This is a genomic window from Kolteria novifilia (genome assembly GCA_007748055.1).
Classification (GTDB): Bacteria; Planctomycetota; Planctomycetia; order Kolteriales; family Kolteriaceae; genus Kolteria; species Kolteria novifilia.
In genome coordinates this window covers 5,824,824-5,940,166 of record CP036279.1, presented here as the reverse complement: position 1 = coordinate 5,940,166, position 115,343 = coordinate 5,824,824, and the positions used below count along the sequence as shown (strand labels likewise).

The window sequence follows — 115,343 nt, the reverse complement described above, 5'->3', positions numbered from 1 at the left end:
CGGAAGCGTGGTGTCGACCCACAAGGTCGAGAGCATGGTCGGGCAGAAGCTGCTGACCGTCGATCCGCTCCGCATCGACGCCACTTTGCAAGCGACGCTCAAGCCGCTGGGGCGGACCTTTATCGCGGTCGACTTGGTGGGCGCCGGCGAAGGACAGATCGTCATGATCGTCCAAGGATCGAGTGCTCGCATGACCGACGAGACGGCCAAATTGCCGATCGACGCCGCGATCATTGGGCTGGTCAACGAGGTCTCCGCGCACGGCAAGGAGATCTACAGTTCCTCGACGTCCGCTTGACCATCGGGTGCCACCGGCTGCTCGTCAGCGGGTGAGGAGCTGAAAGACAACATCACGAGTCGTCGTGCCGCCAACGGCGGCGCGGCATTCTCCGGGGCGAACCGAGAAACACGAAAGAGAACGAGGGTCATGGTCACGGTCAACGAAGAACTGATTCGCGGCGTGGTCGAGCAGGTGGTCGCCCAACTCGCGGTCGGCAACGCCAACGGCGCGGCGCCGAACGCTCCGGCGAGCTTTCGTCGCTCCGGGGCCGGCATCTTCCCGACGGTCGACGACGCGGTGGGAGCCGCTCGCGAAGCGTTCGAGGTCTTCTCGCACGCCACGATCGACGAACGCCGCCGGGCGATCAAGCACATCCGCGAGATCTGCATCAGCGGGTGCGAACGGCTCGGCCGGATGGAGATGGAGGAGACGCGGATCGGGCGACTCGATCACAAGATCGAGAAGCTGGTCATCGCCGGCGAACGAACGCCGGGCGTCGAGTACCTCCAGACGCACGCCCTCACTGGTGACAGTGGGCTGACGCTCAACGAGCACGCTCCCTTCGGCGTCATCGGAGCGATCACTCCCGCGACCCACTCGCTGCCGACGCTGGCCAGCAACGCGATCAGCATGCTCGCCGCCGGCAACACCGTCGTCTTCAACGCCCATCCCCGCGGAGCCAACATCGCCAAGGAGGGAGTGAAGGTCTTCAACGAGGCGATCCGGGCGGAGATCGGCATCGACAACTTGGTGACGATCGTCGACCCGCCCACCATTGAGTCGGCCCAGCAGATCTTCGATCACCGCGATGTCCGCTTGCTCGTCGTGACCGGCGGACCGGCGGTGGCGCGAGCCGCCCTTCGCAGTCCCAAGCGGGCGATCGTCGCGGGGCCCGGCAATCCGCCCGTCGTGGTCGATCAGACGGCCGACATCGAACAAGCCGCCCAGTCGATCGTCGCCGGCGCCTCCTACGACAACAACCTGCTCTGTATCGGCGAAAAGGAGGTTTTCGCGGTTCACGAGATCTTCGAGACCCTGCTCGCCGCGATGACCGGTGCGGGCGGCTACCGGCTCTCCGACGCCCAGATCCACCAGCTCGAAGCGGCCGCCTTCAAGACCAACGACGACGGCAAGGTGGTCGTTCATCCCGACTTCGTGGGCAAGGACGCGGCGGTCCTCGCTCAAGCGATCGGCGTGAACGTCCCCGCCGGGACACAGCTTCTCTTCGGCGAGACCGGCGAGCACAGCCCCTTTGTCGATCACGAACAAATGATGCCCTTTGTTCCCTTCGTCCGCGTGCCGTGCGTCGATACCGCGATGGCCCTGGCGAAGAAGTACGAACACGGCTACCGCCACACCGCGATCATCCACTCGCGCGACTTGGCGACGATTACCAAGATGTCGCGGATGATGGAGGCGACGGTCTTCGTCGCCAACGGTCCCAGCCCGGCGGGCATCGGGGTCGGTGGCGAGGGGGTGGTCTCGTTTAGTATCGCGACGCCGACCGGCGAAGGAGTCACGACACCGCTGACGTTCACTCGGCGTCGCCGAGCGGCGATCGTCAACAGTCTTCGGTTGATTTGACCAGGTAGCGTGGGTCTCGATCCACCACTTGGGGAAGGCCCGGAGGACGATTCGACCGTAGGTCAGGCCATTGCCTGACGCGGAAAGCTGAGGGTCTCTTGCATGCCCAGCTTGACGAGCAATCTGGGCCACCCAGGCGGGTCAACCCGCGGTTGATTTGAGGAAACGATGTTTCGAGCCCGCGTGATTGGAAAAGCGATTGCCCCGAGCAAGCACCCCTCGATGGAAGGGGCACGGCTCTTGGTGATGCAGATCCTCAACCAACGCGGCGGTCCTGACGGCGATCCGGTCGTCGTGGTCGATCGGCTCGGGGCCAGCGCGGGGGGCGTCGCGATCATCACCAACGATGGCCGCGCGGCCCGCGACATGATGGGGACCAAACAGACGCCGGTCCGTTACACCACGATCGGTCTGGAAGACGACCGCGAGGAGGCCCGCTCGTGAGGCTGATGGAAGTCGTTGGCAAGGTCTCGTTCTCGAAGACCCATCCGTCGCTCAAGGGGAAGCGATGGGTGTTGGCCACGCCGCTGAATCTGGCCGCCCTCGCCGAGAAGGAAGAACCCAAGGCCGACCAGCTCGTCGTGATCGACGAACTTGGCAGTCAGCGCGGCGACGTGATCGCCGTCTCCGAGGGGGGCGAGGCCGCCTTCCCGTACTACCCGAACTACAAACCGGTCGATGCCTACGCGGCGTGCTTGATCGAGCGAATCGATCTCGACGACGACGAAGTCGACCGGCTGTTGGCACAACAATAAGTCGAAGGAGAACGAGTAACATCATGATCAATGAATGGCAGGCGAGACAGCAGATCATCGAGGTTGGTCGGCGGCTCTACCAGAAGGGCTTCGCGGCGGCCAACGATGGCAACATCAGCGTTCGCATCGACGAGGATCGCTTCCTCTGCACCCCGACGGGCGTCTCCAAGGGCTTCATGAAGCCGGAGGATCTCTGCATCGTCGACGGCCAGGGCAATCAAGTCGCCGGGGAGAAGAAGCGGACCAGCGAGATCAAACTCCACTTGTCGATCTACCGCACTAGCGACGAGGTCAACGGCGTGGTCCACTGCCACCCGCCGCACGCGACCGCGTTCGCGATCGTGCATGAACCGGTGCCGAAGTGCATCCTGCCGGAGGTCGAGGTCTTCCTCGGCGAGGTGCCCTTGGTCAAATACGAAACGCCCGGCACCCAGGACTTCGCCGAGACGGTCGTCCCCTACGTCCACGACTCCAACACGGCGATCCTCGCCAACCACGGCACGGTCGCGTGGCACAAGGACTTGATGACCGCCTACTTCAACACCGAGATCATCGACGCCTACTGCCGGATGCTGATCCTGGCCCGGCAGCTCGGCACGATCAACTACCTCGGCGAGCGGCAAGTTGGCGAGTTGCTCGCCTTGAAGAAGCGGCTCGGCATCCACGATCCTCGGCTCGAGATGGACGACTGCGACCTTTGCGGCAACAGCATCTTCCGCGAGGGGTACACCGAGTTCGCTCCGGACAACAAGGCCTTCCCGCCCCCCGAGGCGTGTAGCTGCTCGGGGACCTCTCCGCGGGCCGAACGGAAACTGCCGGAGGTCGATCTCGGCTCGCCCGCGACGACCGCCCCGAGTGTCCCATCCGATCCCGAGGCCCTGGTGAAACTGATCACCGAGCAGGTGATGAAGGTTCTCGGCAACCTCCCCGCCGGAGCGGTCGGAGCCAACGGGAGCTACTAGTGGAGCAAGTGGCGCTGGCTTGAGGGCGTGGTGTCCGGGTGGCCCCGATTGCTTGCCAATCGGGGTGGCGTAGCCACAAGAGCCCTTTGGAGGCGTGGTCGAGCTTGGGCTGATCGGAAGTTTCCTCAGAGGCCTCTTGTGTGCTTCGCACGCCCAGGTTGACGAGCAACCTGGGCCACCCAAAGATTCACTCTGATCTGGGAGAAGAGACCCCCCTTAATCCCCCCTTGGACAAGGGGGGACAGAAAGCGCCCCTTCGGACAACGGGACGCATCGACACAACAGCGACGTTTGACGGAAGACGGGAACTATGAAAGCAAGCATCATTGGCGGCGGCGGACTGGTCGGGAGCTGCACCGCATTCGCCCTGCAGGCGACGGGAATCATCCGTGACGTGGCGCTTCTGGACGCGAACGCCGACGGCGCCCGCGGCCAAGCCCTCGATTTGCAGCATGGAGCCTCGCTCGCGTACGACCAGCACTTCTACGCCGGGACGTATGCCGACGTCGCCGACAGCGACTTCATCATCATCACCGCGGGCTCGCGCCGAAAGCCCGATGAGAGCCGTCTCGACTTGATCAACCGCAACGTCGCGCTCTTTAAGACGATCATCGGCGACGTGAAGAAGGCGGGGCACAAACCGGATGCCACCGTCGTCGTGGTAAGCAACCCGGTCGACGTCCTGACCTACCTGGCGACCAAGGAGCTGTCCCTTCCCTGGCAGCGGGTCATCGGGCTCGGCACGGTGCTCGACACCACCCGCTTCCGCAGCCTGCTCGCGGCTCGGCTGAACGTCGCCCCGACGCAGGTCTCGGCGCTCATCCTCGGAGAGCATGGCGACAGCATGGTGCCGATCTGGTCGAGCGCGACGATCGCGTCGCTGCCGATGGATCGTTGGCCCGGCGTCAACGCGAGCTTTCAGAACGAGATGTTCACCAAGACGAAAGGCTCCGGGGCGGAGGTCATCAAGCTCAAGGGCGGGGCGGGATTCGCGGTCGGCGTCAGCATTCGCGATGTCGTCGAGTCGATCGCTCTTGATCGGCGGGCGGTCCTGCCGGTCTCGACGCTACAACACGGCAAGTATGGCATCCGCGACGTCTGTCTCTCGGTGCCGACGGTGGTTGGCCGAGCCGGAGCGATCGACCAGATCCAGCTCGATCTGTGGCCCAAGGAGATGATGGCGATCCAAAAGTCGGCCCAAGTCCTCCGTGGGACGATCAACGACGTTTTGCGAGCGGGATAGTCCCGCGGTGAAGCGGTTCGTCTGGCTCTAAGTGTCAGGGGGTCCTGACCTCTCCTTGGGGAGAAGTCGGCGAACGCAGTGAGCCGGGTGAGGGGATTTCGGTTCGGAATGTCGAGGGTGATTCGCGAAGAAAAGCCCCCTCACCCCTAACCCCTCTCCCACGGGGAGAGGGGAACAAGAGGCTCGCTCTCCCACGGGGAGAGGGGAACAAGAGGCTCGCTCTCCCACGGGGAGAGGGGAACAAGAGGCTCGCTCTCCCACGGGGAGAGGGGAACAAGAGGCTCGCTCTCCCACGGGGAGAGGGGAACAAGAGGCTCGCTCTCCCACGGGGAGAGGGGAACAAGAGGCTCGCTCACACGGGGAGAGGGGAACAAGAGGCTCGCTCCCACGGGGAGAGGGGAACAAGAGGCTCGCTCTCCCACGGGGAGAGGGGAACAAGAGGCTCACTCTCCCACGGGGAGAGGGGACACTAGAGCCAGACATCTAGGCCTAGACGGACCCGTAGGTCAGGCCATTGCCTGATAAGACACTGCTCCCCCTTGTGGACAAGGGGGAGTCAGCGTGGGGGCTTCCTCCTCCGCAGGGGCGAGACTCTCGCTGCCACGGAAGAAGAGACCCCCTGTCGTCCCCCCCCTTGGACAAGGGGGACGTAAGAAGCCACCACACGCGTTCTTAGATGGGAATCATGCAAAAGTCACTCGATCGCAAGTTGGCGGCCATCGCGGCGAATCCGCAGTGTGGCGAGTTCATCCTCGCCGATGCGAAGGACGCCGACATGGCGTTCGGCATCTCCTCCCCGGGGAAGAACGTCGGCGCGACCCGGCCGCGGAACATCGTCGAGTATCGCGACATCATCCGTCAGGTCATCCGCCAGGGTCTCGTCGACATCGTCCTGATGTCGGCGAGCAACAACGAGATCTTGACGATCGAGGAACGCCTCTTCGACCATAGCCCGGTGACCCCGGCCGCACGCGGCAACGACGCGTCCGATGTCTTCGCCGTGCGCGGTGGACGCTACGTCACCGAGCCCGCGGCCCCCTTCCGGTCCGCGTCCCTCGATCACATCATGGCCGGGCGTATCGACTGTCCCGACTCGGAACGCTCGCGCGGGTCGGATCTCGGGCTCTACAGCGTCACCTTCACCAACCACCTCGAGCGCGACCTCAAGACCCTCGAGACCTATCGCGAGTTTCGTCATGAAGCCGAGCGCAAGGGATTTCGACATTTCCTTGAGGTCTTCGATCCCAACGTCGATTGCGGGCTCTCGCCCGAGGAGATTCCCCCCTTCATCAATGATATGATCGTCCGGACGTTGGCGGGCGTGACGAAGAAGGGACGCCCGGTCTTCCTAAAGATCGTCTACCACGGTCCCGAGTCGATGGAGGAACTCGTCGCGTACGACCCGAGCCTTGTCGTCGGAATTCTCGGCGGTTCGGCGGGGACGACCTACGACGCGTTCAAGATGCTCGCCGAGGCGAAGAAGTACGGGGCCAAGGCCGCCCTCTATGGCCGGAAGATCAATGCTTCCGAACAGCCCCTCGCGTTCATTCACTTTCTCCGTCTCATCGCCGATGGGCAGATCAGCGCCGAGGAAGCGGTGCGTGGCTATCACGGCGTCCTGCAGCAACTCGGCATTCCGCCTCATCGCTCGCTTGAGGAAGACATGATGCTGCGGACCGGCGTCATGTCCTACGCGGGCAATGGAACCACCACGAGCATCCCCGGCCTCACGCCCGGCGGTCGTCCCGCCTCTCCTTCCTCTCCGTCTTCATCCCCTCGGGTCACGACGTCATCGTCCTCCACGGCGCCGAATGGAGCCTCCAACGGAGTGTCGGCCAATGGGGACTCGCCCAACTTCGGGAGCATGAACTCCGAGGAACGGCTCGCTTATCACCGTCAGCGCATCGCCCGACTGATGGGCGAGGGGAGTTCGGTCACGGTCAACGCCTTCGCTCGCACGGGCGACTGACTTCTCTCGCGCATTTCCCCATCGGGTCGACCATCGCGTTCCTCTCGTCGGCCGATCTTCGCGTCGCTGATTCGTCGAGCCCAATCCTGGCGGTTCGCCAACTCCGATCTGGACATTGGCTGCGCCTTCGTGGATCATCAGTTGGTCCGGGTGGGCGGGGCACTTCCACCCAATCATTTCGCTGAGTCTACCGACACTTCGCGTCAAGGTCGCTGTTGGGGCCCTTGTGTCGTGAGGTGAATCAACGAAGGGGAGTCCTATGCCGACGAGCCGGGGGAAGGTACGTCGTCAGGCGAGCGGATTCACGCTAGTGGAGCTTCTCGTGGTGATCGCCATCATCGGGATCCTCGTGGCGCTTTTGCTGCCGGCCGTGCAGCAGGCGCGCGAAGCGGCCCGGCGGGCTCAATGCCAGAGCAACCTCAAGCAGATGGGGACGGCTCTACACAACTACCACGATGCCCACGATGCGTTCCCGCCGGGAACGATCTATACCAGTCCGAGTTCCACGTCGAGTTATGGGGGATGGGGGATCGCGTTGCTTCCCTACCTCGATCAAGAGGCTCTCTTCAATCAGTACAACCACGACTTGAGCAACGACGACAACCAGAACGAACCGGTATTACAGCGTTCTCTATCGGTGATGCGCTGTCCCAGCGACGCGACGACGACTGGTCTCGTCGATCCTGGGGCGGACTACAACGAGGTCGCACCGAGTTCCTACAAGGGCGTCGCCGGCATCAGCAGCGGTGGGTGCGGTCCCTTTTGGGACAACCCGGTGACGGTGGACAATGGGAATTCAAGACCGGAGCTTCGCGGTCTTCTGCACGTCGTCGGGGTGGGCAACTCGACCACCGAGAGCATCCGTAGCGTCAGTGACGGGACGAGCAAGTCGTTCGCGATCGCGGAGTATCACACGACGACCAATCCCAACGTGAAGGCCTTCTGGGGAGTCAGCAAGAGGTTCTACGCTCTCGGGACGGCGATGCCACAGACCCATCTGCGTGCCCTGGCGGACAATGCCGAGTGTCGGGTCATTGACGGGAGCCATTGCCGCTGTAATCGTGCCCTGGGAAGTCTTCACCTCGGGGGCATGCACGTGCTTCTCTGTGATGGGCGAGTCGAGTTCATTAGTTCGAACATCGATTCGGCTCTCTATCTGGCGTTGGCGACGATTGCCGGAAGCGAGGGCCCGGGAATGGCGTTGCCGTAGGTCGAAAGCGACCTCGACATCCGCCGCAACGAGGGGAACGATCGCCGAGTCGCGCGAATGGAGCGAGTCGGCGCAGCCGAAAGGAATCCTAGCATGACAACGTACGTCTCGACTCGGAGTCGACGCCCGCGGGGCTTCACGCTGGTGGAACTTCTGGTCGTCATCGCGATCATCGGCATTTTGGTGGCTCTCTTGCTCCCGGCCGTGCAACAGGCCCGTGAGGCGGCCCGACGAGCACAGTGTCAGAGCAACCTCAAGCAGATGGGAGTCGCTCTGCACAACTATCACGACGCCCACAACTGCTTTCCGCCCGGCAACATCTACACGTCAACGACCTCCGCGAACAGCTACGCCGGTTGGGGAGTCGCGATGCTTCCCTACTTGGATCAAGAGGCGCTCTACAACGAGTACAACCACGACCTACTCAACTCCCACAACAGAAACGAACTCGTCTTGGCGCGATCGCTCTCGGTGATGCGCTGTCCTACTGACGCCTCCACGATCGGGCACATCGATCCCGCCCAGGGCGCGTATGACCCGATCGCTCCTGGTTCTTACAAGGGGGTCGCCGGAAGGAGCACCGGGGGATGCGGTCCGTTCTGGGACTATCCGCTTCATGTCGACAACGGATCGGCCGCCCCGAACGTTCGTGGTCTTCTTCATGTCGTAGGTGTTGGCAACTCGACGACGGAAAGTCTTCGCAGCGTCACCGACGGGACGAGTAAGACCTTCGCCGTGGCGGAGTATCACACGACGACCAACGAGCGGTCGAAGGCCTTCTGGGGGGCGAGTGTTTCTTTCCTCGGTTTGGGAACCGCGATGCCGCAGTCGCATCTGCGGGGCTATCCCGATCATGCCGAGTGCGTGGTGATCGACGGAACGCACTGCCGCTGCAACCGCGCCTTGGGAAGTTTGCACAACGGCGGCATGCACGTACTCCTTTGCGATGGTCGGGCAAGTTTCATCGGCACGAACATCGATTCGGATCTCTACATGGCGCTCGCGACCGTTGCCGGCGCGGAAGGGCCCGGGGTGGCCGTTCCGTGATCGCGGTGCCGAAGAATCTTGCACGTGGTGAACGGCTTGGAAACGTGATGGTGGTATCTGGGGTGGATCGAATGCGTGGGATGGTGACGACGGGCCTTCGCGTAACGTTGGTCCTGGGAATGATGGTGGCCACCGGCTGCGGTGGTGGCGAGGACAACACGGCGCGCGTTGCGGGAATCGTCACGCTCGACGGCCAACCCCTTCCTGACGCTCGCTTGAGTTTCGAGCCGATCGCGACGGGAAGCAACCCCCATCCAGGGCGTGGCTCCTACGGCCGGACCGACATGGAGGGCCGCTTCACGCTGAAGGTCGTCGGGGGCTCAAATGGCGCCGTGATCGGCAAGCATCGCGTGCGCATCAGCACCTACCGCTCGGAGGAGACGGAAATGGGGATGAACGTCTTGGCCGAGGAGAAGGTTCCCCCTCGCTACAACGCCGAGACTCAACTCGTCTTCGAGGTCCCCGCCGACGGCACGAGTGATGCGAACTTTGAACTCGTTTCCAAGTAGTCCCATCGCATCGCTGGCAAGTGGCGACTGGTGTGCCTACGTCAAGTTGTCAGGCATCATTTCCTACCTCTCCTTGGGGAGAGGTCGGCGAGCGAAGCGAGACGGGTGAGGGAGATACCGACTCGGAAAATCAAGAGGGGCTTGTTGAGACTAAGACGAACCCCCTCACCCTCGAAGACGAACCCCCTCACCCCTAACCCCTCTCCCACAGGGAGAGGGGAACAAGAGGCTCGCTCTCCCACGGGAAGAGGGGAACAAGAGGCTCACTCTCCCACAGGGAGAGGGGAACAAGAGGCTCGCTCTCCCACGGGGAGAGGGGAACAAGAGGCTCGCTCTCCCACGGGAAGAGGGGAACAAGAGGCTCGCTCTCCCACGGGAAGAGGGGAACAAGAGGCTCACTCTCCCACAGGGAGAGGGGAACAAGAGGCTCGCTCTCCCACGGGGAGAGGGGGATAAGAGCCTGACCTACAGAGGTAGACGGAACACTACTCAAACGCCGCGGCGATCATGTTGGAGATCGCGGTGAGCCGGCGCGGTGCGGCTTGCCGGTAGCAGCTCGTGAGCACGACCAGATAGAGTTCCGTCTCCGGATCGACCCACATCACCGTTCCCGAAGCCCCTATGTGCCCAAAGAGACTCTCTCCCAAGAGATCGCACAGTGGCCCGAAGGTCGCATTGGGCGCGTTGAGTTGCCAGCCGAGTCCCCAACGCTCCTTGCGAACGACGTCGAGCGGAAGCGTCGCCATCGGTTCGATCTGGTTAGTGGTCATCATCGCTCGGGTGCGAGGCGCGAGGATGTCGACCGACGACCGCGGTAGCATCGACCACGCCAGCCGCGCGAGGTCCGGCGGGGTCGAGTAGAGCCCTCCCCAGGGGGCGCCGAGTCGCCGCCAGAAGGCGGAGTTCATGTCCCAACTCTTGTCCTCGGGGCCCCTTCCCGTGATCAACCCCACGACGCGCTCGTCGAGCGCCGCCCCGATGCCGAGATGGGAGTCGGTCATGCCGAGGGGGGCGAAGATCCTCTCACGGAGCACCTCGGGAAGTGGTCTTCCCGCAACACGTTCGACGATTCGCCCGAGCAAGAGCGTTCCGAGGCTCTGGTAGCTGAAGCCCTTGCCTGGCTCGAACAGGAGTTCGACATCGCGGGCGCCCCGCGAGAACTGGTCGAGCGTCGCGTGGGCCTTGCGGAGTTCGATATTGTCGGGCAGATGATCGGGCAGGCCGGAGGTGTGTGTCATCAGGTGAACCAGCTCGATGCGCTCTTTGTCCACCGCCAGCTCGGGGAGAACGTCGACGATCCGGTGTCGCAGGGTGAAGAGGCCTTCCTCGAGAAGCTGGAGCGCCGCGAGAACGACGATCGGCTTGGTGATCGACGCGACCGCGAAGAGGGCGTCGGTCTTGAGCGGCTCGGCGTCGGGGGCGGGTGTTTGCCGGCCGAGGTACCAGGGCTCGAGCACGCGATCGCCACGACCGACCATCAGCGCGACGGCGGGCAGGGGAGGATCGTCCCCGGCCATCCAAGCGGCCAATCGGATCCGACAGCGATCGAGACGGCCAGCGTCGAGCCCGAGATCCTGGGGATCGTCCACACGTTCGGGAAACACCGTCGCCATCCCATCCTCCAGACGAATCGCTTGAAGTCACCGACCCAGACGCGATAGGCTACAACCTCGCCCGGCGGAATGCACGACGGCAATCGGCGATTCTTCCGCGGGGTGTCACGGCCCAGGTCCCGACGATGGGCGAGCGGTCCACTTGGACCGTTCCCGGACGGGGTCGTTTCGATCCAATCAGCAAGGTAGAGAGACGATCATCGCTAGTACAACCACCACCTCGACTCCTCAGCACGTGACCGATGCGATTGCTCGTCTGCGCGGCAACATCGAAAGCGTCTTTCTGGGCAAGCCCGACGTCGTCGATGGCGTCCTCGTGGCGCTTCTGGCTCGAGGGCATGTTCTGATCGAGGACGTTCCCGGCGTCGGCAAGACGCTGGTGACCCGCGCGCTTGCGAAGAGTCTCGACTGCGCGTTCCGCCGCGTGCAGTTCACGCCCGACTTGTTGCCGAGCGACATCATCGGGTCGACCGTGTTCGATTCGAAGTCGTCGCAGTTCGTCTTCAACGAAGGACCACTCTTCGCGCACATCGTCTTGGCCGACGAGATCAATCGCACCTCGCCGCGAACCCAGTCGGCGCTACTGGAAGCGATGAACGAGGGGCACGTGTCGATCGACGGCAAGACGCACCGCTTGCCACAACCCTTTCTCGTGCTCGCGACCCAGAACCCCTTCGAGTTCGAGGGAACCTATCCTCTTCCCGAGAGTCAGCTCGACCGTTTCCTCGTGCGGCTTTCGATCGGGTATCCCTCCCGCGAGGAAGAGGAGAAGCTTCTTCTCAGTCATCGACGCGGGGAACCGGTCGACGAACTCTCGCCGGTCATGGGCATGGACGAGCTGCGCGACGTGCAAGCCGCGGTGTCGGAAGTCACGGTCGACGAGTCGGTCACGCACTATCTTCTGGACATTGTGCACGCGACCCGCGAGCATTCCTCGCTCCGCATCGGCGTCAGTACCCGCGGGGCGCTCGCGCTGTATCGCTCTTGCCAAGCGGCCGCTCTTCTTCGTGGTCGGGCCTACGCGGTGCCCGATGATGTCAAGGAGTTGGCGGTCCGGGTCCTCGCTCATCGGGTGATGACTCGTTCCCCGATGTCGCTTCACGATGCCGAGGCGTCCTCGGAAGTGATCCAGTCGATCGTCGACCACGCGCGCCCGCCCGAGTAACGACATGTCAACGCGTCGATTCTTCCGCTGGACCACCAGACCGACCAAACAGGGGATGGTCTTTCTCTTCATCCTCGCGTGCGTCTTCGGGGCATCCTTCATCCAACGCGTCAATCTCTTGGTCCTCATCTTCAGCCTGAGCTCGGCCCTGCTGGGTGTCGGCTTGTGGGTCCAGGACCGGATGTTGCGTGGCGTGAAGTTGAGGCGAACCGCACCACGCCAGGTCGAGGCGGGCGACGGCTTCAACGTGACACTCGAAGCTTCCAAGGAGTTTGGGCCGGCAATCTGGGCCACGTGCGTAGTGGAGTCGCTTGAGCCACGAGTTCCCACCTTCGCTCCCGAGGCGCCATTGCCCGTGGTTCGGGAAGGTGACTCGGGCAAGGGGAACTACCGAGCTCGATTGCCGAAACGAGGCCGCTACCGCTTCGCGAGTCCGTGGCTGGTCACCCAGTTCCCCTTCGGTTTCTTCGAACGGCGTCGCGCTCCCGTGGCGGTCGAGGGTGATCTCGAGATCACCGTGACCCCTCGCATGGGGACGATTCTGCGACCGTTTTGGCCGATGGCGACGTCGGGAGCCGAGTCTCCGCGACTTTCGGCGGCGGTGCAGTCGCGGCAATTCGAGGAACTGGCGGGACTGCGGCCTTACCGGACCGGCGACAATCCGCGCCACATTCATTGGAGGACGACCGCTCGCCGGGGCGAGACCATCATCAAGGAGTTTCACCGCGCCGGCGGCGTCGAGGGACTCCTCGTTGTCGAAGCTTGGCGACCAGCCCGGACGAGGGACGTCGCGGATCAGACCGTCGAGAGGCTCTTGAGCTTCGCGGCGACCTTCCTGCGCGATCGTTGCCGGCAAACGTCGGCCCAGATGACGGTCCTCCTCGTTGGCGAAACGACGCGGCTTCACACGGGAATCGCTTCGCAAGGCCTGCTCGCGGTTTGCCTCGAGGATCTCGCGGTGATGCAAGCGAGTCCCGATGCCGACTGGTCCCGCTCCGCCAGGGAGACGCTCGGGCAGGCGATGTTTCAGGGCGGGACGTTGCTCGCCAGCACGCGGCCGCAACCGGAGGCGACCGCCGCACTCTCGGCGTACGTCACGCGCGGCATGGCGGGTTCCCCTCTCGTCGTCGACGTTTCCGAGGAGTCGTTTGGAGAGACGTTCACCATGGAGGCCCCGTAGGGGAGAAGGTGCGAACGACCTTCGCGTCGTCATCCCGGGCGCGCCTTCGTAGGTGTCGACGTTGATCTTGTAGCTAGAGAGATGGACTCGAGGAGGTGACATGTCATTGGGATTGCTCTTGGTCGGTCTGATCGTTGGCGCGGATCGTCCCAACGACGGGAAGGCGGAATGGACCGAGACGAAACGGGCCGCCGCCGAGTCGATCGAGGCCCGGAAGGAGGAGATCGCTTCGCAAGCGCGACGGATCTGGGAGCTTGCCGAGTTGGCGTTCCAGGAGCGCAAGTCGTCCACGCTTCTGGCCGACGCTCTGGAGTCTTCCGGGTTTGAGGTCGAGCGAGGGGTCGCCGGGATGGAGACCGCCTTCGTCGCGACGTTTGGGAAGGGGAAACCGGTCATCGCTCTGTTGGCGGAGTTCGACGCGTTGCCGGGACTCTCTCAACGAGCCGAACCCTATCGCAAGGAAGATCCCCGTCGAGATGCCGGTCATGGTTGTGGACACAATCTCTTCGGGGTCGCCAGCGTCGGTGCGGCGATCGCCGTCAAGGAAGTGATGGTGGAGAAGGGGCTTGAGGGGACCCTTCGCGTCTATGGGTGTCCGGCCGAAGAAGGAGGAGGGGGCAAGAGCTACCTCGTTCGCGAAGGGCTCTTCGACGATGTCGACGCGGCGCTGCATTGGCATCCCTCCTCGTCGAACGACGCAGGCCCGCGCACGACGCTGGCCGTCATTCGCTTTCGGGTTCGCTTCAAGGGAAAGTCGGCGCACGCCTCGGCGGCGCCCGAGCAGGGACGCAGCGCTCTCGATGCGATTGAACTGATGAGCGTCGGCGTCAATTTCCTCCGCGAGCACATCCCGTCGGATGTCCGCATCCATCACGTCATCACCGAGGGGGGCAAGCGTCCGAACGTCGTTCCCGAGAACGCCGAGGCTTGGTACTACATTCGGGCTCCGCGAATGGCGACGGCCAAGGAAGTCTTCGCGAGGGTTCGCCGGATCGCCGACGGGGCGGCACTGATGACCGACACCAAGTCGACCATCCTCAAGGTGACCGGCGCGCACGAGATCCTTCCCAACGAACCGCTGGCGCGGCTTGTCGACGGAAACTTTCGCCTGATCGGCCCGCCGCAGTTCAGCGAGGAAGAGCGATCATTTGCCCAATCGCTGCGTGAGAGCCTGGGCCTCGCCGACGATGTCGATCTTCGCGAGGGGGCTCGAGGACCCGTCAGTGACGCGATCTCCGGCTTTCGCGAGCACGGGACCAAGGGATCGACTGATGTTGGCGACGTCTCCTGGAGTGTGCCCACCGCCGGCGCCTTGGTCGCGACCGCGCCACGAGGGGTGCCGCTGCACAGTTGGGGATTCGTCGCGAGTGCGGGATCGTCGATCGGGGTCCGAGGGGCGGTGACGGCGGCAAAAGTGCTCGCCCTCTCCGCGATCGACCTTTTTGAGCAGCCAAAACTCCTGGATGCGGGGAAGGAGGACTTTCGCAGGCGGAAGGGAACCGCTCCATTCGAGCCCCTACTGGAGTCGGGACCCCCGCCGAAGAGCGTCGATCCCTGAGCGGCCGAGGGTGAGGAATCGAGGTCGATTCCTTCCCGCTCGATTGCTCGTTATTCCTTTGTTGCCAAAGAGTTGCGAGTGATCGCTCGTATATTAGGGCTTCCTGCTAAGGAGTTCGGCGGCGTCACGACGTTCGGGTTGCAATTTGCTAAAGCCTTTGTGGGATTGGGGTTATGTTGAAGGTCGCCGCTCGGAGGCTCCGGTGGCCAAGTCGAGATGGGAGAATTGCTCGGAGATGTCCTTTCGCAAGGCGTTGGTTGCGCTTGGTTTGTGAATTCCCTGGAGGACTCCGCTTGCCAGGCATCCGATCTGACCGTACCTTCACACGATCTTGATCACTAGGTTCCTCAACGAGGACAGGATGTCACCGGTTTTGGTACTGTTGTTTCTCTTCGGCAATTTGGCGTTGGCCTGCCTGGCGGGTCTCGCGGGCCGAACGAAGAATCGCCCCCCCGCGTGGCGGCGCCGTCCGCCCCTGCCGTAACCACAGCCTCGTCTCACCCGAGACGGCTGCCAACCTGATAGACGACCAGCGCGGCCACGTAGGCCAGGCCTGTCATGTACACGAACGAGAAGATCGCCCAACCCCAAGAGTTGGTTTCCCGTTTGATGACCGCCAGTGTCGCGAGACATTGAGCGCACAGCGCCCAAAAGACCATGAGACCCACGGCGACCGCGGTCGTGAAGACCGGGCGCCCATCGGGCCACGTCGCTCGCTGGAGTTCCTCGCGTAGCGTCGCACTCTCCTCGTCGACGTCGCCGCCGACGCTGTAGATCGTTCCGAGAGCCGAGATCACGACTTCCCGCGCGGGGAACGACGCGATCGCCGCCATCCCAATGCGCCAGTCCCAACCGAGTGGACGAACGGCTGGTTCGATCCAATGGCCCATGATGCCGAGAAAGCTGTGGGCTTGGAGGGTCGACGCCTCCTCGTTGTCGAGATCGGTGAGTTGCTCGTCGATCCGTTCGGCGTTGGCTTGCGGAAGCTCGCGCTGAGTCTCCAGGACCGAACGCCGTTGAGCGTACTCGTTGATCGTCTCCGAGGAGCGGGGATAGTACTGCAGCGCCCAGATGACGATCGTCGAGGCGAAGATGATCGTTCCCGCCCGCTTCATGAACGCCCAGCCACGATCGACGACGCGATCGACGACGATCCAGAGCGAGGGGACCTTGTAGCTGGGCAACTCCATGATAAAGACGGGCGTTTCGCCGCCGATGATCGTCTTCTTGAGCACCCACGCCACCAGCGGCGCGACGACCAAGCCGATCATGTACATGCAGAAGAGGACAAAGCCCTGGAGGGAGAAGAAGCCCAATAGGTCGGCTCCGGGAAAAGCGGGAACGTAGTCCTGGAGCGTGACGGCGGGAATGAACGTTCCGATCATGATGAGATAGACCGGGAGTCGGGCGCTACAACTCATCAGCGGGGCGACGAGGATCGTCGTCAAGCGGTCCCGGCGATCCTCGATGGTTCGTGCCGCCATCACGCCGGGGATCGCACACGCGAAGGAGGAGAGCATCGGAACGAACGACTTGCCGCTCAAGCCGCACTTGGCCATGAGCTTGTCCATCAGGAAGGCGGCGCGGGCCATGTAGCCGCAGTCCTCGAGGAGCGCGATGAAGGCGAATAGCAGCATGATCTGCGGCAGGAAGATGACGACACTGCCCACGCCCGCGATGATGCCGTCGATGATCAGCGACTTCAGTGGGCCCTCCGAGAGGAAGGAGCCGATGCCGTCGCTCAGGAAGACAAAGAACTCGTCGATCGGACCCATGAAGTACGCGTCGGCGATGCTGTAGATCGTGACGAAGATGATGAACATGAGGGCCAAGAAGGCGACCAGGCCCCAGACGCGGTGCATCAACACCCGGTCGATGCGATCGCTCATCGTCGTCTTGCGTTCGGTCGATCGGCGCAGCGGGCCCGCCAATCGCTCGACGATCCATTGATAGCGACTGCGAATCTCGACGGCGGGGACGGGGCAACCCGCGGCTTTGAGTCGTTCGCGCGCTTCGGTGAGAACCTTGGTCACGTCGCCCCCGGCAAGCCGGACGAGACGCTTCTCGGTCGACCCACCCGCGTCGAGGATCGCCCGCTCAAGCAGGTAGCGAGGCGTCTTCTCCCCACCACGCTGCGACAGCCATTCCTCGAGGCGATCGACTTCCTGCTGAAAGGCGTCGGCGAAGACCGGACGCTTCGTGGGGGCCGCTTGGCCGGCGGTCTCGATGATGCGCCGGCGCAGGTCGTCGAGGCCACGGCGGGCGTTGGCCTGAATCGGGACGACGGGGATGCCGAGTTCTTCGGCGAGTTGGTCGACGTCGATGTGATCGCCGTTGTGTTCGGCGACGTCGATCATGTTGAGCGCCAGGATGACGGGCGTGTCGAGTTCCAGCACCTGAGTCGTCAGGTAGAGGTTTCGCTCGAGATTCGAAGCGTCGACGATACAGACGATGACGTCGGGGGCGGCGGTATCGGGGAGGAGTCCCAGCAGGAGGTCGACCGCGAGCATCTCGTCGGGCGAGCGGGGAGAGAGGCTATAGGTCCCCGGCACATCGGTGATCATGAGCGGGTGGCCGTCGTGGTCGGCTTTTCCCGATTTGATCTCGACGGTGACGCCGGGGAAGTTGCCAACGCGGTGCCTCAAGCCGGTGAGGGCGTTGAAGAGGGTCGTTTTCCCGGTGTTGGGGTTGCCGACGAGAGTAACGGCCACGGCGGAGGTCGCCGACGGAGCAGTGGTGGAACTCATGCTCATGACTTTGTGACTGGTAGGTGGTTGTCCAAGTGCCGAGGGAGCAACAGTTTGCTCGTGAGTCTCTTGCCATGAGCGACGGTTCCAGAACGCGGTCCCGACTTCGTCGGCGCGGCGTGGGAAAGGCTGCTGGCGCAGAGGCTTGCGTGCCCCCTAGGACCACGGTCGCGATAGGAAAACTCGGTGAACGAGCAGCGGTCGCCCAAAATCTTCAACATACGTAATTGAGATTCAATGTCGAAATGCTCTCGGCGCGGAACGGCCCGGATCGGGGGAATTCGGAGCGTCTCGGGAAGGTTTTGGATGGATTCGGCCGCGTTTCGGGTCTAAATACTCGGTGCCGGCGACCCGCGAGCCACCGATTCTGAGGACGTCGACCTCGGGGAAGTCGGGGCTCTGGGGATGCCATCTCTTGCAACTGATCGCTTGGTATTCGAGAATCAGACAGGGAACCGCATGTCCAAACCCGATGAGGCGAGGCTGCGGATGGCTTCCCCCTCGCGAAAGGATCTGGTCATCGCGGATTGTTTTGGGCTCGCCTAGCACGCGCCCCATGCCAACTCGATCGCGATGATCCCATCCATGGGGTGAGTCCATAGACAGAACAACTTGACACGATGTGCAAGGGGAGAACCAAGACATGTTTTTACCCCCTCGTTCCAGCGGTTCGTTCGGACCGTTGTCGCCGATGAGGAAGTTTCTTCGTCGAGCCCACGATCGGCTCGACGCTCGTCCGCTCGCCAAGTCGCGCGAGGATGGTCCGTTCATCTTGGAGCATTCCTTCGCCTTCGAAGCTCTGAGCGATCGGATCACGCCGGCAACGTTCAACCTGGTCGGTCCGACCCTGCAATTGTCGCTCGACGTCAATGAGATTGTCACGATCTCGACCGAGGGGGTCGCCGAGCCCGACAACGGCATGGTCTTCACCCTGACCGGGACGACGTGGTCGGGAACCAACAAGACCAACGCGACCGGCGACGGCACCGACACGCTCAACGCGACCAACAACGGGGCCGCGATTCTCTCCGTCGTGATCACCGGAGCCGGCAACAACACCGTCGACTTCGGAGCCACGGCGGAGGACTCTCCGCTCAACTCCGACCTTGACATCAATCTGACGTCGGCCGCGGGACTGACGAACACGGAAGTCTTTGAGTTCGGTGTCAGCTCGACACTCGACGTCAACGCGCCGGGCGCCAACTTCACGCAATCGGGCAACGGCGCGTTCGCGTTCAGTCAGAGTCCGATTTTCGCGCTGGGTTCGGGCGGCGATCTGCTCCTGGACGCCGCGGGCAACGACTTCAACGGGCAAGTCATCGGCATCACCAGCGCCGGGGACGTGACTCTCGTCGATGCTGACGCGAACAACCTCGGCACCATGCTGGGAACGTCGGTCATCAGTGGCGATCTGTCGGTGACCAACACGGGGGCGGCGGCGGCCGCGATCACCGACGCGGGCATTGTCGCGGTTGGCGGAACGTCCGACTTCGTGGTCAGCAACACCACCGGCGGCGCGATTGCCCTCGACAACTTCTCGAACCAATTCGGCGGCGCCGTCAGCGCCACCAATAGTGGGACCGCCTCGACCGCTGGCGTGAGCATCAAGCATGCCACGTCGATGATCCTCGGGGATATCTCGGTCACGGGAACCGGGACCCAGATCGTGATCGAGGCGGAGGATAGCATCTCCCAGTTCGGCGCGATCACGGCCGCGAACAGCGCCAACGTCATCTTTGCAACCAACTCCGGATCGGACGTGCTGCTGAACAACGCCGCCAACGACATCGGGGTGGGAGACTTCGTGCTCAATTCCGACGCCGCCAACGTCACGGTGTCCGCGTCGCACGATCTCACCTTCGACGCCGGTGGCAACAGCATTACCGAGAACCTGACGCTGATCAGCGTCGGGGCCATTGACCAGGCAAGCGCCATCAGCGTCGCGGGCGAGACATTTCTCGACGCCGGAACCTCGATTGATCTCTCCGAGGCGACGAACGATTTCAACGGCGTGCAGATCACTCAGTCCTCGGTCGACGACACGGTCGAGATCGAGGATGGCAATGACCTGGTCATCTATGGGGGAACGTCGGGTGACACGACGATCTCCGCTGGCGGCGCGCTGACGCTCGGTCTCAACGGCGGTTTCACCATGACTGCGGACGGGGTGGGCGACTTCCAGGGATCGACGATCGACATTCGCGGCGCCAACGTCGACTTGGGCGACGGTAACTCGAACTTCGACGCGACCTCGAACAATCCCATCACCATCAGCTCGGTGATGGTGAACGAAACGGTCACGCCCGGACGACTCTTCTTCGGAGACACCTCCACCATCGACGCTCCCGATGGCTTCGTGGTCGACGCCGACTCGGTCCTGGGCGGCACCGGAACGCTCGATGTCGGGTTCGCCGGTCTCATCATCACCGAGGATGGCGTGCTCACCGGTGGGACCAGTCCTGGCCGTCTCGACGTGACGGGGCTGATCGACTTCGAACCGGGAGCGGTCCTGCTCCAAGAGATCGAAGGGACCGACGCCGGCGAGTTCGACCAAGTCGTCGCCACGGGGACGATCGACATTGAGGACGCGATCCTAAATATTCTTCTCGGCTCGACCTTCGACCCGGTCGGTTCGGTCGGTCAGACGATCACGATCCTCTCCTCCGGAGCGCTCATCACCGGCGAGTTCGCCAACGTCATCGGCGGCCAAGTCATCATCCAGGGCGTCGCCTTCGGGGTCACCTACAACGATCTGTCGGTCCAGTTGACGGTGCTGGCCGGAAACATCAACAACGTCGACGGGATTGGCGTCTATCGTCCCTCCTCGGCGGAGTTCGTCTTCAACACCAGTGACCCGCTCGACGCCTTCAGCTCCGGCAATTTCTTCGGGATCACCTTCGGCGACCCGGACGAGAGCGGCTTTGTCGGCGAGTTCATCGCCCCGACGGTGACCAATGTGGGGGTCCGCCGCGGCAACCAGTTCATCATCAACACCAGTCCGATCACCAACTTCAACGCCAACACCTACGTCACCGCGACGATCGGCGTCGACTCCGACCAGGTGTTGATCGGGGACTGGGACGGCGATGGTCGCGATGACATCGGCCTCTTCCGCGGGGAGACGGCAACTTACGTCACGATCAACTTGCCGACCCTGACCGCGGGACAAACGGGCGATATCACCACCCAGCTTGGCATCGTCCGAAACATCACCTTCGGCAATCCCGTCTCCGACGTGCCGAACCAGGATGTCAGTCCGACCGCCGCGCACTTCATCTCCAACGTCTCCTCCGATCAGATCGGGTTTCAGTCGAACTCGACGCTTCAGATCGCGAACGTCGACATCAGCACGCTTCCGGCGGGCAACTCGTCGATCACCGCGTTCTTCCAGCCCAGTCCGCTCTTCTTCGGAACGATCGGCGATCAGACGCTCAATGGGCAGTGGGAGGATGGAGACATCAACCAGCGCGGGATCCACCGTTCGTCGTCGGCGACCTTCTCGCTGGCGGCCGGGAGCAATCCCAATCTCGTCTTCGGCGTCGAGGGAGACGTCGGCATTCGTGGCAACTGGATCGGCGCCTCCTCGCCGCCCCCGCCCCCCGCGGCGAACCTGATCTCCGACGAGGGGCTCATCGACGCGCTCTTCGACGAGGACGACGAGAAGCTGTAGCGTTTTCGAGGTCGAGGGCGCAAGACCTCGAACCCATGCAAAAACGACAAAGGGCCGTCCCATTCGGGCGGCCCTTCTTCATTGACGGTGGTCGTGTTGACCTCGACGGACACTTCAGTCGAGGAACATGTGCTCGTAGTCGTGGTAGAGGAAGTCGACGAACTCCGAACCCTCTGCGGTCGTCTCGTAGATCTCCTGGAAGTCGTCGGTCTCGGATTTGACCAAGATCGCGAAGGGCTCGTCCTCCTCGCGGAGGCTCCAGGTCGGCTTGAGAAACGGTGCGTAGTTCTCCTCGAGGACCGACTCGGGCCGAATGTGAACCCGCCGGTTGAGGTAGAGCTGATAGCCCAGTTCCTCGAGCTTGTGCAGATCGAGTTCCTCGCCCTCACCCTTGCTCTCGCCGACGTAGTACGGCGCCAGGAGCGACTCGCGATCGCTCTTGAAGTTCGGGTTGTAGATCAGATCGATCGCGTTCCAGGGACAAATTTCCATCGTCCAGGGACCGGTACTTTCGCTCGGCACGCGGTAGCACATCTGGCAGCCGATGCAGCGGGCGGTGTCGATCTGGTGGTACGACTCGGACGGGAATCCGGGTACCTCGTAGATGCAGTCGACCGGACACATGCTCGCGCAGGAGTTGCAGGACGTGCAGGAGTTCTTGTTGATGAATGCGACGTATTGCGGTTCCTTCTTCCGAACCGGCGTCTTCTTCGTGAAGTACTCCTGAACACTGATCGTCATTGCCCCACCTTTGTTCGCTGGATCGTGACAGACCTGGAGACGAACGACCGCCGGCCCGTGGCCGCGACGATCGGACGCTCGCGATAGACCCCTCCCGCATCCCCATGATATGCGAAAGGTCGAGGGCTGCCAATCGGTCCCTCGGGATGTCGGGCGACCGCCGCGAGGACCTCAATCATTTTATCGTCAACCCGCGTTCCGGTGTTCGGGAATAGTCCATCTCATTTCAATGGGGCCCGCCTCAGTTGCCACTGGGGGGGACGATCGTCCGTTGGCGGCCGATAGAGGTAGATCGCCCGCTCGGGAAAACGCTCGCGGGTGACCCTGTCGACCTGGGCCTCGTCGGTCATCCACATCCGAACGATCGGCCCGTCGAGACGGGGGAGATTGTGGACATAGGTTGTATGGAGAGAATCTTCGGGGCGAGCCTGGACCACGACGACGATCGGCCCACGAGTCGCGAGTTGCCGTTCCGTCTCCGCTTGTTGTTGGGCCTGGTAGCGCGGATAGAGAAGTTCCGACGACGGCGAAAAGGCCTGCGGGAGCAGACTCGTAAGGTTCCCCGTGAGCGCGATCGCCCACAGACCCAGCCACCAGAGACCGATCAGCGGTCGGCCCCGCTCGAACGAGCCGGCCACGATCGGAATGGTCGCGACCGCGAGGGCCACGAGGAGAAACGGGAGCGCCTCGGCGAAGTAGCTCCATCCCAGAATGCCGGCGAACGCGAAGGGGGTGTAGGCCGCCGTGAGCCCAACAAGTGCCAGCAGCACGAGCAGCAAGCGATCATCGAAACGCCGAAGCCCCAGCAAGGCAACGAGCCCGAACGTGACGAAGGGCATCCAACCGCCGCTCCAAACCACGAGCCCTGCCCAACGTTCGAGATCGAGCTCCACCGCTCGCGCCGGCGTCAAGTTCTCTGCCCACGCGTCATACGAGGTGATCGTCTCCTCGCCCCGATGGGCTTGCCCGCGTTCGCGATTGTAGAAGCCGTAGACGTGACTGGGAGAATGACGCGCGGTGTAGAGGCCGTACGGAGTTGTCGAAAGTTCTCCCGTGGTCGCGACGTTGAACGAAAGCATCAGCAGGACGCTCACCGCGAAGGTTCCCACGAGCAGGCCGAAACGGACGCCCTCTCGCTGGCGATCGCGAACGACGCGCACGATCGCGTAGAGGGCGAAGGGGAAGCCAAGACCGACCGCGGTCATCGGGCGTGTGAGAAAAGCGAGGCCGATGAAGAGACTCGCCAACACCGGCCATCGCCACATCCTCGTTTCATAGGTTCGCAGGAACGCCCACAGGAACGCCGTCATCCACATCGTCGTCGGCCCCGTCGAGAGCAGCGAGTTGCCGAAGACGACGGTGCCCGGCGCCAACGCGACCAGGAGTCCCGCGAGGTAACCCGTTCCCGTTGTCCAGCATCGACCGGCGAGGGCGGCGAACCCGGCCGTCAGCCCCGCGACGCACCATGCGGCGAGATAGGGGAGTCCGATCGCGACAAACGGGGCCAGCCAAAGTCCGGTTCCCGGAAAGTAGCGGCTCGCTCGCACCGGAGACTCGAGCACGTGCATTTGCCGAAAGAGCTCTCCGTCCTCGAGCGGCGGCCACGCGATGCGGCCTGTGAGGAACGTCTCGGCTTGGAAGAGATAGCTGTACTCGTCGTGATAGAGCGGGGGAAGATCGACGTCGCTCGCGCCGAACCAAGCCGACACGCCGAAACCGACGGCCGCGCAGAGGAAAAAGCAGCCGACCGCACCTAGGGTACTGTTGGCTCCGGAGCCGAACGTCCTTGGTTTGCTTCTCACCAGGAGGGCGATGGGTAGAAGCAGGAGCCAAGCGAGATACTGGGGGCCGCGAAAGTGTGTCAGGGCGAGAACGGGATGCTCTCCAAGTACCTCGCCAAGTCCGCGCGTCCCGTCGATGCCGAGTGTGACCAGAAGTCCGACCGAGAGGCAGAGCCAGGGGAGCCAGCCTAGCGGGCAACTTGTCCTATTGTCCATTCGCGGTCCATTTTTCATCGGCCCTCGCATTCGCGGTCCAATTCCCCATTGCCCATCACGTCGTCTGTCGCTCAGTATACACGGCGGGCCGCCGTCGAGGCCCTTCGTCGAGGAGAGAACCGTTGACCGAATCGCTGCGCGACTTGATCGAGGCCTTCGAGCCAGACCGTCCGCTCGAGCAAGCCGAAACGATCCCCGATTGCTGGTACCGCGATCCGGCGCTCGCGTCGTTCGAGTCCGAGAAGCTCCTTCGCAACTCGTGGCAGCTCGTGGCCGCCGCCGATCAAGTCGCCCGCGCGGGCCAGTTCGTGACGGCCGACATCGACGGGGAGCCGATTCTCGTCGTTCGCGACGAGCGGGATTCGCTGCGGGCGCTCGCCAACGTCTGTCGCCATCGCGCCTCCCCGGTCGCGATCGGCGCGGGGACGACCGACCGGCTTCGCTGTCCCTACCACGGATGGACCTACGATCTTTCGGGACGTCTTCGCGGAACGCCCGAGTTCGACGGCGTCGAGGACTTCGACCGTTCGTGCCAAGGGCTCGCCCCGTGGTCGCTCGACGTCTGGCAATCGTTCGTGTTCACCCATCTCGGCTCGCCGGGAAAGCCGTTCGCGGAGCAGTTCGACCCGATCGGAACGATGACCAAACGGTTCGGGCTGGAGAAGATGCGTTGGGCGGGACGGCGAGAATACCGCCTCGAATGTAACTGGAAGGTCTTCGTCGACAACTATCTCGACGGCGGCTACCACGTCAACGCGGTGCATCCTTCGCTTGCCGGCGTGTTGGACTACTCGGGCTACCGGACGGAGATGTTCGAGTGGTGCAACGTCCAGATCAGTCCGATGCGGGCCCCCGATCCGAAGCGCGACGATGCTTCGGCCGCGGAGGTTCGTTCGGGGGACGAAGCGCAGTACTGGTGGCTTTTTCCGAACTTGATGATCAACTGTTACGACGGAGTGATGGACAGCAATCTTGTATTGCCGACCGGGCCGGAGCGTTGTGTTGTTCTCTTTGATTTCTTCTTCGCGGAAGGGACGCCGAACGATCTGATCGCCGAGAGCATCGCGGTCTCGGATCGAATTCAACATGAGGATGTCGACATCTGCGAACGGGTCCAGCGGGGTCTTTGTAGTACCGCCTTCACGACCGGACGTTACAGCGTGCGGCGCGAGTCGGGAACGTGGCATTTTCACCAGCTTCTCGCCCGAGCACTCCGCCGAGCGCTCGCCGCCGCCGATTCCTAGCAGCCCGTTGATCTATTCGCTACCGGCTCCGAACGGTCCTTTAGAGCAATCTCCGCGTCGGCGAAACGCGGCGAATCTACGGATTCGCCGGGTGTCATGCTCCACGCTTGCGTGGGGATGTTGGGAGTTGGTCGATCTCTGTTTGGAAGGAGTTCCTCCCCTCTCCCACGGGGAGAGGGGGATGCTCGCGCACTGGTCCATCGACATTCTGGAGTGCCACTGGCTGTTGGTCAGCCAGTGCGAACAGATGGCGTGATAAGGATTCGCGTCAGCGGACGCGGCGAAGAGCGTTGCCGTGATCGTCGACGTAGTGTTCCGGATCGAGGAGGAACTTGCGTTGGCTCTCCTCATCGGCGAAGAAGAAGACATCCTCCCCGAAGATGGCCGGGAAGAGGAGGTTGCCGGCGATCCAGCGACCTTGCTCCCGCCACGTGACGACGCAGTTGCCGTTTTCGCCGGGAAGGTACTGGTGCGGTTCCTGCTCAAAGAGCTGCTTCTCGCGTTCCGAGAGGAAGTAGTAGCGGTTTCCTTGATGAACGTGGCTGATACTAGGCGAACCCGGCACCATCTCGGCCCGTTCGATCATGCTGACCGGACAGTGTCCATCGAGCGCCAGTGTCGCTTGGCTGGGCGCCCGACTGGGAATCTGACTCGGGGCCGGGGTCTCGGCCGGCATCCGCGCTGCGACTTGACGAACGCTCGTCGGAGCGGCCGGATCGTTGGTCGCGTAGACCGCGGGACGAGCCGTCCGCGGCGTCATCGCGGGACGCGTCTGGGGCGCCGGCGGAGCGGGACGCGACGCGGCATAGGTGGTCGCGGCCTGTTGGAACGAGGCGGCGTACTTCAGCACGTCGACATAGCCCTCGATCTTGCCGATGACTTGTCCGGTCGGAGCGATGAACAACTGCGTGGGGAAGGCTTGCACGCCCCATTGCCGCAGCAGTCGAAAGCTCTGGTCACCGTCGAGGCTGACGGGGATCGCATGCTGATTGATCATCTGAGCGAGCTTCGGGTCTTGAAGCGTCGTCGCCTGCAGTTGCTTGCAGGGCATGCACCAAGTCGCATGGATGTTGACGAGGAGGAACTTACCGCTCGATTGAGCTTCCTGGCGGGCGGACTCGAAATCGGTTCGCCACGGGATTGGGCCGTTGGCGGCACCAGCAAGAACGTCGAAGGGTAGAAGGGCGACAAAAAGGCACGGCGCAGCCAGGCGGACAACCACCTTCTTCATGTGAGTTCCCTCTCGCCAATCCTGTCAAGGCGCCATCCTAGCGCCAAGGCTCGCGGGTTCGTGGTGCTGCGTCTGGGTGTCGTTGGAGCGGGTCAGGATCAAGGTTACGTGCGCGGACAATCTCTGTTCGCGCAGCGCGTGGTTCCCCCTTCCTCGCGGTCGCGCGAGCGATCGCAAGCGGAAGGCACGATGGTGACCGAACGTCCTCCATGGCCGACGACCACGGGCTTCAAAAGCCTCATAAGTCGTGGACCACGAGCAACGTGGCTCTCGGTCGAAGTAGCATCTCGAATGTGAATCTCTCAGGTAGTAGCTGGCGTATAAGTGCCCCCGCCGAAGGACGCAAGGTCAATTGTCGAGCAATCGAGCGAGGCGGGGACGAACGTTTCGTTCGCTTTCCTGGAATGCCTCATCGTCCGAGCGCAAGCCTCTCGTGCTCCCGCTTGTCCAAGGGTTAATTCTCTTTTGCTCCCCCTTGTCCAAGGGGTGATTCTCTTATGCTCCCCCTTGTCCAAGGGGGAGTTAGTGGGGGGCTCCTCGCGATCGCGTTCCTCGAAAGCGCAAGGAGAACCTCTCCTCCATCTCGTTGCCATCGACGAGCGGCCGGTGGCATCAAAACGAATGGAGTTCGCGTTCAAGATGACATGGGTATGTCACATGGGTGCTGTCATCAGTCCGAGTTCGGGTTGGCGGCTACACAACGCATTCGCACTGGCTGGGAAGCAGCCAGTGGTTCCCGAAAATCAGACCGTGATGGAGAACTAAGCGGCGTTGAGGCTCTCATCGGTGAGAATCTCTTGGGCGTTGATCGAGTCGAAGAACTTCTCGATCCGTTGGATCGCCTTGGCCCGCGTGCGCGGCATGTGGCGATCGCCCTCGCCGAACATCTTGTTGAGGGCCATCGTGGCGTGATTGAGGTGTAGGACGTAGCGGCAGAGCAGTTCCGGCGCTAGGAAACGGCAACTGAAGCCGAGACCCTCGATCGCTTCGTGTAGTTCCTCCCCCGCCGAGGCATGTTCGCTGGGGGCGAACATCTGGGCGCGGCAGGTGAGCGCGTGTCGTCGGTAGAGGGCGCAGTGCGACCGGATGTAGCGGCCGCGGCGCACCTTCTTGCCGCAGAGCTGTCGCCAGGACTCCTCAAGCCACTTGCCGGCGCGAAGCAGTGGTCCGGGGGATTCCATCTTCCACGATCCAAGCATCGCGCAGTTCGATCCTCCCTTGGCGATCTGCATCAGCAGAAAGTCGAGCCAGTCCTCGCGGAGGATCATCGTGTCGGTGTGGATCGTGAGGATGAGAGAGGACTCGGCGGCCCGAACGCCCATGTTGAGCGCCAAACCGTGCGAGAGTGCCGGTCGTTCGTCGGGGTCGACCTCGCGGCGCAGGAGCCGGACCCACTCGATCTTCTTGAGTTCTTCCCCGCTCCCATCCTGCGAGCCATTGTCGATGACGATCACTTCGTAGTCGTTGCGACGGGTCTTGCGACGCAAGAGCCGCAGACAAAGGAGGGTCAGTTCCAGGGTTTGAAAGTGCGGCACGAGGATCGAGACGGTCGGTCTCATGAGAAACGTCCCTTTTGCGAGACCTCCGGGCACCGTCGGGCGTCGGTCCAAGCGGACGGCGACGACGGTTCCCACCAAGGTCGGCAAACGTTTGAGTCACGGTCACGCTCCGTACGGGAGCGAGTCTTCGGTCGATCCTTGATGCTCGTGCGAATGGTGAATGCTTTGTCTGGTCGCTCGCGTCGCTCAGCGGCTCGAGCGACGATCTCTCGCTGTCGTCTATTTGACGTTGCGGCGCATTTGGGAGGCCTGACGCGAAACCTTCTCCAAGTCGTAGACCGATTCGACGTGGTGAGCCTTCATCAACTCCTCCAACTTCTTCTCACGCAGTCCCTTGAGCGAATCGCGACGAAGTCGGTTGCGGATGTCGTCCTGCACCTCACTGAAGGGCTTGGGGCTGCCGTCGCTTCGTGAGTCGACCAGGACGAGGTGAAAGCTTTGGCTCCCCTCGATCACGTCGGAGACCTCGCCGACCGGAATGGTGAAGAGGGCGTCGTCGACCTTCTTCTCGACGTAGCTGCCGCGGCTGGTGAGACTCCACTTGCCGCCGAGCGGCGCGGTGGGGCCCTTGCTGTGGTTGCGGGCGACACCGGCGAAGCTGGCACCGTCGAGGAGATCCTTTCTCAAGGACTCGGTCTGTTGCTTGGCGGCGGCGGGATCGCTTCCCTTGGGGATCTCGATGTGGCTCCAAACGACCCCTGGTTTGGTCCGGAAACTGTCGATGTGTTCCTCGTAGTAGCGAGAGAGATCCTCACGCGTCGCCTCGGGAACTTTCTGTTGGACGAGTTGGGTAAGGAAGTGCTGGGCGATGAGGTTCTCGATGAACTCCTGCCGCAGCCGACGAATGTCGTTGCCTTCCTCCTTCAGGCGTTCGATGACCGCGTCGCGTCCGGGAAGCTTGAATTCGCGGGCGAGCTGCAGGAGGTACTTTTCGAACTGTTCGCCGTAGCCGGCGTAGAGATGCGCCTTGGCTTGTTCGCTGGGCAGTCGCTGGGTGAGTTCCGTCAAGACGACGAGCCGTTCCACCGCCGCTCGGGTCGAGTCGGCGAGGAGCTTGTGCTTGATCTCAAGGTAGTGTTCGCGGGGCAACTGCTTGCGGGCGCGTTCGAGCTTGGCACGGATCGGCCGGTAGACGTCCTCGTAGAGGATCACTTCATCATCAACGTGCGCGACGATCTCGGCGGCCCGTTTCGAGCCGGGGAGCGGCCCGGTCGTTCCGTTCTCGGGAGCCTCTTGGGCCACGACTGGCACGCCGAGGCATACGAGGCTGCCCGCGATCATGGTCAGCACTCGGAATCGCCCGACGTTTCCCATCTCGACATCCTTTCTTTGCGGACCGGTGGCGCCGTCAACCACGGCGACGCTGCGCGCCGCGCGACAAGAATCGAGACGATCCGTCGGGCGCGTGGCGCAGGCGATAGCCGATCTTCAGTTTGGCTGCAAGAGGCGTTTGAGGCGTTGGGCGTGGCCGGCCGCGTTTCGCTCGGCGTGGGGAACCCGGGCATAGGCGGTCTTGCGATCGACGACCTTGAGCTCGTCACCGCGCAGTCCGGCGAGGGTGCGGATTCGGCGTTCGTCGCGAAATTGCACAAGCAGGGAACCGGCGTCGTCGGGACGAACCGATTCGATCTGCCATATCTTCGCCAGAAGCCGCATCTCCGCCAGTTGCAGCAGATGCTCCACCGTCTCGGGAACGGGGCCGAAGCGATCCTCGAGTTCGCGGCGGAACTCGTCGATCTCGTCGGGGCTCTCGAGCCGGGCCAAGCGTCGGTAGGTGTCGATCCGGGTTCGCTCGCCCGGCAGGTACTCGTGCGGTAGGTACGCCTTCCACTCGAGCTCGATCGTGACGTCGAGGTAGGTGTTAAGTGGCAGCCGCTGCTCGGCACGAACCGCGTTTTCGAGAAGCTGGCAATAGAGCTCATACCCGACCGCGGCGATGTGCCCGCTCTGCTCGGGGCCGAGGATGTTGCCCGCTCCGCGAATCTCCAAGTCTCTCAAGGCGATCTGGAATCCCGAGCCGAGCGAACTGTATTCCTCAATCGCCTTGAGGCGTCGCAACGCGTCGGGATTGATCGGACGGTCGTCGAGCATGACGTAGCAGTAAGCGTGCTTGTCGGAGCGACCGACCCGGCCACGAAGCTGGTGAAGCTCGGCCAAGCCGTAGCGGTCCCCTTCGTTGATGAAGATGGTGTTGGCGTTGGGGATATCCAGGCCGCTCTCGATGATCGTCGTGGCGAGCAGGATGTCGGCCTGCCCGGAGATGAACGCGACCATCGCCTTTTCGATGTCGTCTTCGTGCATTTGGCCGTGGCACATCGTGATCCGGGCCTCGGGGACGATTTCGAGGATCCGGTCGGCGACGCGTTTCATGTCGTGGACGCGGTTGTGGACGAAGTAGAGTTGCCCGTTGCGGTTGAGTTCGCGAAGCACCGCGTGTCTGACGATCGAGGCTTCGAAGCGGCAGATGCGGGTCTCGATCGCGAGCCGGTCCCGCGGGGGCGTTTCCAAATTCGAGATGTCGCGAATCCCGAGCAGCGCCGAGTGCAGTGTTCTCGGGATGGGGGTCGCGCTCATCGTCAAGAGGTCGACTTGCTGCCGAAGCTGCTTGAGTCGCTCCTTGTGCTCGACGCCAAACCGCTGTTCCTCGTCGACGATGACGAGGCCGAGATCCTGAAAGGCGACATCGCGCGAGAGGAGCCGATGGGTCCCGATCAGGATGTCGACCTTGCCCTCGGCGGCGTCGGCGACCACCTTGCGCTGTTGGCCCTTGGTCTGGAAGCGGCTGAGGACCTTGATGACGAAGGGGAACTCCGCCATGCGTTCTTGGAAGGTGCGATGGTGCTGCTCGGCGAGCACGGTGGTCGGGACGAGGACGGCGACTTGCTTGCCGAACTCAACCGCTTTGAAGGCGGCCCGCATCGCCAGCTCGGTCTTGCCGAAGCCGACATCGCCGCAGAGGAGCCGGTCCATGGGCCGCGCTCGTTCCATGTCGCCCCGAATCTCCTCGATCGCGACAAGCTGGTCTTGAGTCTCGGTGAACTCGAAGGCGTCCTCGAACTCGCGTTGCCAGACCGAGTCGGGAGGGAATGCGATCCCCGCCCGCGCCGCGCGCGCCGCTTGGACTTCGAGCAAGTCGCCGGCGAGATCGCGCACCGCGCGCTCGACCGCCTTCTTGCGGCGTTCCCACGAGACGCCTCCGATCTTGGAGAGCCTCGGGGCGGTCTTTGAGCCGCCGACGTACTTCTGGACTAGGCCGATCTTGCTCGCGGGAACGTAGACCATCACCTGGTCGGCGAACTCGAGCTGCAAGTGCTCCTCGAGCTGCCCGTTCTTCTCGAGCATCTTCATGCCACGGTAGATGGAGAGTCCGTGGCCGAGGTGGACGACGACGTCCCCTTCGCGCAAGTCGAGGAAGCTGTCGATCGCCTTGCTCTGATGGCGCCGTCGCGGCGTGACGCGGCGGGCCTCGCGGCGATGGAAGAGTTCGTGGTCGGAGATGGTCACGACGCCGGCGCTGATCCAGCGGAAGCCTTCGGCGAGCCGGCCGGTCGTGAACGCGATGCGGCCCTCGCGTAGGAGTCGGCACTCCGCGAGAATCTCGGCCAGCCGCGTGCTCTCGGCCTCGTTGTGGCAAACGAGCAGGACGCGGCCGTCGTTGATCGACTTGTCGAATTCCTCTCCGAGGCGTCGAACGTCGCCGCTGAAGCGTTCGACTGTTTCGACATCGAGGGTACAGGTCTCTTCGACGGTGGCGTGGGGCAGGCTCGAGAGCGTGATGGTCGGATGATGCAGCACGTTGCCCCAAACCTGCTCGACGGTGAAGAGCTCTTTCGGGGTTTCGAGCCGGTTGAGGTACTGGTTGCCCTCGGCCTTCATGTCGGTCGGCTCGGCGAGAGCGAACCAGGAGCCGGCCGGGCAGATCTCCGAGAAGCAACTACCCGACGGTTGTTGCTTCGCCTCGACGGAATCGAAACCGGTCAGCGCGGTCAGTTCCGCCCGATCACGTTCGCCCAGGCTGCGTTGGCTCTCGACGGAGAACTCGCGGAGCGAGTCGATCTCGTCGCCGAAGAATTCGATCCGCAAGGGATCCTCAGCATCGATGGAGTAGAGATCAAGGATACCGCCGCGACGGCTAAACTCGCCCGGCAGTTCGACCGCGTCTCGACGTTGCCAGCCGTGATCGAGGAGCCATTGCGACAGTTCCTCAAGGTCGACCGTCTCCCCTTTGGCTAGGACGCGACTATGACGGCGGACGTGGTCGAGCGTCGGGATCGGTTGCAGCAACGCGTGAATCGTGGTGACGACGACGCGGGGCGGATCGGCGCCGGCGACCGCTTTGGTCACGGCGAGGCGACGACCGAAGGCCTCGTCGCGGAGTCGTTTGGCTCGATCCTGTTGGCCGGGTTCTTCCAAGGAGGGAAAGACGCAGGGCGCGGGTACGCCGAACGAACGAAGATCGTCGACGGCGGGTTCGATCTCGTTGGCTCGCGGGAGGATGAGGACCGTGGTCGCGGGCGCGACCTTCGCGAGCGCGGCGACCGCCATGAAGCGAGACGATCCCCACGCTCCATCGATGGTTCCGCTGGAGCCCGCGCGCAGCGCTTTCGTCAGGCGCTGGAATGAATCATCCTTGACCAAACGCGCCGCCAAGTCGGCGAGCGACGCGGTCCTCTCGGCGTCGACAGTGCTCATCACAGGAGAATTGTAGCGAGACGCCGCCTCGGCGATAGATCAGCTTGGTCCAGACGGGCTTCTTCCGTCTCCCGTAGACCAAGGTCGACACTCTTCCGTCCGCGGTTGAGCAAGGTTGGCACTCTTCCGTCCCCCCTTGACCAAGGGGGGAAAGAGGGGAGTCGTTTTGTTGTGGGTTTGAGGAGACCCCCACTAACTCCCCCTTGGACAAGGGGGAGCACCAGAAGGGGAAGCACCAGCAGGGGAAGCAGCGGAAGGCCCCTGCGAACTAGGGGAGTTCCTTGATGCGGATGTTGCGGAACTCGACCATGGTGGCGTGGCCGAGGAAGCCGATATGGCCACTCTTGCGGCGCAGACCGGGATGCTTCTTCAGCACGGCGGGATCGGTGACGTCGTCAACATTGGCGTCGACGATCACCTCGTCGTTGAGCGTGACGGTAATGTGCGGGCCGTCGGCGCGAATCTGCATCGTGTTCCACTCGCCGGCCTTCTTGAGGGCGCCCTGCTTGGCGGGGACGACGTCGTAGATCGAGCCGCAGAACTGCGCGGGGCGAATGTTGGCGTATCGCTTCGCGTAGTTGTCCAAGACTTGGATCTCGATCGCGTCGAAGGCGGGGTGCCCGTCAAGGGTCGAACGGATACCGACGCCGTTGTTGCCGCCGTCGGAGAGACGCACGTCGAAGCGGAAGTCGAAGTTCGCGTAGGTCTTCTCGGTGAAGAGGTTCCCGCCTCCGTCCGCGGGACAGACGAGCATGTCGTCCTTGACGATGTAGCCCGGGCCCTTCTTCTTCACGAGTGTCCAACCATCGAGGTTCTTGCCGTTGAAGATGGTCGTGAAGCCATCCTCCGCGCACGCGGGGCTGGTGGCGAAAAGGGCGAACGCCGCGACCAAGGTCACGAGGCGCGCAGGGGAGCCATGGCCGATGAATGAGAGTGAACGCATGGTGTGCTACTCCAAAGGTGGGAAAACGATTGTGGAAGCGGTCCCATCGTAAGTCGCGGAGGGTCTTCCCGCAACCGCATGGTCCCAATCCGGCTGGTTTGACACGTTCTATTGTTTTCCGTGCCCCAGGTAGCGGTAGAGCACCAAGTTCCAGTCGGGTTGATGGATCGTGTTAACCAAAGCCCGGTTGATCTTTTCCCGCTGGTGGCTTCCCATCGGCAACGCCAGGGCGAAGAACTCTCGCTCGAAGGGATGCTGGAGCACCCAGAGTCGCGACGTGTGCTCGTGCGCCACGCGGTACTTCAGCAGCGGGGCGTCGCCGACAAAGGCGTCGATCGACTCCTTCTCCAAGGCGGCGAGCCCATCGGAAACGGTGGCATACGAGAGGTGGTGAATCTGTCGATCGACGAGGTACTGCGACGCGTCGGAGTCGCTGATCGCCCCAACGCGCACGCGCGGCAAGTCCTCCGGGCCGCGGACACTCGGCTGAAGTCGATTGACGGTGATCGCGGAGGCCATGGATCCGGTGAAGATCGAAATCAGCACGATCCCCGAGAGAATCCACAACATGCCGAGCATTCGTCCCAGGAAGGTGATGGGGGCCTTGTCGCCGTAACCTACCGTCGTCATCGAGACAAACGACCACCACAAGCCATGCCAAATGCCGAGGTAGGGTGAGCCGTGAAACTGCGGATTGTGATTCCGTTCGCAACACCAGATAAGTAGCCCGATCACGATGTTCATCACGGCCAGGGTGGCGATGACGTAGAGGTGGATCGGGTCGGAGAGGTGAACGAAGATCGTCTCGGCGAGACCTTCCACGCCGCGTCTGGTGGCGATGCTCAGCCCCGACGCGAAGTAGGCATGAGTGAAATCGAAGTGACGCTCCTGGTCGGGCGTGATGGTGAAGTCCGCGACGCCGACGTCGACGGTCCGCGCCTCGAGAGCGGCGATGAGGTTCTCGCGCGCGAACGCTTTGAAGGAGTATTTAGTGCCGAGGTCGTTGGCGATGGTCCGCCAAAGTTCGACGCTCAAGCCGGTCCAGTCACCGTGGGAGTCGCGAAAGGCGAAGGGAGGAGACTCGAAGACGCCCACGACGAGAGTGGAGGAGCCTTCGGGGGCTGGCGTGTCGGCTTCCGCGAGTGGGAGTGCCAGGAGCAGTAGCAGGAACATGCCGTTTCCACCGGTGTCACGTGCATCCGCCTCAGTCGTCGAGGCGATTCATCTTGCCCGATCCCGACTCGACCCAACCCGACCCGACTCCGTCAAGATCGGTGAGCCCCGACGACCGCGATGTCCTCCCGCGTCACGCGTAGAGCCGGTAGTCAATTGTCGGGAAACAGTTGTGGCGCGACTCGATCTCGCGAAGCCAACTCTCATCGACGCGGGCGGCCTCGATCTGCTGGGCGAGGTAGTCGAAGCTGACGACATGCGTCTGGGTCCGCTGTGTCGCGTATTCGGTGGCGGTGCCGTTGGACATGATAAAGGCCCAATCGCTTGACTGGGCCAGCATCAACTCGCGTGCCGCTTGATTGAGGGCTCGGCGCATCGGGCCGGTCGCGTCGGCGTGGGTGCGCGCTAGATCGATCATCTTCGCCTCCATGGCATGGAGGTGGGGGTAAATCCAGTCGTTGGAATGATCGAGCCAGACTTGGTTGTAGCCGTTGGCCCCCCAACTGGAGACACCCGGTTCGCTGATCTGGAGTTCACGCGAGCGTTCGAGGTATTCGGGGATCGTGATCGTTTCGAGGGAGTCCCGGTCTTCCGCGATGTCGCGCAGGACCGAGTTGAGCCATTCGGGACCCTCGTACCACCAATGCCCGAAGAGCTCGGCGTCGTAGGGAGCGACAATGATCGGAAGTTGGCCCGCGAGTTGTTCTTCGAGCCACTGGACTTGCTGACGGCGGTGCCGGACGAAGTCGGCGGCATGTTCCCTGGCCTTGGCCATCGCCAGTTCGGGATCGTAGAGGTCCTTGTCGTCGGTGCGGCCGGTGATGCGGTGGTACTTGACGCCGGTCTGGCTTCGAAGGCCTGGGCGGTGCAAGTGGGGCCGGAGGTAGCCGTACTCGAGGTCGTAACCGACGTCGCGGTAGAAGTCGCGATAGGCCGGATCGCCTGGATAGCCCTCGACGGAGCTCCAGACCTGCCGGGTCGATTCGAAGTCGCGAGCGGCCGCCACCAGGCCGCTGTCGGGGCAACGGATGGGAGCGTAGACGCCGTGAAGCGAGCGCGGCTTGGAGAAGAGCAGGGCGTGGGTTTCGGTGAAGAAGTAGTCGATGCCGGCATCGCGGAGTTGTTGGTCGAGTCCGTGGACATAGCCGCATTCGGGGATCCAGATCCCCCGCGGACGGTGGCCGAGATGGCGATCGAACTCGCGGCACCCCATCTCGATCTGCGCCCAGGTCGAACGCGGACTGGTCATCAGCGGCAAATAGCCGTGGGTGGCCGGGCAAGTGATCAACTCGACGCATCCGGTGGAACCGGCGTGGGCGAAGGCTCGCAGCAGATCGCCACCATGGCGATCACTGAAGAAGTCCCGCGATTGCTCGAAGCGCTCGGCGTACATCTTCGCCAAACGGTTGAGTTGCTTGATCCAGCGAGTTCGTTCGATTTCGCGGTGGGCCAGGTCGACGAGGTTGTCGAGATGACGTAGGTAGCGCTCCTGCAGCAATGCGTCCGAGAGCATCGCGGCGAGGGTCGGCGAGATGGAAATGGTCAGCCGGTAGTCGATGCCGTCCTGTTCGAGTCCTTCGAGGACCTGAAGCAACGGAATGTACGTTTCGGTGATCGCCTCGAACAACCAGTCCTCTTCGAGGAACTCGTCAAACTCGGGATGCCGAACGAACGGGAGATGAGCGTGCAATACAAGGCAGAGACAGCCACGGGCCATGAGCACGTTCCAGGCGGTTGATCTTTCGGGCCGCGACTCTGCTCTCTGGCTCCGACGTTGCTGGAGCCCTGAAGGGGAGAGTGGAGATGTCGACCCCGTCCTTCGGCCATTGGACGACCATGACCTTGATGCCGCCCATCATAAGACAGCACTCGTCCGCTGGCCAAGTTTCATAACGTCTTTTGGGCAAGTCACGTCGCAAGCGTGACACTGATCGAGGTCGTGAAAAAAGGAATGCTCGGCAGGGAATGGTCCATGCCGAGCACTCGTGTTTCACTTGGATCGCGAACGGCGTTAAACGCTCAGCGATTCGAGCTCGCGCTCATCCTCTTCCGATTCGCCGGCGTCGAAGATGTCGAACTCCTTCGGCGCCGATTCAAGCTCGGTGAGTCGATCCTTCGGCTTGCTGGTGTCTTTGGCGGCCCCGGCGGGACGTTTCGAGATGCGACGCGAACCGCTCGGGATCCGGTCGTTGACGTTTTGGACCAAGCCGAGGACCCGGCAGAGGGAAATCACCATCCAGGTGGTGTCGACCTCCCACCAGCGGTGGCCGTAGCGAGCGACGCGCGGATGGGCGTGGTGGTTGTTGTGCCAACCTTCGCCCCAAGTCACGAGCGCGACCCACCAATTGTTGCGCGAATCGTCGGTCGTCTCGTAGTTGCGATAGCCCCACAAGTGAGTCGCGGAGTTGACGAACCAGGTCGAGTGGTAACCGATCGTCATGCGGACACCCATTCCCCACAGGAGCCACGGCAAACCGCCGAGCAGGTACATGATCCCGCTGAGGGCGACCGGAATGACCGGAAACCAGCGTTCGAAGAATCGCGCGAGCGGATCGCGGAGCATGTCCGGGGCGTACTTGCGGTGAAGCATCTCGATCACTTCGGGATCCTGCTTGGCGAAGAGCCACGTCAGGTGGGACCACCAAACGCCTTCCTTCGGCGAATGCGGATCGCCCGGCTTGTCGCTGCGAGCGTGATGCAGACGGTGCGTCGCGACCCACTGGGTCGGCGAGCCCTGGGCGGAGATGCAGCCGCAGATGTAGAGCACGAACCGCAACGGCGCCGATACCTTCATGCCCTGATGGGCGAGGTAGCGGTGGTAGCCAAAACAGACCCCCAAGCAGCAAGAGGCAAACCACAAGCCGAACGCGACCGCCAACGCCGACCACGTGAAATAGAACGGAGCCGCCAAGCACATCAAGTGCATCGCCGCCATCCAGGCGATCACTGGCCAGGAGAGGTTGTCCCAACGCAAGGAGGAGGGGCTGACCGCCTCGTAGAGACGATTGTCGTCGATCAGTGGCTTGGGCTTCTTCGAGGAGGGCGTCGTAGGCGCGGCTTTGATCATCGGGGGTCCTACTTTCTTTGTTGGCTGGATCTTCGTCCTGGTTGAGTCGCGCCAGATCTTCCTTGCTGACGCCGCGTGATGAACCGAGTGAAGGAGGAAGTCCGCTCTCCGTCCCATGGTCTCGCTCGAGGAGGTCGAGGCTCGACGCATGACTTACGTTCATCACATCGGCAGTATTCTAACGAGGACGTGAAAACGTCGTGTCACGTCTTTGTCCGCGTTGTGTCAAACTTTTGTAAAGGCGGTTTAGGGGGGCTTGGCGGGAGAGGTCGGGATGGCGCGACCGCTTGAGCGAAATGCGGGGCGGTCGTCGCAATGGCTTGTGTGTAAAGGGGTTACTTCTCGGGGCTGTCCTCATGGCGGCTCATGAAGCGGTAGCCGGCGCCTCGGACCGAGAGAATGTGTTTGGGGTTGGCCGGGTCTTCCTCAAAGTGTTTTCGCAGTCTCATGACAAAGTTGTCGACGGTGCGGGTCGCCGGCGGCGGGTCAATGTTCCAGACCTCCTTGAGGATGTCGCCGCGAGTCAGGACCACGCCCTCGTTGTTGATGAACAGACGCAGAAGCTGAAGTTCCAAGGGGGTGAGCGTTCGCGGCTCGCCGGCGACCTTGACCTCGTGGGTTCGGAAGTCGACCTCGGCGGTCCCGAAGCTGACTGTCTCCTGTTGCTCGGGAGAAACCGGGTGGCCTCCGTGGCGGCGTTCGAGGAGGTTGCGGACTCGGCTGATCAGTTCGACCAGCTCAAACGGCTTGGTCAAATACTGGTCTGAACCGAAGTCGAACGCCTTGGCTTTGTCCTCGCCCAGGGTCCGGGCGCTGAGGACGAGAATTGGCACCGAGGGGTCGATCGTCCTGATCTGGCGGCAGATCTCGTAACCGCTCATCCCCGGAAGCATCAGGTCCAGGATGATCAGGTCGATGGGGGGCTCGGCGTCGCGAAAGATCCGTAATCCGCTGGGGCCGTCGCCAGCGACCGCCACGCGATAGCCTTCCGCTTCGAAGTTGAAGCGCAGCCCAATCGAGAGGTGCTCCTCGTCCTCGACGATCAGGATGTGATGACCCTTTTTCATCCGGGCAGTTCCACGATGAAGACTGATCCTTCGTCCCGGCCGCGGTTATAGACGTTGACGCGACCCTTCATTCGCCTCACGAGGGTTTGGACGATGTAAAGTCCCAGTCCGGTTCCCTGCTTCTTTCGTTCCAGCTCATTGCCGCCCCGATAGAAGAGACCGAATACCTTCTTGCGAAGTTCGGCCGGGATTCCCGGGCCGTTGTCGGCGACGCGCACCATGACGCGATCGTCGGCGATTCGTTTGGCGGTGACCATCACGTCGAGATCGTCGGCGCCGTACTTGACGGCGTTGTCGAGCAGGTTGCGAAAGATCATCTCCAAGGCCAGTCGCCCCGCTCTCATTTGCACCGGTTCGATGTCAAAGTCGACATTTTCGATCGGTTTCTTGTACCGAGAGCACGCCGATTCGGCGCATTGGTGCAAAAGTGGCTCGAGTTCGATCTGTTCCGGGACGGTTTCGTCGACAATCGCGTCGAGCCGGCCGATCTCGAGCAGATGGTTAATCAAGTGATCGAGTCGGGCGACATCTTCCATCATGAAGTGGTAGAAGCGTCGGCGTTCCTCCTCGCCGACCGAACGGAGCTGGAGTGTTTCGAGGTAGAGCTTCAGCGAGGCGATGGGGGACTTGAGCTCATGGGTGACGCTGTCGACAAAATTCGACTGTCGCTGATTTAGCCTGATCTCTTTGATCGTCAGAATGAGGTAGACCACCAGCCCAACAAGAATGAGCACGAAGAGAATCGTGCCGATCGTCAAGGCGCTCCAGAACGAGGAGTTCGCCAGCAGGACGATCCAGCAAACCATCAGCGCAACATTGAGCACCATCAGCACGACGCTGAGGGTGACCGGGAAACGAATGGTCCGTTTTCGGAATGTTGGGCTCACGCGGCCCCCCGTCTCGGTGGACTTGGTGGACTCGGTGGAGCAGCGGTCTGAACCACGTCGGCGTTGGTCGACCTAGCCGCTCGGGCTCGTCCGCTGCTCCATTGGGGTGTCGGCCGCTTCCGGTTGCTGCCGAGCTTGCCCCACTCCGATGGCTCCTGCTGAGGATATCTGTTTGGGATTGTCGTGGACAGTTCAAGGATGACCTCGTGCGGTGGAAGGGGGCGATTGGCAGCAACGAGGAACGGCGTCATGCTCCCACAAGTCGCCGGTCGGTCGAATGGTGTGTTGTAACATGTTGTTGCTTTAGTTGTTGCGCTGATTGACGCTGGGTGCTCAGCGTAGGGGGCGGGGCGTGGAAGGGGGCGAGGCCGCCTTGGGGAAGGGACGATGATCGTGCGGATTCTCCAATCGCCGAATCTCTCCGGTTGCCGGGGAAGGTGGCAGCGGCCAGTTGAAGGTACTGTTGGGAATTGCTAAAATCCCTCGTTTCACGGTTTTGCGTCTTGGGCGTCCCACGAAGACCAATGCGTTGGAAGCTGTCGGCCCCTTTCGGTAGAATCGAAAGGAGAGCCGAGCGTCCCGCAATCGTGGGCGTCACGCCAGCCCGGAAGACCTCACCGGGGCGACGAGGAGAGACTGAGTGGAAACGACGATTTCGGCACGGCATGGCAGCATTGCACCTGAAGACCACGAATACATTGACAAGAAAATTCCAAAACTTGTCCATCTCTTCGATCGTCTGACCTCTGTGCAGGTGACCGTGGATTTTCAGAAAAGCGAGCCTCAGCTCGAGCTTCTTGTCTCCGCGGAACATAAACACGACTTTGTCGCTCGTGAACACCATGCCCACGTCACGGCGGCGTTCGACAGCGCGATGTCGAAGATGGAAAGCCAACTGCGCCGCTACAAAGAGAAGATCCAAGACCATCACCGCGGGCGACCTGACCAGTCGGGAGAAGTGGCTGGTTTCGCTGGCGGCGAAGAAGTCTGAACACCAGGGAAACAGGGTGAGGCTGCGCCGAGGCGTCCGTGAGCAAGGACAGCATTGACTCGGTCCACCAGAGGAGAATCAACGGATGAAGCTGGCCGATTTCGTTGTCCGCGAGGCAGTCATCCACGACTTGCAAGCCGTCACCAAGGAAGATGCGGTTCGTGAGATCGTCAAAGGCCTCGCCGATGCCGGCGAACTCAAGAGCGATGAGTTCGAGAGCATCGTGGCGGCCATCATGAAACGCGAAGAGTTGGGGTCGACTGGAATCGGCAACGGTGTCGCCGTCCCCCACACCAAGCACCCGAGCGTCGACAAGATGGTCGGGACGGTCGCCGTGAGCAAGAAGGGGCTCGACTTCGCGAGCATCGATCGCGAACCGGTCGACATCATCTTCCTGCTCGTCTCTCCCCCCGATCGGCCGGGAGATCACTTGCGGGCGCTCGAGAATATTTCGCGTCATCTGCGCGTCGAGATGTTTTGCCGTTTTCTACGGCAGGCCAAGAAGGACGAGGATATCATTGAGGTCCTCGACGAGGCGGACGCCAATAAGTTCGAATCCTAGACCCGCGGTCGACGTCCAACGATGGTCACGTTTCGGCTAGGCATCCCAAGGGGCCAGCGAGGCGTGACGGTCTTCTCCGGGCGGGACTGGCCGAGCAATCTTACAACCGAGCGAGCGATCTAGCGATGGATTTGACGGGGGACACGACAGGTGGAGGAGCCGGGATGGCGGCAAATGTGAACGGCGATGCGCAAGGTCCGACTCCCGTTCGCGTCGATGCCAACCACTATCGTTCCCAAGTCGTGATCGTCAATTCCATGGGATTGCACGCCCGACCCGCGTCGCTGTTCGTTGAGCGAGCGAACTGCTTTGAAAGCAACGTAACAATTCAAAAGGGAAGCGACGAGGTCGACGGCAAGAGCATTCTTCAGCTGTTATCTCTCTCTGCGGAGGAGGGGACAGCCCTGGTGCTGGAAACACGCGGTCCGGATGCGGAAGCGGCCAGTATCAGCCTCTCGCAGCTCGTTGCCTCGGGATTTGACGAGATGGATGGCGACTCGGTCGCCCCGTCGAGTCCCTGATACGCGTCGCCACGCCGCCGCTTCCCTTTCGATCACAACACGAAGTCCATGGATACACTGCGCGGCATTGCGGTTTCTTCAGGCGTGGCCATTGGTCCCGCCCTGACGCTTGACCGTCAAGGCATGCAGATCCGGTCCCTCTACGTCCCCAGCCAACGCATTCCCGAAGAGATCGAACGCCTCGATCGCTGTCTCTCCGAACTCTCCAACGAGATCGCCAGCAACGCTCAAGTCGTCAGCGAGAAGGTCGGCCCCGAGGTCGCCACCATCTTCGAGGCCCACCGTCGCATGATCTGCGACCCGCATCTGCGCTCGATGGTCGTCGAACGGATCGAGAAGCGGGGTTGCAGCGTCGAGTTCGCCGTCCGAAGCGTCCTGCAGAAGTATGCCAGCTTCTTTCGCGGCATGGAGAACTCCCACTTCCGCGATCGTGCCGAGGACATGCTCGACATCGAGCGGCAGATCCTCGCGCGTCTGGCCGGCGATCGGGCCCCGATCGAGGAGATTGACCGAGAAGTCATCGTCCTGGCCCACGACCTCACGCCGACGCAAACCGTCTCGTTCGATCCCAAATTCGTCAAGGGCATCGTCACCGAGGCGGGTGGACAGACCAGCCACACCGCGATCATCGCCGGAGCCCTTGAGATTCCCGCGATCGTCGGCATCGGCCGCTTCCCCGAAAGCCTCGAGCACGACCAAACCGTCATTGTCGACGGCAACCACGGCGTGATGATCATCGCTCCCGACGAGCCGATGCTTCATCGCTACCGGACCAGCGTTCGCGATTTCCAGCGCTTCAAGGAGAGCTTGGGGAAGCTGCGGGATCTGCCGGCGGAAACGACTGATGGCTGCCGCGTCACCCTCTCGGCCAATATCGAGTTCCCCGAGGAAGCCAAGCACGCGCTCGAGCGTGGCGCCGAGGGAATCGGGCTCTACCGCACCGAGTTCCTCTACCTCAACAGCAAGAGCGCCGCTCCCTCCGAGGAAGAACAGTACGAGGCTTACGCGGCGGTGCTCAAGACGGTCGGTCCCGATCGGCCGGTCATCTTCAGGACTCTCGACCTAGGGGCGGACAAGCCCCATCAGGACGGCGCCTCGGCGGAGAACAACCCGGTGCTCGGCCTGCGCAGCATTCGGTTGGCGCTGAAGAACTTGCCGATGTTCAAGACGCAGCTTCGGGCGCTCCTGCGCGCGAGCGTTCTGGGCGATGCGCGGATCATGTTCCCGCTGATCAGCACCTTGATGGAATTCAAGCGGGCGCGAATGGTCTTGGCCGACGTGATGGAGGATCTCCAGGAACTCGGCATCCCCTTCCGCAAGGATCTTCCCGTCGGCATGATGATGGAAGTTCCCTCGGCCGCGGTGATGGCCGATCGCTTCGCGCGTCACGTCGACTTCTTTTCGATCGGCACCAACGATCTGATTCAGTACACCTTGGCGGTCGATCGCACCAACGAGACGGTGGCGTCGCTCTTCAACGCCTCGGACCCGGCGGTGATCCGTCTGTTGCGCGAGATCATCAAGGCGGCGAATCGGCACGGCGTCGATTGCAGCCTTTGTGGAGAGATGAGTGGCGACCCGATTTACACGCCGCTGCTGCTTGGGCTGGGACTGAGGCAGTTCAGCGTCGCGCCGCACAACATCCCGGAAATCAAGAAAATCATTCGCTCCGTGAGCCTTGAGGATGCTAAAAGGGTTGCGGGACGAGTGTTGCGTTTGGACTCCGCGAGCGAAATCACGAGTTTCCTACGGGATCGAACGCGCCGAGTTGTCCCCGAGTTTGTCGATGAAATGGACTGAGCCATTGGCGCAAGCGCCACTTCCCCATGCGAACGCGATTCGCGAGAAGGTTCGCATCCGCTTTCGGAAAGTCGGACCACTTCGTTTCATCGGTCATCAAGACCTTTTGCAGTGTTGGGAACGACTCCTACGGCGGACACAGCTTCCGCTGCGTTATTCTGAGGGGTTTCACCCTAAGCCGCGCGTCTCGAGCCCGCTCTCGCTTGGGTTGGGCATCGAGGGACGCGATGAGATCATTGAAGTCGAGTTGGCACCGATGCCACCGTTGGAATCAGTCGATGAGGCCTTGAGACGGCAGGCCGTGCCGGGCCTCGAGATTGTGAGCGTCACGCGTCATCCCTCGAAGGAGCGGGCGCGCGTGACGGCGGTTGAGTACTCTTTGCAGCTACCTCCCGGGACGCCGTCCGCGCCACTGCGCGAACTCGCGACCGAGGCGTTGGCCGCATCGACGCTGGAGACACATCGGCGGCGTCCGGGCAAACCGGATCGCACGATCGATCTTCGTCCCTGGCTGTTGGACCTTGCCGTCGACGATCACCAGGTCCGCTTCCGGACCGCGGTGACCGAGAAGGGGACGGCGCGTCCTGAAGAGATTCTCTCCTTGCTTGGGCTCGATCATGCGACCGAGCAAGGAGCCGTCCTGGTCCGTTCTCGCGTGGAATTGGCCGAGGCGCCGCGTCACGGCGCAGCGCCGGGACATGGTTGAAACAAGTACCTCCGCGCCTCCGGCGACCCATCATCGGTCACGGACTCGCGGCGCTGCCGACATGACGACGCGCCTCCGGCGCCGTCGACGTGTTGGCGACGGCACAAGCCAAAGGGTTTCCGCGAATGAAGAAGGAAATGCTCATCAACGTCCTCCAACCGGAGGAGACCAGGATCGCGATCCTCGAAGACGGGATCCTGGAAGAGCTTTATTTGGAACGTGAATCGAACGAAGGGTTCGTCGGCAACATCTACAAGGGAAAGATCGTCAACATCGAGCCGAGCATTCAAGCGGCTTTTGTTGACTTCGGTGTCGGCCGCAACGGGTTTCTGCACATCTCCGATGTCGATCCCTTCTACTTCGAAGGCGGCAGCGGCATCGACGCCTTGCTCAAGAGCTGCGAACCGGGCACGAAGCCGAGCGGCGGCCGATCCTCGCGCGACCTCGATCCCGAAGACGTCGTGATCGACGTCGAGTCGACCAGCGACGACGATGACTCCGCGGACGATGACTCCGTGGACGATGCGGGACCCCCGGACGCCGAGTCCTCGTCCTCCACCGACGAGCAGTCACGCCCCAAACGCCGTCGTCGTCGACGCCGTCGCGGTGGCCGCGGCCCGAACAAGGACGCCGACGCCAGCGAGCAACAGGATTCGTCCGAGAAGAGTGAGGCCCAGGAAGAGTCGCCACTGCCCGATCTCGAGGACTTCGAAATTGACGTCGAGGAGGTCGTCGACGAATCGCCTCAAGACGAGGAAGAGACCTCGCGGGACGAGTCGAGCGAAGAGGAAGTGGTCGTCACCGCTCGTGTCGAGCCCGAAGAGGTCCCGGCACCCCATGACGAGGAAGAAGGGGAGGATGAAGACGACGAAGACGACGATTCGTTCGGGCTCGGCATCTTCGAGGAGGGAGCGGCCGCCAATCGGGATGTCGACGACGACTCGGATGACGATTCCGACGAGGACGACGACGAGAACCTGAGCTTCGGCGGCGAAGCGTCCGCGAGTGGCGAGGATGACCCCGAGGACGGGGATCCGCCCATCGAGACCCAGCCGGGCGTGCCCCGCCGGACCGAGGACGATGATGACGACGACGGTGGGTTCGGCGAAGGCCTCTTCGACGATCTCGACCTGAGCGAACCGGAGCGAGGTGAGAAAGAGGAAGCTTCCGACGTCGTGATCGAGACTTCCGACGACGACGTCGATGCCGACGAGGACGAGGACGGGGACTCCTCGGAGGACGACGACTCGGACGCTGGGACCAAGCCCGAATCGGTTGCGGATTCGTCGGACGACGACTCCGAGTCGGTTGCGGATTCGTCGGACGACGACTCCGAGTCGGATGACGACTCCGGGTCGGATGAGGAGGGCGAACAAGAGGAATCCGGCGTCGCCGCCGAAGCGTCGAGCGAGGATGGTGCCCCCAAGCGTCGTCGGCGCCGACGACGCGGGGGACGGCGCAGAAAGCCGAAGTCGGACGAGAACAGCGACGAGCAGGCCGCTTCGGCGGAGCAGTCCAATGGGACGTCCGATGCCGCCGATTCCAATCCCGCCGACGACGAAGACGATTCCCAGGACTTCCAGATCGAGGAGGATTCGGTCGACGACGATGACGACGACGACTTCGTTCCTTCCGGGCCGCGGTCGCGTTCGGGGAATCGTCGTGGCCGGTCCAATGGTCGTTCGAACGGCCGTCCGCGCGGCAATCCACGCCGTCCCCGGGAACGTCCGCCCATCCAAGACATCTTCCGTCGCGGCCAAGAGGTCCTGGTTCAAGTCATCAAGGAAGGGCTTGGCAACAAGGGACCGACGCTCAGCACGTACGTCAGCATCCCCGGTCGCTACCTGGTCCTGATGCCGGGCCTCAATCGCGTCGGCGTCTCGCGAAAGATCGCCGACGACGAACAGCGTCGGCAGTTGCGGGACATGGTGCAGGGGATCGAACGCCCGGAGAATGTCGGCTTCATCGTTCGCACCGCCGGCGTCGAGCGGACCAAACGCGAGCTCGAACGCGACATGTCCTACCTCGTGCGGCTCTGGGAAGTCGTCGTCAAACGGATCAAGTCGCAGCGCTCTCCCGCGGTGATCTACCAAGAGAGCGACATGATCATTCGGACGATTCGGGATATCTTCTCGTCCGACATCAACACGATCTGGATCGACGAGCCGAGCGCCTACGAGCGAGCTCGTGAGTTCCTCCAGCAGGTGATGCCGCGCTACGTGAATCGGCTGAAGCTCTACGAGAAGCCCGAGCCGCTCTTTCACCACTTTAAGATCGAGGAGGAGATCTCCCGCATTCAGGAACGGACCGTTCCCCTCCCGCAGGGTGGATCGATCGTGATCGACCAGTCGGAGGCCCTGGTGGCGATCGACGTCAACAGCGGCAACTTCCGCGCCGACGACAATGCGGAGGAGACCGCCTACCAGATGAATCTCGCCGCCGCGAAGGAGATCGCCAGGCAGTTGCGCCTTCGCGACCTCGGTGGGGTGATCGTCAACGACTTCATCGACATGCGAGAGGACCGTCATCGCCGTTCGGTCGAGCAGGCCCTTCGCGACGCGGTCAAACGGGACCGGGCCCGCACCAAGATCTTGCGGATGTCGGCGTTCGGCCTGGTGGAGATGACCCGGCAACGGATCCGGCCGTCGCTGAAGCGCAGCCTCTACCGCGAATGTCCGATGTGTCGCGGTTCAGGACAGATCAAGACCGTCGAAAGCATGGCGATCGACTGCATCCGCATGTTGACGTTCGTCGGCCAGCGGGGGCGGGTCCATCGCATGGAGTTGGTCGTCGATCCCGACATCGCGACCTACTTGCAGAACAACAAGCGTCATGAACTGGTCGAGATCGAGCAAAACTGGAAGGTCGCCCTCACCATCGTCGGGCGCGAGATGAAGTCGCCAGAGGAGGTTGAGTTGAGTTGCTTCGACGGCAATGACAACCCGACCGATACCAATGGCCGGCCGTTGCGCCGTGACCGTCGCTAGCGGTCGTGACCGTCGCTAGCAACGGTTGTCTCGGCTTGAGTGCGAACAGGGGTCATACGATGCCATCGGCGCTACCTAGCGCCGGTGGCATCGTTGCGTTAACGGGGTGGTTGGTACTCGGGAAAGAGGTAGTCGATCTCGCCTGTGATCGGTTTTCCCTTGGTGTCGAGAGCCCGAAACCGCCCGCCGCCGAACGTCCGCACGACTTGGAATCGCCGTGAGGGCTCGAGTTCGCCGAGTGGCTCGCGATCGAGTTCCGTCAGGACCATGCCGGGGCGCAACCCAGCCTGATAGAAGGGACTCTCTTTCGCCAACGCGTGGATACGAACACCATCCGGGACGGCTTCCAACTCCACGCCCAGGGCGTCGTGTTGTCGGACGATCCGACTCTCCGGGGCGATCCGATGGGCTTGGTCACCGAGCTTGGTCGCTTGTTCTCGATTCCCTTGCGACTCGTGGATGTTCTGAAGAGCGACCAGCGCGGGGACATAGTTCGGTCTCAGCTCGAGCGCCCTGTTCCATGCCGACGTCGCCTCGTCGACCTGGCCAAGCCGCTCGTGCGAGCGGGCGAGAAGATGTTGGCGAACGAGCTTCTCGGCGGGCGTGGACGGTTCGAATGCCTTGAGCCCGGCGATCGCCTGACCGGCGGTTTCCGGTGCCGACGCAAGCCAAACGAGGTAGGGCCAACTGTGGTCGTTCTCGGAGACGTTCGCTCCATTGACCAGTTTGCCGACGATGTCGTAGGAACGTTGGACGAAGGGAAGTTGAGCGGGGCCCATCTCCGAGGCGAGAAAGTGGAGTGCGAACGCCTCCTGGGGACGACCTCGCATCTCCGCGAGCGAAGCGCGCAGGTGGAGGGCGATCGGCTCGCGTTCCGCGACCCGCTCTTGCTCGTCGAGCCACCGGGAAACGTCGTCCCAACGGCCAAGCCGAACGAGCAACTCGCCGTACATTGCCGGGATCGCCAGTTCATCGGGCTTGCTCCCCCTGGCCGACGCGGCGATCGTCGTCGCCATCTCCTCGAGACCGCCGAGTCGTAGGGATGCGTCGAGCAGCGTTTGTAACGCTTCAACGTTGTGGGGATTCCAGGCGACCGCCTTGCGGGCCCAATCGACCGCCCCCGCGGCATCTCCCTCGGCGAGTTCGAGACTGGCCAAGCGAGCTGCGGCTCGCGACGCGAAGGTCGAGTTGGCCCTGGTGGGGTCATCGACCATCGAATGCCAGATCCGGGTCGCCTCGTCGATCTGTTCGTGGCGATCATGCCAATCGGCTTGCCAGTAGAGGGCTCTCGGATCTCGCGGATCACGTTGAACCATGCGCGTGACGAGTCGCTTCCACTCCGCTTCCTGTCCCCCTTCGAGGTAGCGTTTCCCCGATAGGGACTCAATTCGCTGAAAGGCCTCCTCCCGAGCATCGGTTTCCGACGATTCGTCCAGCCGAGCGACGCTGGGCAGGCCAGCAACCGACAGGAGCACGAGCGATGTTCGCAAGCAGTTCGTCATGGGATTCGCTTCCACACGGACATTGAGTGACGACTATCGCATCGTAGCAACAATGCCTCCCGGGTTCTGGGTCGATCAACCGAATGGAGTCCAAGCAGTTCCAAGTGTGTCCTGGCTCACCGAGTGTTTTGGCTCGATCGCCGATAGCTCCCCACGTCAGCGGAACGGAATCCGAGTTCGAGGAATCCTCGGGGAATGGGGGGGGGATGGCGATGATGCGCATGATCGTGAGTTGGGTGGCGATGGGAGTCTTGGGGATGGTCCTCGTCGGCTGCGGACACCATCGCGGTTGCCATCGCTGTGGAAGCGGAAGTTGCTCCATTGAAGGATCACCCGTCTCCGCCACGACGTCGTCAGGGATGGATGAACAGTCCGAACGTGGGCTACTCTCCCTTCGGCCGACGAAATGATCTCAGCCGGCCGCGACGGCCTCATTGGCTCAAGAGCCGTGGCGTCGGCGTCTCGACTTGGCCAAGTGGTCGTTGTTGCTGACCTGGACGGCCTTGGTCACCTAGTTCCTTCCGGGCTCGCTCGGCCAGTTCTGTCAGTCGGGCGACGACCTCGGGATGACTCGTCGCGACGTTCTTGGTCGAGCCGATATCCTCGACGACGTTGAAGAGGAGTGGTTCGGACGACTCGCCCTTCTTGAAATGCGGATGGCTCCGGAAGGAATCGAGTGGGAGAAAGAGCTTCCAGGGGCCGCTTCGGACCGCTTGGAGCTGATCGGCGTTGTAGTAGTAGAAGGCCTCGTAGGGGGACTTGGCCCCCGGCTTGCCTTCGATTAACGCGGTAATGTCGTGGCCGTCGATGACCCGATCCTGAGGTTCCTTGCCGCCGGCGAGATGGGCGAAGGTCGGCAAGAGATCCATGGTCGAGCAAAGCTCCGTGCAGACGGTACCGGCCGGGACGGTTCCAGGCCACCACATGACGGTGGGGACACGAAAGGCTCCCTCGGAAGTCGTGTAACCGCGACCATGCAGCGGGAGGTTGCTGCCGCGCGAGTGATCGCCCACCACCCGCGAGATGGGAGCGCCGTTGTCGGACGTCCAGACGACGAGCGTCTTCTTGTCGATCCCTTCCTCGACCAGCGTGTCGAGCACCTCCCCGATCGACCAATCGAGTTCTTCGATCGAATCTCCCCAAGGACCGTTACGACTCTTCCCGCGAAAGGCCTCGCTCGCGAAGGGTTTCTTCGTGCTTCCGGGCATCGCTTGCGGGAGGTAGATGAAGAAGGGCTCGTCGCGATGCTCCTTGATGAACTCCACGGCATGTTCGGTGTAGCGTTTGGTCAGCCCGTTGCGATCGACGGGGGCCTCGATGACGCGGTCGTTCTCCATCAGTGGTAGCGGGGGCCACTTCGTACCATCGAGCCGATTTCCGATCCGCTGGCCCACCTCCTGGGTCATGTCGTCGCTGTAGGGGATGCCGTAGAAGTGATCGAAGCCCTGAGCGGTCGGCAGAAACGGCGGCTGGTCCCCGAGATGCCACTTCCCGATGCAGGCGGTCGTGTATCCGAGCCCCTTGAGCACCTCGGCGATCGTGACTTCCTCGGGGTGTAGGCCGTACCGTGAGATCGGTCGCAAGACGATCCCGTCACGCTCGTTGGTATGCAGGTTGACCCGTTGGGAGTAGCAACCGGTGATCAGGCTCGCTCGCGAGGGGGTGCAGACGCCGGCGCTGACGCAGAAGTGGGTGAAGAGTCGTCCCGCGCGCGCCATGCGGTTCAAGTTCGGCGTTCGATGGAGCTTCGAGCCGAAGGGCTCGATATCGCCGTAGCCGAGGTTGTCGCAGAAAACGACGATGAAGTTCGGCTTTTCGGTCCCACTCTTGTTGGCGTGGGCGAAGCTGGGAAGCAGCAGCAGCGTGGTCAGAAACGCTCCGCGAGCGACGTTCGAAAGAGTCACGGCGTTACCTCGACGTCAGGGGAAAGCGTGAGTCGGCCCAAGTCAGGGAAGCAATACGTTGGGAGGAACAAAACTAGTGCATGGTCAAACGTCTAGCTTCGGGTTGTCAGTGGCGCGACTCGTTCTCACTGGGTGACAAGCAGCCAGTGGTACCCGAACAGCGGGTCTTGGCGGGGCACTCGGATGTCACGAGGCATCTTAGGCGAAGCGTGGAGGTCACGCAAAGTCCAAACGGAGAAGTTCCTCTGGCGGGATGGTGGTCGCGGTGCCGTTGGTGCGAAGAAGACGACAGCCGCGATCGGGGCGCAAGTCGGTCAATTCGCCCTCGAGCGTCAGTTGCCGGGTGACGGCGATCACGCGATCACCGGGCTGATGCAGGGCGTGCGATGTCCAGGCTTGGAGGATCGACTCGGCGCCGTGGTCGATCGCTTCGGCAAAGCGTTGCTCCAGCCGCTTTAGGATCGCGATCGCCAATTCGGTCCGGTCGACCGGACGCTGGGCCTCCGCGACCACCGAGGTGGGCGGCAGGCGGAGTTCACTCGGTAGGTCCTCTTTCTCGACGGTGACGTTCAGTCCGATGCCGACGACGGCGCCGCGTCGGCGTTCGGTGAGGATGCCGGCGAGCTTCTTCTGGTCGATCAGAAGATCGTTCGGCCACTTGATGCGCGCATCGAGGCCGAGTCCGCCGAGGACTTCCGCCAGACTGAGCGCCGACCAAGCGGTCAGAAAGACCGGCCCCGCGAGCGCTTCGGGAGGTTCGAGAAGGATCGAGAAGAGCAGGGCGGTGCCGGGGGGCGCCACCCAACGGCTGCCGTGTTGGCCTCGGCCTCGGGATTGGTGATCGGCGAAGATGACGAGTCCGGCCGGACGTCCCTGAAGGGCGTACTCGTGACAGCGGTCGTTGGTGCTGTCGGTCTCGGAGAGGACTTCGATCTCCGTCCCGACGTGGCGATGCGTTTGGGTGGCACTCTTGAGCAGCGTCGCGTCGAGATGGTTCATGGGTGCTTTCCTCGAGGGCTACGTTACCTCGAACGCGAAGGTGTTGCCAACGCGTCGTTCACCTTGGACGCCGCCGGTTCGAGAGTCGTCGCCGGAGACGCTCGAAGTCCTCCGGCGCCGGCATGTCGAACTGAAGCGTCTCGCCCGATCGGGGGTGAACGAAGCCGAGCTCCCCCGCGTGCAGAGCCAGTCGTTGGGCGCCACTCCGGTCGACGAACGCCTCGCCCTGGAGCGGGCGGTGATAGACGCGTTCGCCGCAGACGGGATGACCGTGCTCGGCCAGATGAATGCGGATTTGGTGCGTTCGCCCCGTTTCGAGCCGGCAGGAGACGAGTTGGTAGTCCCCTAGCGTCTCCACGGGCTCCACGTGCGTCACGGCCAACTTGCCACTGGCCGGATCGTCGTTTCCCCCGCGAATGCCATCACCCCGATCGCGCATTAGGTAGTTTCGAAATGTCATCGCCTCGAGGTTTCCCGGGATGATGGCGACGTAGCGTCGCAGGACGGTGTGCTCGGCGAACTGGCGATGCAGGCCCACTTGGGCCTCGGCGTTGAGGGCCATTACGAGCAAGCCGCTCGTCTCGCGGTCGAGGCGATGAAGGATTCGCAGTCGCTCGGTGGTGTCCATAAGTTCAGGGACGACCTCGTCGAGGGTCGGTAGAAGTTCCTTGCGCCGGCGCTTCCACTGACGCTCCTCCCGTCGGCGAATGCTGGGCATGCCGCTCGGTTTCTCGACCACGACGATGTCCTGATCGACGTAGCGGAGGACGACGTCGTCGGAGACGGGAGCCGAGGGGGCTGAATGAGTCATGATCTCCACCTCTTCGCCCACTTGGAGCCGGCGGGAGGGATCGAGGCAGAGGCTCCCCGAAACGCGGACCTTGCTCGATCCGACCAGACGTTTGGCTTGCGACCACGTCAATGGTGCTTGATGGGAGCGGAGAAAGGCGGCGATGGTTTGCCCCGCTTCCTCCTCGGTGGCTCGAAAGAAATGAGAAGGCGTCCGCGACACGGGCGATAGAGTCCTTTTCCGCAGGAACCGGCGAATTCTCGGTCGACTTGAGTGGAATTCAGTGACGTCGAAACGTTCTCCTCTGTAGAGACGTGGCGCGTTGTCGCCGCCGGAACACGAGAATCTCCGTTTCAATGCCAGCTCAGGCTTCAGTTGGCTGCGTCGGCACGGGATTCCGCGAGGAGGCATCGAGTGATCGAGCCGATTCGCTTGTTCCGCCGCTCTTCGTGGAAACCACTTGGTGGAGGGTCCACGGGCGACAACGAGTTCGGGGCCACGCTCCAAAGGCCGACGACCAATTCTTCGTACGAAGCCAGGTATCTTTGGGAATTCCTACATGTCGTATACCCTCTCGGAATTCGGGAAAGCTGCCGTGGACGCCGACGCGGAGACGCGATCGGATCCCCAGTCAATCATCACCCACGTCCCCAACGCGAACGACACGGCCTCCATCAGCACGTCGCTTTCGAGCGACGATGACCTCCGGCTCTATCTCGCGGCCCTTCTGCCAGCGGATCTGGTCGATCGGCCGAGCATCGACGACTACATTCTCTTGGATCACATGGGCGAGGGCGGAATGGGGGTCGTCTTTCGGGCCTATCATCGCCACATGGAGCGCGAGGTCGCCCTGAAGCTCTTGCCGGCGTGGGCGCTCGCCTCGCCCGAGAACGTCCGTCGATTCCGCCGTGAGGTGAAGGCGGCCGCCCGTCTCTTCCACCCGAACATCGTCACCGCGCTCGATGCACGCGAGTACCGGGGCCATCACTACCTGGTGACGGAACTGGTCGATGGGCCGAACTTGTGCGACTACGTGGCCAGTCTCGGTCCGATGAGCGTCGAGCAAGCCGTGAAGGCGACGATCGATGCCGCCCGCGGGTTGGCTCACGCTCACGAGCGTGGGGTCGTTCACCGCGACGTTAAGCCGGGCAACATGCTGCTCGCTCCCGACGGCACGGTCAAGGTGCTCGACTTGGGGTTGGCCCGACTGGATTCGGAGTCGATGCCGGGAGCCAATCCCGAACTGACCGCGACCGGCATCGTGATGGGGACGTCGGACTACATCGCCCCCGAGCAAGCCGCGAACATGAAGGACGCGGACGCCCGCGCGGACATCTACAGTCTCGGATGTACGCTCTGCTACTTGCTTACCGGCAAGCCGATCTATGGGCACTCGTCATCGTTCGAAAAGATTCACGCCCACATCTACGATCCGATCCCGAGCCTTGCGGAGCGCCGGTCGGATGTCCCCAAGAGGCTCCAGGCGATCTTCGAACGGATGGTCGCGAAGAACCGGGAGGACCGCTACCAGACGATGAGTGATCTCTTGGCCGACCTCGAGTGCGTTCTTACCGGTGGTGCGGCGTTGAAGATGTCGGTCGCCGCGTCGCCGTCGAAGACCGCGAAACTCGCGGGCAAGAGCCAGACGACTTGGTATCGCGGACTGGCGGAGTGTCTCCTGCCGTGGAGCACGCTGGGGGAGGAACGTCGGCATCGGGCGACTCCGGGGTTGGTCGCTGGTCTCGGCGCACTTCTGGCGATTACTTTCGCCGGAGCGAACTCCATCCCCGTCGTCGGCAATCACCAGTCCGCCCGTCGGCCACTCTCAAACGAGACGCGGGTCGAACCGAGCCTCCCTCAACCCTCGGCGGGGGCGTGGGCGATGCCGACGCAGTCATCCGCTCGCGTTTGGTCGCAAGTCGCGGGAGAGGAGGATCGCGACGGTCATCCGTCGCCCGGCCGATTGGTCATGGTTCCCACGGGAGGCGAGCACGGCGCTCGCCACGCGAACCTCGCTCGCGGGTTGCGGCCCTTTCGCGGTGGACGGGAGGGGACCTAGTCGGCATCGCCACCCCAAACGCCAGTGAGCTTGCCCCAACAATGAGCATGAACGGGGTCGATCAGTTTCTCCATTGGTGGAATGTCGTGAGTCGATTAGTCTACAATGCTGCTGTCGATCGGATTCTGTTCCGACGGGAATGAAGGCGACGACGCCTCTTGCTTGTGACGTGTTCATGCCGCCGACGCTGGTCAAATTCGCCGAGGATATTCTCGCCACCGGTTTGGTGGACGAAGGAGCGATGCGCGATCTGCGGGCGGAACTCCCCGAAGACGCGGACGCCGAAGCGCTCGGCAAGCGGCTTGTCCTCGATCGCAAACTGACCACCTACCAGGCCTCGATGATCTACCAGGGACGGGGCAAGAACCTCTCGATTGGCGACTACGTCCTGGTCGACAAACTCGGTGCCGGGGGGATGGGCGTCGTCTTCCGGGCTCGGCACCGAACCATGGATCGCGAGGTCGCGCTGAAGATCCTCCCGACCGCGGCGATGAAGACCCAGGCCAAGGTGCAGCGGTTCCGTCGCGAAGTCAGGGCGGCCGCGAAGCTCATCCATCAAAACATCGTCACCGCGTTCGACGCCGGCGAGTCGGGCGGCTTGCACTACCTCGTGACCGAACTGGTCGAAGGGCCCAATCTGACCGACTTGGTCCGAAAGAAGGGACCGATGCCGGTGGCCAAGGCGATTCGGGCCGTTATCGACGCCGGGCGCGGTCTCGGCTACGCCCACAGCAAGGGCATTGTTCACCGCGACGTCAAGCCGGGAAACATGCTGCTCGATCCCGAGGGGACGGTCAAGGTCCTCGACATGGGGCTCGCCCGATTCGAGGCCGAGGTCGCCGAGGAGGCCAACGACCAACTCACCGTCAGCGGGATGGTGATGGGGACGATCGACTATATCGCTCCCGAACAAGCCACGAGCACCAAAGGGGCCGACGCCCGCGCGGACATCTACAGCCTCGGCTGCACGCTCTACTTCCTGCTCGTCGGCAAGCCGATCTACAAGGGCGAGACCCCCTACGAGAAGATCCACGCCCACGTCAACTCGCCGATCCCCAAGCTCAAGCGGAAACGACCCGACATTCCCGAGGGCCTCGAGAAGGTCTTTGAACGGATGGTCGCGAAAGACGCCGCCCAGCGCTATCAAACGATGAAAGAAGTCATTGCCGACTTGGAGGCTTGCATGGCGTCCGAGGCGACCGCGACGATGACCCAAACCGAAAGCGCCACCGCCGCGAGCGATGCCGCCGACTGGCTGGAAGCGGCCTCGGCGACCGCGACGATTCCGGCCGAGGAGTTGCCGCGACGTCGCGGCGACGACACGATCGAGTCCGCGCATTCCGCGGATTCCGAAGCGACCCACGTGGGAGCGACTCCCACCGAGTCGAGTCAGCTCGAACGCCGCCGTCCCGGCTGGGTGCTGCCGACGGCGATCGCTAGTCTCGTCCTCTTCGCGGGCGTCGTCGTCGCGGGTATCGTCGTCACGGTTCGCGATCGCGAAGGCAACGAAGTCGCGCGCGTCACCGTTCCCGACGGGGGCTCGATCGAGGTCGACGGCAAGACGGTGAAGGTGAAAAGCCCCGGTGCCATGGCTCCCGCTGGCGATCCCGCCGCGACCAAGCGAGCGTCGCCTCCCGCCGCGCTGCCCGATCGGTCACCGAAATCCGATCCGGCTCCGACGTCTGACCAGGAGATGGTCGTCGATCCTCCCGTCGGGGAGAACGTGCCGCTCGAGGGAGTCTACGGCGGTCCGCCGATGCCGTTCTGGAAACGGGTCAACGATCTCGCGATCAGCCCCGATGGGACGAAGCTCCTCGCGGGGAGTTCCGATGGTCGCTTGAAGCTTTGGAATGTCCTGACCGGAGAAGAGCTTCAGGTTCACTCCCTCGACTCACCGGGAGTGATGCATGTCGCGTACACCGCCGACGGCAGCGCCTATGGGGGAAGCTCCGAAGGAATGATCAAGGTGTTCGACACCGCCAGCGGAGCGAAGCTCAACACCTGCTACCTGTCGAGGAAGGACGGTGGGATCCATGCGTTCGCGTTCGCTCCCAAGGGAAACTCGATCGCGTATTCGGGTGAGAAGGCTCGCGGACGGATCGAACTGTTCGACTGGAAACACCACAAGCCGATCGCGACGCTGGAGGGCCATCGCGACACCATTTTGGACTTGGTCTATTCTCGGGATGGGAAGAGACTTCTCTCCGCGTCGCGCGATGGGACCGTCCGTGTTTGGGACGTCGCGACCAGGAAGCAGATCCTCGAGATCTCTCCGGGGGAGCACTACTACGTCAGCGCTTGCTGGACACCCGATGAGAAGGCAATCGTCACGAGCGGCAACAGATTGCAACTTTGGGATGCGACCACGGGAGAACGCCTTCGTACCTACCACCAGTCAGCCCGGGTCCAGGATTTCGTGGTGACGCCCGATGGACGGAGTATCTACGCGGCCGCCGGAGAGGAGGGTTCGCTCGCGCGGTGGAATGTCGACGAGGAGAACCGCGTCGCCACCTGGGACGTGACCGCCCCCGGACGTTCACTCGGCTCGCTCGCCATCGCTCCCGACGGCCAAACGCTCATCTGGGCCGATTGGACCTACTGGTGGGTCGGCAGCCGGATCGGATCGTGGGACATCGCGTCGCACACCGAACGCCGGCGATTTGGTGGCGCCGGGACCGACTACTCCGGTGTCGTCTTCGCCCCTGATGGCGCCCTGCTCAGTGCGGTTCTTTCCGCTCCGGACGAGGTCGCCGTTGGTGAGGTGCGATCGGGTAAGGAGCTGAAGCGGTTCTCGTTTCCCAACGTCGCCGCGGCCTCCTTCGACCACGCCACCGACCGGCTCGTCGCGACGAGCGATGATGGCGCGGTGGCGGTCTGGAACGTGCGTTTGGGTGATCAGCTCTTCCAAACCAAGCGGTACGACGAACGCCCGCGAGCCAGCCTCAGTCGGGATGGCCGCTGGTGCATTTCGTGCTCCAAGGGAGAGGCGTGGCTCGACGACCTCGAGGGAAAGCTGCCGCCACGCGAGCTGAGCTCTCCCGAGTTCCGCGTCATGCGGGGCATCCTTTCGAACGATTCCCGAGTAGTCGCTCTCGGTTCCCGCGATGGTCGAATCCGGCTCCTCGACGTCGACAGCGCAAAGACGCTGCTCGAATGGAAGGCGCAAACGTCGAGGGTCGACTACCTCGCGTTTTCTCCCGATGGAGAACGCATCGCTTCGATCGGGGTCATTGGTCAGGACGATCGGGGGATCCATGTTTGGGAGACCGCGAACGGGCGCGAGGTCGCGACCATCGGCGAGGACTGGTTTCCCACCGGCGAGTTCCATCCCTCCGGCAAGCTCTTCGTCGAGAGTGCCTACCAGTTCATCAGGATCTGGGATACGCGCTCGTGGAAGGAAGTCGCGAAGTACGCGGTGGCGCCTGTCGGTGGCCGCCTCGGATTGTCGTCCTTTTCCGCGGATGGTCGTGAGTTGGCGGCGAAATCGACCAACGGGACCGTCTACGTTTTCGATCTAGCGAAAGACCCGAAGCTGGCGCCCCATCTGAATGACTGACCCGTCCGGCAAACGACTTTCCAGCCCGTCAACAGACCGCCTTTCAGCCCGATCTTCCCTCTGGTGAAAAGGGGAGTGGTCGATTAGACTAATAACTCGGGCCGCCCAGAAATCAGATTCACGATCCGTACGAGGAACGGTCGCCAACAGTCCCTCCGCGCAGTGGTGCCATGCCGCCGACGCTCGACGACTTCGCGCAGCAGATTCTCTCCACCGGTCTGGTGGAGCTGGAGGAACTTCGCGCCTTGCGAGCCGGGCTCCCCGAGAACGCCACCGCCGAAGCGCTCGGCAAACGACTCGTCACCGACGGCAAGCTCACCTCCTACCAGGCCTCGATGATCTATCAGGGGCGGGGCAAGAACCTTTCCATCGGCGACTACGTCCTCGTCGACAAGCTCGGCAAGGGCGGGATGGGAGTCGTCTTTCGCGCCTACCACCGGCACATGGATCGCGAGGTCGCCCTGAAGGTCCTCCCTTCGTCCGCCGTCGGGACGAAGGAGAAGGTCCAACGCTTCCGCCGTGAGGTCAAGGCGGCGGCCAAGCTCTTTCATCAGAACGTCGTGACGGCGCTCGATGCCAGCGAATCGCGCGGCATCCACTACCTCGTGACCGAACTGGTCGAAGGCCCCAACTTGACCGACTTGGTCGACAAGCGCGGGCCGCTGACGGTCCCCGACGCCATCAAGGCCATCATCGACGCCGGTCGAGGATTGGCGTACGCCCACGACAAGGGGATCGTTCATCGCGACGTCAAGCCGGGCAACATGCTCATCGATCCCGACGGGGTCGTCAAGGTGCTCGATATGGGACTGGCGCGCTTTGAATCCGAGGTGGCCGAGGAAGCCGATGAGAAGTTGACGGTCAGTGGGATGGTGCTCGGGACGATCGACTACATCGCCCCCGAGCAAGCCACGAGCACCAAGGCGGCCGACGCCCGCGCGGACATCTACAGCCTCGGCTGTACGCTCCACTACCTGCTCATCGGTAGGGCGATCTACAAAGGGGTGACCCCTTACCAGAAGATCCGCGCGCACGTCTACGAGCCGACTCCCAAGCTATCCGAGCTTCGCGCGGATGTCCCCAAGTCTCTCGATGCGATTTTCGAGCGGATGGTCGCGAAGGATCCGTCGGACCGCTACCAGTCGATGAACGAAGTCGTCGCCGAACTGGAGTCCTGCTTGAACGCCACGGCGACAATCTCGCTCGCGAAGGATTCCGCGGCTACGTCGACAATCGATGCCGTCAAGTGGCTCCAAGTCGTGTCGGCGACCGCGGGAGCTCCAACCGAGGAGATCGACTCGCGGACCGACGAAAGGACGCAAGAGTCCCTTCGCTCATCGGACTACGATTCTTCTGTCGATGTTGCGACGTCGTCGGATTCGAGTCCGCTTCACCGCCGTCGGGCCGGTTGGGTGTTGCCGACGGTGATCGGAAGTCTGGTCATCGTCATCGGGATGTTGGCGACGCGTTTGATCGCGAACTCTCGCCAGCGCGACCGGGGGGAGACTGGTCGCGTCACCGCTGCCCCGGAGCGTTCTTCCAGTGTTCTGAACGAATCGGGCCTAGCCGGTGACCCCGACACCGTCGCCCCAGTCGAAATATCGCTTCCGATGGCCGATCCGCCAATCGGAGCGGATATTCCGTTCGAGGGGGCGCTGGGGGGGGCACCGACGGCGTTTTGGGGGCGGGTCACGACCTTGGCTTACAATCGGCGGGGAACGATCTTCGTCGCCAGCGGCATGGATGGACAAGTCCGGTTGGGAGACGCCTCCAAGGGCCGTTGGCTTCGCAGTTTGCCCGTCCGGTTTAGTGGCTGGCATCAGTCCGCGGCGTTCAGCCCGAGCGAGGAAGTCGTCGCTGTCGCCGATTCGATGTCGATCCATCTCTTCGATTCCCATTCGGGGGAACTGATTCGGACGTTCAACCATGAGGGAGGCAAGGCTGCCTCGCTCGCCTACAGTCCCGACGGGCGGAAACTCGCGGTGGGGCAGTTTGATGGTTCGGTCACGCTAGTGAGCGCCGAGACGGGGCAGCAACTCGTCGAGCCTGGCGGGGGAGGAACGGCGCGCAACTGGCAGATCGTCTTCTCTCCCGATGGAGAGACCTTGGCGACGATCAACTCGAAGGGGGTGCGCTTGAGGGGCGTGAATCACTGGAAGGCACCGGTGACGTCCTTCGCGACCGACTCTTTGATCGGTGGCATCGCCTTTTCCCCCACCGACTCCCGACGTCTCCTCGTGGGAGTCGGTCCCGTCGCTCGTTGGTGGGACGTGAAGACTCGAAGGCGCCTCTTTGAATGGACGTCGGATTCCTCGTTCTACTGCGTGGCACTTTGGCCTGACGGACAAACCGTGGTCTCGGGAGATTCCCTAGGCAACATCCGACGCTGGGAGGCGACGAGCGGCGAACTCCTCTGGGAGCAGAACATCAGCACGGCCCCCTGCGTCTCGGTCGCGGTCCGTCCCGACGGTAGGGAGATTATTGCCGGGACCGGGAGTGGTTCCCTCGCGATACTCGACGGCGACTCGGGGCGAATTCGAGTTCGCTCGGGCGCCAGCAAGCGAGAGGGACCCGAGGCGATTCACTTCTCCCCCGACGGCCGACTGCTCGGAATCGAGAACATGGGAGAGGACAGTCTCTTGCGGGATCTATCCACGAAGGAGGCCTTGCATCGCTTTAAGAAGACGGGGCCATTACAGTCCGTGGCGTTTGATCCCGACGGCCGGCTGATCGCGATTTCCGGTCGCGACCAGTCGGTGTCGTTGTGGGAGACTGACTCGGGAACGAGACTCCAGCAACTCCGTTCGCCCTTCGGGATGGAGGATCTTTGTTTCAGCCCCGACGGGCGCTGGTTGGCGGGACGCACGAGTCGCTTGGTGTTGCTCTGGGACGTTGGCAACTCCATGGCTCGTCGCCAGTTCGACCGTCACCGCGCAAGTTCCCTGACGTTCACCGCCGATTCAACCTATCTGCTCGTCGGAAGTGGCTCGGGAAACATCCACGCGATGGACGTTGCTACAAGCAAGGAAGAGCACTTGCTCGAAGGGCACGGACGGCCGGTCGATCGGCTTGCCGTGACGGGTAGCCCTCCGATGCTGGTCTCGGCGACCGATGGGATGGGGAGCGACTTGATTCGGACTTGGGATTTGTCGACGTGGAAAAGCACCGGTCCGTTGGGCGACGTTCACTACAAACCACAGATCGCCTACAGTCCCGACGGTCGACTCCTCGCGGTCACGGTGGCCGGGCGGATCGAACTTTGGAAGCCCACGAGCCGCGTTCGGATTCTTTCCTACCGCGTCGGTCCTTCGAAGGGAGACTTTCGGTCAGTCCACTTTTCACCGGATGGCAAGAGACTCGCGACGCTCAATCCAAACGGCACCGTTTACCTCTTCGATCTCGCCAAGGATCCAAAACTCGATGGGTACATCGGACGCGAACGCGACTGACCCCGCCGGTGGGGAGGTTTTCCGCGGAAGCCCCCTTGTACCTGGAGGGAATGCGCCGCGTCGGTTATGCTGACGCGGCGGTTCATCCACTCGTCCAAATCAAACGGGTGGGGTGACCTTTTTTGGGGCCGATCTTTCTCGCGATGGTGCCATGCCGCCGACGCTCGACGACTTCGCGCAGCAGATTCTCTCCACCGGTCTGGTGGAGGACGCGGAACTTCGCGCCTTGCGGGCCGGGCTCCCCGAGAACGCCACCGCCGAAGGGCTCGGCAAACGACTCGTCACCGACGGCAAGCTCACCTCTTACCAGGCCTCGATGATCTATCAGGGGCGGGGCAAGAACCTTTCCATCGGCGACTACGTCCTCGTCGACAAGCTCGGCAAGGGCGGGATGGGAGTCGTCTTTCGCGCCTACCACCGGCACATGGATCGCGAGGTCGCCCTGAAGGTCCTCCCTTCGTCCGCCGTCGGGACGAAGGAGAAGGTCCAACGCTTCCGCCGTGAGGTCAAGGCGGCGGCCAAGCTCTTTCATCAGAACGTCGTGACGGCGCTCGATGCCAGCGAGTCGCGCGGGCTGCATTACCTCGTTAGCGAACTGGTCGATGGTCCCAACCTGTCCGAGTTGGTGCGGAAGAAGGGACCGTTCACGGTCGCGAAAGCCATCCAAGCGGTCATCGACGCCGGTCGTGGATTGGCGTACGCCCACGACAAGGGGATCGTCCATCGTGACGTCAAACCGGGCAACATGCTGATGGATCCCGACGGCATGGTCAAGGTGCTCGACATGGGCCTTGCCCGCTTCGAGGCCGAGGTCGCCGAGGAGGCCAACGACCAACTCACCGTCAGCGGCATGGTGATGGGAACGATCGACTACATCGCCCCCGAACAAGCCACGAGCACCAAGGCCGCCGACGCTCGCGCCGATATTTACAGCCTCGGCTGTACGCTCTATTACTTGCTGGTCGGCAAACCGATCTACCAGGGGAATACTCCCTACGAGAAGATCCACGCCCACATCAACGCGCCGATCCCCAAGCTAGGCGACCAACGGCCCAATCTCCCCGACCCGCTCATCGCGGTCTTCGAGCGGATGGTCGCGAAGAACCCGACGGAGCGCTATCAATCGATGAAGGACGTGATCAACGACCTCGAAGCGTGTTTGGCCTCCGAGTCGACCGCGACCATCGCGCAGGACGACGCGTCCCCTACGGGAACTCAGTCCATCGATTGGCTTCAGGCCGCCTCGGCGACTGCGACGATCCCCATCGAGGGGCCGGGGCCCCGTCGTCTCGAGGAGACGGTCGAGTCGATCGACATGTCGGGGGGCGAACCGACCCACGTGGGAGCGACGCTCTCGGGGTCGAGTCAGCTCGGCCGGCGCCGTGCGGGTTGGGTGCTGCCGACGGCGATCGGCAGTCTCGTCGTTTTTCTGGGGATGGCGGTCGCGGGTATCGTCGTCATCTTCCGCGATCGTGACGGCAACGAAGTCGCCCGTATGAAAGTTCCCAAGGGAGGCTCCTTCACCGTCGAGGAGAGCAGCGGGCCACCGCCCACCGAGCCAACGAATAGCGACGCACCAAACACCTCGGATCCTGTCGCGTCGGACGAAACGCCGTTCCCAATGGCCGATCCCGCGGTGGGGAAGGACGTGCCGCTGGCGAAGGTTTATGGCGGGCCGCCGAAGCCGTTTTGGAGGCCGAGTCGGGGGCTGGCGCTGAGTCCGGATGGAAGCCGTCTCGCGGCAGTGATTGGCGACGGCCGGCTCAAGATCTGGCTCTGCGAGACCGGGGAACTGGCTCATGACATCGCGTTGGGGAAGTGGGTCAACCATGTCGCCTTCCTCGCCGATGGAAGCACCGTCGCGGCGAGCACCGAGGGCACGATCAAGCGATTCGACATCGCCACCGGCAACCTCCGCGACGAGTTCACGCTTCCGTTCAGGGGACGCGTGCGACTCTTCGCGTTCACTCCCGACGGCAAGACCTTCGCCACCACGCGTAGCGGTCCCAATAGTGTCGGTCACATTGATGTCTGGGACTGGGAGGAGCAACGGAATCTGGCGAGCTTGGAGGGACATCAAAGGCCCATCACCAGATTGCGGCTCTCTCGCGATGGCAAGCGATTGCTCTCCTCCAGCGAGGATCGGACCGTTCGCCTTTGGGGTGTCGACGCGGGAGAGGAGATTCTGCCACCCCTACGCCATGCCAAACCGGTCAAGGATGTCCTCTTCACCCCCGACGAGACCCAGATTGTGTCGCTTGGGTTTGAGCCCAGACTCTGGGACGCGAAGACGGGCAAGTTGCTTCGGACCTACTTGAAGGGCTCCTTCGGCTTCTGTGCCGATCTTACCGAGGACGGAGCCGATCTCTATGTCGGGCGAGCGGCCGGCGAGATCCAGCATTGGCGACTCGACGACGCGGAGTTGGTCGACGAGTGGCAAGTGGCGGGTGGGCAACGCAACATCTTCGATCTCGCAGCCTCTTCCGATGGCAAGATGCTTGCTTGGGCGGAGCTGAGTGATCGGCGTGAACCTGGCGGCATCGGGCTTTGGGACACCGTCTCGGGCAGCCAATGGCGAGCGATCGGCGGCGAGGGAACTCCGTACGCCGACGCCAAGTTCGACGCCACGGGGAATCTGGTCGGCTGCCTGTTCTCCGGAGAGGGAACGTTGACGCTGCTGGATGTCGCTTCGGGAGAGCGGCTGCGGACCTTCGAGACGGGCGATGCCGACGATGGTCGCCTATTCGCCCATGCCCGTCGTTTGGTGACGCGGACCGACAAGGGCGCCGGCACTGTTTGGGACACGACCTCGGGCGAGGAACTTCTCGAATTCGAGCCGGTCGGGATGAGACGCAACGTTCAGATCAGCCCGGACGGCCGTTGGTGTTTCACTTGGGTACGCGAGGACGACGGCGCCACGCTTCATGACCTCACGAAGGAGATGCCGCCGCGAGAGCTAGGCTCCGAGGACTTCCAGGTTCAGACGGCCGCCTTTTCGGTCGACTCGGGGACGATCGCCCTGGGTGGCAAGGATGGTCGGGTTCGCCTTGTCGATGGCGCGACCGCGAAGACGATTCGCGAATGGAAGGCTCAGCGCCAGGGTGTTCACGTCCTCTTGTTCTCGCCTGATGGGAACCACCTCGTCTCGGTCGGCGAAGCCTGGAAGGGAGACGGGAGCATCAACCTCTGGGAGACGCGTGCCGTAGACAAGCCGGCCGTCGTCCTGCGCGAGTCTTGGGACCCGAGCCTGATGTTCGATCCGAGTGGTCGGCTGCTCGTCATGAGCACCAACCAATTCCTGGACATCCTCGATGGGCATACCGGGAGACAGGTCGAGCGGTACGAGATCGCGCCGGTCGATGCGAAGGCGGAACTGGCGGGCTTTTCCCCTGACGGCACGAAGCTCGCCACCCTCAACGGCAACGGGACGATCTATGTGCTCGACTTGGCCAAGGATGAGAACGTGGCACCCTATCTGACGCCGAAGAAGGAGTGACTCGATCCTCCCAGTGGAGGCGACGTGGCCGGTACTCGGGACCACCCGGTCGTGGAAGAAGAGACCCCCTCTATCTCCCAAACCAAGCCCGTCAGGGTTGCTGGGCATCCCTGGCTCGACAAGGCAAGCACGTTGAGATCAGCCGGCGACTCAGCGATTCCCCTTCGGTGCCAAGAGCTGGTCGAGGAGCTTGGTGGCGGTGTTCTCGATGAACTTACGCCCCTCTTGACGCATCTTCGAACGATCGAGCTGCGGCTTCTCTAGCGTTCCGACGATCGGAACCGAGATCTGTTGCTGAGAGACGATCTTGCCGAGCGGCCCGGTGCGGGCGAGGGCCTTGGGCATGTTGATGTCGGCGGTCAGGTTGAGCGTCCGGTCGAGCGACACTGAACCCTTCACGTCGACGAGCATGTCGGGATAGACGAGACGAAAATTCTCGTTGTGGACCCGGCCATCGGCGAGCTGAAACTTCACCACCGAGTTCTCCGCGACCCGGGCTTTTGTCGGAATGCGCAGCATCTCCGCGAAGGCGATTAGCATCGGAGAGAGACCGACATCGAGCCGGTCGATCGTCAACTCCCCCTTGATGCTCGCCGCGATCGGGTTCTCCAGGGGAACCTCGCACTCCTGCAGGGACAACGAGACCACCCCATCGGCCTCGCTGGCGTTCGCCAACACGGGGAGGATGAACGCGAGCAAGCCGTGGCAGAGTTCCTGGGTCAGCTCGATCTTCTCGGCGACGGGGCCCTCCGGCAGCGTCAAGAGCGGCGGACCGGGAACGATCTGCGTCATCGGTTGGAGGGTCACCAGGCCCTTGTTGACCGGGACCTTGATCGGACTGGTCGTGACAATTCCCTTGTTCAGCTTCACTTCGAAGTCGGTCGGGCCGACGTTCAAGCCGCGCAGCGATGCGGCATCCCAGCCGAATCCCGCCGAGGCGTTCCAAGCGAGCAGGGCGTCCTTCTGATCGAGACTCGCGAGGTTGCCATTAACCTCGAAGGACTGCGACTTCTTGCCCTCCAGGGTGAGACTCGGGTCGGTCATCAGGGCGAGGAGCATCGCCAATTGGGCCAAATCGTAGTGGTAGTTTCCCTGAAGACTCACCTTCTGAGCCCCCGAGAGTTCGGTCAGCTCGCCTTTCGCTTGAAGCCCGAACGTCTTGTCGCCGATCTGAAAATCGACCAGTTGGACGCTTTCGGAGCCGAGGGCGTGACTCAGCTTGGTCTCGAACTCGACCGGTTCCTTGCGTCCCATATTCCCGCCTGGGGTGGATAGGACCAACTCCGAGAGAGCGAACTTCGCGTCGCTGGTCGCGACGTTACTCTTCAGGGCGACGGCCACCGGACCACGCAACCAGCCGTTGAGGCGAACCGGCTGCTCGTCGCCCGGTCTGGAGAGCTGCTGTTGCGCCCGGCCCAAGTCGACGGCGAGGTCGAAGGTGCCGTTGGCGTGGGGTTTGTTTTCGGTGACGCCGGCGGTGAACCCCTTGCTCTTCAGAGCGATCGTGTCGCTGGTGAACCAGGTTTCGCCGAGAGCGACGCTCTTTTTCTCGAGGTCGATGGCACCCTTCGTCGAGAGCGAGATCTCCTTCTCGGTGAGATCGAGGTCCTTGCCATGGAACTCGAAACCGGCGATTTGGGCTTCGAACGAACGAAGCGTGATGAGCGTTCCCTTGCGGACGATCTCGGCATTGGCTTGGACGGCTCCCGCGAGGGCGACATCGCCGAACTTGAAGAAACGCGCGACGCGCTGCTGCATCTCCTCGAGCTTGCCGGTGGCGTTGATCGTCAGCTCGTCGGGCGTTCCCTTGGCGGTGAGCTGGAATCCGGCGAGGTGGAGCTGCGCCGACCGGACCCACGGCAGTCCGTCCTCGCCGCGGTCGACGTCGAAGCTCGCCAGGATCGGGTTGGGCCAGGAGAGGACTTGGCCGTCTTGGATCGCTTTGAGCTTGTTGAGGACTAGCCGGGCTTCGACCTCCTCGTTGTCGGCTCGCTTGGAGCCACCGAGCACGAAGGTCGCTTCGCCCGATTCGAGTTTGGTATCGCCGCGCAGCGGCAGCAGATCGGGAGCCAGGGCGGCCAACTTGGCGAGGTCGGCGAACGCCTCGATTTGGTAGCCCTGCTTCATCATCGCCGCCCAGACGCCGTCGGTCAGGTCGATCGTCCCCTTGACGTTGGCATTGGCGTAGGGCGCTTGGAGCTTGGCTTGGTCGAAGGTGATCGCCTTGTCCGACCCGGAGAGGGCGAGGGTCAACGAGGTGTCGCCGAGGTCGACCGCCTTCGGGCCGAGGCGAGCGGCGGTGACCGAGACCCCTTTGGCGCCGGCGCTCGTGGCGAGCTGATACGTCAACGGCGCGTCGGGCTTCGACTCGAGCGATCCCGTGGCGTGGAGCGAGAACGCGCCTGCCGGGGTGAGGTCGTTTCCGGTCAGGCGAACAAAGACGCCCGCCAGGGCGATCGGAAAGTTCTCCACCGAGGTTGCGAGAGTGGCGGAGAATGTTTTGGGGTCGCTGGCGAGACTGTTGGGCGATCTGACAACGAGATCGAGATCGACGGAGCCTTCCCGTTGCTCGACCGCCCAGCTTCCCTTCATCGCGACGCTCAACTCGTCGCCCGACGCTCCGGGGCTCTGGAGGGTGAGGTCGATCGGGTGCAGTTCCCACTGCTGGTCACGTTTGACATCGACGACCTCGAGGCTGGCTCCGGTGACTTCGAACCGCCGGGGGCCGTCGTCGTCGGTCTGCGGTTCGTCGAGGACGTGGCCGTAGATCTGTTCGACGTTGCTGGTGGTCCCATCGACGGCGATGCGGATCTTCGGGTCGGTCACTTGGAAGGAAATGGAGCCCTTTGGGTCGAAAATACAGCGATAAAGGGGCTCTTGGCTCTCGATTCGGGGGGCGAGGAAGAAGAGCTCGCCGTCGTGACCCTTGATGGAGGTTCCCTCAAGGACAATCGGGGAAAGCCAGCCAAGCGAGGCGCTTTGGACGTGGAGAACGCCGTTGGGATTCTTGAAGACTTCCGCGACAATCGACTGCCGAAGTCCCGTCAGTCCGACAATGGTGGGCGCAAACCAGCTAGCACAAGCTACACTAAGCAGAAGGCCCAAGGCGACGACCCAGAAAACCCGTCGTTTGCGGGGTGGGGACGTCGTGACGTCCGGCTCCATGGAGACCTCCCTGTTTTCGACTCACCTGGAGAAACGGCACAGGCTCTCGGATGAGAAGCAGCTTCCCCAATAGTGGTACCAAGTTCGTGTCACGCTGTCATCGCGAACCCTCGATCGGGTCGCATCTTGTCAGAAGAGCGCACCCTTGGTATTCCAGTGGGGTCACCTTTAGCACTTGGCGACGCCCCACCGCGAGGGGGCGCGACCAGCACCCGGGGCGCTTGATCCCCCGGTGCTCATGGAGCTAGACGATGAAGGATGGTTCGGTAATCGCCGATCGGTTTCGGCTCGATGACATCATGTCCCGCAGCGGTACCAGCGAGTTGCACCGCGGGATGGACCTAACGACCAATGAGACGGTCGCGGTCAAGATTCTGCGTCCCTCCTCCTCTTCCGACTCGAACGAGCTCTTGCAGCGGCGCCTGCAAGAGTTTCGCATGCTCCACAATCTCAAGCATCCCAACGCCGTCAACGTCCTCGAGTCGGGCCTGACCAAGGACAACATTTTCTACGTCGCGATGGAGTACCTCGAGGGCAACACGCTCCGCGAGATCCTCGATTCGCGGGGCCCGATACCGGCCGACGTCCTCGCCGACTACCTCGATCAACTCGCCGGCGTGCTCGACCAGGTCCACGAACACAGCGTCGTCCATCGCAACATCAAGCCCGAAAACATGATGATCGTCGCCGACGAGAACGGCAACGAACGACTCAAATTGCTCGGGTTCGCCTTCGCCAAGATCCTCTCCCCCGACGCCAATCCCGAGGCCGCGATGACCCAGGCCGGCATGGTCATCGGTACCCCGGCGTACATCAGTCCCGAGCAAGCGATGGGACGACGCGTCACCAAGCTGGCCGACATTTACGCCGTCGGCGTCAGTTGTTACGAGCTGCTCACCGGCAAGCTCCCCTTCTACGAACGCTCCGAGATGCTCACGCTCATCGCCCACGTCAAGAACGAGATTCCCCGCTTCACGGAGCGCAACCCCTCGGTCAAGGTCCCCGAGGCGGTCGAAGCGGTCGTGCGGCAGACGATGGCCAAGCACCCGCCCGAACGTCCCGGCTCGATCGCCGAATTGGCCAAACTCTTTCGCGAGGCCCTTGGCGGGAAGTCGACATCGAACTCCGTCATGCCGGAATCGACCAATCAGCCGAGCGAGTCGGATAGCGATACGCTCTCGATGGGCGTCGTCCTCGCGGCTCTCGGTCTGGCGATCATCCTCGGCGCCCTGCTCGGGATCTGGATGTCAGGCCCCTGACGCCGCTCGCCTGTCGGGCCGCCAACCACGCTCCGCGCTCGAATCGGGCGACGATTCGAAGCCATTCCGTCCCAACCTCCCAACGGCGCCGAAGTTTTCTGCGCGACGCCCCCGAATCTCCCATAATGGTCACTGGATGGAGAGGCGGCGCTCACGGCAGCGTATCCTCATGCTGCCAAAAGCGGTTGGTCCACCTGCATCCACGCCCGGATGACGACCCATCTCCCTGGGAGGAACCTTCGCCATGGGACTCCAGCAGAATCTCCAGAACGAACCGATCAAACGGCTCGCCCTTCGTGACGCCCTCGTCGTGACCCCCGAAACGACCGTTCGCGACGCCATCGGCTTGATGCGTGAAAAGAACCTCGGCTGCGTCATTGTCGTCGACCCGAGCGGCAAGGCACGCGGTACCTTCACCGAAAGGGAACTCGCCAAACTCCTCGCTCGCGACGTCGAATCGTCGGCCTCGATCGACGGTCCCGTTGGCGAGCACCTCTCGCCCGAATGGGCCGCGACCTCGATCGAAAGCTCGATCGTCGACATGGTCAAGCTCATGCGACAGCACAAGCTCCGCTTCATCGTGGTCGTCGACAGTGACGGCAAACCGACCGCCCTGACCGGCCAAAAGGGACTCATGGAGTACGTCGCCGACTACTTCCCCCGCGAGGTCATGGTGCAACGTGTCGGCCTGAAAGCCCCCACCGAACAACGCGAAGGAGCCTAACGATGTCGACCCCCGAAGAATTCGAAGATCCGCTGAGCAACTACGAGCCGCCCGAGTACGACGACCCATTGCACCAAGCGCTCGCCGAGGAGACCGTCGCGGAGATCTCCGGCCGACCCTTCCTCACCATCACGCCCGACACCCCGATCGAACGCGCGGTGCGGACGCTCGCCGATGCCGAGATCGCCTGTTTGCTCGTCGCCGAGGACTACGAACTCAAGGGCGTCTTTTCGCTTAGGGACATGCTCGACAAAGTGGCCGACCGACTCCCGGAACTCAAGGGTCGCCCCGTCAGCGAGTTCATGTCCGCCGAGCCGGTCTACGTCCAGGAGAGCGACTCCGCCTCGGCCGCGATCAGCGTTATGGCGGTCATCGGCCATCGCCACGTCCCGGTCCTCGACGTCAACGACAAGATCGCCGGCATCGTCAGCCCCCAGCGCGTCACGCGTTTTCTCCTCGACCGCTTCGAGTAGGAGGCAAGGACGGTGTGACTCCTCTTCAAGTAGGCTGGGCCTGTGGCCCCCCACGAAGGCCAACCGGCGTTCGTGTCAGGCAATGGCCTGGCCGACGGTCGATCCAGCTCTCGGTCCCCCTCTCCCTGTGGGAGAGTTAGCCTCTCGGTCCCCCTCTCCCTGTGGGAGAGCAAGCCTCTCGGTCCCCCTCTCCCTGTGGGAGAGCAAGCCTCTTGGTCCCCCTCTCCCTGTGGGAGAGTTAGCCTCTTGGTCCCCCTCTCCCTATGGGAGAGCAAGCCTCTCGGTCCCCCTCTCCCTGTGGGAGAGCAAGCCTCTCGGTCCCCCTCTCCCTGTGGGAGAGCAAGCCTCTCGGTCCCCCTCTCCCTGTGGGAGAGGGGTTAGGGGTGAGGGGGTTCGTCATTGCGAATTAACCTCACCATTCGTCGCCGGAATCTCCCTCACCCGGCTCCCTGCGCTCGCCGACCTCTCCCCAAGGAGAGGTCAGGATGAGAAACGCCTGTGGCCCCCCACGAAGGCCAACCGGCGTTCGTGTCAGGCAATGGCCTGGCCGACGGTTGTCTGGCGGGCTGACTATTTCTCTTCCGCTGCGGACACCGCGGCGACTATCGACTAACTCAACCATCTGCTAGCCGTTCGGTCTTCGCTTCAGGGACTTCGCATGCCGCCGACACGTCTTCAGATTCTCGAGCGCCTTCGCAACCGCATCGCCGACCGCGAACCGATCATCGGCGGCGGCGCGGGGACGGGACTCAGCGCCAAATGCGAGGAGGCGGGCGGCATCGACCTGATCGTCATCTACAACTCCGGCCGTTTCCGCATGGCCGGTCGCGGCTCGCTCGCGGGGATGATGCCCTACGGCGACGCCAACGCGATCGTCATGGAGATGGCTCGAGAGGTCCTGCCTGTCGTCAAGCACACGCCCGTGCTCGCCGGCGTCTGCGGCACCGACCCCTTTCGGATGATGGACGTCTTTCTCAAGGAGGTCAAGGCCGCCGGGTTTGCGGGGGTGCAGAACTTCCCCACCGTCGGGCTCATCGATGGAGTCTTTCGCCGCAACCTCGAGGAGACCGGGATGGGCTACGGGCTCGAGGTCGCGATGATTCGCCAGGCCGCCGAGCTCGATCTGCTAACGACGCCCTACGCGTTCCATCCCGAGGAGGCCGAGCAGATGGCCGCCGCCGGGGCCGACATCGTCGTCGCCCACATGGGGTTGACGACCATGGGAACGATCGGGGCTCAGACCGCCAAGTCGCTCGCGCAGGCCTCACGCGATGTGCAAGCGATCGCCGATGCCGCCCGAGGGGTTCGCTCCGATATTATCATCCTCTGTCACGGAGGGCCGATCGCCACCCCCGAGGACTCCGCCATCGTCCTGGCCCAGACCCACGGCGTCCACGGCTTCTATGGCGCTTCAAGCATGGAACGCCTTCCCACCGAGACTGCCATCCGCTCCCAAGTCGAGAGCTTTCGCCGCGTGGAGAAAGCCTTCAATCCCCCGGAGACGGAGTCGGGTGGAGCCTGACCCGCCACGCTGGCGGACTGTCGCTCGCGTGTGCAAGTAGTGGGTCCAGAAGATGGTCTTTCGTAGGTGTCGTTGCGTAGTCTCTTGCCCCACCACGCTGACGTACAGGCTGGCCTACGGGGTGCCGGCTCCTCTGGGCCTCTCCGCGAAGCGACGGCCTTGACGTTCCCTTATTCATGTGATCTAATGAGTTACATGAAAAGGGATGGTCGACTCTCCGGGGTGCTCCACCTCCTGCTGCATCTGGCCGAACGCCAGGAGCCGGTCACCTCCGAGGTCTTGGCGAAGATGCTTGGCACCAACCCCGTGGTGGTGCGGCGCTCCATGGCGGGACTGCGGGAACGGGGCTATGTCTCTTCGGAGAAGGGGCATGGTGGTGGCTGGAGTCTCGCTTGTGACCTTTCGCGAGTGACCCTGCGCGATGTCCACGACGCATTGGGCAGTCCTCCCTTACTCGCGATCGGCCATCGAAACGACAGCCCCGACTGCCTCGTCGAACAAGCCGTCAACGCCGCTTTGCAGGAGGCCTTCGAGCGGGCCGAGGAACTCCTTCTCTCTCATCTCGGTGACGTTACCTTGGCAGCACTGAGCGCGGACGTCCAATCCCGGATCGAGGCGCGCGGTGGTACCCATGATCACGCCGAGGAGGACCTTCATGAACTCTGATCCGGCTTCGAGCTCGTTCTCCGATCCCCAAGCGGTCGCCCGCTACGCGGAGGGGCCGCCACGCACCGTGCCCGGCTTCGCGTCGCTGCACCGGATGACGACATTGCTGTTGGCCGAACGCGTTCCCGCCACGGGGCGCGTGTTGGTGTTGGGGGCCGGCGGCGGCTTGGAGCTGAAGGCCTTCGCCACGGTCCACTCGGGATGGAGCTTTGACGGCGTCGATCCCTCTTCGGAGATGCTGGGGCTCGCTCAGCGGACGCTCGGGCCGCACGCGCCGCGGGTTCGCTGGCGTCAGGGCACGATCGAGGCGGCTCCGCACGGACCGTTCGATGGGGCGACTTGCCTACTGACGCTCCATTTCCTTTCCCGGGCGGAGCGGCGAAAGACGTTGGCCGAGCTTCACCGCCGGCTCGCGCCGGGCGCTCCGCTCGTGGTCGCTCATCTCAGCATGCCGTCGGAGGAGGAGGGGCGATCGGTGTGGTTTTCCCGCTACGCTTCGTTCGCGGTCGCCTCGGGCGTCGAATCGGCCAAGGCGTCGACAGCGGGTGCGGCGATGCGAAAGCACCTCACCATCCTCTCTCCGGAGGAGGATGAACTCGCTCTTCACGAAGCCGGGTTCTCGGGCGTTAGTCTCTTCTATGCCGGGTTCGCCTTCCGCGGCTGGGTGGCGTATGCGTGAGGCCATCCGCGCGGGGCGAGTGATCCTCGAAAAAACGAACGGCACCACCGAATCACCTAGGTCGGGGCTTGACTCACCACGAGGGCCAGCCGTCATTCGTGACAGGTCATGGCCTGACCTTTGGTTTTCTGGCTTATGGAGTCATGAGGGTGCCGCCGACTGTTGTTGATCCAGCCGAGGTTTGGCTTGAGGTGCTTCGCGAGACGCGCCTTGCCGGCGGAGTGTCGCGCTCGTGGCTTGACATGGGTTGAGGAACGCCTACGTCAAATCGTGAGATTGAAACTCAGTCTCATGGGAGAGCGGCGGCGAGTCACCTCCCGATCTGACGCCGGCCAAGAGGTATCTCCCCGATGAGCGACGATTCCACTCCCGACGGACCCCAAGCCGACTGCGCGACTCTCCCGGTTCGCCACGTCTCCTGGTGGCGCTTCGTCGGCCCCGCCTTCATCGTCAGCATCGGCTACTTCGACCCCGGCAACTGGGCCACCGACCTGCAAGCCGGCAGCGAGTTTAACTACGCGCTGCTATGGGTCATCTCCGCCTCGTGCATCATCGGCATGTTCTACCAAGTACTCGCCGCGAAACTCGGGATCGCGACCGCGAAGGACCTCGCGCGCCATTGCCGCGATGACTACCCCGCGTGGCTCCATTGGCCGCTCTTTCTCGCCGCCGTCGTGTCGATGATGGCGACCGACTTGGCCGAGATCATCGGCGTCGCGGTGGCGCTGAAACTCCTCTTCGGCATCTCGCTGCTCTCGGGCGCGGTGATCACCTTCATCGACGTGCTCTTGATTCTCTTGCTCAACCGCTGGGGCTACCGGATCGTCGAGTCGACCTTCTTCGTCTTCCTGACGACGGTCGCGGGCATCTACATCGCCGAGGTCTTCTTCGCCGAGCCCGACTTCGGGCTGATTCTCTTCCATTCGTTCGTTCCCGACGGGACCGCTTGGTCGAAGCCCAGCGCCATCGTTATCACCGTGGGGGTGATCGGAGCGACGATCATGCCGCACAACCTCTACCTGCACTCCGGCCTGGTCATCTCGCGCGTCGCCAAGGAGAAACTCCCCACGAAGACCTTCCTCGAGTACACCCGCTGGGACACGATCATCAACCTCACCGCCGCCTGGTTCATCAACGCCGCCATCCTGATCGTCGCCGCCGCGGTCTTCCATCCGATCTTTCTCGAAAGCGGCAAGGTCATCGCCTCCTTCGAGGACGCCTACGAGACCCTCGCCCCCGCCTTGGGGAGTTGGGCCTCGATCACCTTCGCGGTCGCCCTGCTGATCTCGGGCGTCGCCTCGTCGACCGCCGCGACCCTCGCCGGCCAATACGTCTTCGAGGGCTTCCTCAAGATCGAGAACATCAACCTCTTCTATCTTCGACTCGGAACCCGCATCGTCACCATGGCCCCGGCGATCCTCTGCATCGTCCTTGGCATGGAACCGATCGACGTCCTCGTCTGGAGCCAGGTCATTCTCTCGCTACAGCTTCCCTTCGCGCTCTTCCCGCTCTTGCACTTCACCGCCAAGCGCGAGTACATGGGCAAGTTCACCAACGGAATCTTCGTCTCGGTCCTCGGTTGGGTGCTCGGGATGATCCTGTTGGTCCTCAATGTCGTGATGCTCTGGCAACAGGCGACCGGCTACGGCAGTTGACCTCGCGTCGTCGGCTCCTTGGCCGATCCCGCCATTCCCGCGTGTCTTGGCATTCGCAAGCGGGGAGAATCCTCCTTAGAATGCGAGGGCCCGTGGTCCGTGTCACGCCCCGAAGGAGAACCGATGCGCCGTCCCCTCCACGCTCTCGCTTGCCTCTTGATGTTGTCCCCCGTCACCACGGCGGACGCTTTGGCCTCGGACAACATGCCTTGGGATCTCGAGGCTCTTACCAAGCCGCCGAGCGTCACGTGGATCGACAAGGAAAGTCCCGTCCACGCGCTCACCTATTCCAACGTCCCATTCAAGGGCGAACCGACCGAGGTCTTCGCCTACTACGCGACCCCAGGGTCGATCAGCGGCGATCCCTCCAAGGACAGGGACCTGCCCGCGGTCGTTCTCCTGCATGGCGGTGGCGGCACCGCCTTTGCCGAGTGGGCCTGGCTCTGGGCCAAGCGTGGTTACGCCGCCATCGCGATGGATCTCTCCGGGCGGCGCCCCACCGAGACCCTCACCTTCGAGGAAGCAACGGGACGCCCACTCACCAAGGAAGCGAGAGGCAAGGGGAATCGAACCCGGCTCGAAAAGGGAGGCCCCGAGGCCGATGCGAGAGCCAAGTTCCTCGCCGCCGGCGGTGACGTGACCGACGATTGGCAGTACCACGCCGTCGCCGCCGCGATGGGGGCCCATTCGCTGCTGCGTAGCTTCGACGAAGTCGATCCCGAGCGGACCGCGGTGACCGGCATCAGTTGGGGGGGATACCTGACCTGCCTCGTCGCCTCGGTCGACGATCGCTTCAAGGCCGCCGTCCCCGTCTACGGCTGCGGTTACATCCACGACGGCGAGTCGGTCCAGCGAGGCCAAACCGATCGGCTCACCCCGCAACATCGCCGCGACTGGGTTCGGCTCTACGAACCGTCGGTTTGGCTGCCGCGCTGCGAAGTGCCGATCTTCTTCGTCAACGGCACCAACGACATCCACTACCCGCTCGACAGCTACTCGCGCAGCTACGACTTGATCAAGGGGGAGCGGTACATCCGCATCGAGCCGATGATGGGACACAGTCACCCCTCCGGTTGGGCTCCGAAGGAGATCGGGCTCTTCATTGACCAGAAACTGCGCGGCGGCGATCCGTTGCCCACCCTCTCGATGCCGACGCTCGAGGAGGGGCAGGCCTCGACCACCGTCACCTCTCCGGAGCCGATCGAGAAAGCCGAGTTCCACTACACTACCGACGACGGCCGACTCGCCGAGCGCAAATGGCACAGCGTTCCCGCCGAGCGAAGTGGGAAGAAGCTGATCGCCGCGGTGCCGGAAGGGACGACCATCTGGCTCTTCACGGTGACCGATCCCCGGGGCGCGATGATCAGCACCGATCCATTCTTCCTGAAGTAACCTCTGGGGGGGCCCGACGAGGAAATCACTCTCACGAGAACGAATCTTTGTTGACCAGTGGTTTCTTCGAAGTATAGTTTTCGCGACGCGGTGCGCCGCGTCGTGCGAGTCCCTCGTCCGCATGGTTGGCTTCCACTCCCTTCCTCTCCCGTCCGGGAGACGGCATGCTGCGCGCATAGGAAACGACCTCCGGCCGTTCGGTCAGGCAACGTCGTCGCCCGAACCAGGAGAGTAGGAGACGCTCGGGAAAGTCACATGCAGCAAACATCGTCGAGCCTCCTCGGTCAGCTAAAGGCGGCTCCCGACGACGACGCGTGGCGGCGCTTCGTCCAACGCTATTCGCCCATCATCCACGATTGGCTACGGCGGCAGGGTCTGCAAGATCACGACCTGCGCGACGTCGGCCAGGATGTCCTGATGACAGTCGTCCGCGAGATGCCCGGATTCACCTACGATCGCCGACGCGGTCATTTCCGTGGCTGGCTCCGGCAGGTCGTCGTCAATCGCCTGCGGATGTTTTGGCGTCAGCGCAAGCACCGGGCACGCGGTCAGGCCGACGGCTACACGGAGGACTTCGTCGACCAACTCGCCGATCCCAATAGCGACGCCGCTCGACAGTGGAACGAAGTCTACGATCGGCAGATTTCCGCCCAGGTTCTCGAGACGCTCCGCGGCGAGTTCGAGCCGACCACCTGGCAAGCCTTCTGGCGCGTCGTCGTCGACTCCGAGAAAGCCGCCACCGTCAGCGCCGAACTCGGGATCTCTCTCAACGCCGTCTACCTCGCCAAGTCCCGGGTCTTGAAACGCCTCCGTCAAGAACGTGAACGGGTCGTCGGTCTGTGACGATCCGAGCGGCTCTCGTACTTGTCGATGCGGCACGACTAGCTTGGGTGTCATGCCCACGCACGCCGTGGGCATGCGGGAAACGCGTCTGATTCGGCAGACTCCCGCACGATCGACGAACGAGGTTTCGCGGAACGAACACCAGTCGCGACGCGGCGCCGGTTTCGCGCCAGGGGTTTTGACCCCTGGAAGACGTCCGACCAACATTCCCAAGCCCCGAAGGGGCGACGGTGGCTCCGACGGAGATGACTTGACCACGTGAACGACGAGCATCCATCGTTGGAAGACCTCAAAGCCTTCGTCTCCGGCCGGGACCTGGAAGGGGGGGAGGAGGCTCTCGCCGATCACCTCGAACGCTGCGCGGAATGCCGAAAACGCCTCGACGATCTCGACCCCGACAGTCTCGAACGCCACCTCGCCGGTTGGAGTGGCGATCTCCTGCCGTCCCAGATCGGGCTCGGCGAGTGGATCGATGAACTCAAGCAACACGATCCCGCGTTGCCCGGCATCATCGGCGACTTTCGCATCGTCCGGGAGGTGGGCCGCGGTGGCATGGGGATCGTTCACGAGGCGATCGAGGAGTCGCTTGGTCGGCGGGTGGCGCTCAAGGTCCTGCCGCTCGCCGGGGCCGTCGACGCGACCTTCGCGGAACGCTTCCGCCGGGAAGCACAAGCCGTCGCCCGACTCCACCATCCCAACATCGTCCCCATCTACTCCATTGGCCAATACGCCGGCTATCCCTACTTCGCGATGCAGTTCATCTCGGGGGAGACACTCGCCGACTTACTCCACGCCCTTCGACGCCGCGGTCGCCGGGAGATGGAGTCGGACAAGACGACTCATTCGCTCGTTCCCGAGACCAATCTCCTCGATCGACGACGGCTCGGTGACCAACGCGGCCCGCGCGGCGACGTGACCACCTCGGAGACCGGGGACGCCGATCCGGTCGCCGATGATGACAAGACCATGGCATCTCCGCTCTCGCTCCGCCGGGGGGAGTGGCGCGGCGATCCGCGTCCGCCCGAGAACTCGGTGCGCCACGTCCGCCGCGTCGCCGAGATTGGCCGCTGCGTCGCCGACGCCCTCGACCACGCCCATCGCCGTGGGATCGTCCATCGCGATATCAAACCGTCGAACTTGATGCTCGACGAGCAGGGGCGTGTTTGGCTGACCGACTTCGGCATCGCCAAGGTCGACAACGCCGACGATCTCACCAATTCCGCGGCCCTGATGGGAACGCTCAAGTACATGGCCCCGGAACAGTTCGGCGGCCAGGCCGATCCCCGTAGCGACCTCTACGGTCTGGGCGTCACCCTCTACGAGATGCTCACGCTCCGGTGCCCGTTCGTCGACGCCGACCCGAAACGGCTGATCCAGCGGGTCGAGCGGGAGGAACCCAAATCGCCGCGCTCGGTCGATCCCTCCATCCCCAGGGACTTGGAAACGGTTGTCCTCAAGGCGATGAGCAAGGAACCCTCCGGACGCTATACCTCGGCCGCCGCGCTGCGCGACGACCTCGAACGGTTCCTGGAACACAAACCGATCGCGGCTCGTCCCATCAGGCCGTGGGAACGACTCTGGCGTTGGGGGAGACGCAATCCCGCGACCGCCGCCGCGAGCCTGCTGACCTTTGTCACCATCGTCGCGCTCGGGGGGCTCGGGTTCGGGGCCGTGGTTCACGCCCGGACGCGGACGGCGCTGGCGCACGTCGAGTACGAACGAACCCGGGCCGACAAGGAACGACACCGTTCCCAGCGGCTCTCCGCGCGACTGGCTCTCGAACGTGGCCTCGCGCTCGGCGAGCAGGGGGACGATGGTCGTGGGCTGCTTTGGCTCGCTCGCGGGCTGGCGATCTCCACGCCGAACGCCCCGCGACTGGCCGAAACCTGCCGTGCCAACCTGGCGACATTCGCCTCCCGGCTTCATCGCCTCGAAGCGGTCACGGACGCCGGCTCGATCGTGACGACGATGGCCCTCACTCCGGATGGAGAGGTGCTCTTGACGCTCGGAGCCGATGGGAGCATCGGGAGTTGGTCACGGCGAACGCTCGCGCCCGTCGGTCCGCGGCTTGAGCATGCGGACACCGTCGCCGACTTCGCGCTCAGCCCCGACGGCCACCTCGTGGCCACCGCGTGCGCCGATGGCAAGGTCAGGCTCTGGGACTGGGCGGCCGGCGCGGTGCGCGTGGAGATGAACGTTGAGGAAGCGGTCACGTTCGCGCGGTTCTTGCCCAGCGGCGACCGACTCGTCACGGCAAGTGGTCGCGGTAGGAGCGGAGGGCGCGTCTCGGTATGGAACATCGCGAACCGACGGCGCCTTCCCGCGCGGTTGGACTTGCCGAGCGAACCGAAGAGTCTAGCGATCAGCGGTGACGGTGAAATGCTCATCGTCGGCCATTGCCAAGGAGCGATGCTGTGGCGCATTCCCACCGGCGATGTGCTGGCCGAACTGCCCCACCAGGACTGGGTCTGTGGCGTCGCGCTCAGTCCCGATCGCCGCTACGCCGCCACGGCGAGTTGGGATGGGACGATGGCTCTCTGGCACACCGATCCTCCCGAGCCGGTTTGCTCGCCGATCGCGCATCCCGAAACGGTCTACGACGTCTGTTTCGATCCAAGCGGTCGACGGCTGGCGTCGGCGTGCGAGGACGGCGCGGCCCGGCTCTTTGACGCTTCCTCGGGAAGGCCGCTTCCCGGCGAGATGCGCCACTACGAGCCGATGCGCCACGTGGAGTTCTCGCCGCGCGCGAACCTCCTGCTCACCGCGGGGGACGATCAGGCCGCGACGATTTGGGACGTCCAGCGAGGGAGGCCCTTCGGGGCGCCGGTCCGTCATCGCGACGCGGTGCGGGCGACCCTCCATATGCCCGATGGCTCGGAGGTGCTGACCGCGTGCGCCGATGGGCTGTTACGGCGGTGGGCCGTGGCCGAGGTGGAGTCCTTCGGCCGGACGCTTAGGCATGCCGCGGCCGTCTCCGCGGTCGACTTCAGTCCCGAGGGGACGTGGGCGATCACCGGGGATGGGAAGGGGAATCTCCGCCGCTGGGATCCGCGCACGGGAGCTTCGCTCGCGGCCCCGATCGCGTGTGGTGGCCGCTTGCTCGACCTTGACGTCTGCCCGAAGGGAGAGGTGATCGCGGCCGCCGGCTATCGGCACGCGGGACTTCTCTGGGACGCGCGGACGGGGGATCCGATTGGCAAGCCGCTCCCCCATCGCGATCTGTTGCACGCGATCACGTTCTCGCCCGAGGGGCACTGGGTCGCGACCGCCGGCAACGATCGAGTCGCGCGCGTCTGGGAGGTGGCGTCTGGCGAACCGGTCAGTCCGCCCCTGGCGCACGAGGGGGCCGTGACGGAACTCGCCTTCAGCCCCGACGGGACGCTCCTGGCGACCGCGGGACGCGATGGGAAGGCGATTCTCTGGGAAACCGCGACGTGGCGGCGGTGCGGTGATCCGCTGCGTCATGATGCGGTCATCAACGATCTCGCCTTCAGCGATCGTGGTGACTATTTAGTGACAGCAAGCTCCGACCGGACCGCGAAGCTGTGGCGCGTCGGCGCGGCGCCGGAGGGGGATGTGTCGATCGAGTGTCACGCGACGTTGCCGCATCGCGGGCGGGTCCTGGCGGCGGCGTTCACGGCCGATGCCTCGCGACTGATTACCGGGTCGTCCAATGGCGAGGGGCGACTGTGGGAGGTCGCGACCGGGTCGCCCGTCGGGCGAGTGATGGTCCATCAAGGGGCGGTCCGGGCGCTTGGGGGGTCTCGCGACGGACGGCGGATCGCCACCGGGGCGGCCAATGGGGAGGTGCGCCTTTGGGACGCGGTGACGGGGGAGCCCGCCGGCGTCGCCCCGCGCCATGCCGGACCGGTGTACGACTTGATTTTCGGGCCCGAAGGGTGTCTGCTATCGGGGGGGCGGGACCACGCGGCTCGAATCTGGCTTCCGCCCATGCCGGCGGTGGGAAGTCCCGAGGCGATCATGCTCTGGGCCGAGGTTCGTACGGGGATGACGCTTGGTGACTCCGACCGAGTTCACGTCTTGGGACTCGACGAGTGGGAGCGGCGCCGCGCCGAACTCGAGCGACTCGCCCCAAGGGATCGCGGCGGCTTTCCGACCGACTCGATGGCACGAAAGTAGCTCCAAACGCGTCGATTTCGTCTCCAAATCGAACCGATTCGATCCGTTTTGCCCCGAAAGTCATCCGATTTGACGCGATTCTCGTCAAAAGTCATCGCCCTATGTTGCTTTGGCAGCCTATCTTGCCAGCGAGAGAAGCCGTTGGGAGCCTGGTCGATCCAACCTACTTGCGGGTGACGAGGTAGGCGATGAGATCGGCGAGTTCCTGCTGGCTGAGCGTCTCGTCGATTCCCTTGGGCATGATCGAGACGGTGCTTGGCACGAGTTCGTCGATCTCGTCGCGCGGGATGGTGAACGGGTCGCCGACTTGCTGCTGCAGCGTTAACGAGTCGGTGTCCTCGCGAACGATTAACCCGGTCAGGATGCGGCCGGTGTCGGTGACGACGGTGTAGGGTTCGTACTGCCGGACGATCGTCGCCGAAGGGAAGAGGATTGACTCCAGCAGGTCGCGCCGCGCCCGGCTGGCGCCAATGGTGGTCAGGTCGGGACCGATGCGGCCACCTTTGTCGCCGACGCGGTGGCAGGTCGCGCACTTGGCCTTCTCCCCATGAAAGAGAGCTTGCCCACGAGTGGCGTCGCCTCGGCTCGCGCTTGCCAGCAGCCCATCGACCTTGGCGAGCTGAGTCTGTTTGTGGGACTTGAGCTTTGCGAGCAAGGCGTTGGCTTGGGGCCGGAGCTTCTCGGGATAGCGTTTGACCACATCCGAAACTTCAGTCTCCGGCAGCGACAAGAGCCCCCGTGCTTCCTCAAGGGAGGAAAGAAACGCGCCGACGACCTCGGGGTCGCGCGTCGACCGGTAGGGTCGGATCAGGTCGCGCAATGGGCCGGGGCCAACGGCTTCGAGTTGAGGGGCGAGGGCGAGCAACTGCTGTTTGTTCAGGGACGAGCCGCCGAGCATCTGGGCCGCCCGCGCCGACTCGGCGGGACCACCCGACTCGATGAGTTCGACGAGGATGCCGAACGCCTCGGGGCTCGGTGACTTGCTTCCTCTGGCGAGGGCTTCCATCGCCGCGACCCGCAAGAGGCCCGACCGCTTGTCATCCTTGGCGAGGGCGGTGAGCTTGGGAGCGAAATGATCGGACTTGATCGCCGAGACCGCGCTGATGGCTCGCTCGACTTCCGCGGGATCGTTGGACGCGAGCCGGCTTTCGATCGGTTCGATCCACGTTTGGTCGAGGGGACGGCCCGACTTGCCGGCGATGGCGCGGAGCAGCGCCGCCGAGAGCTGTTGAGGCGCTTGCTCTTGCCCGAGCGCTTCGCCCACGAGACGAGCGACGGCCGGACTAGAGGCGAAGGCCGAGGCGAGTTCCTCGATCGCGGGGTTCGGTGACTCCTGGTCATGATCATCGTCAAGCCATTGGCCCAATCGCTCGGCGGCCGCTTTCTCGTAGGTCGCCTTCTCCGCGGCGTCGCTCGTCTGCTGGTAGCGGCGGGAGAAGATCGCCAATGCCCGCTGGGCGAGCGCCTCGTCGGCATCGCCGAGATGCTTGGTCAACGTGTCGGCGTCCAGCGATCCCGAATCCATCTGATCCAGGGCGATGAGCGCCCCGCGCCGAACGGCGGGGTGCTTCGAGGCAAGCCCCTTGCGAGTCGCCTTCGATTGGTCAATCGCGAGCAGCGCGTAGAGGATGGCGTGTTCCTCGGTGCGGTCGATCTCCGGTCGTGCCAACGCCAAGAGCAGTGGCCCAATCGCTTTCGGGTTTCGCAATCGTCCCAGAGCGTTGGCCGCTTCGGCCCGCGCGGGAGGAACATCGTCGGCGAGGATCTCGAGGAGTCGAGGAAGGGCCTTGGGGTCGGGGCCGATGGTTCGGCTGGCCAATTGGCGAATGCTGGCGGTCCGATCGTCGAGGGCGACGCGCATCGCCGCTGGCGCGGACTGTTGATCGGTCAACGATGTCGACGGCGTTCGCGACTGCTGGTGGGCGATGGCGGAAAGCGCTTCGAGCGCAAGACGGCGTTCCCCGATGTCACCGCGTTGCAAGGATGATCGTAACGAGGGAACCATCGGGGTGCCGCGATGAACGCACTCGGCGACGGCCCGCTCGCGGACTTTGAACCGTGTGTCGTTGAGGGACTTGATCAGTTCGCGTGGCGAGAGGGCCTCCCACGCGATTCGTTTGCCCCAGGGGTCGACCTGGGTGGTCATGCGATCGCGGCGGACGCGGTAGATCGCGCCGAGGACGTCGGGCTTGGAGAGCTGTGAGGTCGGACAGCCGTTGTAGAACCAACCGCCGGTGTCGATCACGAGCAGGCTGCCGTCGGCATCCTCGAGGACGTCGGTGGGATGAAAGTCGCGGCTGGTTCCGGAGAGGAACTCGCGCTGGGTGGCGGTGTAGCTTGCTCCGTCGCGAGCGAGTTGGAGGCGGACCACTTTACCGGTGTTGAAGAAGGTCGCGAAGAGGTTGTCCCGCCAGTGGTGATCGAGGACGCCGCTTCGATAGCGCGTCATGCCGGAGACGGCGACATGGCCGAAGCGATGGGCCAGGTCGAGCAGGTCGCCGGTCGTCTTGAGTTCCTTGAGGACGCGTTCGCGGTGGGGGTAGGCTCCGCCGAGGAGCCAGTGGGCGACGCCGTCGACGCGCGGCCGTGAGTGCATGATGTTAACGGTGCCGAGCATTTCGCCCTCGTCGGTGAAGTCGAGCTCGACCGGGTTGTCCATGCCGCCGCCGCAGTGGATCCGCACGTCGGTGCCGTCGGGCCAGCACGAGAAGATGTAGGAGCCTTCGCGTTTGCTGGTGATCTTGCCCTCGTCGTCCTTGAACTCGTGGCCGTGGTAGCCATCGGTCCAGTAGAGGCGGCCGTCGGGGCCCTTGAAGCAGCCGTGGATGCTGGCGGCATTGCCGGTGTAGCCGAACTTGCCGACGAGGATGTCTCGGCGATCGGCCACGTTGTCGCCGTCGGTGTCCTCCAGTCGCCAGATGTTGGGCGGGGAGGCGACATAGAGGGCCCCCTCGTGCCAGACGCCCCCCATCGGGTAGGTCATGCGATCGGCGAAGACCGTCGACTTGTCGAAGCGGCCGTCGTCGTCGGTGTCCTCCAGCACGCGGATCGTGTTGGGAAGCTTCGCCTCGAGTTCGTCCGACTTGAGGTTCACGCCCGCATTGTCGCAGACGTAGAGTTTGCCCGCGTTGTCGAAGCAGGCCATCGTCGGGTGATTGACCAGTGGCGGTCCGGCGGCGAGGTCGACGGTGAAGCCTTCGGGAACGTTGAGCTTGGCCGGGCTGAATCCATTGGTGAGCGGGGGCGGTTCGACGGGAGGCGCCTGGGCGAGTTCCTCGTCGATGCCGTCGAAGACCCGCGCCTGCGATCCGCCGCCGTTCCACATGTCGTACTTCGGCTCGGCATAGTGGGCGTAGAAGACCTCGAGCCGCTTGTTCAGTTCGTCGCGGGTCGCCGCATGTTCCGGGTCGCTGACGAGATTGTCGAACTCGTCGGGGTCGGTCTGAAGGTCGTAAAGCTCGTCGGGGCCGTTGGGGAAACGTCGGGTGAACTTCCAGCGCGGGGTCCGGATGCAGCGAAGGTTCTCGAATTCGTAGAAGACGCCGTAGTCGGGTTCGTCGGGAAGCGAATGAGCTTTCGTCAGTTCCGGAGAAAAGTCGCGGCCGGGGCTCTTGGGGGCGGTCGGCATCTTCTTCTCGAGACCCAGGTGGCTCAAGAGGGTCGGCATGAAGTCGTAGTTGGTGACCGGTCGCTCGGAGGTCGACCCCGAGGCGATGACACCGGGTTGTCGCCAGATCATCGGAATGCGCATCATGCCGTCGCGGGCGGTGAGGGGCCGGGTATGGTCGCCCATGCCGAAGAAGCCGCCGTGACCGCCGACCCACCCTTGATCGGCGACGAAGACGACCAGGGTGTTGTCGTCGATGCCGAGTTGTTCGAGCGTCTTCATGACGGTCCCGACGCCGTCGTCGACGCCGCTGACCTCGGAGGCGATCCGGCGAATCGAGGTCGGGTTGTTTTGGTAGTCGATGTTGTTGTACTGCCAGGGGTGGACCGGATCGCGGGGGAAGGAGGGGAGTTCCTGGTCGCGATAGTACTCGGCGTGGCGGTTGCGACCTTCCTTGAGCAGCAAGCGGCCGAGCGAGTAGGGACCGTTGTAGGCGAGAAAGAGGAAGAAGGGGCGTTCGTCGTCGGCGCTGCGTTCGATGAACTTGACGGCGTGACGGGTCCAGAAATCGGTGAGGTATTCCGGCTCCTCGCGGATCTCGCCGTCCTCGATGATCTTGGCGCCGTAGAAGGTGCTCGTACCGCCGTGGGGCATGGTGATCCAGTAGTCGTCGAGTCCCTCCTGCGGATTGAGGTTGTCGCCGAGATGCCACTTGCCGACCAGGCCGCAGCGATAGCCCTCCTCGTGCAGGACCTCGGGGAGGGAGGTGAAGGCGTCGAGGGTGCAGCGGGCATCGGGACCGGTTTGCAGTCGGCCGCCCGCGAGGAAGGAGTGGACGCCGTGTTGGGAGGGGAGCAGTCCGGTGAGGAAAGTCGCTCGGGTCGGGGAACAGACGGGATTGGAAGCGAAGGCGTTGGCGAAGAGCGTTCCCTCGGCCGCGAGTCGATCGATGTGCGGCGTGCGGATGTCCTTGTTGCCGTAGCAGCCCAGCGTCCAGGCGCCATGATTGTCGGTCATGATGAAGACGACATTGGGGCGTTTGGCCGGCTCGGCGCCTCTTGTGAGAGGAAGGCCGAGGGGAGTGAGAACCAGTGCCGCTAATACCGGGGCGATGGCACGAGACATTAACAGACTCCGGAAAGCGAGTGGGGAACTCGTGGTGGGACAGTGGAGGTCCGAGAACGAAAGCATCGAGCCTAGCCGAGAGGCCCGTCGCCGTCAAGCTTCCCAAACGCGCCGGTTCGACGGTGAGGGTCCGTTCGGCTAGACTTCTCTCGGGCGGCGGAGGTTCGTGGAGAATCGATCGGTCGCGGCTTCTGTCACAGGGAACACGATGCGAAAAGTCCTGGTCACCGGCGCGGCGGGGTTCGTCGGATATCATCTGGCGGCACGCTTGCTCGCGATGGGAGATCGGGTTGTCGGCTGCGACAATCTCAATCCCTACTACCCGGTTCAGCTCAAGCGAGACCGACTGGCGCAGCTCGAGCAGGCCGAGGGCTTCGCGTTCGTGGAGATGGACGTCGCCGACGAGAAGGCTCTCGCGGAACTCTTCGAGCGACAGCGACCCGAGATCGTCGTCCATCTCGCCGCCCAAGCGGGGGTTCGCTACTCGCTGACCAATCCACGGGCCTACATCGACAGCAATCTCGTCGGCTTTGGAAATGTCCTCGAGTCGTGCCGTCATCACGAGGTCGCCCATCTGGTCTTCGCGTCGTCGAGTTCCGTCTACGGCGCGAACACGAAGCTCCCCTTCTCGGTCCACGACAACGTCGATCATCCGGTCAGTCTCTACGCCGCCACGAAGAAGGCCAACGAGTTGATGGCGCATACGTACAGCCATCTCTACCGGCTGCCGACGACGGGACTGCGGTTCTTCACGGTCTACGGTCCCTGGGGCCGGCCCGACATGGCGCTCTTTCTCTTCACCAAGGCGATCTTGGAAGGGGAGCCGATCGAGGTCTTCAACGAGGGCCGGATGCAGCGCGATTTCACCTACGTCGCCGACGTGGTGGAAGGCATCGTCCGGGTGGCCGAGCGGGTGCCGACGCCGAACGAGGCGTGGACGGGTGCCGATCCCGATCCGGGCACGAGCAACGCTCCCTACCGGATCTACAACATCGGCAACCACCAGCCGGTGGAGTTGCTCACCTTCATCGAGGCGATTGAGAAGGCCGTCGGTCGCGACGCGATCAAGAGGATGATGCCGATGCAGCCCGGGGATGTGCCCCGGACCTTCGCGGACGTCTCGGACCTCGAGCGGGATGTCGGCTTTCGTCCCGTCACGCCGATCGAGGAGGGGGTCGCTCGCTTCGTCGAGTGGTACCGAGCCTACTACAAGGTGTGAGACTCGATTCCCGAGCGGCGATCATGCCATCCAGATCTTCTCCCGTCCGAACGTGAGATCACCGGTGGCGTTGCGCGTATCGACCAGCAGCGCGGCGTGGTCGACGATGAACGCGTAGTCGTAGTCGGCGTGGTTTGTCGCAATCAAGACCAGATCGAGAGACTCAAGATAGTCCGCGGTCAATTCGGAGCTGTCCATGGCGAGGTCGTACTTGCGCATCGCCGGAAGTGTCGGGATGTAGGGGTCGTTGTAGCTGACCTCGGCGCCGAGCTCGAGGAGGCGCCGCATCAACTCGAAGCTCGGGGACTCACGCGGGTCGTCGACGTTGGGCTTGTAGGCCATGCCAAGGATCCCGATGTTGCTGCCGCGAACGGGCTTGCCGACCGAGTTGAGGGCGAGCAGGACCCGTTCGATGACGTAGCGGGGCATGCGGGTGTTGATTTCACCGGCCAGCTCGATGAAGCGGGTCGAGAAGTCGACTTGTTTGGCGACCCACGCGAGGTAGAAGGGGTCGATCGGGATGCAGTGCCCGCCGAGTCCCGGTCCCGGATAGAAGGGATGGAAGCCGAACGGTTTGGTGCTCGCCGCCTCGATCACTTCCCAGATGTTGATGTCCATCCGGTCGAAGAGCATCTTCAGTTCGTTGACCAGCGCGATGTTGACCGCGCGGTAAGTGTTCTCGAGGATCTTCGAGGCCTCGGCGACTTCGGGGCTCGAAACGGCGACGATGCGCGGGACGATCGTGCCGTAGAGGGCCGAGGCGACATCGAGGCTTCGTGGCCCGATGCCCCCAACGACCTTGGGGATCGAGTCGGCGCTGCGGCCGGGGTTGCCCGGGTCCTCGCGTTCGGAGCTGTACGCGAGAAAGAAGTCCTCCTCGGCGCGCAGTCCTCCTTCCTCGAGGATCGGCTGCATGACGTTTCGGGTCGTTCCCGGGTAGGTCGTGCTCTCGAGAATCACGAGTTGACCGAGCCGAAGGGCCGCGGCGATCGAATGCGATGTCTTCTCGACATAAGTCATGTCGGGTTCGCGAGTCTTCGTCAGCGGAGTCGGGACGCAGATGAGGATCGCGTCGGGCTCGGCGAGTCGTTCCTTGTCGGTCGTCGCCTCGAAAAGGCCGGAGTCACGCATCCCCTGGATCACCGCGGCGGGGATGTGGCGGATGTAGCTTTCGCCCGCGTTGAGCCGTTGGGCTTTGATCGCGTCGGTCTCGAAGCCGAGGACGCGAAACCCCGCGTCGACGAAGAAGCGGACGAGCGGGAGCCCGACATAGCCGAGCCCGATGACGCCGATGTTGGCTTCCTTGGAGACGATTCGTTTTCGAAACTGCGCGAACTCGGAAGAGGAGATCATGGAGGCCTCGGCACGGGAATGGCATTCGCGATGACGCGCAGGATAGCGTACCACGTCGCCAGGGAAACGGCCGAGACTTTGGCATCGAGTTGGTATGCGAACCGCGTCGCGAGGCACGGGTCAGGCCTTGGGGAGCGAACGCGTGAGGCCCGCTCAGCTCCCGCTCACTTCTTGGCCTTCTCCTCGGGAGGCGCGATTGTCAGGTAGATCGGCTTGGAGGCGTAGGTCGTGTTGATCGAGAAGGTGATCGAGACCTGAGCGATCGCGGCCAGGGGGAATTTCTCGATCGGCTTGGCGGTCTTGGCGATGTCGAGGATGATCTTGCCCTCGCTCTCCTTGCTCGAGAGCCGCCGCGTGCTCGACTTGTTGACCGTGACGCCAGGGGGCAATTGGTCGTAGAGCGTGCGGTTGATGTAGTCGTGCGACATGCCGACGTTGACGGTCTCGGTCGAGCCCTCCTTGCGTTTGACCCGAATGGTGATCTCCGCCTTGTCGCCCGGTTTCAGGTTCAGTTCGCTTGGGGTCGCTTCGATCTCGATCAGGTCGAGCGGTTCGGTCACGCCGACGATCTGGGTGGCGATCGGTTGGGAGACTTGCCCGCCGCCCTGGGTTTGAAGTTCGCAGATCACGCGGCCTCGACGACGCAACTCCCGTTTCTTTCCGTCCGGGCCGTCGACGGTGGCGACGCCGGAGAGGGTGACGAGTGAGGCGTTGATCGGAGCATCCTTCGCCGCCTGAAGGTTCACTGCTCCCCGCGTCGCGGTCGACGGAATCGTCAGCGGTTCCATCGTGACCCCCTTGGGCAAGCCGTCGACCTCGATCGTTACCGGTCCGGTGAAGCCGTTGAGTCGCCTGACGTTCACGAACCACGCGGTTTGGGTGCCCGGCGAGAGCATCCCGTAGTAGTAGAGGCCGCTGATCTCGAAGTCGGGACCGCTCGGCTCCGCGGTGACGTGGTAGATGAACCGCTTGCCGCCACGATCGTGAAGATCGCGCACCTTGAGGAGGTAGGTTCCGTCGGCGGGGGCCCGGAAGTACAGCTTCGCGTCCTTGGTCTGGTAACCGTCATCGGCGCGGACGAGGATCTTTCCCTTGGGATCCTGGACCTCCATCGTCCCGTCAAAGGGAAGTCCAAGCTCCATCGCACTTAGCTCGAAAGAGACGTACTCGCCCTTCTTCGCGTCGAACGAGTAGTAGTGAGCTTGAAGCGGTTCGGCGACTTGGCCGGTGACGCCGCAGGGGAATTCGATCTTCTGGGCGGACTTCGCGCTCGTGTTCTTGCCGGTCGCGGTCCGTTCGGGGTGATCGCTGACGCGAATCGGCAGATGATTCGAGGCGCCCCGCGCCGTCTTCATCGCCATCGGTTGCCAACCGGTCGGGGTCTTGTCGGTGGCGGCGAGCTTCACCGTCTTCGTGTCGCCCAGCGAGTGACCGACCGGGCGGGCGTCGACCGACTTGCCCTTCTGGACGCCCAGCGGGATGACCGCTTCGAGGACGGGGCGATCGGAGATCTCCAGGGCATAGACATACTTGCCGTTGCCGATGTAGCGGGCATCGCTGACCTCCGCGACGTACTCGCCGTCGGCGGGAAGGGTGCAGGAGATGAAGGGATCGCCGCCGTAGTAGTTCTGATTGCGCGCGATCGCCCGGCCATCGGGTCCGTAGAGGGCGAGGACGCCGTCCATGGTGTAGATCTGGTTGCCGCTGCCCATGAGGTGAACCGCCTTGGCGATACACTGGGCGTAGAGCCGAAGCGTGATCGTTTGGCCCTTCTTTCCCTTGAATTTAAAGCAGTCGACGTCGGCCGTCTTCTCGCACGTCCCCGCGACGGCGGTTGGCATGGGAACCTCTTGTGCGGCGGCGGGAGTGCCGTTCTCGGAGTCGAGTTCCTTGGTGACCGGAAGGTCGGTGACGAGCAAGTGGCTCACGCTGGAGACGGCTTGATTGGTCGCGACGCGGACTTCGTAGACGCCGGTCGGCTGATCGGCGGGGACATCGACGTGGAAGCGGAACGGGGTGCCGACCGAGGCGCGGCCACGCCGGGGAGCCTTCTTCGGTTTCTCCTCCTTGAAGGTCGTCTTGATGCCCGGCCGGTCGAAGAAGACCGAATGGGCGTTGTCGAGTGTGAAGCTCGAGCGGATATCGATCGGGCTTTCCTTGCCGCGTTGCACGACGACCGGCTTGATGGTTCCCAGTTGCCGGAAACCGACCTTCGTCTCCGCGAGGCTGGTGCAACACAGTAGGAGCGAGCTGACAACGGCCAAGGGGGCGCGGGGCAACGTCATGATGCGGGGCTCCGAATGGTTCGGGCTGAGGCTTGGTGATGGAGGTAGCGCCAATGCCTGGCGGGTTTTCGTCGTGGAGGGGCAAGCCCCACCCAGAGTTCTTGTAGGTCAGGCCATTGCCTGACTTCTTGCTATCCCATGAGTTCCGGGATGGGCGTTCCTTCGCAGAGGGCGACGGGGCGACCGTCGGGCGTGTGGTGGATCGTGTGCAGCGGAATGCCGAGCTTGGCGTAGATTGTCGCGGCGATGTCACGAGTGTAGTACTCGCGGCCGACGGGACGAGCGCCTTCGCCGTCGGTCTCGCCGATCACGCCCGGAGGCGTCCCCGCCCCCGCCATCAAGAGCGGCGCCGCGGTCGACCAGTGATCGCGACCACCGGCCGAGTTGACCTTCGGCGTCCGGCCGAAATCGGTCATCCACACGACCAAGGTGTTTTCGAGCATGCCGCGATCGCCGAGGTCGGTGATCAGCGTCGAGAAGGATCGGTCGAAGTCGGGCAGCTTCTTGCGAAGGGTGCCGAAGTTGTTGCGGTGCGTGTCCCAGCCACCGTCGGTCACCGTGACGAAGCGCGATCCCGACTCGATCAACCGGCGAGCGAGCAGACAGCTCTGGCCGAGCCTGGTGCGGCCGTAGGCGTCGCGAACGCGCGAGGGCTCGAGGTTCAGGTTGAAGGCCTTCTGCGTCTGGGCCGAGGTGATGATGTCGAATGCCTTCTCGTAGTACTCGTCGACCGCTTGAAAGACATCGGGTTGACGGTCGAGGTTGCGCTGCAGGGTGTCGATCGCCTCGAGGGCCTGGCGACGACGGCTCAGACGCGAGCCGCTGACCGACTTATCAAGCGTGACGTCGCGAACCTTGAATCGGGAGCTGTTGGGATCGTCCGGAACGATGAACGGGTTGTAGGCCAGCCCAAGGTAGCCGGAGAGCCCGCCGCGGAAGCGGCGATCGATGCTGTCGTTGACTTGAACGTAGGGCGGAAGCGAACCGCGATAGCCGAACTCCTTGGCGACGACCGAGCCGTAGCAGGGGTAGGTTAGCGTCGGGTTGAACTTATGCCCCGAGAGCATGTAGGCGTCGGCGACGCCGTGACTGCCGTTCTTCGGGTTGAGGTTTCGCATGGTGGTGAATTTTTTGGCCGACTGGGCACAGCGAGGCATCAGGTCGGTGAAGAGGACGCCTGGCCAAGCCGTGTTGATCGTGCCGAACTCGCCGCGAATGTCGGACTTGGCTTCCGGCTTGGGGTCGAAGGAGTCGTGATGGCTCGTGCCGCCCCGAGTCCAGATGAGGATACAGTTCACGTCCGAGGCGGGGGAACGCTTCTTCCCCGACGCGTCAACTTGGGCGGGGGAGGCGACGGCGGCTTGCTGGCGAAGCAGGCCGTCGAGCGAAAGAATGCCGGCCAGCGAGCCGAGCTGCATCACGAAACGACGCCGCGAGGACTGTTCGCAGTCGTGCTGTTGTTCCGGAAAGAGTCCCAACATATTTCCATCCCTCCATTGCGGAGTGCGCGGGGGCAGTGACTTTGGCAGGATCGAGCCGGATCTTCCTCAAGATGTCCATTACACCCCGACGAAGCGAGATGTCACATGACATCTCCGAGGAATCGCGACCTTCGTCACGGACCCCGGTTCGACACTTAAGAGTATAACTCGTCCCAATCTGGACGCAATGAGGTTTTCATTGTCGGTTTTCCGGTGAACGTCCGTGCAGATCTTCTCGTCGGCCAGGGAACGTGGGCAAAGTCTTGCGATTGACAGGAAGGATTGCGAGCGTTATGCGGCCCACGGATTGTGAGATCATGGCGTACGCTCTTCCTCTTGGCCCACGGGGTCGGTGGGGGAGTTCGCGCCGACATGGTCGTTTGGGTGGTGTCTCGCGAAGCTCCTCTCCGCTTCGCGACGGGGAAAGTCCACAAGGACCGATTCATGCGTCTCTATGCGGCACTTGTCGTCTCGATTTCGCTCCTCGTCGGTTGTCTGCATGATCCGAGCCAGATCGTCAGCAACGGATCGTGGAGTCGATTCAAACCGAAGATGCCGGATGTCATGCCCGACGTCGTCGAGCTGCGCTACCTGTTCATCGAGCGCGAACTCGGAGACAAGGTCATCGACGAGGCGGTTTGGGCCGAGGCGGACGAGCACGCTCTGCCGATCGAGAAGAAGGTGATGCTCAACAAGAATGGGCTTCGGATCGCGAAACTCGGATCCCGGCTCCCCGCCGACTTGCTCAAACTGCTGGACGATCGCGAGGGAAGTAACGACGGCCGACGTCATTGGACCCACTCGGGCCAACTCGTGAAAATCCAGACCACGCCGATCGTTCCCTCTTGGACCGTGTTGACGGTGCAGGGAGGCCAAGCGACCGGCGAGGATCTCAGCAACGCCCAAGGCTACCTCTACATCACGCCTAGTCACGGCGACGGCAGCAACGTCGTCGTCAAGATGGTGCCGGTCGTCGAATACGGATCTCGCCAGCAGAAACGGATGCCCGCTCCCGATCTTTCGGGCTGGCAGCTTCGCCACGAGCGCGACAATAAGATCTACAACGAGATGGCGGTCGACCTCGACCTCATGTCGGGAGAATACGCGATCCTCGGTTGTGTGGCGGAGCAGACTGGCACGCTCGGGCACCGCTTCTTCGTGCGGACCGTCGAGGAAAAGCAATTCCAGACGGTCGTGCTGATCCGCGTCGTTCGTCCGACCCGCGAGGAGTTGCGTCAAGCGGGCTACGACGTCGACGATTTCTTCCTGAGCGACGCCCCCAAGTCCAACGGGAGTCGGCCTCGCAACACCGCCTTCACGCCAATGGCGAATTAGGCCCTCTGCGTCGGTCGGTCGATTGTGACATCTCGCGAAGACGAACCCCCTCACCCCTAACCCCTCTCCCACGGGGAGAGGGAAACCGTCGGTCGGTCGATTGTGACATCTCGCGAAGACGAACCCCCTCACCCCTAGCCCCTCTCCCATGGGGAGAGGGGAACCGTCGGTCGGTCGATTGTGACATCTCGCGAAGACGAACCCCCTCACCCCTAGCCCCTCTCCCATGGGGAGAGGGGAACCGTCGGTCGGTCGACTGTGACATCTCGCGAAGACGAACCCCCTCACCCCTAACCCCTCTCCCACGGGGAGAGGGAAACCGTCGGTCGGTCGATTGTGACATCTCGCGAAGACGAACCCCCTCACCCCTAGCCCCTCTCCCATGGGGAGAGGGAAACCGTCGGTCGGGCGATTGCCTGACAGCCTTGGCGATTCGATGGGAGAGCGTTCGTCTAGGCAACCTTCGGAGAGCGGGCGGCTTCGTCGATCATGTCTTGAAGAATGCCGGATAGATCGCGGAAATGGGCCGACCAGCGGAACGCTTTGGCTCGCTCCAACCCTTCCTTCCCGAGTTCCTGGCCGAGCGAAGCATCGTCGAGAATCGTTTTGATCGCGTTCGCGAAACTTTGCGGATGGAACGGGGGAGCGTAGATCGCGCCCCCCTGACACGTCTCGCGATGGATCGGCAAATCGCTGGCGACGATCGGACGGCCGCATTTCATCGCTTCGATCATCCCCGTCCCCGCCGATTCAACGTACGACGGACAGACGACGACATCGGCCAACCGGCAGAGCGCGTCTAGATCGTTGCGCGAGACTTTGCCCAGCATCGTCACGTGGTCGGCGAGGCCCCATTCCTGAATGAGACGGGCTGCGGCGGTCGAGTCCTGTTCCTCGTTGCGGACGCCGACACCGAGTTTGGTGGTCAAAATCAGTTCGATGGGCTCGGAGTGTTCGGTTCCCAGCAAGCCGATCGCTCGCAGCATCACCTCGACGTTGCGGCCGTAGTGATAAGCTCCCGGCAACAGGATGCGCCGAACGCAAGGGCGCGTGTCGAGTGACGAGCGGATCTCGGCGGAGAGCTTGGGATCGGTCGCCGGCGGGGTGAGACCCGGACGAATCACGTGGAAGCGATCGGGGGCGAGGACCGAGTTCCACGCGAGGATGTCGTCGCGCATCGCGTTGGAGGGAACGACGACTTGGTCGCTGGCTCGGATGCTCGAGAGGGCGAGCTTCTGCCGCATCACGACATTGAGCAGCGCCTTGATCTCGCAGCGCCGTCTGAGTTGCCGGACATGTTCGATGGAGAAATAGAGGGCGTTTCGCGAGACGAGCAACTGGGGAACCGGCGGTTGGAGTACCCCGAAGTCGCAGGGCGAGACGATGACGTCGATCCCTTCCTCCGCGATAAGACGCTGCACCCGATGATGATCGGTATAGCTGCCGCGAATCGCGTCGTTGGAAGGTTGGTCGTGAAGAATGCTGACATTGTCTCCCAGCCGCGGGAACGCGATGTTCACTCCGCTGGGAAGCAGGAGAAGCCAGTCATGCTGGCGAAGACCTCGCGAGCAATGGGAGACTAATCGTCGACAGTACGCCGCGCCCCCGCGAGAGGTCACGGCCAAGGCATGGACAAGGATCCTGGCCACCGGTCTGCCCTTCCGTGTGCTTATCGGCATGCTTCCCTGCAAGCCGACCGGTGAAGGAAACGCTATGAAAATCGCGCAACCGTGTAAAGCGTGATTCTCGATCGGGTTGCCTATTGCCCTTCCGACGCGGTCCCCGAGGGGCTTCCGGCAATGGGGAACCCGCTAGGTAAGGGGCGAAGGGCGACGGTGTAGCCCTTTTGGTGCAGGTGGTCGCGAATCGTCTTGGCCAGCTCGAAACTGTCGGGGTAGACCCAGAGGGTGACCGCGAAGACGCGCGAGGGGCGATACGACAGCGAGGAAAGGAACTCCGAGCCCTCCTGGAGGGCCACCGCGCCGATCTCCCCGAGTTGGTCATCCTCGGCGACGAGTTCCCATTGAGCCACCTGCACCGTCGCGACATAGGGATTGACGAGCTGCTCCCGCAGCGAGATCCCGCGAACGAGGACATATCGCAGCCGATAGCCGGAGATGGGGCCGACTTGCCCGCGGGTGATGCGGCCGACGTAGGGACCGCGACCCTTGACTTCCCGCTTGAGCATCGCGAGCAGATCCTCAAGATGCGTGTCGCTGATGCGGCCACCGAGACAGCGGTAGTGGATCTCCTCCCGCTGGAGCTTCTGGGCCATCGGCGTCGCGTAATGGACCCACTTCTTTGTCGGCTCGGGCTTCTTTTGGATGGCCTTTAACTTGTCGACTTCGGTCGCGAGCGTCGAGACCAACGTCGTCGCGTCCTGTTGACGGCGCTCGTCCTGCTCGAGGGCCATCTTTTCCATCGCGACGACGCTCTCGAGTCGACTGACCTCGCGCATGTCCCGTTTGATTGCGCTGAGCTTTTCGGTCCGATCTAGATCCATTTGGGCGAGAATAATCTTCTTTTGGTCGATTTTCGCGGCCAGTGCGTCCAAATCGCGCTCGATTCGCTCGGCTTCCCGCTCGCGTTGTCGGTTGAGCTCGTTTCGCTCCTCGATGGCGAGGGTCCGTTCGCGGAGACGCCGGGCGTGTTCTTTCTCCTCGTCGCTCCGTTCTCGCATCTGCTCTTCCTGACGTCGTTGGCTCTCTCGTTTTGCCTCTTGCCAACGTCGTCGTTGTTGCCGGTTGGTCTGGTCGATCTCGGCGCGGCGCCTTTCCCAGTCCTCGATCGCGGCTTGCCGCTCGTCGTCCCAGGCTTGTTGGGTGAGCTGTTGGGGCTCGGTCGAGGTGGCGGCCTTCTTGATCCGCACGCCGACCATGACGGTAAGGATGATCAGGATGCCGACAATATTGGCGACGATGTCGAGGAAGGAATCGGCGCCAAAGCCGACGTCGTCGTTGCGCGGCGACTTGCGACGTTTCATTGCTTCCTCCTTCCCTGCTTGAATCTAGCTAGCGCTCTGTTCCAACCTAACGTTGGTGTTGGTACGACCCCAACCCTTTGGCACTGGCTGGCAAGCAGTCAGTGGCACCCCAAAAAGTCGATGGGCCAGTGCACGAGCCTCTTGGCGAATGGCACCGAATGGTTCCTGGCGATCATTCCTCGGCCATGAAGCGATCGAAGTTGAGCACCGACTCCGCATTGATCAGTTCACGCCGAGATTGGAAACGCTCGTCCTTGAGCATCGTCGTTCGAAGCCGATAGTAGTTCTCGAGCCCGCCGGGGCGAACCTTGAAGACGATGACCGGTTCCCAACGATGCAGCGGTCCGGGCGGTGGTCCCCAGCTTAGCCGCTGTTGGCGAACATGACGGTAGACCGCTCCCAGTCCAGCTTCGGTCTCGTCCTCGTTTCGCAGCGAGACGAACTCCTTCTCCGGGTGCATGACGAGCCCGACGCGTCGACACTCGATGATGATGTCTCGGGTGATCGGCTTGCGATCGACGCGGAAGCCCTGCATGCCCGGTTCGGCGAAGGGCGTTTCCTCGCCCCACGAGAACCGGTCCTCGTCGTCCGCGACTTCTCGACGCTCGCCGGAGCGCGGCTGGAAGAGGATCTCGCCAAAACTTCCCGCGGGAGGAGATCCGCCCGGTGGCGCCGCTTGACCTTCGAGCCCTCCGGTGGAGGGAGGCGGTCCGGCCGCGGGCTGGCCGTACGTCCCGCTTCCTTGACCCGGCGAACCGGCACTAGCCGAGGGGGCTCCCGCGGAAAACGTCGACGATCCTGGCGATCCGCCGGGGGAGCCTTGCGACGCGGGGCCGCTCGATCCCCCGCTTCCGAAGGGGCTGCTTTGGCTGCCGGGCACGCCGACGCCCGGGGAGGACGATGCCTGGTTTCCGTCCGCCGCCGAGGCCGAGGCGAAGCGAGTTCCCGGACCGTTTTCGCGAGGCATCAGGATGTCGGCGAAGGTCCCGTGGCCACCTTGCCCGGTGCCGGGTTGAGTTCCCTCGCCATCACGCGCCGCGATGTCCGAACTGCCCGATCCCTGGCCGGTGTTTTCGCCGCTTGGGGAGTTCTCGCCGTCCCCGAGTCCGCTGGCCGAAGCGCCCGTTCCGCCGAATGATCCGTCCCGGCTTCCCGCGGTGCTTCCCGTCAATGATCCGATGAGGGGGCCGTCGCTGGCTTGACCGCCGGCGCCGGTCAGTTCGGACGATCCTCCGCCTGGTCCGGTGCCCGTTTCTCCCGCCATGCCGTTGGAAGATCCTGGTTCATCACCGGTGGGGGTGCCTCCGAGTGGGGAGCCTCCCGTTCCCGTTCCGCCCGACGCGGTCATGGGTGACAAGTCGCCACTGCCGTTGCCACCAGTTCCGTAGGGACTGGTGCCATTGGACCGAGTTCCGTAGGGATTGGTGCCATTGGACCCCGTCCCGAAGCCTCCGGGGCCGTTGCCGCCCTGGGCTCCCGAGTTCGCTCCACCCGCCACGGACATGGGTGGGAACGACGGCGGGGTACCGCTCGAACCTTCGCCGAGGGCTTGGTCGTCCCGCGAACCACCCCCGAGGAGTCGGTCGCCTTCTGGTCCGCTTCCGCCGAAAGCGGACCGATTGCGGCCGCCCATGGAGGTCGAGCCATGGGGCCCGCCCAAAGAGGTCGAGCCATGGGGCCCGCCCAAAGAGGTCGAGCCGCCGGAGCGCCTGTTGTCAAACGTCGAGGAACCATTGCCACGACCGTTTCGCGACGTACTCGCGAGATCCTCGCCAGGGTAGGGAAGTCCCGTTGGCCCCTGAGGGGATGTCCATCGCGAGCCGGGTCGGTTCATCGACCGACTGCGAAGTCGACGGGCCGGGCCGGCGTGGAGTTCGCGCGTCACCTCGTCGAGCGAAGAGTCTTCTTCTCCCTCGTCGCCATTCAAGGACCCTAGGCCTCTGCCTTCACCCGGTCTTCTCATCCCGGAGAAGGGAGGTTGTCGGCCGTGAGATCCGCGGGCGAGTGGTCCGGAGTAGGGGGACGGGCGGTAACGCGGGGCCATTCGCCGCTGACGTTCGAGCACCTCGTTCGCCAGCCGTTCGATCTTCGGGTCCGCGTTGGGGAAGGCGAGATCGACGTCGCTGGCGACGAGTTCGTAGCCATAGGGAGCCTCGACGTGTTCGATCGCCTTCCGGGCGAGATAGTAAGCCGCGATGCCGTCAGGTCGGACCAGGAAGAGCGGATAGGGAGTGACCTTCTCGCGCGAGTCATTCCCTTGGGACTCGGGCCAGGAATCGACGATCGCCCTGACGACTTCGGCGAGGGAGTTGTCCCACCGCTCGGGATGCGCCAGATCGGCCGGCGTAATGACGACCCCTTCGGGCTGGAGCGTGATCGTCTCGGAGCGGCACTCGAGGTAGATCGGTCGTCGCGGCGTTCCGTTCGGCCCCGTGTAGGGCACGATGGCGTAGCGATTCTCGATGTGCTTCTCGTCCCACTCGAGCTGTCGCTTCTTCTTTTCGAGCGAGCCGCGTTCGCGTTCGAGCTGGGTCAGCTTTCGCGATGTTGCCTCGCGGGCGCTGGCCAAGAGGGAACGCTGCTGCCGCAATTGCTCGAGCAGGCGCTTGACCCGCTCGGGATCGATCGGCTCGCTCGACGCGGACTTCTCCCGTGCGGCGAGAGCGGCCCATTGGTCCAGGAGCCGGTCGCGCTCGCCCAGCAGCTTCTCGCGCGGGTCGCGCAAGGCCGGTAGCGGCGGCAACTCGAGCTCCGCCAAGGGCGGGAGCTGCGACGGGGCCGGAAGCGGCTCATAGCGTTCGATCTCAGGCAGCGGCGGAAGTGGCGGCGGCTCCTTGAGGGGAGCGACCGCCCGTTGTGCCTCGGCTTCTCGGCTACGTTGGGCTTGGCGGGTGATAATCAGGAGCAGGAGAATCATTGCCCCCATCGTGCTCACGAGCACGGCAAGGAACGGGAAGATGCTGCCACGATCGGACTTGGTAGGCCGACGTCTCATGCGGCAGGCTTCTCCAGTTTCGTGCCGCCACGCGCCGTCATCAAGTGGATGGCCGCGGTGAGGCTGTGAAGGATTTGTTCGAAGTCATGGGTTTGACGAATCGCGTCCAAATTGTCGTTGAGTCGTTGCTGCACGAGCGAGAGCTGACTCTCTCCCTTGATCACGTCGGAGAGACGATCGGTCAACTTGTTCAAGTCGTGTTCGAGGCTCGCAAGTCGATCGGTGGTCTTGCCCAACGCTTCGACTTGTTTCTGACGTTCCAAACGCACGTTCTCAAGAAGAAAAGCGAACTGCTCGGCGATCCGACCGACCGCTGCCTCGTCTTGAGTGCGCGCCTTCGCGAAGGCTTCGGACCAAAGATCGGCCTGGCTCTTCACCAAGGCCTCGGTGTGGGCGATGACCGACGTGCTCGACTCCTCGAGGACTCGCAGGTAGGGCTCCATCTCGGGGCCGCCGGCGAGGAAACGATGGGGGAGCTCGGAGATCGCGAAGCTTTCCACCCGATCGAGGACCTTCTGTTGCTGACGTTCCACGAGGAAGGTCGCGAACATGATGCCGATCGACAGCGTCAACGCCAATGCCGTGGTGTCGAAGGCGACCGCAAGTCCGCTGGTCACTTCCGAGAGGGAGGTTTCGATCTGCTCGGGACTGATGTTGGCGATGGCGAGCGTGATGCCGATGACGGTCCCGAGGAAGCCGAGGATGGGAACCATCCAAGCGACGAGACGCACAAAGGCGAAATTGCCGTGGGCCCGTTCGGACTCGACATCGGCCAGGTACGTAAGGTGTTCCTCGATCCGGTCGGCGGAGCGCTTCTCGCAAACGTATTCGAGTGCCTTGTCGAGGCGCTGCCCGAGATACGTGCTTCGCAGCTTCGCGGGCGCCGCTTTGATTCGCTCCAGGAGCCCGGTCGCGACATTCACCGGCTGCGGTCCCACGCGAGGAGGTAGCCAGTCGTAGCCGAGCGCTCGCCGTTCCCCGGACAGGTCGACGAACTTGATCAGCAAGTCGGCGAGGGCCCAGAAGAACATCGCCACGGTGACGTACTCGACCGGATGGCCGGTGGAGTAGCGATCGGCGATCGTCCCGTGCAAGGGGCCGAAGAGGACCATGGAGTAGAAGAGCCCGGTCGCGATCATGCCGATCGCAAGAGAAGCTCCCGAAAGCTTTAGCGAGCTCAAGACCATTCTCATCTCTTCTCCCTCTACTCAACTTGCCCCGCCGTCGGGCACGACGGATTTCAAGACGTCGCCACCGGTGCCGAGGGTCGCTCATACCCAGAGTTGGCGACGCGCGGAAGCCGAGCTGACCCGGCTGGAAGCTAGTCCATCGTCAGAATCGACATTCGGAGTCCAATTCTTTGGAATCTTCGGATCAATCTGAACTTTCCGCGTCGAGCGGGGGCTTGGTGACATCGGGGAGGTGTGCGAGGAGCCGGCGGAATGGAGGAGTGTGGGAAGGCGTCGAACTCATCGGAGGGTCAGCGCCGCGGCGACAGATCGACGTTCCCTCCCGACAAGATGATGCCCAGACGTTTGCCGGGAATCGCGTCGGGTTGTTCGAGGAGCGAGCCGAGAGGAACGGCCGACGACGGCTCGACCAGAAGCTTGGTCCGCTCGAGCAACAGACGCCAGGCTTCCTCGATGCCGGTCTCGCTGACGGTGACGACCGCGTGCACATACTCGCGCATCAAGGGAAAGTTTCTTTCCCCAAGGGCCGTTCGCAACCCGTCGGCGATGGTCGTGCCCGACGGCGCCGGCTGACGCTCGCCCGAGGTCCATCCGAGGTAGGCATCGTTCGCGGCTTCGGGTTCACAGGCGATCACGCGAGGTTCGGGGACTGCTCCCTGGACGGCGAGGAGCGTTCCTCCCAGAAGTCCCCCACCTCCCACCGGAACGAGCATGGCGTCGAGATTGGGCACTTGCTCGAGGAGTTCGAGGGCCGCGGTCCCTTGGCCGGCGATGATGCGTTCGTCATCGTAGGGATGGATCAGCGTTCCACCCGACTCGTCGAGGATTCGCCGGGTGGTCTCTTCGCGTGCCTGGAGCGTCGGTTCGCAGAAGGAGATCGTGGCTCCGTACTCCCGAACGGCGGTGACCTTCACCCTCGGTGCCGACGTCGGCATGACGACATGGACGGGGACCTGCAAGAGCTGGCCAGCCAGCGCGAGCGCCCCGGCGTGATTGCCCGAGGAATGGGTGACGACGCCCCGACTCCGGGCAATCTCATCGAGACAAAGCAGCGCGTGGGTCGCTCCTCGAAACTTGAACGCCCCGGCCCGCTGCAAGTTCTCGCACTTGAAGAATAGTTCGCGCCCAGACTCGCGATCGAGCAGGCGACTGGTGTGAACCGGCGTGCGGTGGACCCAGGGCGCGAGGCGGCGCTGGGCCGCGAAGACGTCGTCTCGTGTCATGATCCGGTCAGAACCCCGAGATTTTAAGGTCTTCTTTTTGACGTTGGCGCCAGCCCTCGAAGCTGGCCTCGGTGGGCAGGTGGATCGCGATGGCGATCAGCAGGACGGCGACGACCGCCAGCAGCCATATCGGACCTCCGAGGATGAGCGCGATCAAGAGAAAGAAGGCGGGTCCCTCGAGTATCGCGCAGCGAATGATGGTGCTCGTTTGAAAGAGTCCCGCCAACTGGCGATCGACGGATTCTTCGTCGCCGTCGCGTAGTCGTTGTTGAAGATCGCTGCGTGGCGTCTTCGTGATGATGGAACCGACGATCGGATGGGCAACGAGTGACATGGCCGCCATCGCCAGCGCGGCGATCGTGATGATATCGGCCGGGGACTCTCCCTCGGGGGCGGCCGCCTGGGGGACATCTTTCTCGATGACGCCAAGTGAGATCGCCGTGGCGACCCCCGCGAAGGTGAGCACGCCCATGCAGAGGGCGGCGACGATGATTTGCAGGGTTCGGACGAGTTGTTTGGGATCGCCGAGGAGTTGCTGGTTGCTGCCACTCGTGTTCATGAGGAAGAGTCCTTCGTGGGTTCCGCGGGTGCCTGAGCGATCGAGACGAGGATCTCCTTCCCGTAATACTCTCGCCGAAACTCCTTGGCAAAGTCGCGGAAATGGAGGTCCTTCATGATCAAATAAGCGAAGACTTTGATAAGGATCAGGACGCACTCGATCATCAGGAACAAGATGACCAGCGTCCCCAGGCTGCGTTGATAGATGACGAACGCGAGCGCGGCGCCGACCGCCGAGGGGTGCATCGCGTCGAGCAGCCGAGCGAGCACGACCGCGGTGGTGACGATGAGGAAACAGTGCAGCGGCAGCAGACTCTGGTGAAACTCGCGAAGCGGGTAATAAGCCAAGCTTACCGCGCACGCGATCAGGTAGGCGATGCTGACCGACCGCAGACTGTTGACGCGCGCCAGCGGCGCCATCACGATCGCCGCCGACGAACTTCCCAAGCAGCCGAACAGGAGAATGGCCGATTCGTGATGGGCATGCCGGGTAGCCCAGGCGACGAAGCCGACCGCGCCGCCGGCGACCAAGCCGTTGATGATGCCGCCGAACCACGGGTTGCGTTTCTCGACCGAGTCGATTTCCGTCGCGATCGAATCGGAGACTCGATCGAGATTCTCGATGATATGCACCAGTCCTGACATGACCCTCACCGATTCGTCGTGCGGGGAATTCACGGACCGCTGATGGCAGCGATCGGCGTGACGGTTCGTTTGGCCGTCGTTCCCCGGTCCAGGAAGCGAACGGGCACTGTTTTAGGAGCCGAGGGCCGCGTGACGATTCGACTTCCTTTCGACAAGTCGCCATCGGACCGTGAGGAAGCTTGCCGAATCATCGACGTTTCCCGCCTGCCCACGGCGAGCGTGAGTCTTTTGAACTTGCCCACGGCGAGCGTGAGCAGGGGGGCACCCAAGAGTGTTGGGCGAGCGAACTCACTCGTCAGGACATTGGGCTTCGTCTCAAAAGTTGATCGTCGGCCCGAGGCAACGTAGCCAGCCGAAGCCAGAGCCGACTCTTGAGACGGAGCCTAGTGCTCTGTTCCAACTTGAATTTAGTGTTGGTGCAACTCCATCCCTTTGCCACTGGCTGGCAAGCAGTCAGTGGCACCCCAAACTTAGATGGAGCAGCGCACTCGGAAGGGATTCGTCGCCGCGGGCTCGATCTTGGGAAGTGGCCTCTCACCAATCGAGGGGAGCGCCGAGGAGTCGCTCGGCGATGTCTCCGCAGACGGGACGGGAAAAGTAGAAACCCTGCGCCAGGCTGCAACCGAGCTCTTGGATCTGATGGATCTGTTCGGGCAGCTCGACCCCTTCGGCGACGCAGGCCATCCCGAGATTCGAGGCGAGCGAGACGATCGTGCGGACGATCTCGTGATCGGGGCCACGCGATTGGTGAAGGTCACGAATGAACGACCGATCGATTTTGAGGGTGTCGATCGGCAAATGGTGGAGATAGCTCAGCGACGAATAGCCGGTGCCGAAGTCGTCGATCCCGAGCTGGATGTCGAGAGCCCGGAGCTGCAAGAGGGTCGCGGTGATCGTCGCCGCGTTGTCCATCATGACACTCTCGGTGATCTCCAGACGGATGTGGCGTTCGTTGACGCCGGTCTGATCGAGCACCTCCCCAATGACGTCGATGAGTTGGGGATCGGAGAACTGTCGGCTTGAGACGTTGATGCTCATCTCGATGTCGCGAGCCTCCTTGGTGGCCTGTTCCCAGCGGCGCAGTTGACGGCACGCCTCGCCGATCATCCATTGGCCGATGGGGATGATCAGTCCCGTCTCCTCGGCGATGGGGATGAATTCCGAGGGAGGCAGCAGGCCGCGTTCGGGATGTTGCCAACGAATGAGAGCCTCGAAACCGCGGATGCGCCGCTCCTCGAGTGAGACGATCGGCTGATAGTAGGCGACGAACTCCGAGCGTTCGATCGCTTGGTGCAGGTCCGCCTCGAGTTTGAGTCGGCGGGTCGCTTGGAGCTGCATCCCGCTGTCGAAGATGGCGTAGCGTGCCTTGCCGAGCGCCTTGGCTCGGGACATCGCGACGTCGGCGTCACGGAGAACGTCCATCGGCTCCTCGTAGCCGGGCTGACTCAGCGCGATCCCGATGCTCGCCGAAATGACGACCTTCACGTCGCCGAGCAAGAACGGGGGATCGAACTGTTCCTGGATCCGGTTGGCGACTCGAGTGGCGTCACTGAGATCGCGAACGTCGTCGAGAAGAACCGTGAACTCGTCTCCCGCGAGTCGGGCGACACTGTCGCCGGGACGCAGGCAATGCTCCAGGCGGCGCGCGATCTGAACGAGCAGTTCGTCGCCGCCGTCGTGACCGATGCTCTCGTTGACGCCTCGAAAACGATCGACGCCGATGACCAAGACGGCGTACTTGTAATTCTGTCGCCGCTGGGAGAACTTCAGGACCTGACCGAGTCGGTCGAGAAAGAGGCTGCGATTGGGCAGGCCGGTCAGGCTGTCGTGAAAAGAGTCGTAGCGGAGCTGTTCCTCGGCTTGGTGACGGCTTGACATCTCCTCGCGGAGCTGTGCTGTCTTGGTGTGAAGCTCGCGCCGTTGGAAGCGAACCCGAGCTTCGAGTTGCATGCGAAGGCGGAGTCGTTCGGACTCGAGTTCACGCTGCCGGCGTCTTGTCAGCGCGAGATTCTCGGCGACCTCGACGCGGACGCGAAATTGGTCGGCATGAAAGGGCTTGGCCAGGTAGTCGTCGGCACCGGCCTTCATCACTTCCCGCAGGCCGTCGACTTGGACCGCGCCGGTACAGATCGTGACGACGCATTCCTTTCCCTTTGGCATGGTCCGGAGGCGGCGACAGAGATCCAAACCGTCGGTGGAGTCTCCCAGGACGCAGTCGATGAACGCCAGTTCGAAGGTGTCCTGTCCGAAGGCTTCGATCGCCGACGCCGCATCCGGACACAACGTGACGTCGTGATGCAACTGCGTGAGAAGCCGTTTGATCAACAATCTTGTGGCGGCATTGTCCTCGACCACGAGGGATTTGAAGCGGGCGTTGGCACGGAGATCCTCGGCAGTTTCCACGTCGGTACTCTGCTTCGGGCTCTCGCGTTGGACCGTGACGCCGCCGCTTCCTCCGCGGTCGGTTGTGGAGATCGAGCCGCCTTTCGCACCGGGGAACGGATTTGCCATCGTTTCTCCACCGTGTGCTCGATCGCATTTCGTCCATCGTCGCACTACCGGCCCCGAGGGAGTTTGAGGATCCCGCGGGGGAAGCATGTGTCGACGGTACGTCAGACCACCGTCAAATGCCTCACCTTTCCGGTGAAAATGAAATGTACCCTATCATCTGTCGGCAAAGTTCTCAACATTCCCGTGAGCGAAGATCTTGGAACTCCCCCGGAGTCGCCCTGTGGTCGGATCCGTCGAGCCACCAGCGGCCGGATGATGGCGCGACGCTACAATCACTTGGTGACCGCTGAAGCGGATCGTGGTTTGGGAAGATGAGTTGGTCATGCTGGAAGTGGACGACGTCTACAAATCGTACGCCGCCGCGGACGCGCCCGCGCTGCGCGGGGTGAGTCTGCGGGCGGAGAAAGGCGACTTTCTCGCGATCATGGGACCGTCGGGGTGTGGCAAGTCGACGCTGCTGCATCTGGTCGGGGCGATGGATCAGCCAAGCAAGGGACGGGTTCTCGTCGATGGTCGATCGGTCGCCGATCTGGGTGATGACGAGTTGGCCCGCTGGAGGCGCCAGAAGATCGGTTTCGTCTTTCAGTTCTTCAATCTCTTGCCGACATTGACCGTGCTCGAAAATGTCGAGTTGCCGCGTTTGCTCGACGGGGACAATGGCGGCACGTGCCGGGAACGTGCCCAAGCGATGCTCGATCTCGTCGGCATGGGGACCAAATCGCGGCGCTTTCCCGCGGAGCTCTCCGGCGGGGAGATGCAGCGTGTCGCGATCGCCCGAGCCCTGGTCAACGAGCCTTCGCTGCTGCTCGCCGACGAACCGACCGGGAGCCTCGATACCGAGAATGGCGAATCGGTGATGCGTCTGCTGGCGGGTGTCAACCGAGATCTCGGTGTGACCCTTCTGTTGGCGACCCACTCAAGCGAGGCCGCCCGCCACGCGCGACGCCACGTTCACATGCGCGACGGTGCGATCGAGGCCCTGACGGAGAACCCCGACGTTGCCGCGTCTGTTTAGCCGATTCATTCTGCGTTCCCTCTGGCACCAGAAAGGGCGCTCGACGATCACCGTCCTCGGAATCGCCCTGGGGGTCGCCGTCGTCGTGGCGATTCGGATCGGCAACCACGGATCGATCGAGTCCTTCAAGACGGCGACCGAGTCGATCGCCGGCGCGACGTCGCTACAGATCACCGCCGGCAGCGGCCGCTTCGACGAGTTGCTCCTTAACGAGCTTGGCTGGCTCGATGGGTTAGGGAACGTTAGTCCCGTCGTCGAGGGCCAAGTCCTTTTCGAGGGCCACGATGGCGAGACGGCGGAGCTTCTCCAAGTCCTCGGCATCGACGCGCTGCGCGATCGGCCGGTGCGGAGCTACTACCTGCTCGAGTTCGACGACCGGCGACGCGAGCCGACCCCCCGGCAACTATTGGAACTGATCGTCGATCTCGATGCCGTGATTGCGACCGAAAAGTTCGCTCGTCAGCACGGACTCGCAATCGGGGACTCGTTTCCAGTGGTGGTCGGCGATCGGCGACGCGAGTTGACAATCAAGGGGCTGTTGCTGGACGAAGGGCCAGGGCGAACTCTCGATGGCAACTTCTTGCTGATGGACATCGCGGGAGCCCAAGAGCTCTTCGCGTGCATCGGACAGCTCGACCGACTCGACGTCCGGCTCCACGACGAGGACTCACTCGAGGAGGCGAAGGGAGCGATTGCCGAGCGTCTTGTTCCCGGCCTCATCGTCGAGCAACCCGACGATCGCTTCGGCCGAGTCGACCGAATGATCGCCGCCTTTCACTTCAACCTCAATGCCCTCGGCTCGGTCTCGCTCATCGTCGGTCTGTTCCTGATCTACAATTCGCTGACGATCAGCGTGACGATGCGCCGCGAGGAGATCGGCATGCTGCGCGCGGTCGGGGCAAGTCGCGTTCAGACCGCCTCGCTCTTCCTCGGGCAAGCACTACTCCTGACGATCGTCGGGGCCGGCCTCGGGCTGCTTCTCGGACGGATCTTGGGAGAGGTCGCCGTTCGGGCGACGACGGTGGCGGTGGAGACCTTCTACATCGCGGAAGCGGCGGTCGCGTCGACGGCCTCGCAGTCGCTTCGTTGGAGTGACGTCGGTTGGGCCCTCGGGTTGACGATTCCGTTGGGTCTCGTCGCCGCCCTTGGGCCGGCTCTCGAAGCGTCGCGAGTGTCTCCCTTGGAGGCGATTCGCGGGACGGGGCGTTTGGCGTCCGCGCGGCGTCCCTCGCGTTGGGCGCTAGTGGTGGCGGGGGTCGCGTTTCTGCTCACGACGGTGCTGGTGCGGTTCCCCTCCGTCGACGGGATTCCGGTTTGGGGCTACACGGCGGAGCTGACGTTGCTCCTTGGGGCCGCGGCGCTGGTTCCGTTGATTCTTTGGTCGCTTTGTCGTCTCTGGGAAGTGGGCGCCTCCTCTCTTCCACGAGGTTGGCGCGTGCCGGGAAAGCTCGCCGGGGCGAACCTGCGCGATGCCTCGACCCGAATCGGGGTTTCGGTCGCGGCCCTGGTGGTGAGCCTCGCGATGATGGTCGCCGTGGCGCTGATGATCGCGTCGTTTCGCTTCACGGTCACCTATTGGCTCGATCGCATCATCAGCGCCGATATCATGGTCAGGCCCGCCACGCTCAATTCTTCCATCGCGGAGTCGCAGATGAGTCCCGAGGCGCTCGCGATCCTTGCGAGCGATCCCGACGTCGAGGCGATCGACACGTTCAGCACGCGGCAGGCGCGGTTCGGCGACACCCTCGTGACGCTCGGTTGTGGTGACTTTCAAGTGTTGGCGGCGAAGGGACGACTTCTCTACGCCGCTCCCGCCCGGATGACGTCCGACGACGTCCGTCGCGCCGCCCGGGATGGGGAGGTCTTCATCTCCGAGAGTTTCTCGCTCCGGTTTGGCAAGACAGTCGGGGACGAGGTTCGCCTGCCGACGCCCAGCGGCGAGCGAGCGTTCCGGATCGCGGCAGTCTACTACGACTACTCGAACAATCGCGGCACGGTGGTCGTCGATCGACGTACCTTCGCCCGACTCTTTTCCCCAGATGGGCAAGAGCCGAGCCCCGCCAGCGCCGCGTTGTATCTTCGCGAAGGTGCCGATCCGGAAACGACGCGCACGCGACTGCTCAAGCGGCTGGGCGAGAACCATCGGCTCCTCCTCTTCACGCAGGCGAGCTTGCGCACTGAAGTGATGCGGATCTTCAACAGTACGTTCGCGATCACCTACGGGCTTCAGATCATCGCCATCGCCGCCGCCGTGATGGGAGTCCTCGGAACTCTCTACACGATCGTGCATGAACGACGTCGGGAGATCGGACTGCTTGGGGTGATGGGAGCGACCCGGAGTCAGATCCGCCGGATGATCGTGCTTGAGGCAACCCTCGTCGGAGGCGCCAGTCAACTCCTGGGCATCCTGCTTGGGATCGCGATGGCGGTCATTCTCGTCTTCGTGATCAACGTCCAGTCGTTTCATTGGACGATTCAGTTTCGTCCCCCGTGGTTCTTTCTCGCGCAGTCGACGGTGCTGGTGATCCTGGCCAGCGTGCTCGCCGGCCTCTATCCCGCGGCGCGAGCGACTCGATTTCGGTCCGCGGCCGAACTCAGGGAGGAGTGAGATCGTGTGTTGGCTCGCGATGATGGTGATGCTGCTTGGCGCCGAGGAGGCGACCTCCTACCAACCGACGTACAACGACGAGGGTTGGCGCGAGGCGATGCCCGGCTATTCCTTCTCGTTTCCGCGCGATCACGCGTCGCATCCCGACTGCCGGATCGAGTGGTGGTACTACACCGGCAATCTCGTCAGTGAGAACGGCCGCCGGTTCGGCTATCAATTGACCTTCTTTCGCACCGGGATCACCCTCGAGCCGAAGAGCGCGTCGCGTTGGGCGGTGCGCGATCTTTACATGACCCATTTCGCGATCTCCGACGGCTCCGCCCGCCGGCACCACGTCCACGAACGGCTCAACCGCGCGGGCGTTGGAATGGCTGGTGCCGCGACGAAGCACTATCGCGTTTGGAACGAGGGCTGGCAGGTTTCGCTCCGAGGAAACACTCACCACCTCGTCGCCGAGGCGGAAGGCGACGCGATCGACCTCGAGCTGACCCCGCTCAAGTCGCCGGCCCTGCACGGTCGCGACGGCATCAGCCAGAAGGGAGCCAAAGCGGGAAACGCGTCGCACTACTACTCCCTGACTCGCATGGAGACGAAGGGGACGGTCACCGTCGACGGCGTCACCCACCGGGTGAGGGGCCTAAGCTGGATGGATCACGAATTCGGCACGAGCTTCCTCGAGAAGGAACAGATTGGATGGGACTGGCTCTCGATCCAGCTCGACAATGACTGGGAACTGATGCTCTACCAGTTTCGCCGCTCCGACGGATCTTCCGATCCGCGCACCTCGGGTACTCTCGTTGATCCGGAGGGAGAGGCAACCCCGCTGGGGGCCGGCGATTTCACGATGTCGCCGGGAGAGACCTGGACCTCGTCGGCCAGCGGCGCCCGCTATCCCGTCTCGTGGAAGTTGTCGATTCCGGAACAAAAGGCCCAACTCGAGGTGCGGGCGATCTTTCCCCAGCAAGAGATGCGGACACCACTGAGCACCGACGTGACCTACTGGGAGGGAGCCATCGATGTTTCGGGCACCTTCGGTGGAGCGTCGGCGGGTGGATCGGGATACCTGGAAATGACGGGCTACAGTGGTCGTCCGCTGGGGGATTCATTCTCGTCGGACGGGAGAGTCCAATAGGGATTCTCGCGGCGGACCGCGAGTTCGTTGGAGACGCGTCGGAGACAATTGGTCGATCTCGTCCAACGAACCGAACCCTGGCGATGTCGGAACCCTCTGAATGCGGTGAGGGGAAATTACGCCAAATTTTGGTCCCACGGCCTCTCTTGGTTACAATGAGCGGATTGGGCGGAGACGACGTCCTCGCGTAGGAGGTACGTCCACGATGAAGATTCCGCCGCTAAGCGAAGGTGATGACTGATGTCGACGTGCTCTGAACCCGTGTTGGGCTGTGATCTGTTGGTGGATTGCATGATCCGCGAGGGTGTCGAGGTCGTCTTTGCGTATCCTGGTGGAGCGAGCATGCCGATCCACCAGGCGTTGACGCGTCGTTCGAAGGACTTGCGCACCATTCTCCCGCGTTTTGAGCAGGGAGGCGGGTTCGCCGCCGAGGGCTACGCCCGGGCCACGGGAAAGGTCGGCGTTTGCATCGCCACCAGCGGTCCTGGAGCGACCAACTTCACGACCTGCTTGGCCGACGCCAAGATGGATAGCACCCCGATCGTCGCTATCACCGGGCAGGTCCCGACGAAGGTGATCGGCACCGATGCCTTCCAAGAGACGCCGATCGTCGAGATCGCGCGTCCGATCACCAAGCACCACTTTCTGGTGCAGCACACTGAAGACATCCCGCGCGTCGTCAAGGAAGCCTTCTACATCGCCCAGTCGGGTCGTCCCGGACCGGTCCTGATTGACGTTCCCAAGGACCTGCAGAACCGCAGGATCGTCCCCGACTACGATCCCGCGATGAATCTCCCCGGCTACAACCCGGACAAGCACGCCTCGAGCGCCGAACTCGATCGGGTGATCGAGATGGTCAAGCAGGCCAAGCGTCCCGTCATCTACGCGGGCGGCGGCGTCGTCAGCAGCGACGCGTCGGCGGCCCTCAAGAAGTTCGCCATCTCCCTGGGCATTCCGGTGACGACGACCCTCCAGGGGATCGGCTGTTTCCCGGGCGAGCACTATCTCTCGCTGCACATGCTCGGCATGCACGGAACGGTTTACGCCAACTACGCCGTCGATGCCGCCGATTTGCTCTTGGCCTGGGGCGTTCGCTTCGACGATCGCGTGACCGGGAAGATCGACGAGTTCTGCAAGCACGGGAAGATCGTTCACATCGACATCGACTCCTCCGAACTCAACAAGAACAAGCCCGCGTGTCTGGCGATTCAGTCCGACATCCGCTACGCGATCGACGAACTCAACACCCGCGTCGAGGCCGAGCCGTTCAAGCTTCAGCTCGAGGACTGGCATCGGCAGATCGACGAATGGCGGACCTCCGAGCCGCTAAAGTACGACCTCCCCGAAGGGGCGATTCTCCCGCAGCACGCCATCAAGGAGATGTGGGAGTTGCTCAAGGAACGGGGCGAACTCGATCGTACCGTCGTGGCGACCGGCGTCGGCCAACATCAGATGTGGGCCGCCCAATACTGGAAGTTCAACGAGCCGCGCCTCTGGCTGACCTCCGGTGGCCTTGGGTCGATGGGTTACGGACTGCCCGCCGCGATGGGCGCCCAATCCGCTCATCCCGACAAGATCGTCATCGATATCGACGGCGATGGCAGCTTCCTGATGAACATTCAGGAACTGGCGACGATTCACACCGAGAACCTTCCCGTCAAAGTGCTGCTGCTCAACAACCAGCACCTCGGGATGGTCGTCCAGTGGGAAGATCGCTTCTACGAAAGCAATCGCGGACATACCTACCTCGGCGACGGCAACGACAAGCCGCCCTATCCCGACTTCGTCAAGATGGCCGAGTCGTTCGGGGTGCAGTCGAAGTCGATCCGGGATCCCCGCGACCTGCGTAGCTCGTTGGAAGAGATGATCGACTATGACGGGCCCTACGTGCTCAACGTCATGGTGCCGCATCAAGAGCATGTGTTGCCGATGATCCCCTCCGGTCAAACGGTACGCGACATCATCAAGACGTAAGGGGCTCTCTGTGCCCGAGACGGTCCCCTCGCTCGGGATTGGAGAAGCGGTCGCCCTTGGGGTGCTCCAAGGGCTGACCGAGTTTCTGCCGATTTCGAGCAGTGGTCACCTCGCGCTGGCCCAGCATTTCCTTGGCCTGCGCGACCTTCCCCTCTTCTTCGACGTCATGTTGCACGTCGGCACGCTCGCCGCTGTCCTCTTCTTCTACCGGCGATCCCTCTTGATGGCCGTCGGAGACGCGGCCGGGGTCTCTTACGATCAGTCCGCCGTCGAGGCGATGCTCCTTCCCAGACTCCCCGGCTGGCGCACGGCATGGCTTCTCATTCTCGCCACCCTTCCCGTCGTCATGGCGAGTTTCGTCTTCCGAGTCGAGACGGCCGACGGGCCCTCGGAAACTCCGGCCTGGATCGAGCAAATCGCCGGCCTGCGCGAGCATGCCTCGGAGCGGCCGTGGGCGATTCTCGGCTTCATGGTGGCGACCGGGGGAGTCCTGCTCATCGGTTCCCGCTTCCAGGGAGGGAAAGCCGACGCGGAAGCGACGACGTGGTGGCAAGCGGTCATCGTCGGGATCGCGCAGACCTTCTCGGCGCTCTTTCCCGGAATCAGTCGAAGTGGCGCGACGGTCTCGACCGGACTGGTGGCTGGTATGCGACCCGAGTGGGCGGTGCACTTCAGCCTGCTGATGTCGATTCCCGCGATCCTTGGCGCCGCGGTGCTCAAGGCCGCGGACCTCGATCCGCGCTGGTTGACGCCGGGGAACATCGTGGCGACGCTCATCGGCACCCTGGTCTCGGCGATGGTCGGATGGTGCTGTATTCTCTTTCTGCTCCATGCCGTGCGGCGCCGACGCTGGTGGTGGTTCACCATCTACCTTTGGAGCTTCGCGCTGATCGTGGCGGGCATTCTTTCGGCCCAGTCGGCCGGAAGCTAGACCGCCACTCCTCGGCCCGTCAACTCTCCTGCAACAACGCTCCGATCACCCTGGCGAGGGTCGCTCCCAAGTGCATGTGTTGATCGGCATCCAAGTGAACGCCGTCGACTTGGCTCGTCGTGGTCACGCTTCCAGCGTCGAAGAAGGGGCAGTCCTTTTCGAGGGTGACGCGTTTGATCGCCTCGGCGAGTCCTTCGGATTTCGCTCGGGCCCCCGCGAACTTGGGTGCGATCGGTCCCTTCGGATCGCCAGGTTGCGGCGGGGCGATGACCAGGATTCGCGGAACGGGCATTCCCGGCTCGATAGGGGCACGGCGAATCGCGTCGATGAGTGCGCCGATTCCTTGGGCCGCGTGCCAAGCGTTGTGCGGGTGCACCGATTGGAAGTCGTTGGTGCCCAGCATCAGCACCACGAGCGAAAGGGGCGAGTGGATCTCGATTCGTTGTTCGAGCCCCTCGAGACCGTTGCGTCCCGGCTTGAAGGGATCGTCGAAGACCGTTCGCCGACCGTTGAGACAGTCCTCGATCATGCGGACGTCGATCTGCTCGGATCGCAGCGTCTGCTCGACGACGCCTGGCCAGCGTTGCGCAAAGGGCAGCCGCTTTCGCGTGTTGGGGATGATTCCCCAGGTGAGCGAGTCGGCATAGACGAGTATCTGGTGCATCGGCCATTTCCCCACGCGACGACGTCCGAAGTAGGATCAACGGGCTTCCATGAGAGTGTTAACCGATTGCGGGTGCGGCCGAAAGGGAAAGAGTGGTTGGCGACCGCGGAAATTGGTTCGACGACCCACATTTTCCTAACGTCTAGTAGAGCCACGAAGAAGAACGTCGTCGAGATTCTCCAGGGGACGAACGGTCGATCCCGGGGGGAGTCGGTTCGCTGTTGGGAGGCAACGATTGATGGACGCCCGCGCCGAATTGATTGAGTTGGTCAACCGCCACGCGGTCAAGCATGGTGACTTCACGCTCGCCAGCGGAGCGAAGTCGAGCTACTACATCGACTGCCGAAAGGTGACGCTCCTCGCCGCCGGCGCCAAGTTGATCGGCCAGGGGATGCTCGAATTCATGGCGGAAGTCGACTACGACGCGATCGGTGGCATGACGCTCGGCGCCGATCCGATCGTGGGAGCGGTGATTACCCTTTCCGCCGAGACGCGTCCGGACCTCAAGGGCCTGTTGGTGCGCAAGGAAGCCAAGTCGCATGGCACCGGCCAAGCCATCGAAGGGCCGCTCGAGGG

General features: G+C 63.2%; 76 protein-coding genes (2 of these 76 cut by a window edge). 44 read left to right on the top strand and 32 right to left on the bottom strand.

Annotated elements, in window-relative coordinates:
- The 10 genes from Pan216_RS21775 to Pan216_RS21730 all read left to right on the top strand — a co-directional run.
- Window positions 1-298, top strand: the 3' portion of a protein-coding gene (locus tag Pan216_RS21775) for a EutN/CcmL family microcompartment protein (RefSeq protein WP_145261341.1). 20 nt of this gene lie to the left of the window's left edge; the window shows 298 of its 318 coding nt (coding positions 21-318); its start codon lies off the left edge, out of view; it ends in the stop codon at window positions 296-298.
- 129 nt (window positions 299-427) lie between these two features.
- On the top strand, window positions 428-1,864 hold the full coding sequence (locus Pan216_RS21770; protein WP_145261339.1) for an aldehyde dehydrogenase family protein: 1,437 nt from the start codon (window positions 428-430) through the stop codon (window positions 1,862-1,864).
- Window positions 1,865-2,032: 168 nt separating this feature from the next.
- Window positions 2,033-2,308: a EutN/CcmL family microcompartment protein gene (locus Pan216_RS21765; RefSeq protein ID WP_145261337.1), complete on the top strand. Its 276-nt coding sequence runs from the start codon at window positions 2,033-2,035 to the stop codon at window positions 2,306-2,308.
- A 5-nt stretch (window positions 2,309-2,313) separates the two neighbouring features.
- Window positions 2,314-2,619 carry a EutN/CcmL family microcompartment protein gene (locus Pan216_RS21760; protein ID WP_419193693.1) on the top strand — a complete coding sequence of 102 codons (306 nt, stop codon included), beginning with the start codon at window positions 2,314-2,316 and terminating at the stop codon, window positions 2,617-2,619.
- A 23-nt stretch (window positions 2,620-2,642) separates the two neighbouring features.
- Entirely contained in the window at window positions 2,643-3,581 is a 939-nt protein-coding gene (locus Pan216_RS21755; protein ID WP_145261334.1) for a class II aldolase/adducin family protein, read from the top strand.
- A 310-nt stretch (window positions 3,582-3,891) separates the two neighbouring features.
- A complete protein-coding gene (locus Pan216_RS21750) occupies window positions 3,892-4,824 on the top strand; it encodes a lactate/malate dehydrogenase family protein (protein WP_145261332.1) in 933 nt (310 codons plus the stop codon).
- Between the two features lie 685 nt (window positions 4,825-5,509).
- Window positions 5,510-6,793, top strand: coding sequence for a hypothetical protein (locus Pan216_RS21745; protein WP_145261330.1), 1,284 nt, complete (start codon window positions 5,510-5,512; stop codon window positions 6,791-6,793).
- A 259-nt stretch (window positions 6,794-7,052) separates the two neighbouring features.
- A complete protein-coding gene (locus Pan216_RS21740; RefSeq protein WP_145261328.1) occupies window positions 7,053-8,003 on the top strand; it encodes a DUF1559 family PulG-like putative transporter in 951 nt (316 codons plus the stop codon).
- Between the two features lie 93 nt (window positions 8,004-8,096).
- Complete coding sequence (locus Pan216_RS21735; RefSeq protein ID WP_419192831.1) at window positions 8,097-9,050, top strand: DUF1559 domain-containing protein; 954 nt, start codon at window positions 8,097-8,099, stop codon at window positions 9,048-9,050.
- An 80-nt stretch (window positions 9,051-9,130) separates the two neighbouring features.
- Complete coding sequence (locus Pan216_RS21730) at window positions 9,131-9,559, top strand: DUF4198 domain-containing protein (RefSeq protein ID WP_145261324.1); 429 nt, start codon at window positions 9,131-9,133, stop codon at window positions 9,557-9,559.
- A gap of 485 nt (window positions 9,560-10,044) precedes the next feature.
- Here Pan216_RS21730 and Pan216_RS21725 read toward each other — a convergent pair whose 3' ends face one another.
- Complete coding sequence (locus Pan216_RS21725) at window positions 10,045-11,172, bottom strand: serine hydrolase domain-containing protein (RefSeq protein WP_145261322.1); 1,128 nt, start codon at window positions 11,170-11,172, stop codon at window positions 10,045-10,047.
- A gap of 235 nt (window positions 11,173-11,407) precedes the next feature.
- On the opposite strand from Pan216_RS21725, the gene Pan216_RS21720 reads away from it, so the two are divergent.
- From Pan216_RS21720 to Pan216_RS28565, 4 genes are all read left to right on the top strand, one after another.
- Window positions 11,408-12,337: an AAA family ATPase gene (locus Pan216_RS21720; RefSeq protein ID WP_419192830.1), complete on the top strand. Its 930-nt coding sequence runs from the start codon at window positions 11,408-11,410 to the stop codon at window positions 12,335-12,337.
- A 4-nt stretch (window positions 12,338-12,341) separates the two neighbouring features.
- Window positions 12,342-13,517, top strand: a complete 1,176-nt coding sequence (locus Pan216_RS21715) for a DUF58 domain-containing protein (RefSeq protein WP_145261320.1) — start codon at window positions 12,342-12,344, stop codon at window positions 13,515-13,517.
- A 100-nt stretch (window positions 13,518-13,617) separates the two neighbouring features.
- Window positions 13,618-15,075, top strand: coding sequence for an amidohydrolase (locus tag Pan216_RS21710; RefSeq protein WP_145261318.1), 1,458 nt, complete (start codon window positions 13,618-13,620; stop codon window positions 15,073-15,075).
- Between the two features lie 361 nt (window positions 15,076-15,436).
- Window positions 15,437-15,559, top strand: a complete 123-nt coding sequence (locus Pan216_RS28565; protein WP_419192829.1) for a hypothetical protein — start codon at window positions 15,437-15,439, stop codon at window positions 15,557-15,559.
- Window positions 15,560-15,572: 13 nt separating this feature from the next.
- Here the strand turns inward: Pan216_RS28565 and feoB are convergent, their stop codons facing one another.
- Window positions 15,573-17,822, bottom strand: coding sequence for a ferrous iron transport protein B (gene feoB, locus Pan216_RS21705; RefSeq protein ID WP_145261316.1), 2,250 nt, complete (start codon window positions 17,820-17,822; stop codon window positions 15,573-15,575).
- A gap of 643 nt (window positions 17,823-18,465) precedes the next feature.
- On the opposite strand from feoB, the gene Pan216_RS21700 reads away from it, so the two are divergent.
- Window positions 18,466-21,492, top strand: coding sequence for a beta strand repeat-containing protein (locus Pan216_RS21700; protein WP_145261314.1), 3,027 nt, complete (start codon window positions 18,466-18,468; stop codon window positions 21,490-21,492).
- 114 nt (window positions 21,493-21,606) lie between these two features.
- On the opposite strand, the gene Pan216_RS21695 is transcribed toward Pan216_RS21700, so the two are convergent.
- On the bottom strand, window positions 21,607-22,233 hold the full coding sequence (locus tag Pan216_RS21695) for an indolepyruvate ferredoxin oxidoreductase subunit alpha (RefSeq protein WP_145261313.1): 627 nt from the start codon (window positions 22,231-22,233) through the stop codon (window positions 21,607-21,609).
- Window positions 22,234-22,454: 221 nt separating this feature from the next.
- A complete protein-coding gene (locus Pan216_RS21690) occupies window positions 22,455-24,230 on the bottom strand; it encodes an ArnT family glycosyltransferase (protein WP_419192828.1) in 1,776 nt (591 codons plus the stop codon).
- Between the two features lie 122 nt (window positions 24,231-24,352).
- Here Pan216_RS21690 and Pan216_RS21685 point away from each other — a divergent pair, with 122 nt between their 5' ends.
- Entirely contained in the window at window positions 24,353-25,474 is a 1,122-nt protein-coding gene (locus Pan216_RS21685) for an aromatic ring-hydroxylating oxygenase subunit alpha (protein ID WP_419192827.1), read from the top strand.
- A 268-nt stretch (window positions 25,475-25,742) separates the two neighbouring features.
- On the opposite strand, the gene Pan216_RS21680 is transcribed toward Pan216_RS21685, so the two are convergent.
- The 10 genes from Pan216_RS21680 to Pan216_RS21635 all read right to left on the bottom strand — a co-directional run bounded on the left by Pan216_RS21680 (window position 25,743) and on the right by Pan216_RS21635 (window position 40,093).
- The gene (locus tag Pan216_RS21680; protein ID WP_145261308.1) at window positions 25,743-26,705 is read right to left on the bottom strand and encodes a thioredoxin family protein; all 963 of its coding nucleotides are present in this window, start codon (window positions 26,703-26,705) and stop codon (window positions 25,743-25,745) included.
- A gap of 761 nt (window positions 26,706-27,466) precedes the next feature.
- Entirely contained in the window at window positions 27,467-28,264 is a 798-nt protein-coding gene (locus tag Pan216_RS21675) for a glycosyltransferase family A protein (protein WP_145261306.1), read from the bottom strand.
- Between the two features lie 219 nt (window positions 28,265-28,483).
- Window positions 28,484-29,578: a peptidylprolyl isomerase gene (locus tag Pan216_RS21670; RefSeq protein WP_145261305.1), complete on the bottom strand. Its 1,095-nt coding sequence runs from the start codon at window positions 29,576-29,578 to the stop codon at window positions 28,484-28,486.
- Between the two features lie 114 nt (window positions 29,579-29,692).
- A complete protein-coding gene (gene mfd / locus Pan216_RS21665; protein ID WP_145261303.1) occupies window positions 29,693-32,956 on the bottom strand; it encodes a transcription-repair coupling factor in 3,264 nt (1,087 codons plus the stop codon).
- Window positions 32,957-33,224: 268 nt separating this feature from the next.
- Entirely contained in the window at window positions 33,225-33,899 is a 675-nt protein-coding gene (locus Pan216_RS21660) for a 3-keto-disaccharide hydrolase (protein WP_145261301.1), read from the bottom strand.
- 108 nt (window positions 33,900-34,007) lie between these two features.
- The gene (locus tag Pan216_RS21655; RefSeq protein WP_145261299.1) at window positions 34,008-35,072 is read right to left on the bottom strand and encodes a transporter substrate-binding domain-containing protein; all 1,065 of its coding nucleotides are present in this window, start codon (window positions 35,070-35,072) and stop codon (window positions 34,008-34,010) included.
- Between the two features lie 133 nt (window positions 35,073-35,205).
- Window positions 35,206-36,789, bottom strand: coding sequence for a glycoside hydrolase family 57 protein (locus tag Pan216_RS21650; protein WP_145261297.1), 1,584 nt, complete (start codon window positions 36,787-36,789; stop codon window positions 35,206-35,208).
- A gap of 294 nt (window positions 36,790-37,083) precedes the next feature.
- Window positions 37,084-38,139 carry an acyl-CoA desaturase gene (locus tag Pan216_RS21645; protein WP_419192826.1) on the bottom strand — a complete coding sequence of 352 codons (1,056 nt, stop codon included), beginning with the start codon at window positions 38,137-38,139 and terminating at the stop codon, window positions 37,084-37,086.
- 335 nt (window positions 38,140-38,474) lie between these two features.
- The gene (locus Pan216_RS21640; RefSeq protein WP_145261293.1) at window positions 38,475-39,206 is read right to left on the bottom strand and encodes a response regulator transcription factor; all 732 of its coding nucleotides are present in this window, start codon (window positions 39,204-39,206) and stop codon (window positions 38,475-38,477) included.
- On the bottom strand, window positions 39,203-40,093 hold the full coding sequence (locus Pan216_RS21635; RefSeq protein ID WP_145261291.1) for a sensor histidine kinase: 891 nt from the start codon (window positions 40,091-40,093) through the stop codon (window positions 39,203-39,205). Before Pan216_RS21635 ends, Pan216_RS21640 begins: the two co-directional genes overlap by 4 nt.
- A 640-nt stretch (window positions 40,094-40,733) precedes the next feature.
- Here Pan216_RS21635 and hpf point away from each other — a divergent pair.
- The 6 genes from hpf (at window position 40,734) to Pan216_RS28560 (ending at window position 47,660) form a co-directional block, all read left to right on the top strand.
- A complete protein-coding gene (hpf, locus tag Pan216_RS21630) occupies window positions 40,734-41,084 on the top strand; it encodes a ribosome hibernation-promoting factor, HPF/YfiA family (protein WP_145261289.1) in 351 nt (116 codons plus the stop codon).
- 85 nt (window positions 41,085-41,169) lie between these two features.
- Complete coding sequence (locus Pan216_RS21625) at window positions 41,170-41,646, top strand: PTS sugar transporter subunit IIA (protein WP_145261287.1); 477 nt, start codon at window positions 41,170-41,172, stop codon at window positions 41,644-41,646.
- Window positions 41,647-41,810: 164 nt separating this feature from the next.
- Window positions 41,811-42,167 (top strand): HPr family phosphocarrier protein, encoded by a 357-nt coding sequence (locus Pan216_RS21620; RefSeq protein WP_145261285.1) that lies wholly within the window; start codon window positions 41,811-41,813, stop codon window positions 42,165-42,167.
- Window positions 42,168-42,215: 48 nt separating this feature from the next.
- On the top strand, window positions 42,216-43,967 hold the full coding sequence (gene ptsP / locus Pan216_RS21615; protein WP_145261283.1) for a phosphoenolpyruvate--protein phosphotransferase: 1,752 nt from the start codon (window positions 42,216-42,218) through the stop codon (window positions 43,965-43,967).
- A complete protein-coding gene (locus Pan216_RS21610) occupies window positions 43,954-44,673 on the top strand; it encodes a TIGR03936 family radical SAM-associated protein (RefSeq protein ID WP_419192825.1) in 720 nt (239 codons plus the stop codon). Before ptsP ends, Pan216_RS21610 begins: the two co-directional genes overlap by 14 nt.
- 125 nt (window positions 44,674-44,798) lie before the next feature.
- Window positions 44,799-47,660, top strand: a complete 2,862-nt coding sequence (locus Pan216_RS28560) for an Rne/Rng family ribonuclease (RefSeq protein ID WP_419192824.1) — start codon at window positions 44,799-44,801, stop codon at window positions 47,658-47,660.
- Window positions 47,661-47,758: 98 nt separating this feature from the next.
- On the opposite strand, the gene Pan216_RS21595 is transcribed toward Pan216_RS28560, so the two are convergent.
- From Pan216_RS21595 to Pan216_RS21580, 4 genes are all read right to left on the bottom strand, one after another.
- Window positions 47,759-49,162 (bottom strand): tetratricopeptide repeat protein, encoded by a 1,404-nt coding sequence (locus tag Pan216_RS21595; protein WP_145261279.1) that lies wholly within the window; start codon window positions 49,160-49,162, stop codon window positions 47,759-47,761.
- Between the two features lie 431 nt (window positions 49,163-49,593).
- Window positions 49,594-51,066, bottom strand: coding sequence for a sulfatase family protein (locus tag Pan216_RS21590; protein ID WP_419192823.1), 1,473 nt, complete (start codon window positions 51,064-51,066; stop codon window positions 49,594-49,596).
- Between the two features lie 216 nt (window positions 51,067-51,282).
- Window positions 51,283-52,065: a biotin--[acetyl-CoA-carboxylase] ligase gene (locus Pan216_RS21585; protein ID WP_145261277.1), complete on the bottom strand. Its 783-nt coding sequence runs from the start codon at window positions 52,063-52,065 to the stop codon at window positions 51,283-51,285.
- A 58-nt stretch (window positions 52,066-52,123) separates the two neighbouring features.
- Window positions 52,124-53,077 (bottom strand): RluA family pseudouridine synthase, encoded by a 954-nt coding sequence (locus Pan216_RS21580; protein ID WP_419192822.1) that lies wholly within the window; start codon window positions 53,075-53,077, stop codon window positions 52,124-52,126.
- Between the two features lie 337 nt (window positions 53,078-53,414).
- On the opposite strand from Pan216_RS21580, the gene Pan216_RS21575 reads away from it, so the two are divergent.
- The 4 genes from Pan216_RS21575 (at window position 53,415) to Pan216_RS21560 (ending at window position 65,415) form a co-directional block, all read left to right on the top strand.
- Window positions 53,415-54,914: a serine/threonine protein kinase gene (locus Pan216_RS21575; protein ID WP_145261273.1), complete on the top strand. Its 1,500-nt coding sequence runs from the start codon at window positions 53,415-53,417 to the stop codon at window positions 54,912-54,914.
- A gap of 175 nt (window positions 54,915-55,089) precedes the next feature.
- Window positions 55,090-58,470 carry a protein kinase domain-containing protein gene (locus Pan216_RS21570; protein WP_419192821.1) on the top strand — a complete coding sequence of 1,127 codons (3,381 nt, stop codon included), beginning with the start codon at window positions 55,090-55,092 and terminating at the stop codon, window positions 58,468-58,470.
- A gap of 170 nt (window positions 58,471-58,640) precedes the next feature.
- A complete protein-coding gene (locus tag Pan216_RS21565; protein ID WP_145261269.1) occupies window positions 58,641-61,919 on the top strand; it encodes a WD40 repeat domain-containing serine/threonine protein kinase in 3,279 nt (1,092 codons plus the stop codon).
- 151 nt (window positions 61,920-62,070) lie between these two features.
- A complete protein-coding gene (locus Pan216_RS21560; protein ID WP_145261267.1) occupies window positions 62,071-65,415 on the top strand; it encodes a serine/threonine-protein kinase in 3,345 nt (1,114 codons plus the stop codon).
- A gap of 150 nt (window positions 65,416-65,565) precedes the next feature.
- On the opposite strand, the gene Pan216_RS21555 is transcribed toward Pan216_RS21560, so the two are convergent.
- Window positions 65,566-68,580: an AsmA-like C-terminal region-containing protein gene (locus tag Pan216_RS21555; RefSeq protein ID WP_145261265.1), complete on the bottom strand. Its 3,015-nt coding sequence runs from the start codon at window positions 68,578-68,580 to the stop codon at window positions 65,566-65,568.
- A 251-nt stretch (window positions 68,581-68,831) separates the two neighbouring features.
- Here Pan216_RS21555 and Pan216_RS21550 point away from each other — a divergent pair, with 251 nt between their 5' ends.
- The 10 genes from Pan216_RS21550 to Pan216_RS21505 all read left to right on the top strand — a co-directional run bounded on the left by Pan216_RS21550 (window position 68,832) and on the right by Pan216_RS21505 (window position 81,933).
- Window positions 68,832-69,839, top strand: a complete 1,008-nt coding sequence (locus Pan216_RS21550) for a serine/threonine protein kinase (RefSeq protein WP_145261263.1) — start codon at window positions 68,832-68,834, stop codon at window positions 69,837-69,839.
- A gap of 244 nt (window positions 69,840-70,083) precedes the next feature.
- Window positions 70,084-70,563 (top strand): CBS domain-containing protein, encoded by a 480-nt coding sequence (locus Pan216_RS21545; protein WP_145261261.1) that lies wholly within the window; start codon window positions 70,084-70,086, stop codon window positions 70,561-70,563.
- Window positions 70,564-70,565: 2 nt separating this feature from the next.
- Window positions 70,566-71,036 carry a CBS domain-containing protein gene (locus tag Pan216_RS21540; RefSeq protein ID WP_145261259.1) on the top strand — a complete coding sequence of 157 codons (471 nt, stop codon included), beginning with the start codon at window positions 70,566-70,568 and terminating at the stop codon, window positions 71,034-71,036.
- Window positions 71,037-71,694: 658 nt separating this feature from the next.
- Entirely contained in the window at window positions 71,695-72,558 is an 864-nt protein-coding gene (locus Pan216_RS21535) for a phosphoenolpyruvate hydrolase family protein (RefSeq protein ID WP_145261257.1), read from the top strand.
- Window positions 72,559-72,753: 195 nt separating this feature from the next.
- A complete protein-coding gene (locus Pan216_RS21530) occupies window positions 72,754-73,224 on the top strand; it encodes an Rrf2 family transcriptional regulator (protein WP_145261255.1) in 471 nt (156 codons plus the stop codon).
- The gene (locus tag Pan216_RS21525; RefSeq protein WP_145261254.1) at window positions 73,214-73,903 is read left to right on the top strand and encodes a class I SAM-dependent methyltransferase; all 690 of its coding nucleotides are present in this window, start codon (window positions 73,214-73,216) and stop codon (window positions 73,901-73,903) included. Before Pan216_RS21530 ends, Pan216_RS21525 begins: the two co-directional genes overlap by 11 nt.
- A 350-nt stretch (window positions 73,904-74,253) precedes the next feature.
- Window positions 74,254-75,558 carry an Nramp family divalent metal transporter gene (locus tag Pan216_RS21520; RefSeq protein WP_145261252.1) on the top strand — a complete coding sequence of 435 codons (1,305 nt, stop codon included), beginning with the start codon at window positions 74,254-74,256 and terminating at the stop codon, window positions 75,556-75,558.
- A 123-nt stretch (window positions 75,559-75,681) separates the two neighbouring features.
- Window positions 75,682-76,950: an alpha/beta hydrolase family protein gene (locus tag Pan216_RS21515; RefSeq protein WP_145261250.1), complete on the top strand. Its 1,269-nt coding sequence runs from the start codon at window positions 75,682-75,684 to the stop codon at window positions 76,948-76,950.
- Between the two features lie 255 nt (window positions 76,951-77,205).
- Window positions 77,206-77,793: an RNA polymerase sigma factor gene (locus Pan216_RS21510; protein WP_145261248.1), complete on the top strand. Its 588-nt coding sequence runs from the start codon at window positions 77,206-77,208 to the stop codon at window positions 77,791-77,793.
- A gap of 258 nt (window positions 77,794-78,051) precedes the next feature.
- Window positions 78,052-81,933 (top strand): WD40 repeat domain-containing serine/threonine protein kinase, encoded by a 3,882-nt coding sequence (locus Pan216_RS21505; protein ID WP_145261246.1) that lies wholly within the window; start codon window positions 78,052-78,054, stop codon window positions 81,931-81,933.
- A 163-nt stretch (window positions 81,934-82,096) separates the two neighbouring features.
- Here Pan216_RS21505 and Pan216_RS21500 read toward each other — a convergent pair whose 3' ends face one another.
- Window positions 82,097-86,665 carry a PVC-type heme-binding CxxCH protein gene (locus Pan216_RS21500; protein ID WP_419192820.1) on the bottom strand — a complete coding sequence of 1,523 codons (4,569 nt, stop codon included), beginning with the start codon at window positions 86,663-86,665 and terminating at the stop codon, window positions 82,097-82,099.
- Between the two features lie 208 nt (window positions 86,666-86,873).
- On the opposite strand from Pan216_RS21500, the gene Pan216_RS21495 reads away from it, so the two are divergent.
- A complete protein-coding gene (locus tag Pan216_RS21495) occupies window positions 86,874-87,884 on the top strand; it encodes an NAD-dependent epimerase (RefSeq protein ID WP_145261241.1) in 1,011 nt (336 codons plus the stop codon).
- 21 nt (window positions 87,885-87,905) lie between these two features.
- Here Pan216_RS21495 and Pan216_RS21490 read toward each other — a convergent pair whose 3' ends face one another.
- The 3 genes from Pan216_RS21490 to Pan216_RS21480 all read right to left on the bottom strand — a co-directional run bounded on the left by Pan216_RS21490 (window position 87,906) and on the right by Pan216_RS21480 (window position 93,003).
- Window positions 87,906-89,237, bottom strand: coding sequence for a nucleotide sugar dehydrogenase (locus Pan216_RS21490; RefSeq protein WP_145261239.1), 1,332 nt, complete (start codon window positions 89,235-89,237; stop codon window positions 87,906-87,908).
- A gap of 164 nt (window positions 89,238-89,401) precedes the next feature.
- Window positions 89,402-91,522 carry a PPC domain-containing protein gene (locus tag Pan216_RS21485; RefSeq protein ID WP_145261237.1) on the bottom strand — a complete coding sequence of 707 codons (2,121 nt, stop codon included), beginning with the start codon at window positions 91,520-91,522 and terminating at the stop codon, window positions 89,402-89,404.
- Between the two features lie 131 nt (window positions 91,523-91,653).
- Entirely contained in the window at window positions 91,654-93,003 is a 1,350-nt protein-coding gene (locus tag Pan216_RS21480; protein WP_145261235.1) for a DUF1501 domain-containing protein, read from the bottom strand.
- Between the two features lie 444 nt (window positions 93,004-93,447).
- Between Pan216_RS21480 and Pan216_RS21475 the strand changes: the two genes are divergently transcribed.
- Entirely contained in the window at window positions 93,448-94,338 is an 891-nt protein-coding gene (locus Pan216_RS21475; protein WP_145261233.1) for a hypothetical protein, read from the top strand.
- Window positions 94,339-94,790: 452 nt separating this feature from the next.
- On the opposite strand, the gene Pan216_RS21470 is transcribed toward Pan216_RS21475, so the two are convergent.
- The 8 genes from Pan216_RS21470 to Pan216_RS21435 all read right to left on the bottom strand — a co-directional run bounded on the left by Pan216_RS21470 (window position 94,791) and on the right by Pan216_RS21435 (window position 106,443).
- Window positions 94,791-95,987, bottom strand: a complete 1,197-nt coding sequence (locus tag Pan216_RS21470) for a glycosyltransferase family 4 protein (protein WP_419192819.1) — start codon at window positions 95,985-95,987, stop codon at window positions 94,791-94,793.
- 110 nt (window positions 95,988-96,097) lie between these two features.
- Window positions 96,098-97,321 carry a hypothetical protein gene (locus Pan216_RS21465; RefSeq protein ID WP_145261229.1) on the bottom strand — a complete coding sequence of 408 codons (1,224 nt, stop codon included), beginning with the start codon at window positions 97,319-97,321 and terminating at the stop codon, window positions 96,098-96,100.
- A gap of 172 nt (window positions 97,322-97,493) precedes the next feature.
- On the bottom strand, window positions 97,494-100,316 hold the full coding sequence (locus Pan216_RS21460) for a hypothetical protein (protein ID WP_145261227.1): 2,823 nt from the start codon (window positions 100,314-100,316) through the stop codon (window positions 97,494-97,496).
- Window positions 100,313-101,509 (bottom strand): MotA/TolQ/ExbB proton channel family protein, encoded by a 1,197-nt coding sequence (locus Pan216_RS21455; protein WP_145261224.1) that lies wholly within the window; start codon window positions 101,507-101,509, stop codon window positions 100,313-100,315. The genes Pan216_RS21460 and Pan216_RS21455 overlap by 4 nt, the downstream gene beginning before the upstream one ends.
- Before the next feature lie 287 nt (window positions 101,510-101,796).
- Window positions 101,797-102,729: a pyridoxal-phosphate dependent enzyme gene (locus Pan216_RS21450; RefSeq protein WP_145261222.1), complete on the bottom strand. Its 933-nt coding sequence runs from the start codon at window positions 102,727-102,729 to the stop codon at window positions 101,797-101,799.
- A gap of 7 nt (window positions 102,730-102,736) precedes the next feature.
- Window positions 102,737-103,288 (bottom strand): hypothetical protein, encoded by a 552-nt coding sequence (locus tag Pan216_RS21445; RefSeq protein WP_145261220.1) that lies wholly within the window; start codon window positions 103,286-103,288, stop codon window positions 102,737-102,739.
- Window positions 103,285-103,932 (bottom strand): HPP family protein, encoded by a 648-nt coding sequence (locus Pan216_RS21440; RefSeq protein ID WP_145261217.1) that lies wholly within the window; start codon window positions 103,930-103,932, stop codon window positions 103,285-103,287. Before Pan216_RS21440 ends, Pan216_RS21445 begins: the two co-directional genes overlap by 4 nt.
- A 534-nt stretch (window positions 103,933-104,466) precedes the next feature.
- Window positions 104,467-106,443: a two-component system response regulator gene (locus Pan216_RS21435; RefSeq protein WP_419192818.1), complete on the bottom strand. Its 1,977-nt coding sequence runs from the start codon at window positions 106,441-106,443 to the stop codon at window positions 104,467-104,469.
- Between the two features lie 322 nt (window positions 106,444-106,765).
- On the opposite strand from Pan216_RS21435, the gene Pan216_RS21430 reads away from it, so the two are divergent.
- The 5 genes from Pan216_RS21430 (at window position 106,766) to Pan216_RS21410 (ending at window position 114,103) form a co-directional block, all read left to right on the top strand.
- Window positions 106,766-107,458, top strand: coding sequence for an ABC transporter ATP-binding protein (locus tag Pan216_RS21430; RefSeq protein ID WP_145261212.1), 693 nt, complete (start codon window positions 106,766-106,768; stop codon window positions 107,456-107,458).
- Entirely contained in the window at window positions 107,442-110,066 is a 2,625-nt protein-coding gene (locus Pan216_RS21425; RefSeq protein WP_145261210.1) for an FtsX-like permease family protein, read from the top strand. Before Pan216_RS21430 ends, Pan216_RS21425 begins: the two co-directional genes overlap by 17 nt.
- Before the next feature lie 4 nt (window positions 110,067-110,070).
- Window positions 110,071-111,198, top strand: coding sequence for a lipocalin-like domain-containing protein (locus Pan216_RS21420; protein ID WP_145261208.1), 1,128 nt, complete (start codon window positions 110,071-110,073; stop codon window positions 111,196-111,198).
- Between the two features lie 240 nt (window positions 111,199-111,438).
- A complete protein-coding gene (gene ilvB, locus Pan216_RS21415; RefSeq protein ID WP_145261206.1) occupies window positions 111,439-113,172 on the top strand; it encodes a biosynthetic-type acetolactate synthase large subunit in 1,734 nt (577 codons plus the stop codon).
- Window positions 113,173-113,182: 10 nt separating this feature from the next.
- Window positions 113,183-114,103 carry an undecaprenyl-diphosphate phosphatase gene (locus Pan216_RS21410; protein WP_145261203.1) on the top strand — a complete coding sequence of 307 codons (921 nt, stop codon included), beginning with the start codon at window positions 113,183-113,185 and terminating at the stop codon, window positions 114,101-114,103.
- 19 nt (window positions 114,104-114,122) lie between these two features.
- On the opposite strand, the gene Pan216_RS21405 is transcribed toward Pan216_RS21410, so the two are convergent.
- Window positions 114,123-114,767, bottom strand: coding sequence for an SGNH/GDSL hydrolase family protein (locus Pan216_RS21405; protein ID WP_145261201.1), 645 nt, complete (start codon window positions 114,765-114,767; stop codon window positions 114,123-114,125).
- A 238-nt stretch (window positions 114,768-115,005) separates the two neighbouring features.
- Here Pan216_RS21405 and pyrE point away from each other — a divergent pair, with 238 nt between their 5' ends.
- On the top strand, window positions 115,006-115,343 hold the 5' portion of the coding sequence (gene pyrE, locus Pan216_RS21400; RefSeq protein ID WP_145261199.1) for an orotate phosphoribosyltransferase. The gene runs 208 nt beyond the window's last position; 338 of the gene's 546 nt are visible here — the first part of the coding sequence; its start codon is at window positions 115,006-115,008; its stop codon lies beyond the right edge, outside the window.

What these genes read in the sequence shown, in the direction of transcription:
- Pan216_RS21770 (WP_145261339.1), top strand. Translation starts at nt 428, where the DNA reads ATGGTCACGGTCAACGAAGAACTGATTCGCGGCGTGGTCGAGCAGGTG.
- Pan216_RS21765 (WP_145261337.1), top strand. Translation starts at nt 2,033, where the DNA reads ATGTTTCGAGCCCGCGTGATTGGAAAAGCGATTGCCCCGAGCAAGCAC.
- Pan216_RS21760 (WP_419193693.1), top strand. Translation starts at nt 2,314, where the DNA reads ATGGAAGTCGTTGGCAAGGTCTCGTTCTCGAAGACCCATCCGTCGCTC.
- Pan216_RS21755 (WP_145261334.1), top strand. Translation starts at nt 2,643, where the DNA reads ATGATCAATGAATGGCAGGCGAGACAGCAGATCATCGAGGTTGGTCGG.
- Pan216_RS21750 (WP_145261332.1), top strand. Translation starts at nt 3,892, where the DNA reads ATGAAAGCAAGCATCATTGGCGGCGGCGGACTGGTCGGGAGCTGCACC.
- Pan216_RS21745 (WP_145261330.1), top strand. Translation starts at nt 5,510, where the DNA reads ATGCAAAAGTCACTCGATCGCAAGTTGGCGGCCATCGCGGCGAATCCG.
- Pan216_RS21740 (WP_145261328.1), top strand. Translation starts at nt 7,053, where the DNA reads ATGCCGACGAGCCGGGGGAAGGTACGTCGTCAGGCGAGCGGATTCACG.
- Pan216_RS21735 (WP_419192831.1), top strand. Translation starts at nt 8,097, where the DNA reads ATGACAACGTACGTCTCGACTCGGAGTCGACGCCCGCGGGGCTTCACG.
- Pan216_RS21730 (WP_145261324.1), top strand. Translation starts at nt 9,131, where the DNA reads ATGGTGACGACGGGCCTTCGCGTAACGTTGGTCCTGGGAATGATGGTG.
- Pan216_RS21725 (WP_145261322.1), bottom strand. Translation starts at nt 11,172, where the DNA reads ATGGCGACGGTGTTTCCCGAACGTGTGGACGATCCCCAGGATCTCGGG.
- Pan216_RS21715 (WP_145261320.1), top strand. Translation starts at nt 12,342, where the DNA reads ATGTCAACGCGTCGATTCTTCCGCTGGACCACCAGACCGACCAAACAG.
- Pan216_RS21710 (WP_145261318.1), top strand. Translation starts at nt 13,618, where the DNA reads ATGTCATTGGGATTGCTCTTGGTCGGTCTGATCGTTGGCGCGGATCGT.
- Pan216_RS28565 (WP_419192829.1), top strand. Translation starts at nt 15,437, where the DNA reads ATGTCACCGGTTTTGGTACTGTTGTTTCTCTTCGGCAATTTGGCGTTG.
- feoB (WP_145261316.1), bottom strand. Translation starts at nt 17,822, where the DNA reads ATGAGTTCCACCACTGCTCCGTCGGCGACCTCCGCCGTGGCCGTTACT.
- Pan216_RS21700 (WP_145261314.1), top strand. Translation starts at nt 18,466, where the DNA reads ATGTTTTTACCCCCTCGTTCCAGCGGTTCGTTCGGACCGTTGTCGCCG.
- Pan216_RS21695 (WP_145261313.1), bottom strand. Translation starts at nt 22,233, where the DNA reads ATGACGATCAGTGTTCAGGAGTACTTCACGAAGAAGACGCCGGTTCGG.
- Pan216_RS21690 (WP_419192828.1), bottom strand. Translation starts at nt 24,230, where the DNA reads ATGGACAATAGGACAAGTTGCCCGCTAGGCTGGCTCCCCTGGCTCTGC.
- Pan216_RS21680 (WP_145261308.1), bottom strand. Translation starts at nt 26,705, where the DNA reads ATGAAGAAGGTGGTTGTCCGCCTGGCTGCGCCGTGCCTTTTTGTCGCC.
- Pan216_RS21675 (WP_145261306.1), bottom strand. Translation starts at nt 28,264, where the DNA reads ATGAGACCGACCGTCTCGATCCTCGTGCCGCACTTTCAAACCCTGGAA.
- Pan216_RS21670 (WP_145261305.1), bottom strand. Translation starts at nt 29,578, where the DNA reads ATGGGAAACGTCGGGCGATTCCGAGTGCTGACCATGATCGCGGGCAGC.
- mfd (WP_145261303.1), bottom strand. Translation starts at nt 32,956, where the DNA reads ATGAGCACTGTCGACGCCGAGAGGACCGCGTCGCTCGCCGACTTGGCG.
- Pan216_RS21660 (WP_145261301.1), bottom strand. Translation starts at nt 33,899, where the DNA reads ATGCGTTCACTCTCATTCATCGGCCATGGCTCCCCTGCGCGCCTCGTG.
- Pan216_RS21655 (WP_145261299.1), bottom strand. Translation starts at nt 35,072, where the DNA reads ATGTTCCTGCTACTGCTCCTGGCACTCCCACTCGCGGAAGCCGACACG.
- Pan216_RS21650 (WP_145261297.1), bottom strand. Translation starts at nt 36,789, where the DNA reads ATGGCCCGTGGCTGTCTCTGCCTTGTATTGCACGCTCATCTCCCGTTC.
- Pan216_RS21645 (WP_419192826.1), bottom strand. Translation starts at nt 38,139, where the DNA reads ATGATCAAAGCCGCGCCTACGACGCCCTCCTCGAAGAAGCCCAAGCCA.
- Pan216_RS21640 (WP_145261293.1), bottom strand. Translation starts at nt 39,206, where the DNA reads ATGAAAAAGGGTCATCACATCCTGATCGTCGAGGACGAGGAGCACCTC.
- Pan216_RS21625 (WP_145261287.1), top strand. Translation starts at nt 41,170, where the DNA reads ATGAAGCTGGCCGATTTCGTTGTCCGCGAGGCAGTCATCCACGACTTG.
- Pan216_RS21620 (WP_145261285.1), top strand. Translation starts at nt 41,811, where the DNA reads ATGGCGGCAAATGTGAACGGCGATGCGCAAGGTCCGACTCCCGTTCGC.
- ptsP (WP_145261283.1), top strand. Translation starts at nt 42,216, where the DNA reads ATGGATACACTGCGCGGCATTGCGGTTTCTTCAGGCGTGGCCATTGGT.
- Pan216_RS21610 (WP_419192825.1), top strand. Translation starts at nt 43,954, where the DNA reads ATGAAATGGACTGAGCCATTGGCGCAAGCGCCACTTCCCCATGCGAAC.
- Pan216_RS28560 (WP_419192824.1), top strand. Translation starts at nt 44,799, where the DNA reads ATGAAGAAGGAAATGCTCATCAACGTCCTCCAACCGGAGGAGACCAGG.
- Pan216_RS21595 (WP_145261279.1), bottom strand. Translation starts at nt 49,162, where the DNA reads ATGACGAACTGCTTGCGAACATCGCTCGTGCTCCTGTCGGTTGCTGGC.
- Pan216_RS21585 (WP_145261277.1), bottom strand. Translation starts at nt 52,065, where the DNA reads ATGAACCATCTCGACGCGACGCTGCTCAAGAGTGCCACCCAAACGCAT.
- Pan216_RS21575 (WP_145261273.1), top strand. Translation starts at nt 53,415, where the DNA reads ATGTCGTATACCCTCTCGGAATTCGGGAAAGCTGCCGTGGACGCCGAC.
- Pan216_RS21570 (WP_419192821.1), top strand. Translation starts at nt 55,090, where the DNA reads ATGCCGCCGACGCTGGTCAAATTCGCCGAGGATATTCTCGCCACCGGT.
- Pan216_RS21565 (WP_145261269.1), top strand. Translation starts at nt 58,641, where the DNA reads ATGCCGCCGACGCTCGACGACTTCGCGCAGCAGATTCTCTCCACCGGT.
- Pan216_RS21560 (WP_145261267.1), top strand. Translation starts at nt 62,071, where the DNA reads ATGCCGCCGACGCTCGACGACTTCGCGCAGCAGATTCTCTCCACCGGT.
- Pan216_RS21555 (WP_145261265.1), bottom strand. Translation starts at nt 68,580, where the DNA reads ATGGAGCCGGACGTCACGACGTCCCCACCCCGCAAACGACGGGTTTTC.
- Pan216_RS21550 (WP_145261263.1), top strand. Translation starts at nt 68,832, where the DNA reads ATGAAGGATGGTTCGGTAATCGCCGATCGGTTTCGGCTCGATGACATC.
- Pan216_RS21545 (WP_145261261.1), top strand. Translation starts at nt 70,084, where the DNA reads ATGGGACTCCAGCAGAATCTCCAGAACGAACCGATCAAACGGCTCGCC.
- Pan216_RS21540 (WP_145261259.1), top strand. Translation starts at nt 70,566, where the DNA reads ATGTCGACCCCCGAAGAATTCGAAGATCCGCTGAGCAACTACGAGCCG.
- Pan216_RS21535 (WP_145261257.1), top strand. Translation starts at nt 71,695, where the DNA reads ATGCCGCCGACACGTCTTCAGATTCTCGAGCGCCTTCGCAACCGCATC.
- Pan216_RS21530 (WP_145261255.1), top strand. Translation starts at nt 72,754, where the DNA reads ATGAAAAGGGATGGTCGACTCTCCGGGGTGCTCCACCTCCTGCTGCAT.
- Pan216_RS21525 (WP_145261254.1), top strand. Translation starts at nt 73,214, where the DNA reads ATGAACTCTGATCCGGCTTCGAGCTCGTTCTCCGATCCCCAAGCGGTC.
- Pan216_RS21520 (WP_145261252.1), top strand. Translation starts at nt 74,254, where the DNA reads ATGAGCGACGATTCCACTCCCGACGGACCCCAAGCCGACTGCGCGACT.
- Pan216_RS21515 (WP_145261250.1), top strand. Translation starts at nt 75,682, where the DNA reads ATGCGCCGTCCCCTCCACGCTCTCGCTTGCCTCTTGATGTTGTCCCCC.
- Pan216_RS21510 (WP_145261248.1), top strand. Translation starts at nt 77,206, where the DNA reads ATGCAGCAAACATCGTCGAGCCTCCTCGGTCAGCTAAAGGCGGCTCCC.
- Pan216_RS21500 (WP_419192820.1), bottom strand. Translation starts at nt 86,665, where the DNA reads ATGTCTCGTGCCATCGCCCCGGTATTAGCGGCACTGGTTCTCACTCCC.
- Pan216_RS21495 (WP_145261241.1), top strand. Translation starts at nt 86,874, where the DNA reads ATGCGAAAAGTCCTGGTCACCGGCGCGGCGGGGTTCGTCGGATATCAT.
- Pan216_RS21490 (WP_145261239.1), bottom strand. Translation starts at nt 89,237, where the DNA reads ATGATCTCCTCTTCCGAGTTCGCGCAGTTTCGAAAACGAATCGTCTCC.
- Pan216_RS21485 (WP_145261237.1), bottom strand. Translation starts at nt 91,522, where the DNA reads ATGACGTTGCCCCGCGCCCCCTTGGCCGTTGTCAGCTCGCTCCTACTG.
- Pan216_RS21480 (WP_145261235.1), bottom strand. Translation starts at nt 93,003, where the DNA reads ATGTTGGGACTCTTTCCGGAACAACAGCACGACTGCGAACAGTCCTCG.
- Pan216_RS21475 (WP_145261233.1), top strand. Translation starts at nt 93,448, where the DNA reads ATGCGTCTCTATGCGGCACTTGTCGTCTCGATTTCGCTCCTCGTCGGT.
- Pan216_RS21465 (WP_145261229.1), bottom strand. Translation starts at nt 97,321, where the DNA reads ATGAAACGTCGCAAGTCGCCGCGCAACGACGACGTCGGCTTTGGCGCC.
- Pan216_RS21460 (WP_145261227.1), bottom strand. Translation starts at nt 100,316, where the DNA reads ATGAGACGTCGGCCTACCAAGTCCGATCGTGGCAGCATCTTCCCGTTC.
- Pan216_RS21455 (WP_145261224.1), bottom strand. Translation starts at nt 101,509, where the DNA reads ATGAGAATGGTCTTGAGCTCGCTAAAGCTTTCGGGAGCTTCTCTTGCG.
- Pan216_RS21450 (WP_145261222.1), bottom strand. Translation starts at nt 102,729, where the DNA reads ATGACACGAGACGACGTCTTCGCGGCCCAGCGCCGCCTCGCGCCCTGG.
- Pan216_RS21445 (WP_145261220.1), bottom strand. Translation starts at nt 103,288, where the DNA reads ATGAACACGAGTGGCAGCAACCAGCAACTCCTCGGCGATCCCAAACAA.
- Pan216_RS21440 (WP_145261217.1), bottom strand. Translation starts at nt 103,932, where the DNA reads ATGTCAGGACTGGTGCATATCATCGAGAATCTCGATCGAGTCTCCGAT.
- Pan216_RS21435 (WP_419192818.1), bottom strand. Translation starts at nt 106,443, where the DNA reads ATGGCAAATCCGTTCCCCGGTGCGAAAGGCGGCTCGATCTCCACAACC.
- Pan216_RS21430 (WP_145261212.1), top strand. Translation starts at nt 106,766, where the DNA reads ATGCTGGAAGTGGACGACGTCTACAAATCGTACGCCGCCGCGGACGCG.
- ilvB (WP_145261206.1), top strand. Translation starts at nt 111,439, where the DNA reads ATGTCGACGTGCTCTGAACCCGTGTTGGGCTGTGATCTGTTGGTGGAT.
- Pan216_RS21405 (WP_145261201.1), bottom strand. Translation starts at nt 114,767, where the DNA reads ATGCACCAGATACTCGTCTATGCCGACTCGCTCACCTGGGGAATCATC.